Below are 115,343 nucleotides of genomic sequence, written 5' to 3' on the forward strand. Positions count from 1 at the left end.
GGTAAGACCACAATTACGGAACAAATGTTATTATTTGGTGGAGTAATTCGGTCTGCCGGCACGGTTAAGGGTAAAAAAACTGGTAATTATGCAACATCAGATTGGATGGAAATTGAAAAGAAGCGGGGCATTTCAGTCACTAGTTCGGTGATGGAATTTGATTATCAGGGCAAGCATGTTAACATTTTGGACACGCCTGGTCATGAGGATTTTTCCGAAGATACTTATCGGACTTTGATGGCCGTTGATGCTGCGGTGATGGTGATTGATTCGGCTAAGGGGATCGAAGCACAGACCAAGAAATTATTTAAAGTGGTTAAACAACGGGGAATTCCCATTTTTACTTTTATGAATAAATTAGATCGGGATGGTCGTGAACCCTTGGATTTAATTGGCGAATTGGAAGACCTTTTAGATATTGAAGGTTGTGCGATGAATTGGCCGATGGGTAGCGGTAAAACCTTACAAGGATTATATGATTTGAGTAATAATCGGATTGAATTGTATCATCCCAAAAACGCTGATGAGCGCTTTTTACCGTTAGATGATCAAGGACATTTAAGTCCAGAGCAGCCGCTGACGACGGATAGTATTTATCAACAGACTTTAGAGGAAATTGGACTGATTAAGGAAGCTGGTAATGCTTTTGACCCCGGCAAGATTGCTCAAGGTCAACAAACCCCCGTTTTCTTTGGTTCTGCCTTGACCAACTTTGGGGTACAAACCTTTTTAGATCAATTCTTACAATTAGCACCAGCTCCTAGTGAACATCAATTAATTGATGATTCGACAATTGCCGCCGATGATCCGGAATTTTCCGGTTTTGTCTTTAAGATTCAAGCCAATATGAATCCTAAGCATCGTGATCGAATTGCGTTTGTCCGGATTGGTTCCGGAGAATTTGAAAAGGGAATGGATGTCACTTTAAATAGAACCCAGAAACAACTCCGTTTAAATAATGCGACTGAATTTATGTCAGATCAGCGTGAACAAGTAAAGAATGCAGTTGCGGGTGACATTGTTGGTTTATATGATACGGGCAATTTTCAAATTGGCGATACCATTTATGCTGGTAAACGAGCAGTGCAATACCCAGACTTACCACAATTTACGCCAGAGTTATTTATGGACGTCATTCCCAAAAATGTGATGAAACAAAAGTCCTTTCATAAAGGAATGCAACAGTTGGTACAAGAAGGGGCGGTGCAACTTTATCGCAATTACCAAACGGGCGATTATATTTTAGGTGCCGTCGGGCAATTACAATTCGAAGTCTTTAAATTTCGAATGCAAAATGAATATAACACAGAAGTGATTATGAAACCGATTGGTTCCCGGATTGCCCGCTGGATTAATCCCGACCAACTTGATCCGGCTATGTCTTCTAGTCGAAACATTTTAGTCAAAGATTTAGATGATCAACCTTTATTCTTATTTGAAAACCGTTTTGCTGAACAATGGTTTGAAAATAAGTATCCAGATGTGCAATTAACTGCGAAACTCTAATTGAGTCATTTTCGGGTGAAATTTGTAAAAGCATCATTGGCACATTTGTCAATGATGCTTTTTTATCATATAATACTATATGAAATATAACATTAAAGGAGATAGCGTGATGGCAATTCAAGTTCCCACGCGATTATTAGATGGTACGGTTTTATCATTTTTGCGTACCCAAGATTTGTATGGCTACGTTTTGACACAACAAGTACAGGGTATTTTAGATATTTCTGAATCGACGATTTATCCCGTCTTACGACGTTTAAAAAAGAATGGTTATTTGGAAACATATGATCAGCCCTATCAGGGACGTAACCGCCGCTACTATCATTTAACGGCGGCGGGGCAAGAGCTATTTGGTCAGATTCAAGCTGATTGGCAACAGTTTAGTCAACAAATTAATCAGGTAATGGGGGAAGCTCATGAATCCAATCGTGAAAAGTTATCTTGAGGAACTGAAGAACAACTTAACTGCTTTGCCAGTTGATGAAGCTCAAGATGTGATCTTGTTTTACCAAGAATTTATTTTAGATGCTGGTTTTAAAGAACGCTGGCAATTAGATGATGAATTGGGAACGCCCAAACAATTAGCCCATAAAATTTTAGCCGATTATTACTTAGCAGCGGATCCTTTGTTGCCAACAGTTACTGAGCCAGCGGCGCCAATTGCAGCTAAAAAGTCTTCGCGCCATAATTTGCATGTGATTTGGTGGATTGTCTTAGGAATGTTGGCTGCCCCCATTGGAATTCCTGCCATTTTACTTGTGGTGGGCGCCTTTTTAGCAATATTAGTGTTAATCGTTGCATTAGTGGTAATCTTTATTGCAGTTATGTTGGCTTGTTTATTCAGTAGTGTTTTCCTTCTGGTCAAGATTACACCACTTCTAATGACCGCTCATTGGGCAGTGGGGTGCTTTTATCTCGGAATTGCGTTGATGATGTTAGCAATTTTAGTTGGCTTAGGACCGCTGTTAATCAAGTTGATGCGTTATTTGACTAATCGGGGCGTAGTTTTGATTCGTCATTTGGGACAAAAATTTTTGAAAACTAATTATTTTCAAAAAAAATCATTACACCGAGGAGATCAATCATGAAAAAATGGTATCAGACTAGTCTGGCAATCTTTTTATTAGGATTGGTTTTGTTAATTATTGGGGCCTCTAATAATGGTTTTCAGTCCTTAATTAGCCACTCACTAACTGCGAAAGTAACAGTTCTTAGTAATAACAAGAAAGTGCAAATTAAGCGAAAATTACCAGCATTTCAAGAGCTTGCGCTCAATAGTTCCGATACTGATGTACAAATTAAATTAGGTAAAGCTTACCAATTGCAGTTAATTGGTGCTTATAAACAGCCCGTGAAAATCAAACAAAATGGTCAACAGCTGCAAGTCATTACGAAGCAACCGAATTTTAACTTTGTTAATATAGCCGGAACCAAGGCCCCAAAATTAGTGCTGACAGTGCCCAAGAAACATGATCTTCGGCAGTTGCGCTTGCAAACAACCGATTCCAACGTTCAAGTGCAGCAGTTAAAACTGCAACAGTTATTAGTGAAGCAACATGATAGTCACTTAACACTAAAAAACGTTCAAGCTCAGCAAGAAGCACAAACAAAATTGTGGGACTCCAATTTGCGAGTTCAAAATTGTCAATTACCAAGTTGGCGTTGGCAGCTAGCTGATAGTAGCGTGCAGGCCCAACATGTGCAAGCTAATTTACAAGGTCGATTACAGGACTCGCGAGTTAAAATGCAGGATTTACTTTTACAAGATAGTTCGCACTTACAGTTGGCTGATAGTCATCTAAATGTTCAATTGCGCCAACCAGCTATTAATTATCGCATCAAAGGACACGCCACGGTCTTAAAAATTGCTGGTCGGCAAATCCAAAATTACTGGGTTCACCATAGTACAGTTAATTTAGAACAACTAAATTTAAAAGCACAAGATAGTCACATAACATTAAATTAATATTGACTTAAAGTTAACTTTAAGTAATATGATGAAACTAGGATTAAAAATAATCCTAGCTTTTTTGTTAAGTAAGTTAATTTTAGTTTTAGAGGTGATGGTATGAAGGATTTGTCGATAACTGCGGTTAGTCAAAAGTACAATATTACGCCGGCAACGTTGCGTTATTATGAACAAATTGGTTTGTTGCCGCCGATTCCTCGCAAGCCCAATGGTAATCGCTATTATCCGGAAATAATTCAAGATTTAATTGAAATGATCATTTGCTTGCGTAATTCAGGAGTGGCGGTAGAGCCATTAATTGAATATGTTCGTTTAATGCAACAGGGACCCAAGACTTTAAAACAACGTCAAACTTTGTTGGAACAACAGCGTGCCATACTGCAGCAAAAACAAGTCAGTCTTCACAAGTCCATTCAACGTTTGGATCATAAAATTAATTTATACGAAACAGGACAAGTGAAAGAGTATCCCATCTTTAGTCAGGAGGAATCATGAAAACAATAGTTTTATTATTTCATCCGCATTTAACAACTTCACGAGTGAACCGACAATTAAGTCAGGCTTTAACTGCGGATATTGTAGTACGTGATCTGTATCAATTATATCCTGATTTTCACATTGATATTAAAACTGAGCAACAATTGTTGACCGCCAATCAGCGTATTGTTTTACAATTTCCGATGTATTGGTATAGTGCGCCTGCATTGTTGAAACAATGGGAATGTGACGTATTGCAAGGTGACTTTGGTGGTCAAGGCACCGCTTTGGCTGGCAAAGAATTGGTGATTGCGGTTTCTCCGGGAGCTAATAATTATGGCCGTGAGCAATTTGTGCAATATACCGTTAATGAATTATTGCGTTCGTTTCAAGCAACTTGTCATTTGATCAAAATGCAATTCATGCAACCATTTGTGACGTTAGGAGCTTCTAGCTTGAGCGATGCACAGTTACAACAGCAAGCACAAAAATATAATCAGTATCTGCATACCAAACGGTTAGCGCCACTGGCCACTTTTGGTTAAATAAGAATAGGAGATTAATTACAATGCAATATCAAACAATTGGAAAGACCGATATTCAAGTTTCACCCTTGTGTGTAGGAGCCATGAGTTTTGGCAAAGCAGGAACCATGCATGATTGGACGTTGGATGCTGCGGCGACGGAACAAGTGGTTAAACATGCTTTAGATTTAGGAGTCAATTTTTTTGACACAGCCAATGGCTACTCAAAAGGAACTAGTGAGGAGTATTTAGGTCAAGCACTCAAAAAGAATGTTGCGCGGGATCAAGTTGTTATTGCCTCGAAGGTTTATTTTAATCCCGGGCGGTTATCCAAAACAGCCATTCAACATGAAATTGATGGGACGTTAAAACGTCTAGGCACAGATTATGTCGATTTATATTTGGTACACCGGTTTGATTATCAGACTCCGATTGAAGAAACTATGGAAGCTTTAAATGAGTTAGTGACTGCGGGTAAGGTTCGAGCAATTGGTGCTTCTGCCATGTATGGTTATCAATTTCATAATATGCAGTTAGTGGCGCAACAACATGGTTGGGCACAATTTCAAGCTATGGAAAACCACTATAATCTGTTATATCGTGAAGACGAACACGAATTGATTCCAATTTGTCAACAATATGATGTATCCTTAATGCCATATAGTCCGTTGGCCGCCGGCCATTTGGCACGTTCCACATGGCAAGGTGATACTTTACGAGCCAAGACAGACCGGGTAGCAGTGGGGAAGTATGATCGGATGGAAGCCGAAGATGTCAAAATCGTGCAACGGGTGCATGAGTTAGCTGATAAATATCAGGTTACTATGGCACAAATTGCAATTGCTTGGCAATGGGCTAAAGGTGTGACAGCACCAATTATTGGAGCTACCAAAGCACGGCATTTTGATAGTGCCGTCCAAGCTTTAGATGTTCAACTGACCCCAGAAGATGTGCAATATTTAGAAGAACCGTATGTTCCGCACCCAATTGTGGGCGCGATTGATCAAAATCCCCCTGAGGGCGTTGTGTTATTAGATGAAAAGAAATAATTGTATCTAAATAAGAAAGCTGTGATCAGATGAAAACAGTTGAGCTAGCTAATGGTGTGCAAATGCCGCAGGAAGGTTTTGGTGTCTTTCAAGTTGCTAATAAGGACTGTGAGCAAGTTGTTTTAAAAGCTTTGAATACCGGTTACCGGTTATTAGACACCGCTAGTAGTTATCAAAATGAAACCGCAGTGGGGCGAGCATTGCAAAAAAGTTCCGTTCCGCGACACGAGATCTTTTTGACCACTAAAGCCTATATTCCGGAGATGGGTTATCAGGCCACGCTAACGGCATTTGAAAAGTCTTGTCAAAAATTAGGCACAGATTATTTGGATTTATATTTAATTCATATGCCGCTAGCTGATTATTATGGTTCTTGGCGAGCAATGGAGCAGTTGTACCAACAAGGCCGTATCCGAGCAATTGGCGTATGCAATTTTTCAACAACTAATTTATTGGACTTAAGTTTTAATTTTGACATTCAACCAATGATTAATCAGATTGAAACGCATCCACTATTTCAGAGAACTGCAGAGCTTGATTTTATGAGGCAACAACGAATTCAACCCGAAGCGTGGGCACCTTTTGCGGAAGGTCGACAAGACATTTTTCACGAGCAATGTTTGCAAACAATTGCTTCACGGCATCACAAGTCAACAGCGCAAGTGATCTTGAGATGGAATATTCAACGAGGCGTAGTTATTATTCCTAAGTCGGTTCATGAAAAACGAATGCAAGAAAATTTAGATATTTGGGACTTTACATTAACTGATTCAGAAATGAAAGAGATTACCAATATGGACTTGAAACATCCACAAATGTTAGATTTAAACCAAATTAGTGAAGTACGTCGCGTTTATGATTATTTAAATCATCCAGTTTTGACCAGTCTCTAAAAACTTTAATGTTTGAAATATAGAAATATGTAAAAAAAGCGAACCAATCTTTCAACTGATTCGCTTTTTTAGTAACTATAATTAAAGCTGCTTATTTTTTCGACTGCTCTTGATTGTCATCATCGGAAGAAGTCTTTGTCTTATTTTCAGCAGTTTTTTTAGTTTCACCATTATTAGTTTCAATTTTAATGTTGTCATTGTCTAACACTGCTTTAAGATGCTTTTCCTTAGGATGATCAAGATAATGGTCGGCCACACGATCTTCAATTTGTTCTTGAATGACCCGCCGTAAAGGACGAGCACCCAAGGCTGGATCGTAACCTAAATCCACAATCTTTTCTTTGGCAGGTTGGGTAACTTCAATATCTAAACCTTGATCAGCAATCATTTTGTTAGTGTCTTGAATCATTAAGTTGACAATCTTTAATAAGCTGTCCTTAGATAACGGATCAAACTCAATAATGCCGTCGAACCGATTTAAAAATTCAGGTTTAAAGTAATTGCCTAATTTGTCTAATACGGAATTAGTGGTGCCATTGGCCTCAGCACCAAAGCCAACGCTGGCTTCACTTTCACCTTGCCCAGCATTCGACGTCATAATAATGATGGTGTCTTTGAAGCTGACAGTACGTCCTTGAGAATCGGTCAAACGGCCGTCATCTAAGATCTGTAAAAACATATGCATAACATCCGGATGAGCTTTTTCAATTTCATCTAATAAAATTAAACTGTACGGATGCCGCCGGACTTGTTCAGTTAATTGTCCCGCTTCTTCATAACCGACATACCCTGGAGGGGAACCAATTAATTTAGAAACGCTGTGCTTTTCCATGTATTCCGACATGTCAAAGCGAATCATGGAATCTTCACTACCAAAGAGTTGGCGTGCTAATTGTTTAGCCAATTCGGTTTTACCAACGCCAGTCGGTCCTACAAAGAGGAAGGATCCAATTGGCCGTCCCGTTTTGTTAAAACCAACTCGATTACGGCGAATTGCCCGACTAACTTGTTCTACGGCTTTATCCTGACCAATGACATGAGCTTCAAGTTCAGGTGTTAAGTTGCGCAATTGTTCTTGTTCTTGCGCCTTTAATTCACCAACGGGGATATTAGTTTTTTCTTCCACGATACTTTCAATATCTTTTTCAGTTACCTTGGGTTCTTTTTCAGTATCGGTTTTATTATCACGAACATTTTCGAGCTTTTTGGTTTGATCGCGGTAAAAAGCAGCTTTTTCATAATCTTCTTGTTTTAAGGCTGCTTGCTTATTAGCCTCCGCCGCTTTGATTTTTTTCTCAATTTCTTTAGGATCAACAGGATTTAAAGTAAGATTTTTTCGTGAACCAGATTCATCTAATAAATCGATAGCTTTATCAGGTAGAAAACGATCTTGAATATAACGATCTGATAATACCGCTGCCGCTTTAATCGCTTCTGGGGTATATTTGACATGATGATAAGCTTCGTACTTTGGTTCAATGCCCTTTAAAATTTGCAGAGTCTGTTCAACACTAGGTTCATTGACTTCGACTGGTTGTAAACGTCTAGCTAAAGCAGAGTCTTTTTCAATTTGCCGATATTCATTAAAAGTTGTCGCACCAACTAATTGCAATTCGCCACGTGCTAAGGCGGGTTTTAAGACATTACCAGCGTCCATACCGCCTTCAGCATTACCAGCACCGACAATTTCGTGAATTTCATCAATAAAGAGAATAATGTTTTTGTTACTTTGCAATTCTTTAATCAATTCTTGCATGCGTTGTTCAAATTGCCCCCGCACGCCAGTTCCTTGAACTAAAGAAACGACATCCAAGCGAATGACACGTTTATCTTGTAATTTTTCCGGAACTTCGCCATCGACAATTTTTTGGGCTAATCCTTCTACAACGGCAGTTTTACCAACCCCAGCTTCACCGATTAAAACGGGATTATTTTTAGTACGCCGATTGAGAATTTCAATGACACGTTCAATTTCTTTATCACGACCAATCACTGGATCGATTTTCCCGTCCTTCGCTTGAGCAGTAAGATCGACCCCAAATTGGGCTAAAATACTATTTCCATTATTATTGTTACCGCCACTACGTTGGCTTTGTGCGGACATTTGTTGCTGACGACGCATTTCTTGTTGTGGATCTATGGCGCCAAATAGAGAACTAAGATCTCCAAAGCCAAATGGATCGTTATTCATATTTGAATTACCTCCCATCGCTTGTTGCTCACGCAACTTTTGATAACAACTTTGGCATAAATTTACTTCTGCGCGTTGTCCATTAACACTAGTGTAGAGATGGATAGTTGCTTCATTCTTATGACAGTTTTGGCAAAGCATTAACTACATTCCACCTTTCTGAAGAAGAATTTAGATCAATTTTCAAACCGTTGAATTGAATCGTGAAGTTCAAACCACAACTGTCTTCAAAAGAAAACACTTGTTAAGTGAAGTTGAGACATAAAGAAAATATTCATATTTAATATAAATATTTTTTCTTTATGGTGCTCTGAAAATCAGAATTTGGGGCTGAACTACATCGAACAATCAAGTAAAAGTTCATACTTCATGTTGGATGCAGTTGGTACTCAATTTCTGAATAACTTTGTCCCAACCGTACTTATTGAGTTTTACTTCAGGAGTGTTTGACGATTGAGTACTAATTATTAGTACAATGTGAATTATACAATTAGCACTCTCAACATGCAAGTGCTAAAAACAAAAAAATGAATTTTTTGTTTAAAAATACTTGACTTTACATGTTGAACACAGTATATAAGGAATGATTTAGTTATTAAAGTATTTTGCATTGTGAGGTAGAAAATGGATTACGAACAAGAAATTTTAGATTTAATTGCTGGCAAAATTGATCAAATAGAAGTTGATAGTGAACATTTTTTTGAATTTAATCAAGCGTGGCTAAATTGTCCTCAACATAAACAAATTATTGGTTCTGCACATCGAAATGGGCGTGTCACATATAAATTTTCTGAAAACGGAAGCAATTAGTTATTAAGGCTGATGGCTTCGGAATTTTATTGGAAAAAACTTGCCTTGTATTTTGAATAATGGTAATGTAGTTTTGATGTTAAGTTAACCCTTTTCACTCAAAATGAAAATTAGGCTTAAAGAGAGGTTATTAAATATGGAAAAGAAAGATTTTCACGTAATTGCAGAAACCGGAATTCATGCACGTCCTGCAACAATGTTAGTACAAGCAGCTAGCAAGTTTAGCTCTGACATTAACTTAGAATATGATGGTAAGACAGTTAATTTGAAATCTATTATGGGTGTGATGTCTCTTGGTGTTGGTCAAGGCGCTGATGTAACGATTACCGCTGATGGTGATGATGCTGCTGAAGCAATCACTGCTATTTCCGAAACCATGACTAAAGAAGGACTTTCAGACTAATGACGAAGACTTTAAAGGGAATTGCTGCCAGTGATGGTTTTGCGAATGCACCGGCTTATTTATTGGTGCAACCTGATTTATCCTTTAAAAAGCAGACAGTGACTGATACAACAGCTGAAGCAGAACGCTTGCAAGCTGCGATCAAGCAATCTGATGCTGAATTGACAACAATTAGAGATGCTGCTAAAGAGGCTTTGGGTGAAGAAGAAGCTCAAGTTTTCGATGCCCACAAAATGATTTTAGCTGATCCCGAATTTACGGGTGCAGTTGCTCAACAAATTAAAGACGATAAAGTTAATGCTGAACAAGCTTTGAGTGATGTTTCTAACAAATTTATCGCCATGTTTGAAGCGATGACTGATAATAAGTACATGCAAGAACGGGCGGCTGATGTACGCGATGTTTCGAAGCGCGTTATGAGTCATTTATTAGGGGTTGAATTACCTAATCCGGCCTTGATTGATCACGAAGTTATTATCGTTGCACACGATTTAACGCCAAGTGATACAGCACAGTTAAATAAAAAGTATGTTAAAGCTTTTATTACTGATATCGGCGGACGGACTGCGCACTCAGCTATTATGGCACGTTCGTTGGAAATTCCGGCCATTGTGGGTACAGATACGATTACTGCGGATGTTAAGTTAGGCGATGAATTAATTGTTGATGGTGTTCACGGTGATGCTGTCATCAACCCTAGCGCTGACGACGTTAAACACTACCAAGATTTAGCTGATCAGTATGCTGAAGAAAAAGCAGAATGGGCTAAGCTCAAGAGTGCTCAGACCGTGACTGCTGATGGGAAGCATTTTGAAATTGCAGCTAATATTGGAACACCAAAAGATTTAGCTGGTGTCAAGGCCAATGGTGCGGAAGCAATTGGCTTGTATCGGACTGAATTCTTGTATATGGATTCTGCCGAATTACCATCTGAAGACGATCAGTTTGAAGCTTATAAAGAAGTTTTAGAAGGTATGGATGGTAAACCAGTTGTTGTACGGACAATGGATATTGGTGGTGATAAACATTTACCATATCTACCATTGCCTGAAGAAATGAATCCGTTCTTGGGTTATCGGGCTATTCGAATTAGTTTGGATCGTCAAGATATTTTCCGGACACAATTACGGGCTTTGCTACGCGCTTCGTCTTATGGCAAGTTGCGGATTATGTTCCCAATGATTGCTACTCTTCAAGAGTTCCGTCAAGCTAAAGGTATTTTACAAGAAGAAATGGATAAATTAACTGCTGAGCAGATTCCATTTGATGCCAATTTAGAAGTTGGAATCATGATTGAAATTCCAGCAGCGGCCGTTTTAGCAGATCAATTTGCTAAAGAAGTTGATTTCTTTAGTATTGGAACGAATGATTTGATTCAATATACTATGGCTGCTGACCGTGGTAATGAACATGTTTCTTATCTTTATCAACCATACAACCCGTCTATTTTACGCTTAATTAATCATGTGATTAAAGCGGCTCATCAAGAAGGCAAATGGGTTGGTATGTGTGGTGAAGCAGCTGGCGATTCTGTCATGGTACCATTATTGTTAGGTATGGGCTTAGATGAATATTCAATGAGTGCTACTTCCATTTTACGAGTACGTTCATTGATGAAGCATCTGGATACGACAGAGTTATCAGACTTAGTTGATCAAGCTTTGAATGTTTCCTTAAGTAATGCGGATAATGAAAAGTTAGTTAACGATTTTGTTGCGACACATCGTAAGTAATTATTTAATTAATAGCAAATAAAAAACTAGGATCAAGTTGAGACTACGTAATTGTAGAGAACAACTTTTGGCCTAGTTTTTTTATTTGATCGAATTAGCAAGTGGGAAACAATTAGATGTGAAACCTTACAATGTTTTGATGATTTTAGCCGGAACGCCAGCAACCATTTGATTGGCAGGTACATCATGATTAACTACTGCACCAGCAGCAACAATAGAATTTTCGCCAATGGTCACACCCGGTAAAATGGTAGCATTGGCACCAATCCAAACGTTTTTTTGTAGATGAATAGGTTTTAAATCTAAAATATTTCTTTGACTAGGATCGGTTAAATGGTTTACAGTAATTAATGATGCTCGGGGTCCAATCATGACATAATCTTCTAAAAAAATACCACCCAAATCAGTAAACATTACGCCGGTATTAATAATAATATTTTTACCAAAATGGATATTGCCTCCAAAGTCCGTATAAAAGGGCAATTTCAAGGAGACACTGTGATCAACTGTGTGGCCGGTAATTTTACATAAATATTTATGAATCTCTTGTTGAGATCTTGAACCGGTATTTAATTCTTGTACTAGTTGCATGTTACGGTCAATTGCAGGCCGGTAAGTTGCTTGATATTCAGGAGTGGTAAAATCTAATAGTGACATCGCAATATCCTTTTTTACAGGCTATTATAATTGTTTAAGGAACTATTGCAAGTTAATTATGAGACTATGAGAGCGCCAGCTTGTTAATTGACAATGATAATTTGAAGGAGAAAAGTTAATGGAGAGTATTTCCAATTCAGAATGGGAAGTCATGCGGGTGTTATGGACTTTAAAATCGGCATCAGCTAATGAAATCGTACTTAACTTGGAGCAAACTAAGTGGCAACCTAATACCATTAAAACCTTGATTACGCGCTTAACTAAAAAGCAGGTAGTGGGGGTTGATAAGTCGCATCGTCCGCAAATTTATTATCCGTTAGTTCAAGAAGAACAAATGATGAATCAAGCAGTTGTTGATTTGTTTCAGCATCTTTGCGCAATGAAGCAGGGAGCGGCATTAATTAATTTGGTGAAGCAAATTAATTTGAGCCAAGCAGATCTTCAAACACTAAAACAATTATTGTCACAAAAAGAAAAGACCGCGCCACAGACAATTGCTTGTAATTGTTTAAAGGCTGAACATTGTACACAGTAATTAACGCAGAATTTAATTAGCAGAACAGCTGGTATATTTGACAATTAATTGTTTTTACTTTGATGTCACTGTCCAACTTGGAGATAGCCGGTTAAAGAAGCATTGAGTTGCTTGACGGAAATATTTAGTAATTGACTGACTGTTTGTAAAATTTGAGGATGTGAGGTAATAATTAACAGTTCTGGTTGTTCAAGTTGTTGGTACAAGATACTATGACTAGGTAATTTGACTGCTTGATTAATTAAAAGTGCCCGATTGTCTGTATTTAACTGCATAAAAGCCAAGTAAAAGTGTGTTGCAATGGTGAGCTTAGCTTGTGGAAATACGGTTTGCCAGACATTTTTTTGTGTCGGTGCGACATTTTTTTGAATTAATAAATAATCATGCGGGTGTTGCACATTATGTGCAAATAGACTATTCTGATTCAAATATGTGGTTAAAAAGGATTGCGTACCAAAAATTAATTTAATGTTGGACATATTAATTCTCCTTATGAGGTGTAAATAATGAAGATCACAGTTTTAGGGTATTATGGCGGTTATCCATACCGTCAACAAGCAACGACTGGCTACTTATTACAAGACCAGGGCTATAACTTGCTGTTGGATTGCGGTAGTGGTGTTTTAAATTCATTACAAAATATTTTGGATCCGTTGCAGTTAGATGCGGTAGTTTTAACTCATTATCATCATGATCATATTGCTGATATTGGTGTTTTACAATATTATTGGCAATTACATGAAGGAACCAAAAAACAAGCTGTTTTGCCCATCTATGGTCATACTCAAGACCCATTGAATTTTGCTAGTTTAACGTTTGGTAATTTTACACAAGCAAAGGCTTATTCACCGTTGCAATCGTTAAACTTGGGTCCCTTTACGCTTGATTTTAAACAAACTATTCATCCAGTGCCAACTTTTGCAACTCGTATTACTGATTCGCAAAATAAAGTGCTGACTTTTACTGCTGATACGGCCTATTTTGCTGATCTAGCTACTTTTGCTCAAAAATCTAATTTATTGATTACCGATACTAATTTTGGAACAGCTAAGACAGGGCAATTGTGGCACATGACTTCTACTCAATCAGGACAGCTGGCCCATGATGCTCAAGTAGATGCCTTATTAATTTCTCATTTACCACAAAATTATCCGTTAGATAAATTAGTTGCTGAGACGCAACAAGCCGCTGGTGAGATTCCGGTTGCTCGGGCCAATACTGGCTGGCGCAAGGTAATTGATTAGGGCTATTCCGACAAAGATTGCTGATTCGTTGTAGTTAAGCCCTCAGCTAAGCAGAAAGCTAGACATTAAATTTTGACTTACCTATAATTGAATTGTGATTAAAAATAATCGCTAAATTATTTAAAAAAGGAGAAATTCTATATGGTAACCTTATACACATCTCCAAGTTGCACTTCTTGTCGGAAAGCCAAAAAATGGTTTGAGGACAATAATATTCCTTATAAAGAGCGAAATATTTTTGCACAACCACTTTCAAAAGATGAAATTAAAAAAATTCTTCAATTAACTGAAGATGGTACCGAAGAAATCATCTCCAAGCGTTCTAAAGCTTATCAGGCTTTAAATGTTAACTTAAATGATTTAACGGTTGATCAATTAATCAGCTTAATTGAAAAAAATCCAGGCTTATTAAGACGTCCAATTATGATGGATGAGAAAAGTTTGCAAGTGGGCTACAATGAAGACGAAATTCGCCGCTTTTTGCCAAGAGCAATTCGGGTAATGGAATTACGAGAACTACAACGTGCGCAAGCATTTAATTAGTAAATTTTTCAGATTAACCTTTTACTTTCTGGTGATGCCTGTTAGAATAAATTAATAAGTGAGGTGGGTCAGCCATGGAAGTGGAACACGTTAATGAAAACATGATTCGAGTAACATTGGAAAGTCATGACTTAAAGGAACGTGGAGTAACGGTTCTAGATTTATTAGGTAATCGCAAGCAAATTGAGAGTTTCTTTTATAATATTTTAGAAGAAGTAGATACAACTCATACATTTGTTAAAGATCAGACTGTTACCTTTCAGGTTATTCCAAGTCATAAGGGCTTAGAGTTATTAATAACTAAAGTTCCTGATCAAAAACAAGAAGATACTGAAGAAGACCATGATCTTTTGCAAGCATTAGACGTTGTGGCTAATCCCACAGAAACAGATTCTTCCAATGATGATTTAGTTAATCTTGATGCCCCAATAAAAACAATTATTTTTAGTTTTTCTGAGTTCGAAGATTTCGTGGAATTAAGTAAAGCTTTACGAGTTAATTCGGTTGTTAGTAACTTGTACCAACTTCAAGGTCAATATTATTTAGAATTAATTATCTATACTGATCAATTACGTAGCGTTAGTGTTGCTGATATTATTGCCTTGGCTAAAGAATATGGTCAATTGGCTAATGTGTCTGAGCCAATGTTGTCAGAGTATGGTCATTTAGTGATGGAACAATCTGCATTGGAATTAACACGTTATTATTTTGCATAAATAATTCTCTTAAAGATACTAGTTTTAATTTGATTAATTCAAATTAAAACTAGTATCTTTTTTGTAATTAAAATAAGGTGTTAATTATATGTTAGTAGCAAAGAATCAAGCCGGAGAATTAATATATGCGTCCGAATATCAAGCACCACAAGCGGTATTTTGTCCGCAATGTCATCAACCAGTACAATTAGTTGTGCGCCAGCAGCAGCGACCTTATTTTCGACATGTGGTTTCACATGCGGGAAATAATGAAACGCCAATCCATCTGCAAGGTAAACAATGGTTAGCGCAATGGTTGCGTAAACAATTTACCGTTCAATTAGAATATGTTATAGATCCCAAGCAGCGCATTGATGTCTATGCTTATAACCATCAATTTCGGTTAGCAGTGGAATATCAATGTTCGCCCATTAGTTCGCAAGAATTAGCAACACGCCAACAGCAGTATTTACAAAAAGGGTTACATCCGTTGTGGATTTTTGGACCGCAACATTATCGGTTGAAAAATAAATTAACACACAGTCAAGGCTTATTGAGTTTTAATCAGCAGTGGGGATATTACATTTTATATAAATTACCACGAGAAGATTTTTTGCGGTTGTGTTATCATTTTGCTTTGAATCCGAGTAGTAGACAATTATTTTGGCAAATGAAAAAGATTTATACCTGGACGCAGCTGTTACAATTTCAAAGGCCATCTAGTCATTATCAAATTGCTACGATTGATTGGTCACAATGGTATCTGACACACTGTCGTTATCCTGACCAGCAGTTTATTCAATTTCAAAATTGGTGTTATCAACAACAGCAAAACTTGCTTGATTGGATCAAAAAAACACCGTCGCAGACGGTGTTTCCCATTTATAAATACTTAGGTTGTTATTTGCCATTAGTTTATCATTTTAACATTCAAGCTCTTTCTGATTTTCCCCTAATTAATTCAGAAATTACTTTACTAAATGCAAAACAGGATTGGCAGCAATTTGTTGATCATTAAGCTCAGTATCAGAGATTAATGATTTTAAGACTGTCGTCAATTCAATCGGTGAACAATTCTTCAAACAAAAGGCTTGGGCTTCTTGATTTTGAGAATAATCATAAATTACCGTTGTCGGTGTTTCATTGATTCCTAATTCAGAAGCAATTTTTTGATCTTCAATGCATTGGCTCAAGGTTAATTCATTTTTAGTATCTTTAACCATTGTACGCCAATCTAAATTAACGCTTTGAGCAATTTCTTGCATTAACTGAATCGTAAATTTTTGCGATTGAAAGTTGATGGCATGTTGAAGATTAATTAAGAATTGGCGGCCTTTTTTGTTGCCTTGAAAAGTAGCTGCTTTATAATAAAGTGTTGCTTGATAAACATCATCGGTTAACTTATTGCGCAGATTAATGTCGTGTAAGTTATAGTTATTGTTTTTTAAATAATGATCCATTGATAAAAAATTGTTTAAAGCGACAAACTTAAAATGTGCATTGATGTGATGCTTTTTAGCAAAATCAATAATTAATTGTTCCGTTTTTAAACAACGTTGACCAATCGGATTAACAAAAACAAATACTTCCCACATATTGCTAATACCTCCTAAAACCCCATAATTAGAACATATATAAATTAAGATACCAGATCTGAAATATTTTTCAAATAATAAGCCTTCAAAAGTTCAGTGAAGCGCGATTTTGAACTGCTTTAGATGTTTAAAAAGCGAACTTTAACGCAAAAGCTAGAGTTTTAGGATGATAGAACCAGAGGACTTATTCGGTGAGGATTAAAATAATGTTCGGATTGCAGTCTTTTCAAATAAAAAATAAATTTAAACTGGAAATGACAAGCATTATGTTATAGTTAAACGGGCGAGGTGATTAAAATGAATGATCAAAATTGGGATACTTTTTTATTGCCATATGAACAAGCAGTGGACGAATTAAAAATCAAATTACGTAGTATGCGCAAAGAATTTATCAATTTAGGAGAACATTCGCCAATTGAATACGTAACGGGCCGGGTAAAAACTGTAGACAGTATTAAAGAAAAAATGCAACGGCGGTTTATCACACCGGAATTATTGGAACAGGATATGCAGGACATTGCTGGTTTAAGAATTCAATGCCAATTTGTGGAAGATATTTATCAAGTAGTTGATATTTTGCATAATCGTACGGATTTGTCGGTGGTTGAGGAACGTGATTATGTAACTAACAGTAAGCCTAGTGGTTATCGTTCCTATCACGTGGTTTTACGGTATCCAGTCCAATTAGCCACCGGTGTGAAGGAAATTTTAGCAGAAATTCAAATTCGTACATTGGCTATGAACTTTTGGTCAACAATTGAGCATTCTTTAAATTACAAATATCAAGGAGATTTTCCAGAAGATATTAATTCGCGTTTAAAAAGGGCTGCGGAAGCATCTTTCATGTTGGATGAAGAAATGTCTAAAATCCGTGAAGAAATTCAGGATGCCCCTAAATATTTTACTAATCAAAAGTTTAATAATTCGAAGCAATCAAAGGAGAAACAACCACATGAAGGTGTGGATTCAAAATAATTTTAAAGATTTATCGCGAAAATTGGCCCAGCAATTAAATGCTAAGTTATTAGCAGCTGGAGTAGTAATTACTCAAAAAGACCCAAACCTAGTCATTACAATTGGTGGCGATGGTACTTTTTTGAGTACTTTTCATAAATTCGCCCAGCAATTAGATCAAGTGCAATTTGTTGGCATTCATACGGGACACTTAGGTTTTTATACTGATTGGAAAGATTCTGAAGTAGATGAACTAGTGGAACAAATTTTACAAGGACCCCAACAAGTGGTTACTTATCCATTGCTAAAAGTTCAGATACAGTATACGAATGGTTGTCGTCGACAGTTTTTGGCGTTAAACGAATCGCAGTTGAAACGGGTTTCCCAAACAATGCGCGCTGACATTTTAATTGACGGTCAATTATTTGAACGTTTTCGCGGAGATGGCATCACGGTCTCTACTCCTACAGGCTCGACAGCTTATGCAAAGTCTATCGGTGGCGCCATTATTAATCCTAATTTAGAAGTGATGCAGTTTAATGAAGTAGCACCGATTAATAATCGTGTTTATCGGACCGTTAATTCACCTTTAATTTTGCCTAAAGGTCAAGTGATTACCGTGGTACCACAGATGGCAGCTGATTATGTTTTGACCGTAGATAATTTGGCTTATGATAAAAATTTAGTTGAAAAAACTCAATACCAAATTGCAGATGAAAAAATTCAAATTGCATCTTATCGTACCAAGAATTTTTGGCAACGAGTACGGAATGCATTTTTAACGGATGGTAGTTAATGAATTATCGGTGGCTCAAGACCAGTTCTAATGAACAAAATTTACGACAATTTTTACAGCAACAAGGCTTTTCTAAAACGCAACTCAAACAAATTCAATATCATCAAGGACATGTTTACGTTAACCACAAACGACGTTATTGGAGCTTTAAAGTCAAAGTGGGTGATGAAATTATTGTCACTTTACCAACTGAACAAGGCTCCGAGCAAATTCAACCCATTTCAGGGGCACTGGCAGTTTTATATGAAGATGATAACTATTTATTAGTTAATAAACCAGCCGGGATTGCTTCGTTACCTGCAAAAGGGTTAACGACTGTAACAATGGCTAATTTGGTGAAGGCTTATTTACAAAGAACGCACCAAGTCAATGATGTGATTCACTTGGTATCCCGATTAGATCGTGATACTTCAGGCGTTTTGACATTTGCTAAGAATGCTTATGCACATCACTTAATTGATCAACAATTTCGCACACAAAGTATTACCAAAGAGTATATAGCCCTAATAAAAGGACACTTATCTGCTAATCAAGGCAAAATTGATCTACCAATTGGTGTAGATCCTAAAAATCATAATTTACGTTGTGTCGACCAACAGGGAAAATGGGCTTTAACCAAATATCAAGTATTGCACCGTATGTCGGATTTCACGGAGGTTAAAGTGCAACTGATTACGGGGCGAACACATCAAATCCGCGTTCATTTTGCGGCAATTGGGCATCCGCTACTAGGTGATCAAGCTTACGGGGGAGCTAGTCCTTTAATTAAAAGACAGGCACTACATTGCTCAAAGTTAAGTTTCTTTGATGCAATTGGGCAAAAACAGCTTGTTATTCAGGCCCCATTACCTTCAGATTTAACTCGTTTAGTCAGCAAAAGTTAATTTTTATGTATGAAAAAAGGTTGCAGGTTAAAAAACTGCAGCCTTTTTAATATCAACAATATTATTTCAAAAAGCCAAAGTAACCAATAACGATGATTGCTAAGATGATTCGGTACCAGCCAAAGGCTTTAAAATCGTTTCTTTGAATGTAGTTGAGTAAGAATTTAATTGATAGATAAGCTACAATAAATGAAACCAATGTGCCGACTAATAAGACACTAGTTTGCATGACAGTAAAAGTATTACCATGCAAAAAATATTTAACCAGTTTTAAACCACTAGCACCAACCATTGTTGGAATAGCTAAGAAAAATGAAAATTCTGTGGCCACAAAGCGGGAAGTGCCGATTAAAATGGCGCCTAAGATAGTTGCTCCGGAGCGTGAGGTTCCGGGAATTAATGATAAAACTTGAAAGACACCAATGGCTAAAGCAATCGAATAAGGTAACTTATCCAAGTTCGTTAACCGAGGCTGACGTTTTTTGTTCCAATTTTCAATGATAATAAATAAAATCCCATAGATTAATAAAGTGGCAGAAATAACTTGCCAGTTATTAAAATGTTCGTCCATATAATCATTTAATGGTAGGCCAATGATGACAGAAGGCAAACAAGCTAGTAATACTTTCAACCATAAAACCCAAGTTGATTTTTTTTGTCGAGTATCCTTGGTGGGTGAAAAAGGATTTAATTTATGGAAGTAAATTACGACCACGGCCAAGATGGCGCCTAATTGAATCACCACCATAAACATATTAATGAAGGCGGTGGATTCCTTTAATTTAACAAATTCATTAGCTAAATATAAATGCCCCGTGGAGCTAATAGGGAGGAATTCTGTAATTCCCTCAATAATGCCTAAAATAATGGCTTTAAAAATGTTTAACATCAGTTTCCTCGTTTCAGATTAGTGATTAGTAAAATTTGATGCAAGTACCTTCGGGAACTTGACAATCGTGATTGTTAAAAGTTAATTGACCGGAATCTAAATCACGATTAAAAATCGTAACGTCATTGGATTTTTGGTGCGGCACTAAAACAAACTGGCCCGTAGGATCTAAGCAAAAATCACGCGGAAAATCACCCTGTGTTTTGATGGTTTGTAAATGTTCCAGTTTCTTACCATCAGCACTAATCCGAAATGAAACTAGGGAATTGTGGCCCCGATTGGAAGTATAGAGATATTGACCGTCAGCGCTGATGCGAATAGCAGCGGCAGTATTTTCACCTAAATATTCTTGCGGTAGTAAGTGATAGGAATCTAATAAATTAAATTGGCCGTGATCATAGTGTAAAACTAAAACCACAGAACTTAATTCACAAATACAATAAGCTAAATCAGGATGTTGCGGGTTAAAGACCAAATGTCTCGGCGCACTACCAGCAGGAGCAGTAAAGGTACTATTTAATGTAGCGTGTGCTTGATCATCAATTTGGTAAGTAGTAATTTGATCTGTACCATAATCGCAGACAACTAGTTGTTCATCAGGTGTGAGATGAGCCATGTGCGGATGAGCTGCTTCTTGTTCTGGTTTAACACTACTGCCTTCTAATTGAATGGTATCAGTAATGGTGAGAGTTTTGTCGGGATTAATTTTATGGATTGTCACAATTCCAGTATGAAAATTAGCGGAAAAAACTAATTGTTTTTGTTCAGCTACTTCCACATAAGCCGGTGAACTTCCATTTTGTAGGGCACTGCCCAGATAGTTAAAGTTATTATTGAGATCATACGCGGCAATCCCGCCCTGGTCGCCATCTTGAACAATGGAATATAAAATATTATTATTAGAAATTGTAAAGTAGGTTGGTCCTTGTAGTTTGACAGCTAAATGAGCTGCAGACAGGCTAGCTTTTTGTGTATCAAATTCTAATTGATAAATTCCTTGACTGGTTTGTTTTGTGTAACCACCGATTAATAATTTTTCTTGCATGAAGAAAACCTCCTTGAACAACATTTTATAACAACTTCCATTAAAATGCTGGTAGTATTATAGTAATTTATCATAAAAGTGAGTGTAAAAGATATGGAAATCAAAGCAAAAATAACTGAAATTGGTCCACAAGCACTTGATTCGAGTGATGATTTTTTGATATTATTCAATTCCAGTGCAACCTTGGATTTGCGCAAAGTTGCTCTGATTCAAGAGTTTGCCGCGGGACAGCAGCAATTGTTAAATTTACAAGTAGGACAAAAGATAATGATTGATCACCACAGTTTTACAATTCAAGCGGTTGGTCAACAGGTCAACGATCAATTGCGAGCCATTGGTCATACGATCTTGTATTTCCAAAAAGCTCCCAGTAATCCCCAGATTAACGGTGTTTATGTAACAGGTACAATGCCAAAGCTACAAGTTGGCTCTATCATTTGTTATGAACAATAATGAGGTAAGTATGAAAAAAAAAACTTGGTTTACAAAATGGTTTTTAAATAATAAGTTTACAGTGGTTTTACTGAATGTACTCTTATTATTTTTGATCATTGCGGTTTTTGCTAAAATTAGTTATGTTTTTCGCCCATTGTGGCAAATTTTAGGAATTATTTGTCCACCTTTAATTGTGGCCATGATCTTGTATTATTTAATTAAGCCGTTGACCAATTTTTTGCAACGGCGGTTGCATTTGAATCGAATTGTAGCTATTGCAGTCGTTTTTTTAGTGATTTTATGTATCTTAGTCTGGGCAATTTTGACATTGATCCCAATTTTACAGAGTCAGGCAACATCTTTAATCAAAAACTTGCCGGCCTACTGGCATTTAATTCAACATACGATTAATGCAATTAGCCATGAGCCGCATTTACAAAATTTGCATCTGCAAGATAATTTATCTTGGAGTAAATTTTCGGATACTTTTATGAATAGTTTGGGCGGGACTTTTGATACGGCTTGGAATAATTTTACTTCGGCTTTAGGAGTTATTTCCAATGTGATCATGATCTTTTTAACGGCACCGTTTGTCCTCTTCTTTTTACTGAAGGATGATCAAAAAATTAAACCAGCAATTTTAAAATTTATCCCTAATCGCTTAAAAGCAGCGACAGCACAGACTTTAAGCGAAATCAATGCGGCACTTAGTTCTTATATTCGTGGACAATTAACGGTCGCTTTCTGGGTCGCAGTGATGTTTAGTGTTGGCTATTTAATAGTGGGCATGCCTTATGGTATTCTGTTAGGGATTTTTGCGGGAATTTGCAATCTGATTCCTTATGTCGGCTCGGCAATTGGCTTATTGCCCGCGGTGATTCTGGCTTTATTATCCGGACACCGAATGATTTTTAGTGTAATTATTATTTTTGCTATTGAACAAACTATTGAAACGCGCGTGGTTTCACCGCTAGTTGTGGGCAATAAAATGAATATGCATCCAGTAACGACGATCTTTGTATTATTGGTTTCAGGCGGAATGTTTGGTTTATTAGGAGTTATTGGAGGCATTCCAATGTATGCTATTTTAAAAATTCTATTCACTAAAACATTTAATTGGTTTGAAACTAATTCTAATTGGTACCAAGATGAAAATTTATTAGAAACACAACAGCCAAAAGATTCCCATTAATGCAAGAACAAATAATGCAAGAACAAACTTGTGCTTATAACTAAGCACAGCTATGTAAAAAAGGTTCATGAATTTAACTAATTTGGATAAAATTTTCCAAATTAGTTTTTTTATTGAGGCTAATTCGAAAATTTAGCCTTAAAAAAGCTAAATTTTAATTAAAATTTTAAACTAAACTAAAAAAACTGATTGGTTAGTATGAGTTAAATGTTTTTTACAGATTTGTTAGGAATTTATTATTTATAATAAGAAATTGATAAAATATTAGCTGAAAGTTATACTTAGCATGATGTTTTTGTAGATGAATCATTGGGAGGTTTCTTTATCACAAAATGCGCTGATCGACGTCATATCAAGTTTTTGATTTTAATGATAGTTATGGTTGAAAGTGTCTTTTACACAACCACGTTACGAGCGGAGACGCTTAAATGTATTGCATTAGAGCAGTTAATTCAAAATCAGGGTTTACCAGTTGGCTTAAGTCGTAGTAATCAAGTCACAGGTGATTGGAGTCAGAATTTACTGCGTAGTGATTACAGTGATTTATTGCAAATGCAAACGAACTTCACAACTGACTTAACTAATAAATTAAGTTATAAAACACAACATCAAACACCAATTACAGATGCCACGACTGTGAGTGTTAGTACTTGGGCAGAATTTTGTGAACAGGTTCAAAACCCACAAGTAGCTACCATTATTTTAACTAACAATTTAACAGCTACTTCTTCGCCGAGCATTACGACTGATAAAACCATTAATTTTAACAATTATCAAATCAATACTGCCAAGCAAACCATCTCATTAACTCAGGGGACGACCACGGTGCAAGATGCTAATGTGGTTTCTGATCATACTAGTGCTGCTACTTATTATTGTTTTACTGCCACTCAAGGAAACCTGGTGGTCCAAGATACTAATCTGACAACTAATGCTTCACCGGCGGATATGGATAATACTAATACGAACAGTACCATTATTAATGGCGGCTTTTACACAGCTGAAAAAGCCCAAGCGCCAGTTCAACTAACTTTTGATCATGCTAATGTGTCACAACAAGTGAGTGCCGATCTGGTTCAAACTAGTATTGGTAATACTAACGATTATGCGATTGTGATGAATAGTTCTAGTGGTAGTCAATTAACTATCAATGATAGTAAGTTACAAATTCAAGCTAATAATTATATCATGTTCCCGAATATGAATAGTAATTTAAGTGTTGATAAAACAGTTAATATCAAGAACTCGACCATTGCCGCTGTTCAAGCAAGTGATTTATATACTAAAAATTATAATTTATTCTTAAATAGTGCCAATGATAATACCACGCAACGCAATTATTTTGGTCTAAATCTGAATATTAATGATCATTCCAAAATTAATGTTCTTTATAACAATGCAGGAAATTTGGATCAATCTGGAGTCATTCGAATCTATGGAGCTAATTCACTCTTTACATTAGCCAGTGGTTCCAATTTAACGATTAAAAATATTAATGGTTCTGCGATCAGTATCTCAGGCAATAATAGTCAGTTTAAAGTTACTGGTGCTGCCAATGATCAAACGACGACATTGAATGCTACCCGCGGCGAAGGCGGTGGTGGTGATTCGACCAATCCGGCGGTGCGTTTTATTTGGACTGGCGGCATGTTCTTTGATATTCAGGGCAATGCGAAAGTCAATGTTAATCAAAATTATCAAAATGTGAATAGTAAAGGGGACAATCCGCCCGGTATTCGGATGTACGGAATGGGTAATAAAATTTCTGTTTCCCAAGGAGCCGAGTTTAATCTGCATAATAATAATGCGGTAGGAACGCCTAGTGCAGGTGAATCTGGTGGACAAGGTATTTTGTATCGCGATGCTCGAGCTGATGGCACCGTTGATCCGTATAATTCTTTTGTTTTAAAAGATCCTAATTCGCAAGTTTTGGTTGCTGCTCAAAGTGGTGCTGCCATTATGACGAATTCGACACCGTTAAAAATTGATGCAGGGGATACTGCTAATGATAAGATTTCCTTCGTAGCGCGCGGTAATTATCCGAAGGGAGGAATTTTTTCTGCTCCTAGTGGGCAAAAATTAACATTTAATATGCCGTATCCGCGCTACTTTGATTTTCAAAATCAAGCTCCAAGTGGTAGTAATAGTTACTTGTTTGATGGTTCTAAGAACAGTACTTTTCAACATAATGCTTTACCTTTACAAGTTTGGGACAGTAATAGTGACATCAATGGCAATCCTTCGGGAAATTGGCAACACGTTGGTGCTAGTTATCAATCGACATCTGGTTTGTTTGCCAAGTTATTTGAGGTTGTAGTTCCGACTTCTGACAGCGATGCGACAGAAGCCGCTGATTTTAAACAATATTTAGAAACTCCATTGGCTAAAAGTGGTGCTAAGGGATTAAATAAAATTACGCGGATGACAGCTAACGTCACGCCCGCTAAAGTGAGTTGGTTACAAGATGCGAATAATCATTTTATTGATCCAGCCAATACTGATAAATATATTTGGCTCAAAGCGCAAGTTCCCGCCGAGAACGATGCCTTAAGACCGGGCTTAGATAATGAAGTGCAAGCAGAATTACAGGTTACTTTACCTGATGGTACCGTCAAAATTTTGCGGGGAACTTCTGCGCTACAAGACACTTATTATGATCAAACAACAATTAAGGGCGTGATGAAAATTGCTGCGCCTGATTTACAACTGCTGCCGACGGGAACGAAAATTAAGATTTTACGAGTTTGGCGAAATGGTACTTATGACAATGGACATTATAGTTCAAGTGCCATTGTGTCCGAACCACAAAAGGATTTTGATGATAGTGAAAAAACTGTCGTTGATAAAACACCACCACTACCAGCCAAAGTTTTATCCGCCAAGTCGACTTTAACGAACAATCAAGCAGCCACTAATCTGACAAAAATTGTACCCTCCACGACTGAATTGACGGGGACAGCGGCTGCTAATGCAATCGTGTCGTGGCGAATTTTAAACGCTGATGGTAGTCTTAAATATTCGTCGATGCCTTCAGAGAATACGCAAGTTGATAGCGCGGGTCAGTGGCGTTTAGAGCGATTGCACGGTTTGAATTCAGGTGATCAACTGCAAGTTCTGTTAACTGATGCAGCCAATAATACTAATCCGCAGACGACAGTGACTTATCACGATACCATTTTGCCCGGAGCAACGACCTTAGCGGTGAAGGGAGAATTGACGCTGCAAGTGCCTACCAAATTATATTTTGGTCAGCAGCGTGCTAATGATCATCATAATATTCCTATTACTGCATTAGATGGTAATTTAGCAGTAACCGATACGGATCATCAAGCAGCGAATTGGGCAGTTAACGTTAAGCTGGACAATCAAGTTGGGGATGATTTGGGGACGGCTAATTTGCCCCTATACTATGGTGAAGGTCTAGTCAGTTCACAAATTACAACGATGCCATTAGCAATTTTCCAAAATGATCAGCCACCAATTGTCGATAATATTTTAGATATTTCCCATTCATGGACGATTGATCCGCAAACGATGGAGAATGTTCCTCAAGGGCCATATTTAAAAAATGTTAGTGCTGCCACAACGATGCCTACAAAAAATCATACAGGGTGTTTAGCTTGGTCTTTGACCAACAGCGTTAATTAAGGTTACTGCTCTGTTCAAGGCTAATTATTCATTAATAATACTGGACAGTTATGGCCACTTTAAAGTATATTTTTTGAAAACAAGTTGAATTCTATCGGAATTTAGTTAGTTAAGTACTCATTTTGACTTGTCAGTCTATTAAATAAGTTGTATATTATTAAACGTGGACTTAACTTAAACTCTTTTATCAGACCTGGTTTGATAAAAGAGCTTAATCAGAAGTAATTTAACGTATCTTCTTGCTGCATTTGCCGAGGGGATGCGTTTTTTTGTAGAAAACTGATATAAAGGAAGCTTTGATACATGACTAATCATATTGCACTTTTTGAACCGTTAATGCCAGCTAATACTGGTAACATTGCCCGAACTTGTGCGGGGACCGATACGGTCTTGCATTTGATTCGACCATTAGGATTTAGTTTAGATGATAAGCATATGAAGCGTGCCGGTTTGGATTATTGGGATAAGGTTAAATTGGTGATGCATGATGATTTAACCGACTTTTTAGCTAGTATACCTGATCAACGTTATTTGTATTTGATTAGCAAGTTTTCCGATCGAGTTTACAGTGATGTTGATTATTCCAATACGGATGTGGATCATTATTTTTTGTTTGGTAAAGAAACTACTGGTTTGCCGGAAAAATTTATGCGCGATAATCCTGAAAAGTGCCTGCGAATACCAATGACTCAAAACATTCGGGCTTTAAATTTGTCCAATAGTTGTGCTTTGGTAATTTATGAAGCAGTTCGACAACAGCATTTTGCTGGGTTAGAATTAACACATCGTTATGAACATGATAAGTTACATTAGGAGATGTGAGTATGAAAGTTAACACAGGACCCGTTGTTGTGCAATCGTTTCATTATGATTTAGTTGATCCAAAATCTGAGCCGCAAACGGATATTCAAGTTCAAGTTCAAGATTATCCGGTAGCCGATGGTGAAGAATTATCAGGGAAAATGGTGCAAATTTTAACACCGTTTAATGTTCATCCAGCTCAAGCGGAATTTGCCGTTTCTGGATTAATTGGACAAGTTTTTCAATTGCCTGATTTTACAGGTGAGCTATCAGAAATCACACCGGAAATGGTTGCACAATTATCGCAACCGATGATTGAACAAATTCAAACCATTACTTATCAAGTGACGGCTTTGACTTTAGAACATGGTTATCATTTGGACTTTCAGGCGGATTTTGGTTCAGGAGAAATTCAGGATAATTAATTAAGTTAATAATGAGTTGATAAGACTGAGGCATGCTGTGCTTTAAAAGTAGTAAAACTTTTAAAGTTAAGCGTGATAATCGGTCTTTTTTTGTGGTTTTTGAGAGTTATTTTAACAATATTGATTTGAAAAAAGTAAAAAAGATTTTAAATAAAATAATTAACAGAAATAAGCAGTTTTAGTGATTGTTAATATAAATTATAGTATAATTTAGGTATTAATTTAGTGTTAACTCTACAATAGTTAGAGGTAAAAATCGCTCAGCAGTCGACAATACCGGTATCGACACAAAATTATTAACTGTAATTAAATGCTTGAATTTAGCAAGACAGCGACTTTAGACTTTTAGAAATTATTACTTGGATCAATCATTAAAAATTTCTTTTGGTCTCATTCTTAATAAGGGAGGTAGGAATTTGAATCCAACAATTAATCTACTTCGTTTAGACTTAATTATTAAAAAACATTGGCAAATGTTGATTAATTGTGTCATTGTCGGATTGGGCGTGGCGGCTATCTTAACGTTTGTAATTTTAAAACCGCAGTACCAAGCGCAAACACAAGTGGTGGCAACTTTACCTCATCAGTCACAGCAAACAGATAATGATGTCAATAATAATTTGCAATTAGTTAATACGTACAAGGAGTTTGTGACGGGGGATGTGGTACTTGAACAAACGGTAACTCACCTTGATCAATTAGGCGTACATCGCAGTAGTGCGCAGGTGAAAAAAGAAGTTAAGATTAAACAAGCACCTAATTCACTGATGTTTAGCATTGTAGTAACAGATAAAGATCGTTTTGCAGCAACGGAAACAGCTAATTTATTAGCACAGATGTTTCAAAAAAATGTTCAACGATACTTAAATGTAGATAAGATTGCAATTATTTCACAAGCTAAATTACCCCAGAAGCCGACTTTTCCTCCTAAAATGTTATTTCTAGGCTTAGGCAGCTTCCTGGGATTATTGTTAGGGCTCTTTTTAAGTATTCTTTTGGAATTAACCGATCAAACGGTGAAAGACGAACAATTTATCAAACAAGAATTAGCATTACCAATTATGGGGCGGGTTGCGAAAATTTCCAAAAAGCAATTACGATTGTCTGAAAATCAAGAATCTTTACTCAAAAATAGTTAAGTTATTTCACAATAGGAGAGTGAATTGATGTTTAAGAAGTACAGATCACATACTCATGATCGAGAGCAATTAAATGGAGTGAGTTTGATTAGCTTTTTTAAACCGCAATCGCCAATCACGGAACAATTTCGTACGATTCGAACTAATTTACAATTTGTTGCGACTAAAGATCACCCTTTATATTCCATGATGTTAACTTCTCCAAGTTTAGGTGAAGGTAAGTCCACAGTGGCTGCTAATTTAGCAGTGGTCTTTGCGCAAGCAGCACAACGCGTTTTATTAGTGGACGCAGATATGCGCCGTTCAACGGTGCATCGGACTTTTAACGTCAATAATCAAAGTGGACTCAGCAATTTGTTAGTTGATCAAGTTAGCCTAACTGACTGTATTCAAGAAACTAAAATTCCCAACTTATCATTAATTACTAGTGGTTTTCGGCCACCTAATCCAGCAGAATTGCTTAATTCCAATAATTTGCAGCATCTCGTGCAGCAAATGGAAACTAAGTTTGATTTGGTAATTTTTGATGCTCCACCGGTTTTGGCGGTAACAGATGCACAAATCTTGTCGCGGCAAGTTACAGGTTCGTTGTTAGTGGTTCGTCCGGGAATGACTACTAAAAAATCATTGATGCAAGCGCAAGAAACCTTGAATTTAGTCCATTCCACAATCTTTGGCGTAATTTGTAATGACTATGCTATGCAAGCACAATCTGGGTATTACTACGGTTAAAATCTACAATAGCTTCACAATTGTTAAATTGATTGGAAGGTAAAATAATGGGTAAACAAGTCAAACATTGGTTGAAAAGTTTTATTGTCATAGTGATTAGTTTAGTGGTTGTTGGTAGTGTCACTTACGCCGCACAATTATATTATGATGTTTATTCTGCTAGTAAAAATATTTATCATCCTAAAGCTGCGCACAATTTACGACATACGACTCAGTCAACCATCAAACAACAGCGACCAATTTCTATTTTGCTATTGGGAATTAATAATTCGCGCAAGGTGAGTCACAGTTCTCTGCCTTCGCTAACTGTAGCAACTTTGAATCCGCAAACTAAAACCGTGACCTTGACTAGTTTAAGTGAAAAAATTGCTGTTTCTTCGCAAAAGCAAAAAGTTTTGTTAGGACAAGCCTACAATCAAAAAGATATTAACTTGGTCATTAATTTAGTTCAGAATTACCTAAAAATTCCAGTAGATTATTACTTTGCTTTAAATTTACCGGGATTAGGTCGCTTGGTAGATAACGTTGGGGGCATTCAAATGAATTACTTATCCTTAACGGGGCAATCGGCTCCACAAAAAACGCCTTTTGATGGTCAAAAAGTAATCCGTTATGTGGCCGTTGGTGCCACTGTCCGTCAACAACGTCAAGATCAAGTTGTTCAAGCTTTGATTCGGAAAATTTATCAGCCCCAAACTTTAACTAGTTATTCAGACCTGCTCAATAGTTTGGAAGATAATGTCCAAACTAATTTGACATTTGCCGACTTTCAACATTTGACACTGCATTATCGTGGTGTTACGCAACACGTCAAAAAGTATCAATTACTGCCTACTAGTTCTAAGACGGTCAAATTACAGGTGCAACAAGCATTAAAACAACAATTAAAATAGTATAACCTGATGAAAGGGGAATAAGAAAATAGTGGAGGAACGTAAAGTTAAGCCACAATTTAAACTGACGACAAAAACATGGAATACTTCTGACAAAGGATTAAATATTAAATTTTATCTAATTAGTAAACGATTATGCGATATTATATTTGCAATTATTGGTCTACTAGTCCTGGTAATAGCGGCGCTAATTATCAAATTAATTTATGTAATGCATGGTGACTACCAGTCCATTTTTTATCGGCAACAGCGTGTGGGTAAAAATGGCCAATTATTTACGATTTATAAATTAAGAACAATGGTTGTTGGTGCCGATGTATTATTAAAAAATGATCCGCAATTAAATCAATTGTATGTTGCTAATGACTATAAAATTCCGATTGAGCAAGATCCACGCGTGACTAAAGTGGGAATTTTCTTGCGTAAGTGGTCGTTAGATGAACTACCACAATTTTGGAATATTTTAAAAGGTGAAATGAGTTTGATTGGTCCGCGACCGTTAGTTCCATCAGAATTGCGGAATTATCGAACGCCCCAAAGAATTAAACAATTACTGTCGATGCGCCCCGGGATTGTAGGATATTGGCAGGCTTGTGGTCGCAGTAATATTCCTTATCCCAGACGCTGCTCCTTGGAGTTATATTATGTTAAAAATGCCTCTTTTAGCTTTGATTTTTGGATTTTTTGGAAAAGTATTATCAGTGTCATTAAACACGTAGGAGCTTATTAAGTTGAAACGACGATTAGTTTATATTGTGGAATCCTTTGGTGGCGGGGTGTTAACTTTTTTACGGGAGTTAACGCAAGGATTAATTGGAGATTTTGAAATTATCATTCTGTATGGTCGCCGCGCGCAAACACCCGAGAATGTGGCTGATCTGTTTTCAAGTCAGATCAAATTAATTGAAATTAAAGACTTTCAACGCAGTTTAAATTTGATAGCCGATAGTCGCGCATATTGTCACTTGTATCAACTACTTAAAACTTTACAGCCCGATATTGTACATTTGAATTCTTCTAAGGCGGGCTTTTTAGGTCGCTTGTTACCATTTAATGCACAAACCAAAATTTTTTACACACCACATGGTTATAGTTTTTTAAACGCACCGCAGTCAAAGCCCCAATTAAATTTATATTTTTGGGCTGAAAAATTATTAGGATACCGCAAACGTGTGCAAACAGTCACGGTGAGTTTCAGTGAGTACCAGCAAGCTCAAAAAGTTACTAAAAATGTACAATGTATCAATAATGGTATTGACGTCCAAGCAATTGATCCAATTCAGCCAACTGATTTGCCATATCAGCATGCGATTGTAACGGTAGGGCGCATTAGTGAACAAAAAAATCCGAAGTTTTTTAATCAGTTGGCGCAAAAGTTTCCGCAACAACAGTTTTTGTGGTTGGGTGATGGACCCTTGAAGTCACAATTAACGGCGCCAAATATTCAAGTTTTAGGTTGGTTAGCGCACGAGCAAGTATTGGCTATTCTCAAACAAACGTCAATTTTCATTTTATTGTCTAAATGGGAAGGATTATCATTGGCATTATTAGAAGCGATGTATTGCCAGAATAGCTGCATAGTCAGTAACATTGCTAGTAATCAAGCAGTGATTCAGGATCAGCAAACAGGCTTGGTGGTTGCCGATTTACCGCAAGCTGTGGCGGCATTAAACGAGTTATTAAAGCAACCTGATTTATATAGTAGAGCTGCCAAAAAAAGCGTGCTGCAGAATTATGATGTACGACGGATGGTTAAAAAATATTACCAATTATATAATTCATGAGGAAACTATTGTGAAAAAGATTCTACATTTTGTGCGTACAAATATTTTTAGTGGCTTGGAAAGTACGGTTTTAAATATTTGCACCTTAGTTCCTGGCTATCAGCAAGCTTATGTTTCACCATCAGGAGTAATTGATGACTATTTAAGTGCAGCTCATGTTCAACATATTATTGTTCAGCAATTAACTCCTAGGATTGTCCGGCAAGTGATTGAACAATATCATCCAGATATTGTCCAAGGTCATGATGTGGTCGCCAGTTTGTGTTTAGCAGCCAATGCTCATTATTGTCATCAAAGCCAAATTCAAATTATTTCCCAATTGCATAGTAATGATCCCCAAATGACACATTTGACGTGGCGGTCATTATTATATGCAGTGAGTAGTTTGAGTTACGACCAAGTGATTGGAGTGTCAAAAGCTGTTTTAGATGAATTTTTATTCAAGAAACTGATTGCTGATAAATTTACAGCTATTGAAAATGTGATTAATCCACAAAGCATTAAGCAACAATTACAGTCCTCTCAAACACTGAAGAAGCAGTGGGATTGCTTATTTATTGGACGATTAGTGGCGGCTAAGCAACCTTTGAAATTTGTCGCCATTATGGCAGAACTAGTTAAAAGAAAGCCTGATTTACAAGCAGCAATGTTAGGCTCAGGGCCTTTAATGACGCGATTACAAGAAATGATTAGGCAAGAAGGATTGCAAAATAATATTACTTTATTGGGCTTTCAAAAAGATCAGTATGTATATCTTAATGCTACTAAGTTATTAGTCATCACTTCTGATTATGAAGGTTTTGGTTTAGTGGCGTTGGAAAGTTTGTTACTGGCCAAACCAGTGATTGCTCCACCGGTTGGGGGGCTTGTTGAAATTGTTGATTCCACTTGCGGAGCTTTAGTGCAGACGAAGGCAGAATTTGTAACGGCTATTATGCAGCTCTTACAATCACCGACTTTGTACCATTCTAAAGCTGTAGCAGCCCAGCAAAAAGCTCAGCAAATTAACCGTTTGGATCGGTTTCAACAGCAGTTTAGTCAGATTTATCAATAAAGTTTTGCTGCAGTCAACAGCTAGGTAATGTGAGTGTAATGGAAACTGTAAGTAACTCAAAGGAGATTATAATTAGTGCAATGGGAATTGAGGTCTAAAATTTGGCTGAATATGTACGGTATTTACTTATTTGGTTATATTGTATTAATGACGAGTAATTTAGGGCTAACCACGACACTGCAATTTCCTTTTTTGATTGTTTCCATGCTGGGATTTGGTCCCTTTTTACTTTGGCGCACTTATTCTTTAACTGAATTTTTAGTTTTGGTGGGGAGCATGATCATGGCGATCATGGTTTCCGTGACGTCACATACAACCGTCTTTATTGTGTTAATTGTCTTTATTTTTAGTGCACAAAATGTGCCCGTTAGAGCTTTTGTTAAAAAAGATTGGTTAATGCGGCTTGTGGCGGTCAGTTTAGTTATACTTTTGTCAATTATGCACCTCATCCCCAATCTCTTATTGAATCGTAATGGTAGTGGCTTACGTTCTTCGCTAGGATTTGATCATCCGAATACGACGGGACAAATGTTGCTGTCTTTGATGGGTGATTTAGCGTTTCTTTACGGGCGCAAGCATCCTTACCTGGTTAATTTCACCATTCTTGCAGTTTTTATATGGAATATGGTTATGGTTGATTCACGCTCCACCGAATTAGGATTAGTGGTATTATTGCTGTTTAATTTGTATTTTAATTGGCAGCAATCGGCCGGTCTATCTAAAACATGGACCTTAATGTGGATGGTGTTACCTTGGGTTTTGACCGGGATTTCAGTTGGTTTGATTACTAACTTTTCGGGTAGTAATTTTTATTGGCGTTTGAATGAATTATTATCCAATCGTTTAGCTTACATGAATAACGTTTGGAATTATTATCCGGTGACTATTTGGGGACAATTTATCCCCACTGGAAGTGGCTTTTATCAAGATTTAAACCGCAATGTCATCGATAATTCTTATTTTTCCATTTTAATGCGAACGGGTCTGATTTCCATTATTATTTTTCTAGGTTATCTCAGCGCTGTCATCAAACGCTTAATTCAACGACATAATTTTCAACTATTTGCCTTAGTCGTCGTTGTTTGTCTCGTTAGTTTAATGGAATCGCGTTTAAATTATTTTCAGTACAATATTGGTTTATTAATTTGGTTTATGAAAGATTCAACGATAAAAGGAGAGCAACATGTCAGTTCCAACAATTGATGCTGTGATTACTTGGGTTGATGATTCTGATCCCCAATGGTTAACTAAAAAAAATCGCTATCAATCAAAAGCAGATAACTTTTTAAATGGAGCAGCGCGATACCGGGATTTTGATACTATCAGGTATGTACTACGCTCAATTGAACAATTTGCACCGTGGATCCGTCGGATTTTTTTAGTAACGGATCAGCAAGTACCACGTTGGTTAGTTGAACATCATTCAAAGTTACAAGTTGTTGATCATCGAGATTTTATTCCACCGGAATTTCTTCCGACTTTTAATACAAATGTTATTGAGATGAATTTTTATCGGATACCTGAACTATCTGAAAAGTTTATTTCATTTAACGACGATATGTTATTGACGCGACCAGTTAAACCAAGTGATTTTTTTGTGCACGATCTACCCAAAGATACTGCAGCTTTATCGCCAATTTGTCCCGAAGTTAATGGAATCGAAAGCTTGATGGTTAATGATGTGAAGTTGATTAACTCGCAATTTACCCAAAAGGCAGTGGTGCAGCGCTATTGGTCGAAATTTTTTAATTGGCGTAACGGACCTTATAATTTGCGGACTTTGTTTTTGCTACCTTACACCAAATTTAGTGGCTTTATGGATTTTCATATTCCGTTGTCACTCAAAAAAAGTGTGTTACAAGCTTTAGCAGAACAATTTCCTCAACAATTTCTGCAAACTAATCGGCACCGTTTTCGTTCGAATAGTGATTTGACCATTTGGTTGGTTCGTTACTGGCAGCTGTGCACGGGACAATTTCAACCGCGCAGCTATCGTTTTGGTAAATATTTACCATTAACTGACTTGCCTGCTATTCAAACAGCTTTAACTGATCGGCATTGTAAAACTATTTGTGTGAATGATGTTCCAATGACAGCGACACAATTACTGGATGTGCAGAATAATTTGGCGGGAATTTTGGAGCAAAGATTACCCCATAAATCATCGTTTGAAAAAAATTAAAACAATGGGAGATTTTAGTAGTGCAGTTAATTAAGAACTATTTATATAACGCAGTTTACCAAATTTTTGTATTACTAATTCCGTTAGTCACGATGCCATATATTGCCCGCGTTTTGGGAGCAAAAAATTCTGGTATTGTGGCCTTTACGGCTTCCAATACGCAATATTTTGTATTACTGGCTTCGTTAGGAATATCAGTTTACGGCAACCGAGAGGTGGCTTATCATCGCCAAGATCGACGCACATTATCACAAATTTTTTGGGAATTATTTAGTTTACGACTTATTATGATGTTTGTAACCCTGGGGTTATTTGCGCTCTTATTAATAGGACAGAAGCAATATGTCATGGCTTACATGGCACAATCTGTTTTAATTATTGCCACGGCATTTGATATTTCGTGGTTTTTTATGGGCTTAGAAAATTTTAAAGTGACGGTGATGCGTAACTTTGTGGTCAAACTCATTTCCTTGGTTTTAATTTTTATTTTGGTTAAGTCGAAAGCAGATACAGTCATCTATATTCTTATTACTTCTGTAGCCCAATTGTTAGGTAATTTATCTATGTTTACTTATCTCAAAAACTATGTGATTTGGCCGCAATGGCCATTGCATTTTTCTAAGCATTTCCGTCAAGCCTTACTGTTTTTTATACCCCAAATTTCAGTATCCTTATATACTTCGTTTAACAAAACTATTCTGGGTTGGTTAGTTTCAGTTACTGCTGCAGGGATGTTTGACTACGCTGATCGAATTGTCCGCTTAGCATTAGCGGTGGTCACGGCGGTAGGAACCGTCATGTTACCACGAATGGCGCAAATGTTTGCTCAAGGCAATTTGACTAAAGTCAAACGTTATCTATGTTTGTTATTTAACGGAATTAGTTATTTGGCTGTACCAATTATGTTTGGTTTGGCTGCCATTGCACCCAAATTTATTCCGTTTTTTCTAGGTCACCATTATCAAGTTGTGAGTGTATTAACGATGCTAGAAGCAGTGGTGATTGTCATTATTGCCTGGGAAAATGTGTTGGGTAATCAATATTTAATTCCCACTAATCAAACAGCAACTTATACGAAAGCAATTTTAGTAGGAGCGCTGGTGAGTTTATTGTTGAATCCACCATTAGCCAAATTTTTTGGACAAATAGGTGCCACCTTTGCCATGGTAATAGTGGAAAGTAGTATCTTACTTTATGAATTATTTGCGCTCAGAAAAGTAGTTTCTTGGAAAGAATTGTTTGGAGATTGCTGGAAAGCCTTTTTAGCTGGTAGTATCATGTTCTTAGTGGTTTATCAACTGAACTTGTGGTTAAGCTTTAACATTGTTACGCTATTATTAGAAGTGGTTTTAGGCGTAGTAATCTATTTTAGTTTGTTGTGGATTCTACATCCGCAAGTTAAAACAGTTGTGTTAAATTTACTCAAGCAACATTAATTTTGATAAAGATTGGTAAAAAAAGGTAAGCGGGCTGGTACTTGGTCGGCTTTTTTAATACTATATTATAAGACACTAAAAATAGTGGTGAAGACAAACCGGTAGTAAGTAACGATAGATCATTTAAATTCTAGAGACTGGTTAAAAAACATTATTTTAATGGCTGTGCTTGTTCAACGATTAGTCAAGTAATGTTAATGGGAGAAGAAAATGGTTCGTAAAAAAGCGGTACAAACTAGTAAGAAGAAGCGTAAAAAACATGCACAAGTAAAAGAAGCGGATTATGTTATCAATTTGGTGGGCTTAGCACTAGTATTGCTTTCAATTTTGGCGGATTTTAAATTAGGTCTAGTTGGGCGCTTTTGTGCTAATTTATACCGCATTTTAGTTGGTAACGGATTTCAAGTGTTAGCGGTTGTAGTAACTATTGTTGGACTTAGTATGTTTGTTTTGGGGCGGATACCGCGCTTAGCTGGTAAACAATTATGGGGAATCATCTTTGTTACTAGCAGTTTGTTAATGTTAATGCATGCGGCTTTGTTTAAGCAATTACAATTAAGTCATGATTTAGTTCATATCACGTGGCGCATGTTAGCGGGAGATATAGCTATTAATCAAGTGGCTTCAAATGTTGGTGGTGGAATGCTGGGTGCTTGGTTACTGACACTGTTCCAAGAATTATTTTCGATGCCCGGAACTTACTTATTATGTGGTTTATTAATAATCTGTGGGATACTAATGATTTTGAATGTGCAGATTAAACAAGTAGTAATGGTGTTTCAAAAAATGATTAGTGGTTGTCAATGGTTAGGTAATTATTTAAAAACAGCTTATCAAGAACAGCCAGTTCATGAGCCACATTTAACGAATCGAAAATTAAAACCGCAACGTTCTGCAACTGAAAGTTCAGATCACAATCAGCCAGCTGTTCCTAAAACTGAGCCAGCAACTCAAGGGGATGATGATTTTAAAATTGAAACGCCCCCAACTTTAAAACCGGTAACCCCTAATTTACAACCAGTCACTAGTAGCGTATCCAATGAAGATTATCAATTGCCAGATCTTTCGTTGCTCAAACAAGTTCCGCCAGCAGATCAATCGCAGGAGTATGCATTAATTGATCAAAATCGGAAAAAATTAAAAGAAACCTTAGCTAGTTTTGGAGTTGAAGTGGAAGTTAAAAAAGCTACGCTGGGGCCCACAGTTACGAAGTACGAAATTCAGCCGGCAGTTGGTGTTAAAGTCAGTCGTATTGTTAATTTAGCGGACGATTTAGCTCTGGCCTTGGCCGCCAAAGACTTGCGTATTGAAGCCCCTATTCCTGGCAAGCCTTATATTGGCATTGAGGTCCCGAACCAAACGCCTTCTATGGTTTCCTTTCGCGAAATTATTGAAAATCAACCAGAGCATGCGCAACAGGTTTTGGCTGTTCCCTTGGGCAAAGATGTCTATGGACAAATTGCAATGTGTGATTTGGCGCAATTACCGCATTTACTAATTGCGGGTTCCACCGGTAGTGGTAAATCAGTGGCGATTAATACGATTATTACGGGTCTATTAATGCAAGCTAGTCCGCAGGTAGTGAAAATGATTCTAATTGATCCCAAAATGGTTGAGTTAAGTATGTATAATGGCATTCCGCATTTATTAATCCCGGTAGTGACCGATGCTAAAAAAGCTAATAGTGCTCTTCAAAAAGCGGTCCAAGAAATGGAACGCCGGTACCAATTATTTGAACAAACCGGTTATCGCAAGATTGAGGAGTATAATCAAGCTGTTGAACAAAATAATCAAGATAAAACTAAACCCGTCAAGGAAAAATTACCTTATATTATTATTGTAGTTGATGAATTGTCCGATTTGATGATGGTTGCTGGCCGTGATGTAGAAAATTCAATTGTGCGGCTAGCCCAAAAAGCGCGCGCAGCTGGAATGCACCTGATTTTAGCAACACAAAGACCATCAGTTGATGTGATTACCGGTTTAATTAAGGCCAACATTCCTTCCCGAATGGCGTTTGCTGTTTCTAGCAATATTGATTCACGCACAATTTTAGATTCACCTGGCGCGGAAAAATTGCTAGGACGGGGAGATATGTTATTTGAACCCATTGGGCAAAATAAGCCTAGCCGAATTCAAGGAGCATACATTTCGACAGAAGAAGTGGAACGCGTCGTTGATTTTGTTAAGCAGCAGCAGGCCGCAGCATATGATGAACAGCTATTACCAAGTGACCAAGCAGAAGCGACTAATAGTCAGCAAGTTGATGATGAGTATTGGCAAGAAGCGGTCGAATTAGTTGCTCGGGAACAAAAAGCGAGTGTATCAATGTTACAACGGCGGTTTCAAATTGGTTATAATCGCGCCGCCCGCTTAGTTGATGCGATGGAAGAACGTGGAATTGTGGGACCCGCCCAAGGATCTAAGTCACGTAAAGTATTGATTGATCGCCCAGAAATTGAGGATATTAGAAAAGATGAATGAACCTAAAATTATACAATTACGCCCGGGGGTGGAGTTGTGGTGGTTACCGACTGATAAATTTCAAGTGTTTCGTTGGGAATTTAATTTTGTTACGCCGCAAAAAAAAGCACAAACTACTCAACGTAAATTGTTGGTCAACTTATTACAACGCTCTAGTAAACGATATACGACACAAGCACAGTTGGCCCGGCAGTTATCTTTATTATATGGGGCAGAGATTACAGGAAAAACGAGTATTTTACGAAATTTAAATATATTATCGTTAGCTGTGACAGCCCCAGCAGCTTTTCAAACAACTAGTTTAATACAACCAGGATTGAAATTATTGTCAGAATTAATTGCGGCTCCTAATTTGCAAGCGAACCACCAACTTTTTATGGAATCCGCGTTTCAGCTTGAGCAAACTAATTTAGCTAATTTTTATCAATCACTGCAAGATGATTATGCGTTGAAAGCTAGCTTAGGGTTAAAGCAAATATTAGCCAGTGCCGATTATCAAGTGCCAGCATTTGGGTCTTCGACACAGTTACACCAATTGACCAATGAGCAAGTTAGTCAACAATATCATGACTTAATGAAACAAGATCGATTAATTATGACGTTGGTGGGTGATCCGCACGATCAGGCAACTACTACCTTTTTACAGCAACTGGATTTTTTAACGGCCCGCGCACAATCAATTAACTTGAAGGCGCAGCAGTTATTAACTTTACCAAAACATCCTGTCTGTATCCAACAACATGAACCCATTCAGCAGAGTCAATTAGTGATGGCTTACCATAGTTCTACAAAGCACGCAGCGGCTGTTTGGCAAGTCTTCAATATGATGTTGGGTGGTGATGACCAATCGTTATTGTTCATTAATGTCCGGGAGCAAAAGGGCTTAGCTTACTCAATTTATAGTACAGTGAATGCTTTTGAAGGATTGGTAACAATTCAAGCGGGCGTTTCAGCCGCGCAAATTGCAACTGCTCAAGAGCTAATTCAACAACAAATCACGCAATTGGCCGAACAAGATCATGAGCAGTTGTTACAGCATGCAAAATTAGCGTTAGTTAATCAACGACTGATTGATTCTGATAATATTGCTCACCAAAGTGAGCGGTTACTGTTAAAGGCGCTTAACTCCCACTTTATTTGGCCTGATAGTGACTATGCTCACCAAATTCAAGCGGTGCAATTAGCTGAGGTTCAAGCTTTAGCGGCACAATTACAGTTAAGTGCCCAATATCAATTAATAGGTGATAATAAATGAGTTCTTTAGAAATTACTACAATTCATAATTCCGCCAATTTACCAATTAAAGCAATCATTAAACCTGATTTTCATCAAACTTATGCTTTAGCCATGGTTGATTTTGGTTCCTTAGATTCGACGATAACTAATCAATCAAATATTATCCCGGGTTCTGCTCATTTTCTTGAACATAAGTTATTTGCCAAACCTAATTTTGATAGTGCCGAAGCTTTTGCTAAATTTGGTGCTAATTCCAATGCTTTTACGAGTTATACCAAAACAGCTTATTTATTTCAAACTGTAGGACAAGTAGCCAATAATCTGGGAGTATTGCTAGATTTGATCAGTCGACCGTATTTTACGGCAGCGAATGTTTTAAAAGAACAAAAGATTATTGCCCAGGAAATTCAGATGTATGCCGATAACCCGGATTGGGTCTTGGAACAAGCTACTTTAAATAACTTGTTTCCCCATGATCCCATTACACAAGATATTGCGGGTACTTTAAGCTCAATTCAAGAAATCACCGCCGCTAATTTATTAGCGATTTACCAACAATATTATGTGCCTAGTAATTTTCAGATTTATTTAGCTGGTGCTATTGATCAACAAAAGTTAGAATTTCAGTTGGACGAAATTATTGCTCATAATCAGGCTATCCAACAGTTTGCGCACCGAACTAAGCAACCTATTTTGCGGTATCGGCCAGTGGACTATCCTGTCAAAAGTGCACAAGAGATTGTCTTTAAAGCGCAGCGGCCGCATATGATGATTGGTTTACGAATTATGATCCAAGCTAGTTTATCCGAGATGATTGTTTTACAAAATCAATTGGAATTGTTATTCGAATTGATTTTAGGCGAAACCTCCTCATTCAGACAATCTTTATTAGAACAGCACTTGATTGATGATAGCTTTGGTTATAGTGTCATTGTAGAACGGCAATATGCCTTTATTTTGATTAGTGCAGAAACTGACCAGCCCCATCATTTAGGAGAAGTTTTACGCACGTATTTACTCAAGCAGAAGTTTATGGCAGAATTAACAGCGGCAGCTTTAGAGATGGTTAAAGCTGATAGTATTGGGAGCTATTTGTTTGCGAGTGACTATATGGAAAATTTGGCTACAGAATCAGCAGAGTTGGCTTTTTATGATTTGAGTTATGAACAAATGCCATCATTAATTAATCAGGTTTCTTTGGAAAAGTTGCAAACTTTAGCGACCACAATTTTTCAAGCAGATAATATGATCATTACTTATTTACAGCCGGAGATGAATTAAATGAAGTGGGCGTTAATTTTAGGAGCAAGTGGAGGAATGGGCCAAGCTATTGCTGCTGATTTAGCACAAGCAGGCTGGTCATTGTATCTTCAAGGTAACGAACATATTGCGCAATTACAACAGGATCAACAACAATTACAGCAGCAATATCCCCAACAAGATTTTTTGGTTTTAAAATCCGATTTCAAGAAGCTTGAAAATACTGCCCAAATAGTTGATAATATCTTTAGTTTAGATGCCCTGATTGCGGCACAAGGAATTACTAATTATCAGTTATTTGATCAGTTGAGTTTGACACAAATGCAGGAAATTTTGCGTGTTAATGTGGTTTTTCCATTGCACTTGATCCAACAATTGCAAGATAAGTTGGCGGTCAGTCATTGTGGCAGAATTGTTTTATTAGGTTCAGTATATGGCGCTCAAGGTAGTGCAATGGAAGTGATGTATAGTACCACTAAAGGTGCTTTGACCGCTTTTGCGAAAGCTTATGCAAAAGAAGTGGCTAGTTTAGGCATCACAGTCAATGTTTTGGCTCCTGGGGCAGTGGATACTACTATGAATCAAATGCTAACTCCACCGGCTAAACAGCAACTAGTGGAACAGATTCCGCTAGGAAGAATGGCGACTCCACAAGATTTAAGTTATTGGATTAGAACGATTTTGGATCCTAAAGCCCAATACTTGACAGGTCAAACTTTGTACGTAACTGGTGGTTGGTTAAATTAATTAGTTATTTAAATTTCAATATAATGGTGGTTGAGCAATGAGTGAATTAGGCGATAAATTACGTGATGCACGGCTGGAAAAGGGTTATACAATTGATGATCTACAAAAAATAACTAAAATTCAAAAACGTTATTTAACGGCAATTGAAGAAGGACGATTAGATCAATTACCCGGTGATTTTTATGTGCGTGCTTTTGTCAAACAGTATGCGGATAGTGTTGGGTTAGATAGCCAAGCTTTAATTGAGGACTATCAGTCGGAAATTCCTAAAGTACAACCAGAAGAGACACCCGTCCAGTCACCAACGGTTAAAAAAGAAGCTTTGGCTCCTAATTTAAAACGGCATTGGCCACAGATTGTAATTTTAGCAGTAGTGCTAATTATTGTGATTTTAATTTGTTTAGTGGCAGCGAAAGTTCACAAGCAAAATGCTAATCCAATTCCAACTTCGCATCAAAAAGTGGAACAAACAACGACTAAAAAGCCGAAGAAGCATATTAAAAAGCCAGTAGCTAAGCAGTCAACTAAAAAAACAACTGCCAACAATAAAAATCTAGTTTTAAAGGCAGATGCTGATGTGGCTGATCATTTTACCATTCAAAATTGGTCACAACAACCGCAGCACGAAGTTAAATTACAAGCTACTTCTGCCCAGGCGTGGATTGCGGTACGGGCTAATGGACAAACTGTTTGGCAAGGAGCTTTACAGCCTAATTCTGAGCAAACGGTTCAATTGAGTAGTAATTTAAAACAATTTCAAGTACAAACTGGTAATGCTGCGGTAACTAAAGTTTTGATTAATAATCAAAACTTGCCAGTTCCAGATAATCAAACTGGTACGGTTCATACCTATACAATGCAAATTAAGGAGTAATCTGAATGAATTTACCCAATAAATTAACTTTATTACGGATTATTTTAATTCCCATCTTTATGATTTTTATGTCGATTGATTTTCATTTAGGACAGGTGAGTTTTTTAGCAACGACCATTACGTGGCAATCATTAATCGCTACAATTATCTTTATAGTAGCTTCTATTACAGATTTTATTGATGGTAAAATTGCGCGTGGACGTCATTTGGTGACCAATTTTGGTAAATATATGGATCCATTAGCTGATAAAATGTTGGTTTTAACAGCGTTCGTGTATTTGGCAGCTCGGCACCAAGCCCCGGCTTGGATTGTGGCAATTATTGCTTGTCGCGAGTTATTGATTACGACATTAAGATTATTGATTGTGGAACAGGGTGGTTCCGTCATGGCAGCACAGATGCCCGGTAAAATTAAAACTGCAACCCAAATGTTGGCAATTGTTTTCTTAATGTTAAAAGATCCGATTTTTGCTTATTGGAATATTCCGTTTGGTTTAATTATGTTATATATTTGTTTAATCTTTACCGTTTATTCGGCATATGATTATTTATGGCAGAATCGTCAGTTTTATTCTGATTTTAAATAATTGAAACGTCCTGTTAGTTAATAGGACGTTTTTTGCTTTTTTAAGTTATTTAGTAAGATAATTTTGTAATTAATAAAAGGGTGATTGGATGTCAGAAGAAATAAAACAATTTTGGATGTGTCAAGGGAATCCGCCCCAATTTAATTGGGCTGATTATCAACCTTTAATAGCACAAGTGGTACGCGGATTGCAACATAATAAGCAAACCATTACGGCAGCAGAAAGTTTAAGCGCTGGTTTATTTCAAGCAACCTTAGCGACCGTACCTGGTGCTTCGCAAGTTTTTGCGGGTGGTTTTGTGACTTACTCGCTAGCCATGAAAGCTCAATTATTAGCTATTGATGCAGATTTATTAGAACATTATGGAGTGGTGAGTGCTTGGACTGCCGAACAAATGGCGCAAAATAGTGCTCGGATTATTGGTAGTGATTGGGGGGTCGGCTTAACAGGTGTGGCTGGACCAGGTTTATTGGAGCAACAACAACCAGGGACCGTTTATCTAGGAGTTAAGTCACCCAAAGATGTGCAAGTTCGGCGGTTTGCGTTTCAAGGAACCAGACAAGTCATTCGCCAAAAAAGTGTAATTGCTGCTTTTATTATGATTTTAAATCAGTTATAATCTTGATTGAGAGAACAAACGTTTGGTATGGAGGTATTAAAGTGGCTAAAGATAATAAAGAAGATGAAGCTGGTCGCGAGGAAGCGCTGAATAAAGCTCTAAAGAAAATTGAAAAAGATTTTGGTAAAGGAGCTATTATGCGTTTGGGAGAAAGTCCTAAAACTAAAGTTTCTTCTATTTCAAGTGGTTCTTTGGCTTTGGATAATGCGTTGGGCATTGGTGGTTATCCGCGCGGCAGAATTGTGGAAATATATGGTCCAGAAAGTTCTGGTAAAACAACTGTGGCCTTACATGCTGTGGCAGAAGTGCAAAAGAACGGGGGAACCGCAGCTTATATTGATGCTGAAAATGCGATGGATCCAGATTATGCTAAGGCTTTGGGAGTTGATATTGACAATTTGTTATTGTCACAGCCAGATACTGGAGAACAAGGACTGGAAATTGCTGATGCTTTAATTAAAAGTGGTGCGATTGATATCTTGGTCATTGATTCAGTAGCTGCCTTGGTTCCTAAGGCAGAAATTGATGGTGAAATGGGTGACTCACATGTCGGCTTGCAGGCGCGGATGATGTCGCAAGCTTTACGGAAGCTGTCTGGTAATATTAATAAAACCAAAACGATTGCTTTATTCATTAATCAAATTCGTGAAAAAGTGGGCGTTATGTTTGGTAATCCGGAAACTACTCCCGGTGGTCGTGCTTTAAAGTTTTACGCGACAGTGCGCTTAGAGGTTCGCCGTTCTGAACAGATCAAAGAGGGCTCTGACGTTATTGGTAATAAAGTTAAAATTAAAGTGGTTAAAAATAAGGTAGCACCGCCCTTTAAATTAGCACTAGTAGATATTATGTATGGTCACGGAATTTCACAAACAGGTGAGATTTTAGATATGGCTGCTGATCAAGAAATTATTAACAAGAGTGGTTCTTGGTACTCTTATCAAAATGAACGTATCGGTCAAGGCCGCGAAAATGCGAAAGCATATCTAGATGATCATCCAGAGATGAAAGCCGATATTAAACAGCAGGTTCGTGATGCTTATCAAATGGATGATATTAAACAATCTAGTACTGAAGATCAATCAGTAGAAAAAACTGCTGCCGATTCTAAAAACAATAAAACTGATCTTAATTTAACAGATCAATAATTTTGGCTAAAATTTGCTGATTGGAAAGATTTGCCTATTATCGAAACTTTTTAACGTTAAAGTTCTGATTCAAATAAACATTCGTTGACAGTTTGCCCAATAAACAATAATATTAATATGTACCGAGTTTTAAAGCAGTAATTTAATTAAGTGCTTTATCTAGGTGCCAATAAAATAGAAAAAGAAACTGAAACGAATGTGCTTATTTGAATGTTTTAAGTTTAATAGTCAGGTTGAAATTTTTTAGTTACTTTCTAAAAAATTAACTTGCTTGATGGTAAGCCGTTTTATTTCAGTCTCTGAAGTCATTAGTGTGGCTGGAGGGATTTAAATGGCAGTTTTAATCGCCCTAATAGTCGCGCTGGGGTTATTAGTTATTGGTACTGTAGTTGGTTTTTTGATTAGAAAAAATGTCTACGAAAAAAGTTTAGAGCAGGCAGGACAATCGGCAGCACAAATTATTGTGGATGCTAAAAAAGCTGCTGCATCTGCCAAAAAAGAGGCATTGATCGAAGCACGTGAGGAAAGTCACAAGTATCGTCAGGAACAAGAAGATGATCTGCGTGATCGCCGTAAGGAATTACAACGGCAAGAAAATCGAATGTTGCAGCGAGAAGAAACTTTAGATCGCAAAGATAACTCGCTGGATCAACGTGAACATTCTTTAGAGAAACGTGAACAAAAGATTGATACTACAGAACAACAATTAGAACAACAGACAAAGCAAATTTCTTCTACCTTAACTCAGCAACAAAATAAATTAGAAGAAGTTGCGGCCATGACACATGAACAGGCCCGTAACTATCTTTTAAAACAAATTGATGAACATTTAGTTCAAGAAAAAGCCCGTTTGATTCGTAATAGTGAAGAAGCAGCCAAGCAAGATGCTGATAAGTGTGCTAAACAAATTATTGTTGATGCTATTCAGCAAAGTGCAGCGGATACTGTTTCTGAATCCACAGTTACAACTGTTTCTTTACCTAATGAAGAAATGAAGGGTCGAATCATTGGGCGTGAAGGTCGCAATATTCGTACTTTAGAATCTTTAACAGGAATTGATGTAATTATTGATGACACACCACAGGCGGTGGCTTTGAGTGGCTTTGATCCCATTCGGCGTGAAATTGCGCGGTTGTCATTGGAAAAATTAATTTCCGACGGACGAATTCATCCAGCTCGTATTGAAGAGATGGTTGATAAGTCACGTAAAGAAATGGATACACGTATTCGTGAATTAGGTGAGCAGACTGTTTACGATTTGGGAATTCATAGTATTAATCCCGATTTAATTAAGATTATCGGACGATTGAATTTCCGGACTAGTTATGGTCAAAATGTCTTGAGTCATTCAATTGAAGTTGCAAAATTAGCAGGAACTATGGCTGCTGAATTAGGTGAAGATGAGACTTTGGCGCGGCGTGCAGGATTGCTACATGATATTGGCAAAGCATTAGATCATGAAATTGAAGGATCACATGTTGAAATTGGTGTCGATATTACAAGTAAGTACAAAGAACCCAAAGTGGTAGTTAATACGATTGCTTCGCATCATGGTGATGTTGAACCACAATCGATGATTGCAGTATTGGTGGCTGCGGCAGATGCGATTTCTGCTGCTCGTCCTGGAGCTCGTTCTGAATCAATGGAAAATTATATTCATCGATTGGAAAAGCTGGAAAATATTGCTAATAGTTATGATGGCGTTGATCATAGTTATGCAATTCAAGCAGGACGTGAGATTCGGATTATGGTAAAGCCAGAACAAATTTCCGATAATCAAGCAACAATTTTGTCGCGGAAAATTCGCAATCAAATTGAAAAAGAATTAGAATATCCGGGTCATATCAAAGTAACAGTGATTCGTGAAACTCGAAAAATTGCTTATGCTAAATAAGGCATAAGCTTTTTTTAAGTAAAAAATTAATAAAAGTTGTATTCAAGTAGAGCAAATATTATAATTTCCTTTGTATGTGAAAGGAGTCGCTACCAACGATGTTAAGTGTGATTGTAAAATTGGTTTTAACAATGATTATTGCAGCAGTAATAACTCCTTTTGTTCGTAAATTGGCCCTGGTATTGGGAGCTGTTGATAATCCTAATGCGCGGCGAGTTAATAAAAAGCCAATGCCCACACTGGGCGGTTTAGCTATTTTTTTAGCGTTTAATTTTTCGACTTTTGTCTTATTACGTGCCCAATTTCCCACACATGAATTGTTTAGTGTTTTTTTAGCAGAATGTATTATTTTATTGACGGGTTTGATTGACGATATTCGAGAATTAAAGCCGATGCAAAAAATGTTTGGGATTTTAATTGCAGCATTAGTAGTTTATTTCTTGGCCGGAATTAAAATGACTTATGTTGTCTTGCCTTTTGTAGGTTCTTTTCAATTAGGTTGGCTCGGTTTGCCAGTGACAGTGTTTTGGATTTTGGCAATTACGAATGCGGTTAACTTAATTGATGGATTGGATGGGTTGGCCACTGGCGTTTCGATCATTGCACTGTTTACCATGGGTGTAATTGGTTACTTTTTTTCATCTGTGGGTAATACTTATGTGACGATCTGGATTTTTGCGATGGTGGCTTCCTTAGTGGGCTTTTTGCCACATAATTTTCATCCGGCAAAAATTTTTTTGGGAGATACTGGTGCACTGTTTGTGGGCTTTATGATTGCTGTCTTTTCTTTAAAGGGCTTAAAGAACGTCACTTTTATTTCTTTAGTCATTCCGATTGTGATTTTAGGAGTGCCAATTAGTGATACGGTCTATGCCATGTTAAGACGGTTTTTGAATAACAAGCCCATTTCTCAGGCGGACAGACATCACTTACATCATCGTTTGATGCAATTGGGTTTGAGCCATCGCCAAACGGTGTTAGTCATTTATGGTTTATCATTAGTCTTTTCTTTTATTGCCTTACTATATCCGGTTTCCTCTTTTTGGGGTAGTATTTTACTAACTATTGCTGTTTTAATTGGCTTGGAGCTCTTTGTGGAGTCAATTGGTTTAGTTGGAGAGAATCGCCAACCTCTGTTACATGCAATTCAAAAATTAGTTAAACGTTTGGAAAAAGATGATCTGAAAAAAGATGATGAAGTTACTTTAAATAAGGAATCTCATGAAAAGTAGTAGGTCCCATTTGCACGGGGATTTGCGCGTGTAGTTGGTTATTAAGATCGGTGAGAAAATTCGGGGTCTGTTGTTGATCGAGTAGTAATGTTAGTTGGACTTGAGCGGCATAATTGGTATTAACTAGATTAACAGGTTGCTGTTTGAGCCAGTAATTGATCAGGTCTAGCTGTTTATAAGTTAAGGTAACAAGCAGCTGTTGTTGCAACACAATTTGCACACGTCCTGCTTGGTTAATAGCATCTGCAACACTTTGACGATAAGCGCGAATCAAACCACCGCTACCGAGTTTAATTCCACCAAAAAAACGGGTGACTACGGCTAGTGTATTTTGAACTTGCATAGCTTGTAAAGTTTCTAACATAGGTATTCCCGCAGTGCCTCGGGGCTCACCATCGTCACTGGCGTGTTGCTGTAAATTATCAATAATATAAGCACTACAATGATGACTAGCTTTGCTAGTCTTTTTTTTGATGTCTGTTAAAAAATCTTGCGCTTCATTAACGCTTTGCACGCGTTTAAGTGAAGTAATGAACCGAGATTTTTTAATAACTAGTTCATTCGTAAAATCTTGCGCAATTGTAATTTTTGGCAAAAAAATTCTCCTTTTTATCGTAATTAATTTAAGGTGAGTAATTGATGGATGTAAAACAATTATCTGGACGACTATTAGTTCTAGATTCACCGACAACTTATACTAAAGCTATTCCTGCACTATATAAACTCGATGGAAATCAATTTTGTTGTCGTCGGTGCCAGATGGTTAATGACTGGCGAGTTTATAGTTTGCCAGGCGATAATTTTTATTGTCCAGCCTGTCTAAGCTTAGGACGTTTAACTAATCATAATTATCTAATTGCGATTGCTGAGCAGAATCAATTTCCAGTAATTCAGCAACCGTTGACGTGGACTGGGCAATTAACAGCTGCTCAAACAATCATTTCGCAAAAACTTTGTCAAATAGAACGAACCAAACAGGATCATTTGGTGTGGGCAGTAACTGGTAGTGGTAAAACTGAAATGTTATTTAAAGTTTTACAGCAAGCGGTTATTCAAAGAGAACGGATTGCTTGGGTTGCTCCGCGAGTAGATGTTTGTAATGAAATTTATCCACGATTGCAAGCAGCTTTTCAACCAGTTAGTTTGGCACTATTACATGGACAAGGTGCTAGCCAATATTATTATTCACAAATCTTAGTTTGTACAGTCCATCAGCTATTAAAATTTTACCAAGCGTTTGATTTGATAGTTCTGGATGAATGCGATTCGTATCCATATGTTAATAATTTAATGTTGCATAACGCCATTAAAAACGCTTTGAAGCCAAAGCATTCACTAATTTCTTTGTCTGCCACGCCTAGTTTAGAATATTTACAATTGATCAAGAAGCAAAAATTATCCTATAGCTTACTAAGCCGCCGATTTCATGGACATGATTTACCAGAACCTAAATATTGTTGGGTCAATCATATTTCGATGCAGCAACTTCATTGGCGCCTAAAACGGCAAATTCGTGAACTTTTGAACAAACAACAACGCTTTTTATTGTTTGTGGATAGTATTCGGCAAGCTGAACAATTATCGCAGTTGTTACAGCAAACCTATCCTGACTTACAACAAACTTATGTGCACGCCAAAGATGCAATGCGACAAATCAAAGTGCAAAAATTTCGCGCTGGTCAGTGGCAAGCACTGGTGACAACCACCGTTTTGGAACGAGGAGTAACGTTTGATAATATTGATGTCTTAGTTTGGCAGGCCGATTCCAAGCGCTTTACTCAACAAGCATTGGTTCAGATTGCTGGAAGAGCCGGTCGCAGTAGTAGTCATCCGGATAATCAAGTTTGGTTTTTTGGAACACATTATACAACTAATATTGCCCAGGCAATTCACCAAATCCGGCGGTTGAATTGTGCTTAAGCAATGCTTATTATGCCAAGAAGCGATTGTTTTTGAGCTGACGCCGATGCAAGTTTTAGGAATTCAGCTAATTGATCCACCAGCGATTTGTCAGCGTTGTTTACAAGAATTTGCGCTAATTACGTCACCACATTGTCCGCAATGTTATAAAATGGGTTCCAGTAAACTGTGTTCAGATTGTCAATTATGGCAAAAACAAGGTTATCTAAGTGTGCGCCATCGCGCTTTGTTTAAATATAATAATGCTATGCATGATTATTTTAAACGATATAAGCGCTATGGCGATTATGCCTTAAGGGCTTGTTTTCAAAGCCTGATCCACCAAAAATTACGGTCTTTTCAAGGCACAGTAGTTTATATTCCTAGTTCAACGGAGCATTTGCAGCAACGACATTTTGATCCAGTTGTCGGTCTTTTCAAGGAAGTAGTCGATTTAACACCAGCATTGATTAAGTTACCCACCCAGCAAGCACAAGCGCAAAAAAATCGCCGAGAAAGATTGCAAACGACTCAGTTTTTGCAATTTAATCATCAATATGATTCTATCTTATCAGTCAAACAAATCTTAGTGTTGGATGATATTTATACAACAGGGCGCACCATTTTGCACGCCTATGATTGTTTACGACAAGCGGGTTATCAGGGAGAAATTTCTTCGTTTTCTTTGGCCAGATGATTGGCTTTTTATTAATAAAATCATTATAATATAAGTAGACCAATAGAAGTCTAATTGGCAAATGAAAAGGGGTGCTCTTCATGTTGACAATTAATGTTCGTGGAGAAAATATCGAAGTAACAGAGGCAATTAGAAGCTATATTGAGAAACGTTTAAATAATTTAAATAAGTATTTTAAAGATACTGATCATCCGATTGCTCATGTTAATTTAAAAGTTTATAGTAATAAAAATGCTAAGGTCGAAGTTACTATCCCATTGCCTTATTTGATTTTACGAGCCGAAAAAACGGATAAGGATATGTATAAAAGTATTGATGATGTTTTTGAAAAATTGGAACGACAAATTAGAAAATATAAAACTAGAATCAATCGGAAGTCGCGCGAAAAGGGGATTAAAGATTTTGATTTAACTGGTCCGAGCGATGAATCAGCTAATGATTCACAGGATTTGCCGATTGTCCGGACAAAGCGCGTTGCTTTAAAGCCGATGGATGCTCAAGAAGCAGTTTTGCAAATGGATATGTTAGGACATAACTTTTTTGTTTTTGAAGATGCTCAAACTAATGGAACAAGTATTGTCTATAAGCGAAATGATGGACGCTATGGTTTAATTGAAACTGATGAATGAGTTTGATTGAATTTTAATAATCGTTTTGATTGGTGGTCGGAATCTGAACTTCCGAGCACCTTTTTCGTTAATTAAGTTAGAGTTTAATTATTGCTACTAAAATGATAAGATATTATAGATGTACCAGATTGAAAGTACAGGAGAGATTTAATAAATGACGAATCCAATTAAAAAATGGGTAGAAAGTGACAAACGTGAAGTTAAGCGTATGGGCAAGATCGCGGATAAGGTAGAAGCCTACGCTGATGAATACGCGAAACTTTCGGATGAAGATTTACAGGCTAAAACTCCGGCTTTTCAAGAGCGATTAACCAAAGGTGAAACTTTAGATGATCTGTTGCCAGAAGCTTTTGCTACTGCACGAGAAGCTGCTAAACGCGTTTTAGGATTGTATCCATTTCGTGTACAAATTATTGGTGGTATTACCTTACATGAAGGTAATATTGCTGAAATGAAAACTGGTGAAGGAAAGACTTTAACCGCGACATTACCGGTTTACCTCAATGCTTTGACTGGTAAGGGTGTGCACGTTGTGACGGTTAACGAATATTTATCACAACGTGATGCTACAGAAATGGGGCAATTATATAATTGGCTGGGACTGAGCGTTGGTTTAAACTTAAATTCTAAAAGTGCAGAAGAAAAACGGGCTGCTTATAACTGTGATATTACGTACTCGACGAATAGTGAATTAGGTTTTGACTATTTGCGGGATAATATGGTTGTTTATAAAGAGCAAATGGTGCAACGGCCGTTAAATTACGCCATTGTCGATGAAGTGGACTCCATTTTAATTGATGAAGCGAGAACTCCATTGATTATTTCTGGACAAGCTGAGCAATCGACAGCACTTTATCTGCGAGCTGATCGGTTTGTCAAATCTTTGAATGAAGCTGATTATAAGATTGACTGGCCGACTAAGACCATTGGTTTAACTGAAAGTGGTATTAAAAAAGGTGAACAAACTTTTGCGTTAAAAAATCTTTATGATATTGATAACACTTTATTGAATCACCATATTGATCAAGCTTTACGAGCTAATTATATTATGGAATTAGATAAAGATTATGTGGTTAGTGATAAAAAGGTTATGATTGTTGATTCCTTTACTGGTCGGGTAATGGAAGGACGTCGGTTCTCAGATGGTTTACACCAGGCTATTGAAGCCAAGGAAGGTGTCCCCATTCAAGATGAAACCAAGACCATGGCCAATATCACTTACCAAAACTTCTTTAGAATGTACGACAAGTTGTCGGGTATGACCGGAACAGCGAAAACTGAAGAAGAAGAATTTCGGGAAATTTATAACATGGAAGTTATTACAATTCCGACCAATAAACCAATTGCCCGGATTGATTATCCCGATGTGTTGTATCCAACACTCAAGAATAAATTCAAAGCGGTTATTGAAGATATTATTGAGCGCCATAAAAAAGGGCAGCCATTATTAGTCGGGACAGTTGCGGTGGAAACGTCTGAATATTTATCGCAGCAATTAAATAAGGCTCACATTCCTCATGCTGTTTTGAATGCGAAGAATCATGCTAAAGAAGCTGATATTATTTCACGTGCTGGTCAAAAAGGCGCTGTGACAATTGCAACGAACATGGCTGGTCGGGGAACTGATATTAAATTGGGACCTGGTGTCCGTGAAGTAGGCGGTTTATGTGTGATTGGTACCGAGCGGCATGAATCGCGGCGGATTGATAACCAGTTACGGGGCCGGTCCGGACGACAAGGTGATCCCGGTGAGACGATCTTCTATATGTCTTTAGAAGATGACTTAATGAAGCGTTTTGGTTCAGAGCGTATCAAGAACTTCTTGCAGTCGATGAAAATTGATGATGATGATGCTATTATCCAAAGTCGCATGATTACTCGTCAGGTTGAATCTGCACAAAAGCGGGTTGAAGGTAATAACTACGATACGCGGAAAAATACCTTGCAATACGATGATGTGATGCGGGAACAACGTGAAGTTATTTATAAGCAACGCATGCAAGTAATTACTGAAGAAAATAGTTTACAAGATGTTTTGGTACCAATGATGCAACGTACCATTGCCAGTGCGATTGATTCACGCACGTACGGGGATGCCAAAGATTGGGATTTAGATGGTATTTACGACTTTGCGATTAACGTTTTAGTTAGTCCAAAACAATTACAACGTTCCGATTTGGATGGCAAAACGGTGGATCAATTAAAAGAGTTGTTTAAACAATTTGTTCAAGAAAATTATGAACAAAAACAACAGCAGCTCCAAGATCCGCAACAAATGTTAGAATTTCAAAAAGTAGTTATTTTGCGGGTTGTTGATGAACACTGGACTAATCATATTGATGAAATGGATCAGTTACGGCAATCAATTGGTTTACGTGGCTATGGTCAGATGAACCCGTTAGTTGAATATCAAGAAGAAGGTTTTCGGATGTTCGAAAGCATGGTTGCTGATATTGAATATGATGTGACACGATTATTTATGAAGGCGGAAATTCGCCAAAATGCACAAAGATAAAAAACAGGCTGCGGCCTGTTTTTTTAGAAATGAAATATAGGAGTTTAAAGATGGAACTTGCGGATATTAAAGAACAACTAAGTCAAGCAGCTACAAAAATTGAGCAATTCGGGAGGTCTCTTTGACTTAGACGAGTTACAAGAGAGTATTGCTTTAAATGAACACGCCATGGCTCAAGCAGATTTTTGGCAAGATCGCGTTCACGCGCAGACCATTATTGCTCAAAATAATGTCTTAAAAGAAAAGTATGATAATTTTCGCCAGCTGCAAACGAAATTGGCGGATCTACAGATTGCACTCGAATTACTGCAAGCAGATCCGACCGATCAGGAATTATTGACTACCACTGTTATGGATTTAACGGATTTACAGCAGCAACTGCAACAATATGAAACTGCCTTACTGTTAAGTGAACCTTATGATAGTCATAATGCGATTTTGGAAATTCATCCGGGTGCGGGTGGGACAGAATCCCAAGATTGGGGAGCGATGCTATTGCGCATGTATGAACGATGGGCTAAAAAACATAACTTTGCCGTAGAATTGGCGGATTACCAAGCTGGTGATGAAGCCGGTCTGAAAAGTGTGACGTTAATTATTAAGGGTCATAATGCCTATGGCCTTTTACGTTCTGAGCATGGAGTGCATCGCTTAGTTCGGATTTCACCGTTTGATGCTGCTGGGAGGCGCCATACGTCTTTTGCCTCGGTGGAAGTTATGCCTGAGTTAGACCAAACGATTAATATTGAGATTAATCCGGATGATTTACGGGTAGATGTTTTCCGATCGAGTGGGGCTGGTGGCCAGCATATTAATAAAACATCCTCGGCAGTGCGCATCACCCATTTGCCAACAGGCATTGTTACGAGCTCGCAAGCCCAGCGCTCTCAATTACAAAACCGGGAGACGGCTATGAATATGTTACGTGCCAAATTGTATCAACGTGAACAGGAACAGCAGGCACAACAGCAAGCGGCACTCAAAGGTGAACAATTAGATATTGGTTGGGGTTCACAAATTCGGTCGTATGTTTTTCATCCGTATACGATGGTCAAAGATCACCGTACTAATATGGAAACGGGTAATGGTCAAGCGGTTTTAGATGGTGACTTAGATGAATTTATGAATGCTTACTTGCAATGGAAGTTAAGTCAGCAGGATTTAAATGAAAAAGGGTAATTAACTCATGAAGAGAATCTTGGTAGTTGATGACGAACGTGCAATTGTAGAATTAGTGAAATATAATTTGGAACAAAATGATTTTCTGGTGCAAACAGCTACTGATGGCCAACATGCGTTACAAAAAATTGCAGAACAAGCGTTTGATTTAGTGCTACTAGATTTAATGCTGCCCCAATTTAATGGCTTACAGGTGTTAGAGCAATTGCGAGCACAACATAATCAAATTCCAGTCATCTTGATTACAGCGCGTGATGATGCACAAACCAAAGTACAAGGTCTGAATCTGGGGGCAGATGATTATATTACGAAGCCGTTCAACTTATCGGAATTAATCGCTCGGATTAATGCTATTTTGCGGCGGCAATCGACAACGGTAACGTCTGACAAGTTAAAGTTAGATCGGGCTAATTTTCAAGTAATTGTCAACCAACAAGCTATTGCGTTAACTAAAACGGAGTATAAATTATTTGACTATTTCTATAGCAATGCCAATCACACTTTAACTCGAGATCAGTTAAGAGAACATCTTTGGGGAACGGCTGCTGAGCTTGATCGAGATTCTCGAGCAATTGATATCCAAGTAAGTCATTTGCGTGATAAAATTGAACAAAATCCCAAAGAGCCACAATATTTACAAACCATCCGCGGATTTGGTTATCGTTTAACAATTTAAAATTATTCAAGAAGTATTGCTATGATTTCGTTAAATCTTCAATTAATGTCTAATGATTAATAAGTAAAATAGCTGATAATTTTTCGTTTAATCCATGATTAATTCAGGAGAATAATATGAAACGACAGCGGCAGTTGATCTTAGGAACAATGGTTTTTGGTGGCTTAATTTATGGTTTTTGTTTATTTATATTAATTCAATTCAATAAGCAAGAACAAATCAACCATATCACGGCTTTAAAAGCAGATTATCAAGTTTTAAATCAGGATAATAAACCACAATTGCTGGCTACTTGGGCTGACGATCATCAGTTACGGGTGTTGACGATTAAAAAAGGACGACCGCAGAATGATTTACAAAAGCAAGCGCTGACGTTATTGAACCAAGATGTCTTGGATAGTAATCATCTTTACCGGATTCAAAAAGTTCACGGACAAAAATATATTTTTTATTTATTAACACCATCAGCGGTAACCAAGCGAAAAGTGATTGTCAAAAAATATCTTTCTGTGTGGGCTAGATCAAATTTAGTTGGGCTTTTTTCCGGTGGCTATTTGTTTTTATTATTGATTTTGTTGGCGAGTCAACTCCGAGCTGATCGCAATCAAAAAATATATCTGCAGGCCGCGATTGATAAGTTAAAACGCTTAAACCAAAAGCGCCACACACCGGCTTTAATTGCCTTAGATAATACGCCATATACAGATTTAATTAAAACTGTCAATGCCGTGACACAATACACTACCCAATTAGAAGCAACTAATCAACTGTTGGAGCAAAGCTTTTTTAGTTTATTACGCCATTTGCCATTAGGAATTATGTTGCTAGATGCACAAGGAGACGTTATTTTGCATAATCAAGCGCTGGTGGATATTTTAGGCAAAGAGATTGCTGATCAGCCACATCCTTTTGTTGAAGATATTAAAACCTACGCCTTAAGTCGGATGATTGAACACACGCTGCGCAAAAATCAAAATCATCATCAAGAAATTCAATTAATCGGTGATTCCAATTGTTTTGTTGATGCCAATGTTATTGAAATTGCCCGCGATCAAGCATTAACAGAACGCCAAGTCATAGTTATTTTGTATGATTTAACGCATGTGCATCAACTGGAACAACAGCAAAAAAATTTCATTGCGAATATTAGCCATGAATTGAAAACGCCGATTACAGCGATCTTAGGTTTTGCCGAGACGCTATTGAATGGCGCCCAAGATGATCCAGTCAAAAATACCCAATTTATTCAAATTATTCAAGAAGAAGCTCAGCGCTTAGTGGATTTGATTGAAGATGCTCTGACACTAGTTCGTTTAGAACAAACTTCGCAGTTAAATAGTCAACGTGTAAATGTTCAAGCACTAGTCGAACAAATTTTGCGGCAACAACAGCCCCAAATTGCGCAATTACAGTTACAAGTGACGACCAAATTTCAAGGGGATGTTTGGGTGAAGCTGGCTGGGGCGGAGTTACGGCAAATTTTGGAAAATTTAATTACTAATGCAGTGAAATATAACCGCCTCAATGGTCAGATTCATGTTCAAATACAACATGATGCAATTAACAAGCAGTTACGAATAAAAATTGGCGATACTGGCAGCGGTATTGCAAAGCAGGATCAACAACATGTTTTTGAACGCTTTTACCGTGCTGATAAATCACGTAATCACCAGATTAGTGGGACAGGCTTAGGTTTAGCTATTACACAACAAGCCGTCGAAGCATTACAGGGGCAAATTACCCTTACTAGTCGGTTAAATCAAGGAACGACAGTGACCGTATTATTACCATTATGATAAAAAGACGAGGTGGCAATTACGATAAGCTTGTGCAGCTTATTCTCCCACCTCGTCTTTTTAGTTTGGATATTATTTAATGAAAATCAACTCTCAGTTTGTTCCGATGCCGAAGGTTGCTTTTTTTGAATGGCTTGCGCTAACAAAGCAGTTTGACCAAAATCGTTGCTACTGTCGTTAGGCACGACGACTAAGTTAGTATCTGATGTGGCTAATGTTTGATAGGCAGCGATCGATTGGTTTTGAAAGAATTTATCGTCAACATGATCTAATCCCTTTTGAATAGTATCAATGCGATATTGTTCAGCGTCGGCCCGTGTTCTGGTTGCTTGTGCTTTGGCTTTAGCAGTGGCAATTAACGCGTTATTTTCGGCTTCATTAGTTAAACGAATGGATTCTGCTTCACCTTGCGCTTTAGCAATTGCGGCAATCCGTTCCCGATCAGCGGTTAATTGTTTATCCATAGCCTTTTGAATTTCTTGGGAAGGCAACAATTCGTCAATGTTAATACGATCGACTGTAATGCCGTAAATATTGGTTAAGTCACCGATGGCTTTGGAGAGGTCAGAATTAATACGTGCAGTAGAACCTAAAGCGGCGTTTAAATCCATCCGCCCGATAATATCCCGGAGGTGCCCGCGTACTAATTGGGCCATCGATTCAACTGAATCAGTATTGTTGTATTCAAACTTGATCGCATCTGTGACGTGGAAATTTAAAGTTACCGAAGTTGAAACCTCGGCGTTATCACTAGTGATGATGGAGTAGTGGGGCAGTTCGATGGGACGCATGGCCAAACTGACCGAAGTTATTTTTTGAGCTAAAGGTACATAAAAATGTAAACCAGGGGTTACGCTACGTTTATATTTGCCAAAGGTGGTCACTAAGCCTTGACAATTTTGGGCGATAATTTTGATTCCTAAGGGCATAAATCCTTCACCTCACGCAATTAATTAGTTATTTTTAGGTATTAAAGCTTACATTTAAATGATAAACATTTAATTTTAGAAAAGCAACTTAATTTTATCAGCAATCGGTGTATACCAATTTTTCAATAAGTTGACATAATCTTTAAAAAAAGCTATTATTTCAGCTGTTCTAATCAATCAAAAAACGGATTTAGGACTATACCAATTTTTAAGGAGTAACATTTATGTGTGGAATTGTCGGCGTTGCCGGAGCTGAACAAGCAAAAACAATCTTATTAGAAGGTTTGGAAAAATTAGAATATCGGGGTTATGATTCTGCCGGAATTTATTTAACAACCACGGATCAGCAAGACTTTTTATGTAAACGCTCGGGAAAAATTAATAATCTGAAACAAGCAGTGGCCAGTTATCCTCAGGGAACTACGGGGATTGGACATACACGTTGGGCCACACATGGCCAGCCGTCGCAAGCAAATGCCCATCCACAATTTTCTAATGATGAACGCTTTTATTTAGTGCACAATGGGGTCATTAACAATAGTGCAGACTTGAAGCAAAAATACTTAGCTGATGTGGTGTTTCATAGTGAAACGGACACCGAGGTGATTGTGCAATTAGTTGCTTACTTTGTCCAGACCAAACAATTAACAACTTTACAAGCGTTACAACAGACAGTGCAATTATTGTCGGGTTCTTATGCGATTGCTTTAATGGACCGCCAAAATCCCCAACAGATCTTCTTTGCTAAAAATAAAAGTCCATTATTAATCGGCGTCGGAACTACTGCCAACTATTTATGTTCAGATGCCTTGGCAATGTTGAAGCAAACGAGTAATTTTATGGAAATTAACGATGGCGAAACGGGGATTATTACACAAGATCAAGTGCAGTTATTTGATATTGACAATCAACCTATTGAGCGAGCAACTTATCAAGTTCAGATAGCGGCCGATGACTTGTCTAAAGGCACATATGATAGTTATATGTTAAAAGAGATTGATGAGCAACCTGCTGTTTTGCGCCGGATTGTGGCTCATTATTTTGAGCAAAAGCAAATTCAAATGGATTCGCAGTTATTGACAGCGCTCAAACAAAGCGATCGCCTTTATATTGTGGCGGCCGGAACAAGTTATCATGCTGGGTTAATTGGAAAGCAATTATTTGAAACTTTGGCTGATATCCCAGTGGAAGTAGCTTTAGCCAGTGAGTTCGGTTATCATATTCCCAAATTATCTGCCAAACCCTTTTTCTTATTTTTAAGTCAAAGTGGCGAAACAGCTGACAGTCGACAAGTTTTGGTTAAGATTAAAGCCTTAGGTTATCCGACGTTAACAATGACTAATGTTGCCAATTCTACATTATCACGTGAAGCAGACTTTACTTTGTTGTTACATGCGGGCCCTGAAATTGCAGTAGCATCAACCAAAGCTTATACAGCCCAAATTGCCGTTCAAGCCATTTTAGCGCAAGCAGTAGGTGAAAGTAAGCAATTGAGTGCAGCGCAAACTTTTGATGTACAACAACAATTAGCTCTAGCAGCCAATGGCATGCAAACCATTGTCGATGAAAAAGATCAGATTGCCCAATTGGCGCAACAGTATTTTGATCACCAAGCAGCCGCTTTCTTTATTGGCCGTGGTAACGGTTATTATGTTTCTTTGGAAGCCGCTTTAAAATTAAAGGAAGTTTCTTACTTACACGCGGAAGGTTTTGCCGCTGGTGAATTGAAACATGGAACCATCGCTTTAATTGAACAAGAGACCCCCGTTATTGCTTTTATCACGGAAAAAGAGACGGCTAGTCATACGAGAAGTAATATTCAAGAAGTTGTCAGTCGGGGCGCAAAGCCGTTAGTGATTAGTCAAAGTAATTTGGCCTTAGCTACAGATCAAATTGTTTTTAGTGAGTTAAGCGAGCTATTAAATGTGTTGGTAGCGATTGTTCCTGCTCAATTATTGGCTTACTATACTGCTAAAAACCGAGGCAATGATGTTGACCAACCCCGTAATTTGGCCAAGAGTGTGACGGTGGAATAAATCTTGAGAATATATTAAAATTAATGCAGTAAAGCGTTAGTTGAGGTTAAGATGAAAAAAGTACACTCACGACAAATTTGGTGGTTAATTTTAATTATAGTATTGATTATTGGAATTTTTATTAGTTCATCCATGACTTATCATCAGCAGTCACTAGTACCTTTCTTAAAGTACTATTTACCTAATCGCCCGGGCAATCGGTTTTTACAAAACATTGATTTTGTTTATGGTCATAAGCGCCAAGCAGTGGCAACGGTTGGTTATTACAAATTAATTGAATTTGGCATTCGCAAATTAGCACATTTGAGTGTCTTTGGAATGTTAGGCATAGTGGGCACTTTATTTTTAAAAAATGAAGTTAAGCATTGGCACCTAGCCCCGTGGCTGAGTTGGTTAAGTACTACTGGTTTAGCGGGGTTGGATGAATTTCATCAATTGTTGACGAGTGGCCGCAGTCCCTTAATTCAAGATGTCATGTTGGATAGTTTGGGAGCTTTTATTGGCGCCGGATTAACCTATATTTTCTTATGGCTTTGGCAATTATGGAGAAAACGTTGCTGATAGACGTTAAATTTGGTATGATTATAAAGGTTTTGTCTATTAATTATACTAATCGGAAAGAAGGAGTAAGCGAATGTCAGGACATTCTAAATGGCATAACATTCAAGGGCGGAAAAACGCTCAAGATGCAAAGCGTGGTAAAATTTTTCAAAAGCTGTCACGTGAAATCTACATGGCAGCAAAGGGTGGTGATCCTGACCCAGCGAACAATGCTTCCTTACGTTTGGTGATGGATAAAGCTCGTGCAGCTAATATGCCGAAAGATAATATTAAACGGGCGATCGATAAAGCTTCCGGTGCTGGTGGCGCTAACTATGAAGAAATCACTTATGAAGGCTATGCTCCGGGTGGTGTGGCAGTCTTAGTTAATACATTGACTGATAATAAGAATCGGACTGCCACTTCTGTGCGAGTAGCCATTACCCGCAATGGTGGTAGTATGGGCTCTGCTGGCTCAGTGTCTTATTTATTTGATCGTAAAGGTTACATCGTCATTGATCGTTCAACAACGGATGCTGATGAAGATAAGATGCTAGAAGATTTGATGGAAGCTGGCGCTGACGACTTGGAAGTTAGTGATGACGCTTTTGAAATCTATACGGAAGCCAAAGAATTTACGCAGGTCCGGGATGCTTTGGAAAAAATGGGTTACCAATTAGCTAATGCTACTTTAACGATGATTCCTAAGAACACGGTACCAGTTCCCGCAGATAAGCAAGAACAATTTGAACACATGATTGATCAATTAGAAGATGATGATGATGTTTCAGAAGTCTTTACGGCGGCTGCTGAAGAAGATTAAATTATTAATTAACTAAAAATTACAAATTTCCGATAAAAAACTTTTCTTAATTTTAAGAAAAGTTTTTTTGTTTTTCCGGGTATTTTTAAACTGAAAGGAGGTTAAAGATGCAGCCAGAAGTTTATACCCAACAGTTGTTAGAATTTGCTTGTCAACGAGAAGTTTCGGATATTTTTTTCCTGCCCCATGGTTCCAAGTTTGCAGTGAAAATGCGTGAACTTGATGGTTTACATGATTATCAAATCTTAGATGCGGCGTTTGCTCAAGGTGTGATTAATTATTTAAAATTTAGCTCGGATATGGATATCAGTGAGCACCGCCGGCCCCAAGTAGGAGCGCGAAGTTTCTCTTATCGAAAGCAACAATTAAATTTACGATTGTCAACGGTCGGCAATTTTTCCAATCAGGAATCTTTAGTGATTCGCTTACTGTATCCTTTAAAGTCTGATACTAGTCCAACACTTTTACGTAAGCAATGGGCTAAAGTAATGAATCGCCGGGGCTTAATTTTATTTAGTGGTCCAACTGGTTCGGGGAAGACAACGTCAATGTATCAATTAACGAAACAATATGCCGCTCAGAAAATTGTATTGACGATTGAAGATCCCATTGAAATCATCGAACCGAGTTTTTTACAAATTCAAGTCAATAATCAAGCACAAATGAGTTACGCAGACTTAATCAAAACTTCATTGCGACACCGACCAGATGTTTTAATACTAGGAGAAATTAGAGATGAAACCACAGCACGCATGGCTTTAAGGGCTGCTTTGAGTGGACATTTGGTTTTATCAACGGTACATGCACGCAATAAGTATGCCGTCATTGGGCGGATGATGGAACTCGGAATTAGTCAAAGTGAAATGTATTCCGTCTTAAACTGCGTGGTTTACCAGCGGTTAGTGCCCCTAGTTAGTCAAACGGTCAAAGTTTATCAAGATGTTTTGTTAGATGATGACTTGGTGCAAGCCATTAAAATTCCGCAAAGTAATTTTGAAGATTGGCAGCAATTATTACACCATGATTATCAAAAGGGATTGATTAGTGATGAAGTTTTTGAACAATTACAGACCGGTTAAATTGACGGTAGCCCAACAAGCACAATTTTTATCCACATTGGCTAAATTAGTTAAAAATGGCTTTTCGATAGAAATTGCACTACTATCGTTAAAAATAATTTATCCGCAACAAAAGCAGGTTTTGAACCAAGTTTTGCAACGGTTAAACGCGGGAATGCTGTTAGATCAAGCTTTAATTGTGACAGGACTATCCAAAACAATTATTAGTCAAATAACGATTGCGGATATTCACGGTAATTTGGTGCGCTGCTTAGAAGAAAATGCCGCAACCTTAAAGACGCGGCAAAAAAATACTCGGACAATTTTGAATTTATTAGCTTATCCAATATTTTTGTTGATTAGTTTAGCAACATTATTAGTTTTTTTAAAAGTGGAATTGGCCCAACAATTACCTAAAATTCATTTATCTATCTGGAGTAAGGTAATTCTCGGAATTTTAGGTTTAATAATTGTTGGTGGTTTATTAACAGAATTGTTTTATTTACGGCGATTGCCAGAATTAAAGCAAGCTTTGCATAAATTACACTGGCCAATTGTAGGACGTATTTATCAAAATTATTATCAGTATGTTTTGTTGACGTCTTTAGCGACTTTTTTAAAAAGTGGTTTGTCCTTGCAAGAAATTTTGCAAGCAGCCCAAAAGTTAACACCCGGATCGATTCAATATGATTTGGCCCAGCAGATTCAACAGCAAATCATTCACGGTCTTTCTTTGAACGAAATTGTTAAAACGAGTCCGCTATTACCGAAAGAGATTAATATTGCCGTGAATCTGGGGCATGCGACATTACAATTAGCGATTGAATTACAAACTATTGCTGAATTAAAGTATCAACAAGTTCAACAACAAATTCAACGGTTAATTAATCAAATCCAGCCCTTCTTTTTCATAATAGTTGCGGTCATGATCCTAGGAACATATTTAAGCATTCTCTTACCAATTTATGCCATGATGAAAGGATTGTAGATCATGAAGAAAAAATTGACGAAAAAGCAGTCTGCCTTTACCTTGATCGAAATGGTGATCGTCTTGTTTATTATTTCGCTATTATTATTAATCATTATTCCAAATATTAATACGCAAAAACACTCGGCGCAGTCCAAAACTGATAATGCCTTTAAATCAACTTTACAAACCCAGGTTGATATGTACGACGATGGTAATAATGTTAGTTGGGATCAATTAGAACAAGATCATTATTTATCAGCAGCACAAGCTAAAAAAGCCAAGGGAGATGGCTATACCATTGAAAATGGCACCGTTCAAGGACCTAAGAAATAGTCAAGCAGCTTTCACTTTGTTAGAAGCAGTCATCACGTTAGGTTTAGTGTGTACTATTTTGTTAATTCCGACTAATGACTACCATGAACAATTAGTCGACCAACAAGAACAGCTAGCCTTAGTTAAGTTTGAATATAATTGGCACACTGCCTTAAAAACGGTCTTTATAACGAAGCATTCATGTACCATTTTGTTAGATAATCAAGCTCATCGAATTTATTTTCGCAGCCTTGGTCTGCCCAATGGTCAAACAATCGTTCAAGATTTTCCGCAGAGTATGACCTTTGAGTTTGATACGAATCATGGATGAGCATTAAAGTTAGAAATCGCTGGTGATGCGATAGTTTCACCAGCAACGATTGTTTTTTTTACCAAAAATAAAAAGTATATTTATAAAATTCAAATGGGATGGGGGCAATTAATTGCCACATAAACGGCAGGCCGCTTTTTTATTACTTGATAGTATGCTGGGGTTCTTCTTAGTTTTGCAAGCGATTAGTATTATCCCCTTGTGCATTTTACCAACGCAAACGAAATTGCATGAAACGCAGCGCCAGACGGGTCTGAAAATCGCGCTGTATCAAAAATTACAACAACCAAATTTACAACAAATTACACTTGATAATCGACAGTATACGTTTAATCAACGAACGGATTTAATTAAAGTATTTTGTCAAAATGTAGGTTTAACTTATGATACTCAAACAAAGACATTCCGCTTTTTTACTCAGTGAAGTACTAGTCTCCTTATTTATTTCAATGTTGACTTTTTCTTGCATTGCTTATTTTCTAACAACTTATCATGAACAAAAACTCAGTTTGTTTCGGGCGAGTAGTGATTGGGTGGTAGCGATGCTGGAACTGGAGGAAATTAGCCAGCATGCTAGTATTCAACAAGCAACACCTACCAAAGTAGTGATAAAAACGGATGAGCAAGCTAAATTGCCGCACAAAATTTATCAATTACAGATTTATCATGATATGTTACGACTCACCGGTGTGAGCCAGGGTCACATGCCATTATTAATTAAGCAAAAAAATTTGCATTTAGAAGTTAAAAATCAAATTTTACAAATAAAAGCCATTGACCAGTATCGTCGAAAGTGGGAATATTATGTTGACTTCCAATAAGCAACATCATTTAAAACAGCAGGCTATGGTATCAATTAGTGCAATTTTTTTATTGAATGTTGAATGTCTATTCTTGATAGTCTATTTGAATTTTTACCAGTCGGAATTACACACACAACGTCAATTAGATCAGCTTTATACGGAAAAAATTATAAACTTTGCTAATTGAAGTAACTTCCGCTAAGATATTATGGAAGTGTGAAGTGAAAGGAAGACGACTATGAGTCAAACTCAAGCTCGGATTCAACAAATTTATCAATTTGTGGATCAAACGACGCAAGAATTAAAACAAGATTTACGGGTGACTTATCAAGATGCCTTATCCGAAAATATTTTAAATATTTTGATTCAAGCAACTTTTATTGAGGATGGTTTTCCGAATGAAGAGCAGGCTAAGAGTTTAAATCAACAATATCAAAGTTTTGATTTAACGACTTTTAGTACTAAGGAAGTCAAGGAAGCACTAGACTTAGCAATTATTAAGGCACAGCGGTTGGATCAAGTCGATGTCAATCATTTAATGACACCTAATATTATTGCCACTCTTTGTTCCTTAGTAATTACAGAAGTGTTTCAGCAGTATCCGAAAAAAGTTTTGCAGACCATGGATCCAGCGATTGGCACGGGTAATTTGCTTTACCAAACTAATCATGAATTACAGCACAGTACAGAGCTGAGTTTACAAATGTATGGCTTGGACAATGATGATCAAATGTTGATGCTAGCTGATGCGGTTAGTCAAGCAATTAAAGTTTCTGTTGACTTATATCATCAAGATGCGGTTGCTGATTGGTTATTGAGCGATTTTGACTTGATCTTGTCGGATTTACCGGTAGGCTATTATCCGGTTGATGATAATGTTGTTAATTTTCAAACTAAGGCCCAAAAAGGACATTCGTATGCTCATCATCTTTTGATGGAGCAGGCAATGAAAAATGTGCAGCCTGGTGGAATCGGTATCTTTGTTGTGCCGTCGCAAATTTTTCAAACAGAACAAGCCAAACACTTGGCAGAGTGGATGGTTCAAGATGTATACTTACAAGCAGTTTTAAGCTTACCTACGAAATTGTTTGCGAGCGCAGAAGCTGCCAAATCACTGGTAGTGTTGCAACGGCACGGTGCTTTGGCACAACAATCTCCCGAAGTTTTGATGGGGCAAATTCCTAATTTAGATGATGCGCAAGATTTAACACAATTTAAACAACAATTGCAAACTTGGAGTCAGAAAACTTTTCAGTGGGGAGAGTAGTGTTATGCGTAAAGTCTTAGTAGTTAATTCTGGTAGTTCAACTTTGAAGTTTAAGTTGTTTAATATGCCAGATGAACAAGTTGTTGCGAAAGGAATGGTTGACCGGTTAGGTAGTGATCAATCAACATTTGAAATTACTTATGATGGTCAAAAGCATACGCAACAATTACCAATTAAGTCGCACAGTGCAGCAGTTGATTTACTAATCAAACAATTGTTAGCATTGAAGGTAATTGATAGTATCCAAGATATTTCAGGAGTTGGTCACCGTGTGGTTTCTGGTGGTCCGGTGTTCAGTGATTCAGTTGTTTTGTCAGAAGATAACTTGGCTAAATTAGCCACAATTGATGAATACGCGCCATTACACAATCCAGCGGAACGTAAAGGTGTGGAAGCTTTTAACCAAATCCTACCAGGAGTACCCCAGGTGGCAGTGTTTGATACAACTTTCTATCATAACTTACCTGAAATGAATAAGATTTACTCAATTCCCCGTGAATTAGATAAAAAGTATGGTGCTCATCGTTATGGTGCTCACGGAACTAGCCATAATTACGTCTCACACGAAACAGCCAAACTGTTAAATGTTGATTATGATAAATTAAAGATGATTACTTTGCATATGGGGAGCGGTGTTTCAGTCACAGCCATTAAAGATGGGCAAGCCTTTGATACATCAATGGGCTTTACACCAATTGCTGGAGTGACAATGAGTTCGCGTGCTGGTGATATTGATGTATCATTGGTGGCGTTCTTAATGGAAAAATTGCAAATTACTGATATGCAAGAGATGATTAACCTGTTAAATAATGAATCTGGTTTAAAGGGGATTTCTGGAATTTCACCCGATATGCGGGATTTGATTGCGGCGCGCAAGACAAACCCAGATGCCCAATTAGCGATTGATGTCTTTATTAACCGCATTGTGAAATATGTTGGGAGTTATATTGCTGAGATGCAGGGCGTTGATGTCTTAGTCTTTACCGCTGGGATGGGCGAAAATAATCCCCATATTCGTGAAAAAGTTATGAATGCCTTTAGCTTTATGGGTGTCAAAGCTGATCATGACGCCAATTACGATGGTCATGGGGCCCGAGTAATTTCTGCTCCTGATTCAAAGATTAAAGCGTTAGTCGTTCCAACTGATGAAGAGTTAATGATTGCGCGGGAGTTTGCGCGGTTAGTTAAATAGTTATTTAAATATTGAATTTGATGAAAGATGAGATCTTAAGTGAGGTCTCATCTTTTTTGATGTTTGAAAATTGAAATTGGTTCTAAAACATGATAAAATTTGATTATTAAAATTAAGGGGATGTTATGGATTCGACATATGTAGTTGAGCATTGGTTGCATCTCGTAGGTTACGGCTACGTAAAAACGTTACAGTTAAATTATAACTGCAAAAAATAATAACAATTCTTACGCTTTAGCTGCTTAATCACAGTTTAAAGTGTGATCCAGTCAATTTTGCCTAAGGGTTGATCCTGGGTCTCAAATAATTAGGCTACGTTTGATTGTGCTACCTGAGCAATTAAAAAGAGATTAGTAGGTTAGCCGTTAAGGTTAGCCTGGTTACACGGCGCGCTTAACGGTGAACTTTAAATAGTGTAGCTATGGATGTAGAGACTAATGTGGCAGTATGTATGGACAGGAGTTCGATTCTCCTCATCTCCATTGCAACTTTTTCAATTTTATAAAAACACCTTCAAATTCAATATTTGAGGGTGTTTTTTTGTTACATTTATAAATGTCAATCGGTTTAATTTTATTTCGAATTTTGGGTTACTTTAGTTGGCTATTGCTTATTTTCTGGTTTGAATGATCAGTCGTTCGGTCAGCTTACTTTAACTTTGGAATTGTCTTAACCGGCAAAGTAGTTATTTTGCAGTATTTGATAATTAGTAACTAATGGCTTATTGTCGCGGTTTAATGCTTTGCAATATACGTTTGATAACTCTTAGATCTTCGTCGGGAATCGGTTGACCTTGAAAAGTCATAATATAATTGTCATCAAGATTGATTTCACGGGTCTGTTTGTGAAAATTAGAGGAGGAAATTTTTGCTGATAATAAGTAGTCAGTGGAAACATCTAAAATTTGAGCAACCTTTTGCAGATTGTTAGTTGAAGGATTCTTATGCTTCCAAGAATAAATAGTATTTTTACCTAACCCTGCCTGATCGTTGATATTACTCAGACTGAGGCCTTTTTGCTTAGCAATGATTCGGATATTGTCAAATAAAGTCATAAGTTATTCTCCTATATTTGACAATTCATTAGTCTAAAATTAAATTTTTGTATTTACAACTTTAGACTTTAGTGTAATAATGAATTCGTCAAATGATTAAATTTTTCTCAAATTAGTTATTAAGTGCCACGGTAATAGAACTTAATTTACTAGTCGCTTTAAAAATTGATTATTTTGTAATTTTAGACTATGTTCTAAATGTAGTACAATTATTTGCTGTTAGAAACTGATTTAATTTGTCTGCAATTAAAAATAGAAAAAAGACGAGAGTCTCATTTCTCGTCTAAGTTGCCACCTCTTAAGAGCCGTTTAATTAAAGTCATATCTTCCTGAGATATTATACGGCCACGGTAAGTCATGATAATGTCATCGTCAATGTCAACTTTTTTAGTTGTTGATGAGGCCTGAGATTGTAATTCATCTGTGTAACCAGCTAAAGTCATTAATTTATCATAATCAGTATGATAAACACGGGCTAAAATTTTTAAAGTTTCTGGTGATGGATTAATTTTATTGCCTCGATGACTGATCCCTTTTTCTAAATCAGCTATATAACTATGGCTGATGCGCCCTTGTGTTCTTTGCGATACACTGCGTAGTGATTCAGAACCGCGCAAAGTGCGTAAAAATTCTCCTAATTTGTCAGACATAGTTTACACCTCTTGATAAAATTGTAAGCTACACTGCTTTGAAGTTAGCGTATTTTATGATTTACAAAGTGTAATACATGTACCACGATTACATATGTAAAACATAGTTGACAGGAGAAAATATTTTAAAGTTGTAAATTATTTTTTTACTTAACTATTTTTACATAAAATTTTGAGGGAGATTGAGAAAATGAAAAAAAGTAAAAAATTAGTTTTGACATCTATGACTGCTATTGCCTTGGCAGGAGTTGGTATGACCGCAGGTTCATTCGTTATTGGTAATTCCGCTACTACTGTTAATGCGGCACAGATTATGGATGGTAGCCAAGTAGTTGATACTGCTAATACTACAAATAATATTATGGCCCATATTAATGGGTATTATCATGTTCCTATTTCTTTAAATCAAGGTACGATAACCGTTAATCAGGGAGAATCTAAAACTATTCCTACGCCAAATGTTGATGGATATACACCAAGTACAACAACTGTAACATTTACTAATCCAACAGGTAATATTGTTGCTCAAAATCCTGAAATGGTATCGTATGTCAAATATAGGGATACAGGGTCGAATGTAGCAACGGGAACAGCTCCAGACGCATCAACTACTAATAATGTTAATACTACACCCACAACTAATACTAACACGACGAAGAATACTGGAACTGCGACCGGCTCTGAGGGGCAGGTCACTGCAACTAATTCGAATAATAATTCTGCCAATGATCCCGTATCATACCATTCAGCAGCCAAACCAACGTCTACTAAACAAGCAGGAGATGTCCAAACGGGTCGTAATGGTGGCTTAATTAGTGCCATTATTGGAGGAATTGCTTCAATTTCCGCAATTTTTGGTTTGATTGCCCGTAAATTTAACTAATCTTTGACTAACATTGCTAGTAAAATGAGGCTAGGACAATAAGGTTAACATTCGGATTTTTTTGAATTTTAATTTCTTATTGCATTCCAAAAGTCAGCAGGTTGTACTTAACGATATTAAAGTTTCCAAACTTAGTTTGGACTTGGAAATTTTATATCGTTAGTGTTCAACTACTAAATGGCTTTTGTCCTAGCTTCATTTTTTTATAATAAAAATTTAGAAAGTGATATGTCTTTTATGAAGAGAACTCAAGGTACTAAATTAGCAATTCAGAATCGAATGCTTCGCTGTATCTTAGTATTAATTGCAATGATAGGTTTAGTTTTTGTAGCTAAGTATGGTTATACGCAATATTTAGAATCTAAAGCTGCGCAACAAACACATCAATTAGTACAAAAAGTTGTCAAAAAATCCAATAATATGCAAAAAATGCCAGCAGAAGGTAATATTCAAATCAATTGGCATCATTTGGCAAAACTGAATCCTCAGATTAAAGCTTGGATTTATATTCCTCGAACTAAAATTAACTATCCAATTTTACAAAGTTCAAACAATACTTTTTATTTAAATCATGACGAAATTAATCAATATTCTCCAGCGGGGCAAATTTTTTTGGATTATCGTAATCAAGCTAATTTTAATGACGCTAATACATTTGTTTATGGGCATGACATGATGGGGTTCTTACCTAGTCAAGGTGCTAAGTTCACTGAGTTAAATCACTATTTAAAACAATCTTTTTATCAAAAACATCATCACGTTTATATTTATACACCACAAAGACGTTTTGTTGGAACTGTTTTAGCAGTACAAGCAAATAGTGGAGTGGCTAAACCACATACTTTGAGTTTTAAGAACAAAGCGCAGTTTCAATCTTATCTTCGTTATATGAAACAACGCAGTGTGATTAAGACGCGAATAAAACCTCGTCAAGTTCGTAGAGTAGCGACTTTATGGACTTGTACGGAAAGACAAGTTCAAGGCGATCATGGTCAAATAATTGGCGCTAGTAAGGCAAGAACTTATGTAACTGTAGCCTTAAAAGTAGCCCATTAAAGGCTGAATTATCTGTCAGTACGGCCTTTATGGGAGAGTGGTTTAACTACTGATTTTGAAAAAATTATAGAAAAATTATTTGTATAAATTTATGGTTTTATGATGTGACCCCCGAAGTTAGGACGACTTTGGGGGCATTTTTATGTCTAAATTATCTAAACAAGACAAAATTGAGATTTACAATTTATGGAAAAAGCACAGTGTTAGTCTCACAGAATTAAGCCGCAGATATAGCGTAGGACTTTCCTTCATTCATTATTTGATTAACCTAATAGATCGTCATTCTCTTACTATGTTAGATCAACCATATACTCATTACTCAGTGGAATATAAGGGGCAGGCGATTAAACGGATAATGACCAACAAAGAGCAGGAAAACGAGCGTTTACGCAAAGAAGTCTCCCGCCTACGCCAACAGAACTTAAAGCTTACCGTCGAAAACGAATTTGTAAAAAAATTGAATGCCTTAGTAAACCAGCGGGTCAAGAACCGCAACCCGAAGAAAAAGCACAGGTAGTTACCAAGCTAAGGCACGAACTTACAGTCAGTGTAACTTTTATTCTTGAAACCATTAATGCCAAACCCCATTTACCGCATTTATCACTCAGTAATTATTACTACACAATTAATAAAATGAATAATGAATAAGGATCAGAAAAATCAAAACTTAATGAATTTCATCAAGTCAATTTATGAACAACACAAACAGCGCTACGGTTACCGGCGCATTACCTTAGAACTCAAGCGTCAAGGATCAAGAGTTAATCATAAGAAAGTTCAACGTTTCGTGCAGCAGATGAAACTCAGTGGCATTACTAGTAAACGGCGCCGCAAATATAATAGTTATCGTGGTACTCAAGGTTGTATCAAGGCTAACTTAATTCAGTGCCAATTTGGCACCTCCAAACCAAATCAAAAATGGTATTGTGACGTGACTGAATTCAATTTAAAAGGGCAAAAGACATATCTTGCTCCTATTATCGATGGTTGTACTCAATAAATTTATTGCCTACAACATCTCACGTAGTCCGAACTTAAAGCAATCCATGTCCCGTAAAGGACATTCCTTAGATAGTGGCTCATGGAAGGTTTCTTTGGCATTCTTAAACGCTAAATGTTTTATGGTTTTGAGGAGCAATTTGAAAGATTAGATGACTTAGAGGTAGCAATCAAGAAATATATTTATTACTATAATCATCAGAGAATCAAGATTAAATTAAAAGGACTAACTCCGATAGAATATCGTAAATTAGTCCTTAACAACTAAATATTAAAAACTTGTCCTAATTTTGGGGTGCACATCAGTGTCTTAGGAAGTGTTTACTTTAAACTAAGCACTTAATTCCTTTACGTAATCCTCTTTTTCACTAAAGGGGATTGTGATTATTTTATTTTCATTAAAGAGATTGAATATTAAATTAGCGTTCTCGGAATGTTCTTGGTCATTATAAATTACATAAAAATCAGTTTTACTGTCTAGAACATCTCTTGTTTGTGATATATCAGTTAAAATAGATTTTGCATACACTTGATTAGATTCATTAGACATTGTTTTTATTAGTTTGTCTGTAACCTTATTTTTAATACCTGGTATTGCAAATTCATATTTATGTGTTAATCCACTTTTACCGACGTACGACATATCTTTTATTGCTCTTATGTTATTAGATGTTAAGAAATCATCGACGTCTTCCAAAAAAATACTTTTAGTCTGCTTTCTGCTAGTCATAAACATGTCATTAATGAATAACATTGCTTGCAGGAGTCTATGTTTGGCTATTGGAAATTCATCTTTTGTAGTCAGTATATATATTTCGTCTTCATTTTTTTCAACGCCATATGCTTTCAATTGATTGGATAAAAGTTTTATTCTTTTTGGAGATGATTCAACATCAACTCCTAAACTTTCTAAGTTATAAAGTGTCCATCCATCATCAGTTATTTTTAATTTTCCGTTATAATCGGTGACATACATAACTATTTCATCTGAAAAATTATCCAAAAAAGGTAAGTCAATTCTAACTGCATCATTAGATATCTGACTATAGTTATATGAGCCTTTAATCCATTCTATATATGCTTTTTTTAAATTTTCAGCGTTTAACATTTATGTCATCACCTTTCTTTTCTTACTTAGTATTTATATGAACGTAGTCTATAAAGCTTTTAAATGAAGATTCTATGTCTTCTATAGATATAGATGGAGCAAATTGACTTAAATCATAAGCATACGTGTGATCTTTTTCTGTTGAATCTTTGTTATATAAGTGTATGTGATTACGTCCAACTCTTGTATTGTCAATATGGTTTACATGGTTAGATCCATTTATGCAAATTCGCACCAAGTGAAAATTGTATGGACTTTTAAATCTCAAGTGCATTGAATATTTGTCTTGGATATTGCCACGGTATATCCCAAACTTATATTCTACTCCACTAATTGTATCAAAAACTTCTTCATCTTGCTTATATTTTCGAACTATGGGAAAAGAGAACGTAGGGTTATTCAAAAATTCTTTTGTATTGATTAATAGTTTTTGTACATCTTTTTTTGGTATATTATCGAAATCCAATACTATTCTCCCTGTCTAATTTTAAGTTACATTTACAGCTTTTAAAGTCAATCAGTTTTGGACTATCATAGTTATTAATTCTAATGATTTTTAGCTTATCATTAATATAATCTAAAATAACGCTTACATATAAATTCAAATAAAACTCTATTTATTTACCTTAATTCAATTAATTCACGAATAATACAAATGTTTTTGCTAATTACTAATATATCATGATATTTACATTTAATTCCAAACAACTTTCTTAAAGCACCTTAATGATCTAAAGTTTAACCTCAAAAAGATTTTACTTGACGATTTTATGAGACCTGTGTCATTCTTATCTTAAATAATTAGGAGGCTTTCATTCATGCGTAATGTTTATTTAAATCACGATGGTAATGTTGATGATTTAGTTTCATTGTTACTGCTCTTACAAATGCCCGATGTTAATGTCATTGGCGTTGGTGTCACCGATGCCGATGGTTATGTGGATCCCGCTGCTAGTGCTTCACAGAAAATCATTGATACGTTTGGGCAAGCCGGACGCCGACCAGCAGCAGTTGCTAAATCAGACTCCCGGGCGGCTCATCAATTTCCTAAAGAGTGGCGCTTGAGTGCTTTTTCGTTTGATGATTTTCCAATTTTAAATGAACATGGCGCACCCAAAACGCCCATTGCTGCTAAGCCAGCGCATTTGGATATGATTGACAAGATTCAAGCTGCTAGTGCACCAATTACGTTGGTCATGACCGGTCCGTTATCCGATTTAGCGCGGGCATTAGATGCAGATCCCAGCATTGTTAATAAGATTGACCGGTTATATTGGATGGGCGGAGCTTTGAATAGTCAAGGTAATGTTTTTGAACCCGGCGCTGATGATACGATGGAATGGAATGCTTATTGGGATCCGATTGCTGTCAAAAAAGTCTGGGATTCTGATTTAAAAATTACAATGGTTGGTTTAGATAGTACGGATCAAGTTCCTTTGACAAAAGAGTTGCGGTTACGTTGGGCAAAACAGCGCCAGTATCCAATTTTAGATTTAATTGGTCAGGGCTATTCTTTGGTGCACTCGTTTGAAGCTAATTCAATCTATTACTTATGGGATGTGCTGACCACATTGTTAAGCAATTATCCTGAATTGGCGGATTCTAAAGTGGTTAAGTCAGACGTTTCCACCACTGGAGCTTCCCAAGGTCGAACTTATCAAACGGACCAAGGTCGCGAAGTAACGTTCGTAACGAATGTTGATGCCGAAGCTTTCTACGACAAGATTGATGAATTAGCTAAAATTAATTATTCAGCTCAGAAATAAAGTTCAATCATTTAATAGCGTATTGCTGCGTCGTTTGTAGGCGCTGAACACGCTATTTTGCTGTTAAAGGATCTGTGGTTATTTTTAATACAGCTAGCGTGGATATAAACAAAAATTAGCTGCAAATTATTTGTGAAAAAGCTTGCACCGATGCTTGTTAAATTATAAACTGAACTTAAATAAATCATTAAGGGGTTTATGATTTAATGATATTAAAAAAATTTATTAGACGGTCAGTTTTAATCATAATTTTAGGAGTTGCTGGTGTCAGTGGTTCTGTTGTTCATGCAGAGACAGGCACAACACCAATTATTAAAGTTGAAAATACGTTAGCACAAACGCAAACTTTACCAGTTCCGGAAATTAATGTTAATTCGACTGATTATCAAATTCACGAAAAGCAAATGCGGGGCGAGATTACCGATATTCCTAATTTACAATTGCCACCGATGGCGCAAAATAACGAGTTTGTTCAATTAGCTAATCGCTATATTGGAGTGCCATATGTTTATGGGGGTACTACACCTGCAGGATTTGATTGTTCTGGATTAGTTCAATATGTGGGGCGCCAGTTGGGTCTAGCTTTGCCACGAACTTCGCAAGAACAGAGTTTAGTGGGACAGTATGTGCCATTAGATCAATTACAGGTTGGTGACCTCATCTTTTGGGGCGCACCCGGGAGTGCTGAACATGTGGGAATTTATGCCGGTAATGGTGAGTATATTCATGCTCCTCAGCCAGGAGAAAAGGTTCGGGTAGGCCAATTTAAATGGTTTAAACCAGATTTTGGTCGCCGATTAAGTAATTGAGGCACAGATGTTAAAAATATTAAGTGCAATTTTTATTATTAGTTTAAGCATTTGGCAATTCTACCGGATTTATCAAAATGCTAAGCGGCCCATAGGTAAACAATTTCAAATGATTTGGCGAGTGGCCCAAATTGGTAACTTAGTGTTGGCCATTCTGTTATTGATATTGGGTGGTCGAATTTTGTTCATAACTTAATTTACAAAGTAAAAAAAGTCCCTTAATTATTAGATTTGTTGTAATCTAATTACCAAGGGGCTCTTTTAATGTTATGAATTTTTGAAAAGTTAATAACAGGTTCCAGGATAAACTTGATAAGTGATGTTATTAAAGTCAAAGGTTGCTAATTGGCTCAACGTAATATAACAAGTAGCACTAGGAATCAGCATTAAGTTGATGGCTTCTTGATTATCGTCGGGAATGACGGCGACAATAGGTTTGTGATTAGCATAGGCATAACCGTATTCAAAAGCCATCCCAGTGTCTGCATGTGTTGGTAAAAACATGCCACAGACTACGTCAGAACGATCAATTCCTGCGAGATCACCACGAAAAGTGCCAATTTGCCATAAAGGATCAGCCAACATTTCTGGTTGTTTGGTCACGTCGACATCATTAAATTGGTGTTCCAGTGGTCGAAAACTATTTTCCCAATCAACCGTTGGGTTTTGTGCTAAAGCGGCTTGACCTTGCTGCATATATTGTTCTTCTTCCGGACTAAACCAAGAACAAGCCAAGTAGAGTGATTTTTTTTGGGTCATGAGAAAACTCCTATCAAGATAAATTAAGTATAATGAATTAATTATAGCGTATTTTAGTCAAAAAACCATGAGGTTGTGCTAAAAGAAAAATTTGGAGTAGCAATTGTTTAATCAACGTTAGTTATTAAAATTTTAAGTAGTATTTTAAGGAGGAATTGCGATGTTAAGTTTAGCAATGGGTTCAGATAATTATTACCCAGTTACAGATGACCGGTGTTTTCAAAAGACGGAGTTGACTTTGCCAACGATAAAAGCGAATGATTTGTTGGTGGAAGTCTTAGCGACTGCTGTCAATCCGATTGATATTGCGACGCGTAAAACATTACACGCTTTAAAGCAACCTCGCGTTTTGGGATTTGATGCTGTTGGTATTATTCAACAAGTTGGTTCCGCCGTTCGAGATTTTCATCCTGGAGAGCGGGTCTTTTACGCCGGCGATCTGAAGCGACCGGGTAGTAATGCCCAATTACAAGTGGTCGATCAGCGCTTAGTAGCGTTAGCTCCCCAAAAATTGTCCGTGGCTCAAAGTGCTGCTATGCCTTTAACTGCTCTGACAGCCTATGAATTACTTTTTGAAAAATTACATTTAACGTTGAATACCTTAGCTAATCAAGCTAAATCTATTCTTATTATTAACGGTGCTGGTGGTGTTGGTTCAAGTGCGATTCAATTAGCTAAGTTGTGTGGCTTGCAGGTTTGGGCGACGGCTTCACGCCCAGAAGCTGTCGCTTGGGTCCAAAAGTTAGGAGCAGATCATGTTTTAGATCATCATCAAGATTTAGTGTCGCAAGCACACCAGCAACAGTTTGACTATATTTTAGTTTTGAGTGATGTCGATGCGCATTGGCGAGAGATTATTCAGCTCATTCAACCAGCAACTGGCATGATTGGCACAATTACTAATATGAGTCAGCACCAGATTAACGATTTAAAACGGTTAAGTGTTAGCTTTTGCTGGGAGTGGATGTTTGCGAAAAGTTATTATCAAACTCCAAATTTGGCTTCACAAGGTCAGTATTTGCGCCAAATTGCAGCCTGGCTGGATCAAGGCTTACTGCACTCCACGTTAACCAAAGAAATCACTGGATTTGAAGTTGCGAGTTTGCAACACGCAACCCAGCTGGTAGAAAGTCAACATACCACGGGAAAGGTTGTGTTGACGTATGGTAAGCCTTAAACTGTATTCTATAAGTAAGATTTGAATAATTGATGTGGAGATAATTTATGAAATTATTAATGATTGAGGATAATAAATCTGTTTCCGAAATGATGTCGATGTTTTTTCAAAAAGAAAATTGGGACGTTCATTTTGCTTATGATGGTAATGAAGCGGTAGAGATGTTTAATCAAGAGCCAAATTCCTGGGATTTGATTACTTTGGATCTGAATTTACCCGGTAAAGATGGCTTAGAAGTGGCTAAAGAGATTCGCCAAAAATCGGCCAGTGTGCCGATTATTATGTTGACGGCCCGTGATTCTGAAAGTGATCAAGTTTTAGGTTTGGAATATGCGGATGAATATGTCACGAAACCGTTTAGCCCGATTACCTTAATTGCTCGGATTAAAGCCTTGCATCGGCGCAGTGAATTAACTGATACCGAAACCACCACGGCTAGTGATAAAAATTTTGATATTCAAACTAAATATTTTAAACTGAATAGTAATACTCGTGAAGCTTATTTAATGCAACAAGAAATTCCTAATTTAACTCCTAAAGAGTTTGACTTGTTGAAAACTTTGGCCAATAAGCCGCGCCAAGTCTTTTCGCGGGAACAATTGTTACAACAGGTTTGGGGCTATGATTATTTTGGTGATGAGCGGACGGTTGATGCCCATATTAAAAAATTACGCCAAAAAATTGAACAAGTCGGTCCCCAAGTGATTCAAACTGTTTGGGGAGTAGGTTATAAGTTTGATGATTCGGATTTAGGTGCATCATGAAATTAATCTATCAATATATGTTAGGTTTTTTGATCGTCGTGGGAACTTGTCTAGGAGTTATCTCCATTGCGGTTTATAGCTATAGTGAAAATATGGCTTATCGTCAAACCTGGGTGCAATTGGAGGGCTATTCAGATAACTTACAAAAAATGGCGCTCAAAGTGAATCCCCGCACGGGCAATATTGATAACATTACCGCAGACACTTTAGAATCAATGCAAGAAGTTTTGGCAGACCAAAAGGTTAATTTTGTCATGTTTGATAAAACGGGGAGTGAGATTTATCCGAATCGAACGCAACGGCCGGTAATTGATCACCACACGTTAAAATTATTAAAAGCGGGAAACGTTATTCGCGAGCGCAATAGTCATGAAAACGAAAGGCCGCGAGTTTATAATAAGCAGCCGATGACTTATATTATGAAGCCTTGGTTTGATCATAATAATAAATTAGTGGCGGTGTTATTGGCTGGTTCGGAAGTATCAGCGATTCAAACCAGTATTAATACGATTAAACATAACTTATTAATAGCATTATTAATTTCAGTGTTAATTGCTTTGGTTATGAGTTGGTATTTGGCTAATTGGCAAGTCAAACGGATTGATAAATTACGGCGCGCGACTAAACAAGTCGCGGGTGGCGATTTTGATGTTCAAATTGCTGCGGATGGTCAAGACGAACTGGATGATTTGGCTAATGATTTTAATGCGATGACTTTATCATTACAAGAGTCTGATCAAGAAATTAAACGCCAAGAACAACGTCGCAAAGAGTTTATGGCCGATGCTTCGCATGAGATGCGCACACCGTTAACGACAATTAATGGGTTATTAGAGGGCTTGGCTTATGATGCTATTCCCGAGGATCAGCGTGAGCATAGTATCCAATTAATGCGCAATGAAACTAAACGTTTGATTCGCTTAGTTAATGAGAATTTGGATTATGAAAAAATTCGGACTAACCAAATTCCGTTGCATCAACGAACTTTTAATGCCACGGATTGTCTAAATAATATTATTGCGCAATTAAAAGAAAAGGCGGAATCGGCACAGGATCAATTAATTTTGCAGGCACCGGAGAAGTTAGATGTTTATGCGGATTATGATCGGTTTATTCAAGTAGTTTTTAATATTACCCAAAATGCTATTCAATTTACCCAACAAGGTTGGATCAAAATGACGGCTTGGCATGATGACCAACAACAGGCCGTCATGATTACGATTAGTGATAATGGCATTGGCATGAGTGAAGACCAATTGAAAAACATTTGGGAACGCTATTATAAAGCTGACCCATCCCGCAAAAATACCAAATATGGCGAATCAGGGTTAGGGCTAGCCATTGTGCACCAGTTAATGCAACAACATCAAGGTAAAATCCAAGTCCATAGCCGATTAGAAAAAGGCACGACGTTTACGCTGACTTTTTATGATGAAGATAAGTTGGCTGCAGCCAAGAAAAGCAATCCCCAAGGCGCTTAGTAGCCGACTAGATAACAACTTGGATGAATACCTGAAAAAATTTTTACTAGTTTCTGCAGAATAGATAAATTATAATGAAATTATTCTCATGTTAGGTGGATTAATAATGACAGATAAGACTAGATTATACGCACAATTTCAACCCGAGCATTATGATTTGTATTTAGACATTAATCGAGAAACTAAAATGATTCATGGGCAAACGACAGTGCGCGGTTGGGCTGTGACTTCAACTATTAAATTGCATCAAAAATATTTAACTATTCAAAACGTGACCGCAGCCGATCAAAACTTAACTTTTAGTGTTGATGAACAAAAAGAAACTGTGACGATTGAATTGCCGCAAGCAGGAGCTACGACGGTAACAATTGCTTATGAGGCACCTTTAACTGATTCAATGATGGGCATTTACCCCTCTTATTATCAAGTGGCCGGCCAAACCAAGCAATTAATTGGGACTCAGTTTGAAACGACAGCTGCGCGGCAAGCTTTTCCTTGTGTCGATGAACCAGCGGCCAAGGCAACTTTTAATTTAGCTATTAAATTTGATGAACACCCCGGTGAAACAATTATTAGCAATATGCCTGAAAAACAAGTGCAGCAAGGGGTGCACTATTTTGAAACGACAGTTAAAATGTCGACTTATTTAGTAGCCTTTGCTTTTGGTGAGTTGCAAAAAGTGACGACCACGACGAAAAGTGGGGTAGAGGTAGGCGTCTTTGCTACCAAAGCCCATTCAGCTCAGGAATTAACTTTTGCTTTAGACATCGCCAAACGTTCAATTGAATTTTATGAGGATTATTATCAAACACCATATCCCTTGCCACATTCTTGGCATTTGGCCTTGCCAGACTTTTCAGCAGGTGCCATGGAAAACTGGGGCTTAATCACTTATCGGGAAACCTGTTTACTAGTTGATCCGCAAAACGCCGCTTTAGAAAATCAGCAATATGTAGCGACAGTGATCGCCCACGAATTGGCTCACCAATGGTTTGGCGATTTGGTAACCATGCAGTGGTGGGATGATCTCTGGTTAAATGAAAGTTTTGCTAATATGATGGAATACGTGGCGATTGATGCCTTGCAACCGGATTGGCATATCTGGGAATTGTTTCAAACAGCCGAAGTGCCGGCAGCACTAAAGCGAGATGCCACTGCTGGGGTCCAGTCAGTTCACGTGCAAGTTGAACAGCCCGCCGAAATTGACGCGATCTTTGATAGTGCGATTGTTTATGCCAAGGGGGCACGCATGTTAGTGATGGTGCGCGCTTTGATTGGTGATCAAGCGTTACGGCAAGGTCTCAAAGCCTATTTTGACCAGCACCAGTATGCTAATGCGACTGGCGATGATCTGTGGCAAGCTTTGGGTAATGCTGCCCATATGGATTTAAAAAAGATTATGGATACTTGGTTGGAACAACCAGGTTATCCAGTCGTGACAGTTAAACTGCAGGCTGATACATTAGTCTTACATCAACAACAATTTTTTATTGGCGAAAGTCAAGACCAACAGCGGCAGTGGCAAATTCCGTTAAAGAGTAATTTTACAGCCGTACCTCAGTTGATGACGACAGCCACCATAGAAATTCCGCATTATACTAAGTTACGTCAAGCAGCTCAGCAGCCATTACAGTTGAACGTGGAAAATGAATCACACTTTATTGTAGCTTATGATGATCAACTCTTAGCCGATTTGGTTCAAAACGTTAGCGAATTAGATGCGGTGACTCAATTACAAATTTTACAAGATGCGGCGTTATTGGCCGAAGGGCAACAAAAGCCTTATGCTGCAGTTATTCAGATTTTACCGCAGTTTAGTCATAGTACTTCTAATATTGTGAATGCCGAATTTTACCAAATTTTGCGTCAATTGCAAAAATTTGTCCAACCACAAACAGCTGCCGAAACTGCATTAAAACAAGTTTATCGCCAATTTAGTGCGGCGGAAATCAATCGTTTAGGGTGGCTACCTCAAGAACAAGAAAGTCTAGATGATCAGTTAAGTCGCCCAATTTTGATACAAGCGGGTCTTTATGGTGAAAATCCAGCTCTCATTCAACAAGGGCATCAATTATTCGGTCAGTATCAAGCTAATTTGGCTAGTTTTCCAGCTGCCACGCGAGCAAGTTTGTTAGTTAATGAAGTGCAAAACTATGGCAATGCGGCGTTGTTTGAGCAATTAATGACTTTATATCGGCAAACTAGTGTGGCTGATTTAAAGAGTGATATCGCTGCTGCGATGCCCAAAATAGCAGATCCATCATTATTACACCAGATGATCGCTTTATTTGAAGATAGTCAAACAATTAAACCGCAAGACTTACGGGCTTGGTATCGGGGCGTGTTACTTAATCCTCAGGGGCAACAACTAGCTTGGGATTGGTTACGCAGCGATTGGAGTTGGCTGGAACAAAGCTTAGGTGGCGACATGGAATTTACTGCGTTTATTACGGTGACCGCGAATGCCTTTCATACACCAGAGCGTTTAGCAGAATTTCAACAATTTTTTGAGCCCAAAGTGGCTGTGCCCGGTTTAGGTCGAGAAATTACTATGGATGAAAAAGCCATTGCTGGTCGCGTCGCTTTAGTTCAAGAGCAACAACAAGGAGTGCAAACAGCAATCAAGGAATTAATTTTAGCATCATTCTAAAGCTGAAGTTAGAGGCTGAGATCAAAGTCGCTCAAAGCTGATTATTGCGATTCAATTTTGGTGTTACTAACACTTAAGAAAGTTATAATCATACTCAGCGATTTTTTTCTTGGCTTCTTTGCTATTTTGGTGGCATTCCGAAAGAAATTAATGAGGAGTAAGATCATTTTGTTTAAAATATTCAAACAACCACAGCAATTAAAGACTGAACTGTTAGCGGGGGTTACCAGTTTTTTCGCCATTTCTTATATTATTATTGTTAACCCGCTAATTTTAAAGGACGCCGGCATGCCGGTTAATCTGAGTGTGTTTGCGACGATTATTATCTCGGCAATCGGCTGTTTAATTATGGCTTTTTGGGCAGATGCACCGGTGATCTTGACCCCAGGAATGGGCGTCAATGCCTTTTTTACGTATACCTTAGTAGTTAACCTCAAATTTAGTTGGCGAGAGGCCTTAGCAGTTTCTATCTTAAGCAGTTTGGCGTATTTAGTGATTGCTTTTACACCATTAGTACACTTGTTAGCTAAAACAATTCCAGCCAGTTTAAAAACAGGGATTAGCGTTGGGATCGGCTTGTTCTTAGTCGAACTGGGGTTAAAAAAGGCGGGACTCATTGTAGCAGGTCATAATGGTTCCTTAGTAGCAGGAGGCAACTTAGCTGCGCCAATGACGTTACTGGCCTTATTTGGCTTAGTATTAACGTTAGTTTTATATTTAAAAAAAGTTCCAGGTTATTTTATTATCGGTATTATTACGAGCAGTATCTTAGCGGTTATTTTTCATTTACAAGCAGCTGCTCCCCCAGTCAAATTAAGTCAATTAACCCAAATGTCACAGTTAATTAATCAAGCTAATTTTAGTCAAATTGGAAATTTGAAATTTTGGTTGGCGGTCTTTTCTTTGACCATGATTTTAGTATTTGAATCCATGGGGCTGTTGACTGGCATTTTACCTGATCAGAAAAAATTTCCGCGGGCCTTTCAAAGTAGTTCCATTACAGCTGTCTTATCTGGAATTTTAGGTAGTAGTCCCACTGTTGCCGCGGCGGAAAGTGCTGCGGGAATTGAAAGTGGGGGTCGCAGTGGGATTGTATCTTTAGTAGCAGCTATTTTATTTAGTGCTTCGTTGTTTGTAGTCGGTGGTTTAAAATATATCCCTCAAGCCGCGATTGCACCGGCTTTGATCTTGACAGGGGCTATGATGATGCAACAATTGCAAACTTTAAATTTACAAGATTTTAGTGAATGGTTTCCGGCGTTTTTGATTATTACGTTGATTCCGCTAACTGGTAGTATTGCCACGGGATTAGCTTTTGGTTTTGTGAGTTATCCTGTGGTTAAATGGGCCACTAAGCAAGGTCAGCAATTAAATGCCACATTGCTAGTTTTAAGTGGTTTATTTTTATTAGATTTAATTGTGAATGCTATTTTATAGTTAAGTTGAGAATAAAACAAAAAGCATTGGTTCAACTGTGAATTCGTTACTAGAATGTTGAACTAATGCTTTTTTAGTTAGTTTGTTTAGCTTATTTTTGGGGAACTTCATAGAGAAAATTATCATTACCATCTAGTTCAGGGGCATTGCTCTTATATAAATCAGTAGTCGTTTTATTATTATTTTTGGAATAAAGACTCGTTGATTTATCCCCCAAAGCATCGCGTGTTTTCATTAAGTGTTGAAATTCGTTTTGATAGTTATAGTCCTTAGGATTGACAGGGGTAAAGCCCTTGGGAGTGTAAAAGCGCAAGAGATTAGTTTTATTGACGGAATCTGATAAACTCAGTTCAGTATCCTTCTTTTGGGCAATTTGGCGTAGTTTACTTTTCAATTCTGGTGTTGGATCAGTGATTAATTGACCATTACTGTTTTGATAAATGATCATTTTGTTATTACTATTATTAATCACGGTATACTTAGGTGTCACAAACGTATGGTTACGGAAAATGACATTTTGGTCATGTTGCTTAGATAAGAGGTCATTGCCCATGAAGATATAGGGCTTAGTATTGACGCCCAAGAGATTTAATAAAGTGGGCAAAACATCGATTTCTCCACCATATTGTTTTTGAATTCCTCCCTTCAATCCGGGCATATGAATCATAAACGGAACACGTTGCAGTTGAATATGATCGAATTGACTCCAAGTTTTCGGATCATGCCCAATGACCGGCGCAACGTCTTTTTCATCACCTTCACTTAGTCCAAAGTGATCACCATAAAGAATGATAATCGAATTGTCATACAAACCACTAGCCTTTAAATAGTCGAAGAATTCGTGAACAGCTTCATCAAGATAATGTGCAGTGCCAAAATAATTATTGACCATTGTATTATTAGTATCCGGTTTTTGAAAACCACCGAGGTCATCATTGGCTAATTCAAAGGGGTTGTGATTAGTGACTGTCAAAAATTTAGCGTAAAATGGCTGTTGCAGCTGTTCTAAATATTTGGTACTTTCCGCAAATAACAGTTTATCTTTGCTGCCCCAATAAGTGTTACTATCGGCAGTTTGTTGAAAATACTTTTGATCAAAGAAATAATTGTAGCCCATATTTTTGTAAACAGTGTCGCGACTCCAAAAAGAACCAATATTACCATGAAACGCCGCCGAGGTGTAACCTTGTTGTTGATTTAAAATGGCCGGTGCGGCTTGGAAGGTATTGTTAGATCCTAAACTAGTAAAAAAAGATCCTTCAGGTAAGCCAAAAAGCCCCGTTTCTAACATAGTTTCTGCGTCACTTGTCTTGCCTTGACCAACTTCGTGGAAGAAATTGGAAAAAGCTAGGGTATTATCGGAATGATAAAGACTATTTAAAAAGGGAGTTACTTCTTGACCCTTCACTTTACTATCGATCAGGAATTGTTGAAAACTTTCGAGATGAATGATGATAACATTTTTGCCTTTAGCAATGCCTTGATACTTTGGATTAGGTGTGGCGTAATGTTGTTTGACGTAAGATAAGACCGGATCCATATTAGCTCCTTGCGCTCCGGAGCGGAGATTGTTACTTTGGGCGGTTTTAAAACTATCATATGCTAAAAAAGAATTCAGTCCCAAATATTTAACAATATAGGTGCGATCAAAGGTCCGCATTAATAATTGTGGTCGACTTAATTCGGCTAAAAAAACGTTAGCGGCTAACATGGTTAAACTCAGACTGGTAATTAAAAAAGCTTGTAACTTACTAGTGGGCTTGGGGTCGGCAGTAACTTTTTTAGTAATCCATAACAAAGCAAAAATTGGAAAATCAATAAAATAAATCCAATCGTGTACTTTAATCATGGCAATGGCACTGCTGCCAAGGCCTTTAGCAACTTTGCCCACACTTAAAATGGTGTTAATACTAATAAAATCACTAAATTCGCGGTAATATAAAATATTGCTATATAGTAATATTGTTTCTAAAACATAAATGGCTAGAGTGGTCCAATAATATGGTTTCGCTTTTTTGAAATAAAGTGGCAAGCTCAATAAGAGTAAACTTGTAGCAATGGGATTCATAATGAGTAAAAAATGCTGAAAAGGATCAGCGGCGCCCATATTAAAATCTAAGTAATAAGCAATGACGGTTTTTAACCAGAGACCTCCGGTTAAGATTAATAACCAGCCACTGCGCCGAGTGTTCATTTGGTTGTGCATTTTCATGAATTAATTTCTCTCCATAATAGTATCATTCATAATTTTACCATTTAATTATGGTAACAGTGAGGTTAGACATGATTTTCTTAAATTCAATATATCAACAAGTTTATCAGCATTTGGCAGGACGTATTAATCATTTTCCGTTAATTCGGCTGATTTTTTTAAGCCTTGATAAAACTATTTTTTATTTTTTAGTATTCTTACTTTGTCGAATACTGTGGTTAGCTATTTTTCGGCAGGCGACCAGTTTGGGGCACGAATTATTAGTTAATCTGTTTGTGATTTATTTTTTGTTACTGCTCTTTTTGACGGTTTTTCGGCAGGGTTATTTTCCGTGGGATTTTCATTTTTATTGGCACCGTTCCTTAACGGCCATCAATTGGGTGCCCTTAGTGGAAACGTGGAAATTAACTGCTGGTAAATCAATGATTGATTTTTTATATAATTCATTAGGCAATATTTTGTGGTTTGTTCCGTTTGGATTATTGCGTCCTTTAATTAGTCGGGGGCAATCTGCAGCTTTGAAAACAATTATTGAAGGCAGCTTATTATCGATTGGAATTGAAAGTTTACAATTTGTTTTGTTGACGGGTGTGAGTGATGTTGATGATGTTATTTTTAACACTTTGGGGGTGATTTGTGGTTATATGATTTACTGGTTGGGTCAGAAAATTTTCTGAAATCGCAAGGCTTGTTCGCAATTGAATATGCTATAATTTGTTCGTAGTACTTATTAAGAAAATTAAGCAAAATTTGGAGGAATGTACATTGACACATATCAAATTTGATGACTCAAAATTGGGCAAATTTGTTCATGAAAATGAACTATCTGAAATGCAACCGTTAGTGACTGCTGCAGATCAAGAATTGCGGCAAGGAACTGGTGCTGGCAATGACTTTCGGGGTTTTTTAGATTTGCCAGTTGATTATGATAAAGAAGAATTTGCCCGGATTAAAGCCGCCGCAGCAAAGATTCAAAAAGATTCCGAAGTTTTCGTAGCTATTGGGATTGGCGGTTCTTATTTAGGAGCGCGGGCAGCGATTGATTTTTTGAGTAGCAGCTTTTACAATATCAAAAATGAAAAAGCAGTACCAGAAATTTACTTCTGTGGTAATTCTATTAGCCCTAATTATTTAAGTGACTTGTTAGCGGTTATTGGCGATCGGGACTTTAGTATTAATGTTATTTCCAAATCGGGTACTACGACCGAACCTTCAATTGCTTTTCGAGTTTTGAAAGCAAAATTAATTGCTAAATATGGTGAAGCCGAAGCTAAGAAGCGGATTTATGCAACGACTGATCGGCAAAAGGGTGCTTTAAAGACAGAATCTGATGCTCAAGGCTATGAAGAATTTGTTGTTCCGGATGATATCGGTGGTCGTTTCTCAGTCTTAACAGCGGTCGGCTTGTTACCAATTGCAGTGGCTGGCATTGATTTAGATCAATTGATGCAAGGTGCAGCTAGTGCACGTAATGACTATCAAAATCCTGATGTGCAACAAAATGAAGCTTATAAATATGCTGCTTTGCGCAATATTTTATATCGTAAAGGCTATACGGTTGAATTATTGGAAAATTATGAACCCAACTTACAGTACTTTGGTGAATGGTGGAAGCAATTAGCTGGTGAGTCTGAAGGTAAAGACCAAAAAGGTATTTTCCCTGCTTCTGCTAATTTCTCCACGGATCTACATTCTTTAGGTCAATATATCCAAGAAGGTAAGCGTAACTTGATGGAAACAGTGATTATGATTGACAAGCCACGTCAAGACGTTGCTATTCCACAAGAAAGCGATAATTTAGATGGTTTACAATACTTGGAAGGTAAGACCATGGATTACGTTAACAAGAAGGCCTATGAAGGGGTTGTCTTAGCGCATACTGATGGTGGTGTGCCTGTAATGAGTGTGCATATTCCAGAACAAGATGCTTATACTTTAGGTTATTTAATTTACTTCTTTGAAATTGCGATTGCTATTTCGGGTTATTTGAACGGCATCAATCCATTTAATCAACCAGGTGTTGAAGCTTATAAGAAGAACATGTTTGCTTTGTTAGGTAAACCTGGTTTTGAAGAATTAGGCCAAGAATTGAATCAACGGTTATAAAATTTTTAATGTTTTTGCGTCAACAAAAAAAGTCTAGAATTTTCTAGGCTTTTTTTATTGCATAAAAAAGTGGTTTTATTTGCAATCTACTTTTTTTCTTTCACAATATATAGCGGACGGCGTTTCACTTCCAAGAAGATTTTGCCAATATAATTACCAATAATTCCTAGGAAAAATAATTGCATACCGCCTAAAAAGAGGATGATGGAAATTAAAGAAGACCAACCTTTGGTCGGGTTGCCAAAAATCGAAGAACGCACGACGATAAATAATAGAGCTACAAAAGCTAAGAACATGACAATTAAGCCGAGCCAAACTGCTACAATTAAGGGCACTGTGGAAAAATCAGTAATGCCTTCGACGGAATATTTAAATAAACTCCAAAAATTCCAACTAGTTTTGCCAGCAACTCGTTCGACATTTTTATATGGTAAATATTTAGTTTTAAAGCCAACCCAAGAAAAAATTCCTTTCGAAAAGCGATTGTATTCAGTCATCTCTAATATAGCATTGACCATATCGCGGCGCATTAGGCGAAAATCGCGGGCACCCGGAATGATTTGCGTGTCGGAAATTTTATTGATGATGCGGTAAAAAAGGTTGGAAAAGAAGGAACGAATCGGTGGTTCACCACTACGATCTTGGCGCATAGTACCAATACAATCGTAATCCGTGGTTTCTAAGAGGTGAACCATCTGAATCAACATGCTGGGGGGATCTTGTAGATCAGCATCCATAATTGTCACTAATTCGCCGTCAACGTTTTTCAGCCCTGCATAAATGCCGGCTTCTTTCCCAAATTGCCGGGAAAAAGATAAATAGTGGCTTTCAATGGTTGGCTCTTCGTGTAATTGGCGTAATTTTTGTAAGGTGTGATCGGTTGAGCCATCGTTAATAAATAAAATATCCGGCTCATATGCTGGTAATTTTTGAAAAGTATGAACGATAGCTTGATAAAATAGCTCCACCGTTTCTTCTTCGTTAAAGCATGGTACAATAATGCTAATTTTTGTCGCCATCAAAGAACCCCCTTGAATATCAGTAATATTTTAACTTTAAAAAAATATAAAAGCTACTATTTATTTAGAATTTGGCAAGGAAGGTCAATGAATATGACAGATTTAGTATTAAAGACAATGGATGATCAACAATTTCAAAGCTTTTTTAGTTCGCAAACAAAAGAATATGCACAGCAAAAGATGTTAAATCACGCTTGGACGAAGCAGGAAGCATTATTTCGAGCGGAGGAAGAGTTTAAATTATTGCTACCGGATCAACAACATACTTACCACAATTTTTTGTATGTGGTGCAAAATATTGAGCAAACAGTGGGTTACGTTTGGCTAGCGGAAGTCATGGATAGTGATTACTCAGCACGACCGTATTTGTTTTTATATGATTTTGCCATCTTGGATACTTTTCAAGATCAAGGCTTGGGACAAGAAGCTTTAAATTTGGTGATTCATCAGGCACATGATTTGGGTTATCAAGAGCTCGGCTTGCACGTATTTGGAATTAATCACAAGGCACAGCATCTCTATCAAAAGTTGGGCTTTCAAGTAACCGATGTTACGATGAAGCGTTCGGTTTGATTTCTCCTAAACGCAGAGTGTGTTATGATCAAATTGTGAAAAGGAGTGATTAATTTGAGTCAACGACCATTTTATCAAGAATATTTTTATGATGAAAACGTCTATGACCTACATGATGGTGGTTATAAAAAACTGACGTTGCCGCAGGTGCCTAGTAAGGCGCTCAGGATTCCGCCAATTTTAAAGCCAGATAAAGTTCAAGATCATGAGGTATGGTATACCATAGTGGCTCAGGAGTCACAAGCTGCGATTTTACCAGGTGAATTAACCAAGACCTGGGGCTATAATGCTGAGATTTTGGGACAAACGGTTGTCTTGCATGATGGTTGGCATTATCATGTGCATATTGAAAACCACTTACCCGAAACCACGACGTTACATTGGCATGGGTTAAACATTCCGGGTCCCATTACTGATGGTGGTCCCCATGCTCCCATTTTGCCTGGCCAAGCGCGCGATATTGAATTTACATTGCATCAAGAAGGGGCGCAAACAGATTGGATGCATCCACATCCGTGTCCCAATACAGCCCGCCAAGTCTGGAATGGTTTAGCAGCCATGGTAATTGTTACTGATGAACATGCTAAAACCTTACCACTGCCTCAAGAATACGGTGTCGATGATTTACCACTAATTCTGCAAGATCGCTCCTATCATGATAATCAATTGGATTATCAAGCCGATTATGATGTGGATGGGACTTTAGGTGAGTATCCGTTAGTGAACGGTACGATCAATGGTGTGTTTAAGGTGACGACTCCGCAAGTGCGGTTACGTTTATTAAATGCTGCTAATCGACGTGAGTTTCGGTTGCACTTTAATGATGGGCGCCGTTTTACGCAAATTGCGGGAGACTGTGGTTTCTTAAAACAAACTATTGATTTAGATCGTTTAATGTTAACTGTTCCTGAACGAGCTGAAATTGTGGTTGATTTTAGTGATTGTCAAGTTGGCGATCAAGTACAGTTGCTGTCTGATGATACGGTTTTATGTACTTTTGAAATTGGTGCCATGACTAAAGCTAAACAAACTATTCCCGATCAGTTATTCGATGTTCCGCAGTGGCAAGCTGATGAACAAGCTCCGGTTCAAAAGGTTGTAATGTCGGGAATGGATGATGAGGTCTTGCTTGATGGTCGGCGCTTTGATATGACGCGAATTGATCGCAAACAATTATTAGGACAAACCGTTGATTGGGAAATTACGAATACTAATGATACTTGTGGGGGGATGATTCACCCATTTCACATGCATGGTTGTCATTTTCAAGTAATTAGTCGTAATGGTCAAGCCCCGTATCCTAACGAAACCGGTTTTAAGGATACAGTGGGTGTTAATGCTGGCGAAACGGTGCGCATTCGAGTTCGCTTTGATGTTTTAGGTATTTTTATGTACCACTGTCATATTTTGGAGCATGAAGATACCGGCATGATGGCGCAAATTGAAGTTTACGATCCTAAGCAACCACGAACTTACCATTTACACGCAATGCACGAAATGTAAAGAAGTTAAGAATTAATCTCAGAAAGGCCTAATAATTAGGCCTTTCTCTATGCTTCAGGCACATTAAATTATCCGTAAAATACTATTTTTGAATAAATAGCTAAAAGTAGAAATGAAAGATTGACAAATTTATATTTTTGTTAGAAAATGTTAACCATACTCTAATGAAGTTTCATTAAAGCAACAAAGTTATGGGAGGCATTTTTATGGCGAGTATTAAGGAGCGGATTTTTCGAAAAGAAGATCCGAGTGTTTATGAATCAAAGGATTCACACTTAGTTAAATCTTTAACAACAAAGGACTTTTTGGCTCTAGGAGTGGGAACCATTGTATCGACGGCCATTTTTACTTTACCTGGTGATGTGGCAGCTTTACATGCTGGACCGGCGGTAGTGTTATCGTTCCTAGCAGCGGCGATTGTTGCTGGATTAGTGGCCTTTGCTTATTCAGAAATGGCTTCAGCCATGCCCTTTGCGGGTTCCGCTTATTCGTGGATTAATGTGATTTTTGGTGAATTTTTTGGTTGGGTTGCCGGTTGGGCATTATTAGCAGAGTATTTCATTGCGGTGGCCTTTGTTGGTTCTGGTCTTTCGGCCAATTTTCGGGGATTGATTGAACCTTTAGGTTTGCAATTGCCCAAATTTTTAGCGAATCCGATTGGAACCGCCGGTGGCGGCATTGACTTAATTGCTGCTGTGGTAATTATTGCGGTTGCTCTTTTGTTATCGTTAGGTGCATCTCAAGCTTCTAGAGTAGAAAATGTGTTAGTCGTGTGCAAGGTTTTAGCAATCTTGTTATTTATTGTCGTTGGTTTAACTGCAATTCATCCGCACAATTATGTACCGTTTATTCCTAAGTATCACTTAAACCCTGATGGTAGTGCCTTTGGCGGTTGGCGTGGTATTTATGCGGGTGTTTCGATGATCTTCTTAGCTTATATTGGTTTTGATTCAATTGCAGCTAATTCAGCCGAAGCTAAGGATCCACAAAAAACTATGCCGCGGGGCATTTTAGGCTCGTTATTAATTGCGGTGTTTTTGTTTGTTTGTGTTTCGTTAGTTTTGGTGGGGATGTTTAAGTATACTGCATATGCTAATAATGCTGAACCGGTTGGTTGGGCGTTACGGCATAGCGGTCATAGTTTAGTGGCAGCTATTGTGCAAGCCGTGGCGGTTATTGGTATGTTTACCGCTTTAATTGGAATGATGATGGCCGGTTCACGGTTATTGTATTCTTTTGGCCGTGATGGTTTGTTACCTAAGTGGATTGGTCATTTGGATCAAAAAAATCGGCCTAATCATGCTGTTTTAGTCTTGACGATTGTTGATGTAATCGTGGGCGCTATTTTCCCATTTGGTATTTTGTCACAATTAGTTTCGGCCGGAACTTTAATTGCATTTATGTTTGTTACATTAGGAATTTACGGCTTACGGAAGCGCGAAGGCAAAGATTTGCCGGAACCTGGATTTAAGATGCCCTTTTACCCAGTTATGCCATTACTAGGCTTTTTAGGTTCACTCTTAGTCTTTTGGGGCTTGAGTAAAGAAGCTAAGTGGTATGCCTTAGGTTGGTTTATCATTGGCTTAATTGTTTATTTCTGTTATGGTATTCGGCATTCGTATTTGAACCAAAAAGCCAAATCTTAAAAACTCAATTATTTTAAATTAAAACAAAAATAAGGCTGGAATAATAAGAGCGTAATCTTATTGTTCTAGCCTCATTTTATTGTTATTTTAAAGTTTTAGCTGTTGAGTCCAATTACGGTATGCAATGGCTTCACTGTCATTTTGCAAACTAATCTTGTCCGTAGCTTGGGGCTGATGTAACCAAGCTTCTGACAACTGCGTTTGGCCCATGATGGTCGCATTACCAATTAATTCCATCCAGTATTGATCGGCTTGGTGATGAACTTTGGTTTGAACCATACCGCCCGGATTGTAAACTTGAAGTAGTTGTTCTAACTGGGCTTTTTGCGGATAATTTAAGACTAAAGCTAAGCTGGCCGCAGACATTGCGGTCCCACACGCGTTGGTTAAACCGACACCGCGTTCAAAAGTTTGCACAAAAATTGTTTGCGGTCCCAAAATTTTAACAAAGCTTAGATTAACTCCGTCAGGTAATTCAGGATTGTGGTCATTTAATTGTTGGCCGAGCTGTTGCAAACGAGTTGTATCAATTTCTGGTACAAAAGTAATCAAGTGCGGATTGGGAACGGCTAAAGCGGTAAATTTTAAGTCAGGATCAATCGTGGGAATGACCTGATTGATGACTGGCTCTGTTGGAGTAGTTAAACCGACAGTCTGTGGTTCAAAACTGACGGGGGAGATTTCCACGCCAAAGGCTGGCACGTTGGGTGCCAAATTGGGGTAACGTTTGACGTGTAAACTTTTTTGTGAAGTTTCCACAGTGAAATCATCTTGCTGAAATTTATCTGCTAAATAGCGGGCCACTGTTCGTAAACCATTGCCGCACATTAAGGCTATTGAACCGTCCGCATTAAAAATTTGCATTTGACCTAAGGCTGTTGGCTCCGTTGCTTGATCCACGACAAGTAAACCGTCAACTGGCTGCAAAGCGGGAATCTGGGTTAAAGTTTGGACTAATAATTGTAATTCTTGAGTAGTTAATGGTTGTTGTAAAAGGGTTTGGTCCAGCAATAAGAATTGATTGAGTGAACCATGAACTTTGAGTAATTGCACCATATTAAAGTCTCCTATTCGAAAAAACTATGATAAATGGCCCGCACGGCCTTATCAGCGTCTGATTGTTTGGTACCGATCATAATAGAAATACGAGAAGCCCCTTGATTAATCATGTGTAAACCAATATGGGCGTGTGCTAACGGATCAATAATCTTTTTTAAGACCCCAATTTTTTGGCGGAAACCTTCGCCAACAATCATTGTAATGGCGTAATCATCGATCCATTCTAATTGATCGGGATGAAGCGTGTCTTGAATTTCTTGACACATTTGTTTGGCGATTTGAGGTGTAAATTGGCGTTGATCAAAGATGATTGTAACATCATCAATTCCAGAAGGCATATGTTCGTAAGAGATATGATATTTATAAAAAATTTGTAGTAATTTGAGTGTGAAGCCCACTTCTTTGTTGAGTAAATAACGGTGCAAATAGAGAGCCACAAAATGGTTGGACGTGGCCACCCCCGTCATTAATTGTTGAGGGTGAAAGTCTTTTTCAGGTACAATTAAAGTTCCTGGTAAATCGGGATGATTAGTATTTTTGACATTAATTGGAATTTGGGCTTGAATGGCCGGAATGAGCGCTTCATCATGAAAAACAGAAAAACCAGCATAGGATAATTCACGTAATTCCCGGTAAGTCATAGTTTTGATAGCTTGAGGATGCTCAACGATTTGGGGATTAGCCGCATAGATAGCGTCGACATCTGTGAAATTTTCATAAAGATCAGCTTGAAATCCCTTAGCTAAAATGGCCCCAGTAATATCAGAACCGCCGCGGGAAAAGGTCGCAATTTGTTGCTTTTCCGTGAGGCCATAAAAACCGGGCACAATATAATATTGGTGTTGGAGCTTAATTTTTTTGAGGTTAAGATAAGTTTGCGCTAAAACTTCAGCATCATGAGGTTGATCACTAACTAATAAACCGAGATCTTGCGGTGATATGTATTGGGCATCAAGATTTTGATGTTGCAAGATCAGGGCTAATAATTGGGCGGTTAACTTTTCACCATGGGCTTTAAACGCGGCGGTTAAATAATCATTATTGGCGAAAGTGGTAGTGGGTAAAATGTCTAATTGGTGCTTTAAGTCAGCAATTTGCAGACTCGATAAACCAAAAGTTTGGGCAATCTCGACGTAACGTTGCCAAATTTCGGTCACAATGGGGGTAAAATCCTGATGGTTAATAACTAATTGACTGTATTTGATTAGCAAATCGGTTACTTTGGTATCTTGGGAAAATCTTTTACCGGGAGCGGAAGTAACGATAATGCGGCGCTGAGGATCAGCTCGAATAATGGCAATAATTTTTTGAAATTGTGAACCAGTGGCTAGCGAACTACCACCAAATTTAATAACTTTCATAACTAACGAATTCCTCTCTGCTTGATCAATTATTACCCAATTATTAAAATTATTAGGGGATTAATTTGCATTCTAACATTTATTTTTTAATCTGCAACTACTTATTTTTTAACTATCTGCCGAAATAAATTAAAATAGCTTGACAAATATTTTAATTAATTATAATATTTTATATATCGAAGAGGTCGCAATCAACAAGAGTAACTATAGGAGCTGGTCAGCTGAGAATATAGTGAAAGGGGCGATTGCCGAAGGATTAAGTCCAAAGGCCGGGGCTTAAATTCTGGGACATAATTGAATAAATTATGGACTGTCGTAGAAAAATATCTCTACGGAGCGCTTACGACAAACTAATGCCATAATTTTAGCAATGAATGATGGGTTCTTTTGTTCGAAAGCGAGCAAAAGGACCTTTTTTATTATTAATTTTTATTTTTACTGGAGGTCGCAATCATGCAGTCAGCAATGGCATTAAACGCGCAAGGACATTTGACAATCGGGGGCTGCGATGCCCTGGATTTAGCACATAAATATCAAACACCATTGGTTGTGTATGATGTCGCCCAAATTCGGCAACAAGTTCATCAATTTAAGCAAGCTTTTCAACAAGCCGGCGTTAACGCCACGATTAGTTATGCCAGCAAAGCTTTTGCTGTGAAAGCTATTTATCAAGTGATGCAACAAGAACAAGTACATGTTGATGTAGTTTCTTTAGGAGAAATGATGACGGCATTACAATCCGGTTTTCCCGCCGCGCAGATTAGTTTTCATGGTAATAATAAATCATTATCAGAATTAAATTACGCCGTGCAAAATCAGATTGGAGTCATCATTGTTGACAATTTTGATGAATTAAACATGTTGACACAATTGCTACACGAAAGTTATCCTCAGCGAAAAGTGGCGATTATGCTACGCATTACGCCTGGTATTTCAGCACATACCCATGAATATGATCAAACTGGGCAAATTGACAGCAAGTTTGGCTTTGATGTGCAATCACAGCAAGCACAAGCTGCCTTACAACAGGCTTTGGCAGAACCACAATTACAAGTTATTGGTTTACATGCCCATATCGGTTCCCAAATCATGGCTGTTGAAGGTTTTGAATTGTTAGTTAAAAAGTTATGTCAGTTAGTCGCCAGTTGGTACCAAAAATTTCAATTTGTACCACAAGTCTTAAATCTTGGCGGCGGCTTTGGTATTCAGTATGTTGCAAGTGACGAGGATTTGGCTCCTAAGCAATTTGTTCAAGCCATTGTTCAAACATTACAACAAGCTTGGCCATTAGCTTCACAACCTTTACCAGAAATTTGGATTGAACCGGGACGTTCTTTAGTCGGGGCCGCCGGAGTCAGTCTTTATTCAATTGGAACCCATAAAAAAGTGGCTGGGATTTGTAATTTTGTCACGGTAGATGGGGGCATGGGTGATAATATTCGCCCCGCTTTATACCAAGCGGATTATACTGCTGTGTTAGCGAAAGCACCACAAGCTAAAACGACGCAAACGGTAACTATTGCAGGACGTTATTGTGAATCTGGTGATATCTTAGTTAAGAATCAACCTTTACCGCCAACGCAGCCGGGCGATATTTTAGCAATCTTGGATACGGGTGCTTATGGTTATTCAATGGCTTCCAACTATAACCGCGTAGCACGTCCGGCAGTGGTTTTTGCCGAACGTGGGCATAGCCAAGTAGTTGTCAAACGAGAAACACCGATGGATTTACTTCGTTTAGATCAAGATTATCAAGTAACTGGAGAAGAGTGATTTGTGATGAATACACAAGAAATTATTAATTTTATTAGTCAAGCACCCAAGAAAACGCCGGTGCAAGTAGTAATTAAGGGCGATTTATCTAAGTTACAAGCGATAGCTGGGGTTGAAAGTTTTGTTGGCGAGCAAGTCGGAGTTGTTTATGGCGATTATGCTCAGATACAAGAGTTCTTGCAAGTTAACCAAAGTGTCATTACAGCTCAACATTTAACAGTAACAGCGCGTAACTCAGCGGTGCCTTTGTTAGATATTCAGAATGTTAATGCGCGGATTGAACCTGGAGCTTTGATTCGTGATCACGTACAAATTGGTGATCAGGCCGTGGTGATGATGGGGGCCGTGATCAATATTGGTGCTCAAATTGGTGCCAAAACCATGATTGATATGGGCACAGTCATCGGTGGGCGCGCTCAGATCGGTCAACGGGTTCATGTCGGAGCTAACGCCGTGATTGCTGGTGTGATTGAACCGGCTTCTGCCCAGCCCGTTGTTATCGGTGATGATGTTTTAATTGGTGCTAATGCTGTAGTTTTAGAGGGGGTGAAAATTGGATCGCATGCAGTTGTAGCAGCCGGAGCAATAGTGACCCAGGATGTGGCTGCCAATAGTGTGGTGGCGGGGGTACCGGCGAAAGTGATTAAACAAGTTGATACTCAAACACAGCAAAAAACCGGTTTAGAATCTGACTTACGAAAGTTGTGAAATTAATGCTATTAGATGAAGATTTAATTCAAATTCGGCGCCACTTGCACCAAATCCCCGAACTAGCTTTAAAAGAAACGCAAACGTCTGCCTACTTAAGACAAATTATTGCGCAATTACCACAGCAATATCTAACAGTACAAACGATTAATCAATTACCAACGGCCATTTTGGTTCATGTTCAAGGTACGGATCCGAAAAGAACTTTGGGTTATCGGGCAGATATGGATGGCTTACCATTGACCGAAGCAACTAACTTAAGCTATCAATCTAAGCATGCTGGTGTCATGCACGCTTGTGGGCATGATTTTCATTTAACGATTGCTTTGGGGATTTTAGCATATTTTGCGGAGCACCAACCACAAGATAATTTAGTATTCTTCTTTCAACCAGCGGAAGAAAGTGATAGTGGTGCAGTTATAGCAGAAAAATCAGGCGTATTTACTGGGCAATTTCGGCCAGACGAATTTTATGCCTTGCATGTTAATCCCGATCTGAAAGTCGGCCAAATCGGTTGTCGCCAGGGCACGTTATTTGCTGGAACTACCGAGGTTGATGTTGATTTTATTGGCAAAGGTGGGCATGCAGCTGCTCCCCAAAAAGCCCATGATGCGATTGTGGCGGCCGCAGAGTTTGTTAACCAAGCCCAAACAATAGTAGCTCGCAATATTGATCCCCTAGCCAGTGGGGTAGTTACTTTTGGTCAGCTGAACGCTGGAACAATTCGGAATATTATTGCTGGTCATGCCCATTTAGCTGGGACAATTCGGGGGTTGGATCAACCCATGATTGTAAAAATTGGGCAACGGCTAGATGATATAGCTCATGGCATTGCGCGAAGTTTTGATTTGCAAGTTCAGTTAAAGCTTAATCAAGGGGGCTATTTGCCAGTAGTCAATGATCCGCAATTAACCAAATTGTTTATGGATTCTTGTCAAAGCGATTCACAGATTGAATTGGTAGAAACCAAACCGGCTATGACTGGTGAAGATTTTGGGTATTTGTTGCATCATTTTCCTGGTGTAATGTTTTGGTTGGGAGTGCAGAGTTCTGCGAGTTTACACACTGCCCAATTGCAGCCGAATGAAGCGGCTTTGGCAGTAGGTGTACGCGTGGGCCGGAAGTTTTTGGAACAGAGAATGGGACAATAGGAGGAAGAATAATGTTTGAACAAGTAGAATTAATGACAGCGATTGTGACACCTTTTACTGAAGATAATCAAATTGATTTTGATGGTTTGGATCAATTGATTGAACATTTACTACAGACTGGTAGTCAAGGTTTTATTGTTGGCGGAACTACGGGCGAAGTAGCTACGATGTCTAATGAAGAAAAATTAGCTTTGTATCGACATTTTAGTCAGACCATTAATGGCCGCGTACCGATTGTGGCTGGTAGTGGTTCTAATGACACACAAGCGACAATTGATTTTACCAAGCAAGTCGGGCAAATTCCTGGAATTGATGCCGTTTTAGTAGTAGTTCCTTATTATAATAAGCCTGATCAACGCGGTATGATTGCCCATTATGAAGCCATAGCGGCCCAAAGTCCGCTACCAATTGTGATTTACAATATTCCAGGGCGGACTGGTGTTAGCATGCGACCAGAAACCGTTATCCATTTAGCACACAATAAGAATATTATCGGCGTTAAGGAATGCGAAAACTTAACGGATTTACAAGCCATTATTCAAGCAGTTCCTCAAGACTTTGCCGTTTATACTGGCGAAGATGAACAAGCTTTGACAGCAAAAGTATTAGGTGCTAAAGGAGTTATTTCAGTAGCCAGCCATTTATATGGAAGAGAAATGACCAAAATGTACGCGGCTTTAGCTGCGGGTGATGTGGCGCAAGCTGGAGCTTGGCAACGGTTGTTAACCCCTAAGATGCATGCGTTATTTATGTATCCATCACCGTCTGCTGTTAAAGCTAGTTTAAATGCTCAAGGTTTTACAACGGGGAGTTGTCGGTTACCAATTGCAACTTTAACGTCTGATCAAGAAGCGCAGGTGGCCCAAGCGTTAGGAGTTCAGCAATTAAGTGATAATTTAAGTTTTGACTTGGAAGAGGATAAATAATGTATAAAGTTTTAGTAGCTGGTGCGACGGGCAAAATGGGTCAACAAGCAGTTCAATTAGTTCAAAATAAGTCCAATTATGAAGTGGCGGCCATTTTGGCGCCCCAGGCTGACACAACTGATTTAGAACTCAGTTCCACGACGCAACGCTTTACTAAATTGGAACAAATTGACCAAACTTATGATTTATGGCTAGATTTTACAACGCCGCAAGCCGTCTTTGAAAATACGCAATTTGCATTAAATCACCAAATGCGACCAATTATTGGAACTAGTGGTTTAGATGAACAACAAGTTCAAGAACTCACAAATTTAGCACAACGACAAAATTTAGGCGGTTTGATTGCCCCTAATTTTGGCTTATCGGCGGTGTTGTTGTTGCGTTTTGCCCAAATGGCGGCTGAATATTTCCCAGACGCAGAAGTGATTGAACTGCATCATGCAGATAAAAAGGATGCGCCTTCAGCAACCGCTTTGAATACGGCACGCAAGATTCAAGCTGGTCGTAAAGTGGCACGTTCTAATCCAACTTTTGCCCAAGCAGCTCGGGGGTTAGATCATGAGGGCGTAGCCATTCATGCAGTTCGCTTACCGGGTTATTTAGCTCACGAGGAAGTTTTATTTGGCGGACCAGGTGAAGCTTTGAGTATTCGTCAAGATTCGTTTGATCGCAGCTCATTTATGCGCGGCGTTGATGTGGCCTTAGACAAGGTGCCACAATTGACTCAACTAGTTTGGGGCTTAGAAAATATTTTATAGAGGAAGTTAATAGCATGCCACAATTAGCAGATGATTTACAATCAGCAGGTAATCAAACCTTAGCAGCCATTGAACCTTCGGCAATTCGGCAATTTGATCAAGAAATTTCCGATATTCCGGGGATTTTGAAATTAACGTTAGGCGAACCAGATTTGGATACACCATTGCATGTTCAACAAGCGGCAATTGCTAGTATTCAACGAAATGAATCACATTATTCGCCACAAAAAGGGACAGTTGCATTGCGGCAAGCTATTAGTGCATATTTAAAACGCAAATACGAATTAGCGTATGACCCAGAAACGGAAATCGTTGCCACAGTTGGGGCAACGGAGGCATTGACAGCAACGATTTTTGCTTTAGTTAATCCAGGTGATGAAGTCTTAATCCCAACACCCACATACGCGTTGTATTTTCCGCTATTAAAATTGGCAGGAGCCAAGATGATAGAAATTAACACTGCGCCCACTAATTTTACTTTGGCAATGGAGCAATTGGCAGCTACTCTAAATAAACATCCGAATGCTAAATTTTTAATTTTAAATTACCCGGGAAATCCCACTGGTCAAGAATATTCTCACCAACAATTGCAGCAATTGGCGCAGCTTAGTCGCAACTATCATTTAGGGATTATTGCTGATGAAATTTATAGTGAATTGACGTATGACCACTGTCAACACGAGTCGATTGCCCAATTTGCTAGTGAACGCACCGTGTTAGTTAATGGTTTATCAAAATCACATGCGATGACCGGTTACCGGGCTGGATATGTGGTAGCACCAGCACCTTGGATTCAATTAATTGCCAAAATGCACGGCTTTTTAGTAACTTGTCCGCCCAATCCGTCACAAGCGGCGGCGACCGAAGCACTGCAAATTCAAGGAGATGCAGATCCCCAGCAAGCAGTAAACTTGTACCAACAGCGGCGCGATTACTTGTTCCAAGAGTTAACTAATTTGGGCTTTACCCCAGTCAAACCGCAAGGAGCATTTTATATGTTTGCCAAAATACCGGCTCGCTTTGGTGATGATGATTTAGCATTTGCGCGGTTGTTAGCGCAAAAAGCCAAAGTTGGCTGTACGCCCGGGCGAGCATTTGGCCAAGCAGGTCAAGGCTACATTCGCTTTTCCTTTGCTGCTAGTCAAGAGAAATTACAGCAAGCGGTCCAGCAAATGCGTGATTGGTTACTGAAGTAAAAAGTAATTAGGAGATTGAAAAGATGAAAGAGTACAATGTAGCAATTTTAGGAGCTACTGGTGCCGTGGGTACCAGAATGATTGAACAATTAGCACAAACACAAATTCCAGTAAAAAATTTAAAATTATTAGCTTCTAAACGCTCAGTTGGTAAAAAATTACATTTTCGTGAGACCACATGTTCCGTTCAAGAAGCGACCGAAGATTCGTTTAAAAACGTTGATTTGGTTTTATCTTCAGCTGGTGGCGCAGTCTCCAAACGTTTACTGCCGCATGCGGTAGCTGCTGGAGCGATTTGTGTAGATAATACCAGTGCCTTTCGGATGGATCCCGAGGTACCTCTGGTGATTCCAGAAGTTAATCGAACTGCTTTGGCGCATCACCATGGCATTATTGCTAATCCTAATTGCTCCACGATTCAAATGTTAATGGCTTTAGCTCCCATTGATCGAAAATTTGGTTTGCAACAAGTGATTGTTTCCACTTATCAAGCAGTTTCTGGTGCGGGACAATCCGCTTTAAATGAGTTATTAACCCAAACTCGACAGTATTTAAATAATGAACCTTTAACCGCGGAAATTTTACCAACCAAGGGTGATCGTAAACATTATCCGCAAGCGTTTAATTTATTACCACAGATTGATGTATTTGAGGACTCTGGTTATACCCATGAAGAATGGAAAATGATTCATGAAACTAAAAAGATTTTACGAGAAGATATGGACGATTCTCAACTCAAAGTCACAGCAACTTGTGTTCGGGTACCGGTAGCGATTGGTCATGGTGAATCAGTCTATTTCACTGTCAAAGATACAAGTGCTACTGCGAACCAATTACGTGAACTGTTAGTACAAGCACCCGGTGTGGTTGTCCAAGATGATCCTCAACAGCAACTTTATCCGCAGCCACTTACGGCTGCTGGTAAGCGGGAAACGTTTGTTGGACGCTTGCGTGCAGATTCAGAAAATCCGGGAGCCTTTAACTTGTGGGTGGTTGCTGACAATCTATTAAAGGGTGCTGCTTGGAATGCTGTCCAAATTGCGCAATGTTTGATTGAAGATCAATTGTTATAAGTTAAGCGATAAAAAGTAGCTAGTAACAGTCACAGGATGATGATTGTTACTAGCTACTTTTTATTACATATGATTAAATGTTCAGCTTTGAAGCAAATATTTGGGTTAATGGTTAATTGGTTAGGACTGCCCAAACATCAAAAAGTGAACCTACTAAAATCAAACTCAAACAAATAATATGAAATTTTTTATGATTATTTAACAGGGCCAAATATTCCCGTAAAAAAGCATTTGGCACAAAAAAGTGACTCGTTTTCGCACCAATACCAGTGATATTTAAGCCAACATAACGAGCGTAACCGGCTGCACGAAAGGTATGATAGTCACTGGTGGCAAAAATACCATTTTGTAAATTGATGTGTTTGGCTTGTAAAATTTTTTTCGAAAAAAGCATATTCTCATACGTAGTACGTGATTGTTCCTCACTCAGCACATTTTGCGGCGCAATACCTTGGTGTAAAACATAATTTTTCATAGCACGACCTTCAGGGATCGTTTCGTCTGTTCCTTGGCCGCCGGAACAAATGATTAACGGAAAGTAGCCTGTTTTTTGAAATTGTTTCTGCGCAAAATTTAAAGCTACATTGATTCGCGCTGCTAACAGGGGCGAAACTTGATCACCGTGTAATAATCCCGCACCTAAAATAATAATGTAATCTTGATTGAAGCGTGGTCGATAGAGCCTTGTGATTAAAAAAGAAGTTACAAAGGCTAAAAACCAAAAAACAACATAGCCAACGATGGGTATAACAATGTGCTTATATAAATTAAAGAAAGTCGGCGATAGAAAATGGCGCGTACATAATTTAATAATAGGAATGCTAACAAGTACTAGTCCTAAAATTAATGTCAAATTATTAGCCAATGAATGACTTTCGTGTTGCCAGACAATAACCGCATTCCAAAGGAGTAACAATCCTAAAGAAGCGTAAAAGATCAGAATTGCAGTAGTGATAGCAGCGACAATCCAGTAGACGATTTGGTACAGCAAAGGGTTATGCATGGTTTCAACGGTTAAGATTAAAGCAATTCCGAGCGTAAAAACGAGAATATTAGCCAAGGCACCGTTTAATAAGCGAAACTTATTTTGAGCCAGACTAATACTTAAGCCGACTAGACTGCCGACAACAATCAACCAGAGACCCCAAAGCAAGTAATGAGTTGGCATACTAAATGACCCCTTTAAAATATAATTATCATTATTATAAGTGGGGAATATCTAAAGAGCAATGACTTAACTCAAAGGTATAGTCAATAATACTATTAGGACGATTGGTCATTTCAAAATCACTGGAATAAATTATTAATCCCAGTTGATGAAATTTGCTTAATTTATAATGAGTAGGTTGCAACTGCACGTCAATATCATAAAAATGATTGGGAGTTACTCTTTCGACTTGGCTCGGGCTGTGGCGGTTTTGTAAATTAATATGTGCTAAAGAAATTAATTGATAGTCGCTTCGTTGGGAATCTAATTCGTATTCTTTTAAATCTTCTGAATGATAATGATAACCCTGATCATAGGCTTGGGCAGCCAAAGTAGTGGGGAGTGGTTTGAGCCGTTGTGCGGTGCCAAAATCGACTAAGCGCAAACTTAAGAAGCCTTGCTTATCAGAACTAGCAACCCGTAAGTGAACTGTGGGACGACCATCAATAATTAGTTGATCATTAGGGTTATCGCTCAAAAAGATTAGTCGGTTGTTGGCTAAGGTCGAATAGTTGAGATTCATTAAGTTGTCATGCCATTGTTTGGCATTATTGTAATAGGTCAAAAAACAATGTGAACGATCAGTAAAGCTTGCTTTTTCAATGGCTTGTGGTTGGTGCTTGGTTAAATAATGATCTGATAAATAGTAAGTTTGTACAGGATTAGCTGGACTGCACCAGTCTTCATAGGTGTGCCACGTTTCTGGAACTGTATTATCTTGAATGAGCACAGTTGGTAAAATCTGGTCAGCTTGATTATCCACATCATAAAGTTTGTAGGATAACCAGAGATTCATCATATCGTTAAAATCTAGCGAACGATTATTATTGATATAAATGTGGGGTCCCTGATGTAAAATCAACTTCTTGGTAATTGGCAAATCACGTAATTTGGCCCACAATTTTTGTACATTTTTAGGTTTGACATTCCAATCATTTAAGCCGTGCACTAAAATAACGTCAGCTTTAATATTTTGGGCTTGATGGCGGTAATTGCGTTGTTCCCAAAAATCAGTATAATTACCAGTTTCGCGTTCTTGACCCTGGGTGATTTGTTGTAAATGTTGTTGCCAGCGCTGTTGAACTTTGTGATAATCACCCGCTTGTTTTTGCCGAGAAAAAGTTTCCTCAGCTAAAACGTCACAATCTTCGCCTTGAAAACCGCCAGGAGCCACGACCAGACCGTGTTCACGGTAATAGTCATACCAGCTGGAAATTGCAGCTTCACTAATAATGGTTTTTAGGCCTTTAACGCCAGTGGTGGCCGCAGCAGTCGCTAAGGTTCCTAAATATGACCGGCCCGTCATGGCAATCTTATGGTTGGACCACCAAGCTTTAATTTGAATTTGGTCTGTTTTATTGGTGAAAGCAGTACGTGTTTCGGTAAGCCACTCAATGACAGCAGTGGTCGAGATGGTTTCTTGTTGATCACCGCAGGTGCGAAAACCATCGGAATCTTTGGTGCCAATACCAGCAGCATAAACAACCGCAAAGCCGCGTGCCAGAAAATAATCATTTAAACTGTACGTAAAATGGTTACCGAAACTCTGTTCCACTTGAGTAGTGTGGCCCAGGATTTTACGGGGGGCAGGAATGGGTGGATTTTGCGGTAGAGTATTTGAAAGTGTAGATTTTTGTGGCTGTTTGGGTTCTTGATAGCCCATATTTTCGTGCGTTAATTTTTGACCGGCGGCATCATTAGTACCTTGGTTGTAAGGTGAAGCCGTGTACAAAACAGGGACTTTAAGTCCGTTATTGGTTTCCGCAGGACGCGTAATTTCGACTTTGAGTAAATCGCGCTGGCCATCGTGGTCGGTGTCTTGACTAGATTCGACATAAACGACTTCGTTAATTAATTGTGTTGTGTCAAATACAGGCTGGGCTTTGCCGTTAAAAAATAACGGTTGGGGCACTTGCTGCTCCTTCATTAATTCAACAAAGTACCCCCGACTAGCTAATTCATCGAGATACGTTTGCCCGTTGACGGTATGTGTAATTAACAGTTGGTAAAAGCCATGAATAACTTCCGCAGTGGTTAAATGATTATGCGCAAAAGCGGGGTAATTTAATTTGACTGTCGTTTTTTGCGGTGTCGCTAAGGTGAAATCTTGGTCAATTTCTAAACCTAGTAATTGAAAGTAGACATTATAAAAAACATTGGGTGAGACAAAATCGTACTGCTGAAGATATTGGGCAACAGTCAAGTTGGGGGTAGCCATGAGGTTCTCTAATTGTTGCATTTTTAATGTAGGATTAGTTAATTCAGGAAAGCAGTTACCGATTAATTCTGCAAAAAGTGTGGCTGCTGGTTTTTGTAGTTGGCTGTTGGACAGAAATTTGATTTGTTGCAGTTCTTTAATTTCTTGTTCAGTAGTAGTAGGTTGAATACCAAATTGATTAAGTTTCATTGCCAAAATTCCTTTCAAGTTAGTTATGCTTCTTATTATAGAGTAACAGTGAAATAAGCTAAATGAATTTTTAAAAATAAAAATTAAGCTATTGTTTTTACTGGTTAATTTAGCTTTTAAACGGTCCTAGTTAAATTGTTAGGCCAATTTAACTTTGAAAACTATAATTCAATGTGCTAACTTTAATGGTGGTGTTCAAATTGTTATTAAATTGAATAATTATTGCTACAATAATAGCAATTTGATGGGATCACTAATTTAATTTTTCAAAGGAAGATTTTTTATGAAAAAAAAGAGAGTTGTAATTGTTGGTGCTTCTCATGGTGGTCATCAGTCCATCTTGGAATTACTCAATCGTTATCATGATCAGGTCGAGATTACGTTATTTGAGGCCGGCGATTTTATTTCGTTTATGTCTTGCGGTATGGAATTGTATTTGGAAGACAGCGTGACTGATGTTCATGATGTCCGCAACTTTAGCGCGGAGAGTTTCCCGCAAGATAACGTGCACATTTTAAGTAATCACCAGGTGACTCAGATTAATAGTGATCAAAAAACAGTAGCAGTAACAGATGTAACAACGGGGCAAAGTCAAACGGTTGCTTATGATAAACTAATCTTGAGTTCCGGTGTCCAACCCAAATCACTGCCAGTTCCAGGAACTGATTTAGATAATGTTTATTTGATGCGGGGCTTAGATTGGGCTACCAAAATCAAGGCTAAATTAGCAGATCCAATGGTTAAAAATGTAACGGTCATTGGTGCCGGTTATATCGGGATTGAAGCTGCGGAAGCCGCCATGAAAGCTGGTAAAAAAGTTACTTTATTAGACGTGATTGCGCGCCCTTTGGGAATGTATTTAGATGCCCCGTTAACAGATATCTTAAGTCAACATTTAGCTGATCAAGGTGTTAATGTTCAAACTAATGTCCAGATTACGGAATTTAGTGGTCAAGCGGGTCAAGTTCAGGCCGTCAAAAGTAAGCAAGCTACTTATCCCAGTGATTTAGTCATTCAAGCAGCAGGTGTCAAACCGGTAACTGACTGGTTACAAGGTACGGTTGCTTTAGATGAACGTGGTTTTATTCAGACGGATGAATATTTGCGGACTAATTTGCCAGATGTTTATGCAATCGGGGATGCAACCTTAGCTTACTCGGTAGCTGCTAGACAAAAAATGCCCATTGCCTTAGCGACGGTAGCCCGGCGCGAAGCTCGTTATGTGGTGCAACACTTATTTGAAGAACAACCGGCACAGCCGTTCAAGGGCGTAGTGGGTTCGTCAGCTTTGAGTGTGTTTGACTATCATTTTGCCCAAAGTGGTTTGAATAGTAGCACGGCCGAGCGTGCAGGAGTTCAGCTAGCTAGTTCATTTTACCAAGATACTTTGCGGCCAAGTTATGTTCCTAGTGGTGTCGACAATCCAGCTGTCTACGTGCAATTATTCTTTGATCCGCAAAGTCATGTGCTATTAGGAGGGGCAGTCTTGTCAACTTATGATATTACAGCACAAGCTAACGTCTTAGCCTTAGCCATTCAACACCAATTGACGGTCGAAGATTTAGCAGAAGCGGACTTCTTCTTCCAGCCCGGATTCGATCGGCAATGGAGCTTACTCAATCTAGCTGCCCAACATGCTTTAAATGAACCAGAATTTACTAAATAATAATGGCTGTGATGAAAAGCATGATTAAGTATTGAGCTATAGAATATTTTCTTAATTTAAAAATGATATGCTTTGCAAAGGAAGCTGCTGTTTGCAAAGCATATCATTTTTTGGTTTTAATTGCTGAACGGATTTACCACAATTTAATTTTGGTGCGAATGATGCAAAATCAGTTTGATCAGGCGTTAATTGAATTCTTTGAAGTTTACCAAAACGGCAGGTTGTTAGTTTTTAAATAGTCGTGTTATAATTGACATGTAGATAAAGACGTCTGCATGATGACACAAAAGCCATTCCTATGCTGGTAGGAATGGCTTTTTTTGTGCTGTTGTAATTAGCAACTCACTTTTTATTGTGTTTGCTGTGCAATAGTTCAGAAAACAACTGGCTGGTTATACTCACAATTATTGGTGCAATAATTGTGATAAAGACGTCTTTAAACATGATGGCACCCGAGTTGCCGTTAAAAATTATATTTCGTGATCTGGGGGAAATCTGAAGGAAATGTTATGGACAAAAAGAAGAGGTATTATGATAGTATAAATAGTTTAGAGATCGGGCTTTTTATTTCAATTATTTTTTAACTAGCATCGTGCGTACTAACCAATTTTATGATACCTAATGCTCATTTTATTTTAAAAATTTAATAACATAAAAAAATACCAACCTTTTGGTTGGTATTTTGATGTTTTAGAACTGATTGGGTATGTAGGGCTCGAACCTACAAATTACGGATTCAGAGTCCGTTGCCTTACCGATTTGGCGAATACCCAATGAATCAACATTAATATACTATCGAAATATGGCGTTTGTGTCAATAGCAATTTGAAAAATTAAAGATTAATTGGGGGATTAGTTGCACTGCTGCATAAACATGCCTACAATTAAAATAAGTTGATTAAATAATGTTAGATAGAAGGTCAAACAATGGAAACCCCACATAGAACCAGTGCTTGTACTAGTATTTTAATTGGTAAAAATGCTAGCCTGGATGGTTCAATTATTATTGGACGCAATGAAGATGCTAATACCGCGTTACCGAAACATTTTCTAGTACATCAGCATCAACAGTTTACGACTGCACAACAATTTGTTTCACAAGCCAATCATTTTCAAATGCCGTTGCCTAAAGAACGCTTTAAATATACAGCGACTCCAGAATGTACCTCAAAGAACGGTCTATTTGAAGAGGATGGTTTTAATGAATTTGGGGTCGCTATGAGCGCCACCGAAAGTACTTATACCAATGCGACCGCTTTAGGAGCCGATCCCTTGGTGACTGATGGTATTGGTGAAGAAGCAATGGTAACTTGTGTCTTGCCATACGTCAAAACCGCCCGGGCAGGAGTGGAACGTCTAGGCAGTATTGTGGAAAAATATGGCACTTGTGAATCCAATGGCGTTTTATTTGCTGACCAACAAGAAGCTTGGTATATGGAAATTGTTTGCGGTCATCAATGGGCCGCCCAACGAATTCCTGATGATAGTTATGCTGTTGTCGCCAATCAAGTTGCCATTCAAGAAATTGATTTTGAAGATAATTATAATTTTATGTTTAAAGATGATCTCAAAGAGTTTGTGATTGAGCATCAGTTGAATCCTGCAACATCTGGATTTAATTTTCGACAAATTTTTGGAACACAGACCGCTTTTGATGAACATTATAATACACCCCGTGTTTGGTGGGGACAGCAACAATTTTCCGGAGTTACTGATGAACAGCCTACGAGTGAAAACTTGTCCTTCTTACATCAGCCGCAACATAAATTGAGTATTGATGACGCAAAAATGTATCTCTCTTCGCACTATGAAAAAACACCGTATGACATTTTAAATCAGCAGGAACATCCATTCCGTCCAATTAGTTTGGCGAAAACTCAAGAATCCCATTTACTGCAAATTCGTCCCAATTGGCGTCCAGCCATTGCTTGTGTTCAGTGGTTGGCTATGGGGGTTAGTGCTCAAAGTGTTTATGTGCCATTTTATTTAGGAATGAATGAAACACCCGATTTTTATCAAGTAGGCGATCTGAAGTATGATAGTGTGTCTGCTTATTGGCTTTATAAATTGGCAGGTGTCTTGGTTGATAGTCACTATCATGAATTTGGTTCACTTTTAAAAGATTATCAAACAAAGATTACAGCCCACTTGAATTATGCTTTGCACCAGAGTGACCGTACAGCGCAGGAGTTTAGTGATCAGTCCATGTTAGCAAATTATTTAACCAAGTGTTCACAAGAAAATGCGCAGTATGCGGCGCAACAGTATCGACAATTGATTGCCGAATTAGTGACGCGGTCTACCGCTTTGTCGCCGTTAAATTACCAAACCGATTTGAATTTATGATAAAATTTTAAAAGTTTATAGGTTTTAATACGTTGAGACAAATTTGCTTTGAAGCTAGGATTATCAAAAATGTCGTTTAGATTAGCGATATTTTTGGTCCTAGCTTCTTTTTTGTTTGTAAAATTTAAATTAATTTGAATTATTTAATAAATATACTTGCTTTATAAAACGCTATCATTGTATACTTAATACAAGGTTATATAATGTTATATAATCTTTAAACTAGATAAAGGAAGTTTTGCAGATGAGAAAAGAGCACGTATCACAAATTGAAAATGCAGTAGCAGCTGTTTCGAAGAGATCATTTAATAGTATTTTCTTTGTAGCATGCGGAGGATCACAAGCAGTTCTTATGCCGGGACAGTATCTTTTTGACAAGCAATCTACCTTAATTAATCAGGTTTATACTGCTAATGAATTTATTTATGATAAGCCTAAAATGTTAGGTGAAAATTCGATTGTAGTTTCCATGTCACACTCTGGAACTACGCCGGAAACTGTTCAAGCTACAAAAATGGCTAGAGAAAGTGGAGCTTTAACTATTAGCTTTTCACATGATGATAGTTCACCTTTATGGGAAACAAGTGAGTATCCGATTCATTATGATTGGGGTACTGAAGCAGATGCTAGCGATTTAAATAAGCCAGTCTTTTATGGATTAATTTTTAAGTTATTGAAACATTTTACTGGAGATGGTAAATGGGATATTTGCTTTAATGAATTAAATAAATTACAAGATTTAACTGTGAAAGTCAAAGCGGAGCATTCTAAGTCAGCTACGGCTTGGGGACAAAAATATAAAAGAAGTTCTACTATATATACCATTGGTAGCGGTATTAATTATGGCGAAGTTTATTCAACAGCGCTGTGCTGGTTTATGGAAATGCAGTGGATTAACTCTGGTGTTATTCATTCAGGTGAATACTTCCACGGCCCATTTGAAGTAACGGATTACGATATGCCATTTTTATTAGTGAAAAGTATTGGTAATACACGTTTCTTGGATGAACGTGTTGAAAAATTTGCTCAACAACATACTGATTGCTTAACAGTTATTGACCAAGCTGAACTACCATTAGACTCTGTAGATGATACTGCTAAAGAATATATTGCTGCTATTTTATCTGGAGTATTGATCAGACAACTTGTGGAATCTTTAGCCTATGAAAGAGGTCATTCCTTAGATGTACGACGTTACATGTGGCATTTGAAATACTAAATAATCAGGTGATTTAATGAATTTTGATATTATTTTAGCAACTCATAGTAGTTTATGTGATGGTTTTATACAAGCTGCTTCTTTAATTTTAGGTAATACTGATTTAAAACTTTATACTGCATCATTTGTCGAAAATATGTCCGTTGACAGTTATGAAGATTTATTAAAAGATTTGATTATGAACAAGTGTCAAAAAAAAGATATTTTAATTTTAACTGATATCTTTGGAGGAACGCCTGCCAATGAAGCTATTAAAGCATTAACTTCAAATAAAAAAATTGAGATTATTTCAGGTTTAAATTTACAACTATTAATTGAAGTTATTATTGCAAGAAATAATGGCACTTTATTATCTAATGTGGATATTGCTAAGATGATAAAGGAAAGTCGAGAAGGGATATTATCAGTTAACAAAAAAATTGAGTCAATGTAGGAGAAGGAAGGTTAAGCTTAATGATTAAACTATTCAGAGTGGATCATCGCTTGATTCACGGCCAAGTTGTTTTTTCTTGGGTAAAACAATATTCAATTAATCGTATTATTGTGGCTGATAACAAAGTTATCAATAATCAAATGAGTAAGATGGCCTTATCAATGGCCAAACCAACTGATTGTGAACTAGATATTATTCCCATCGCTAAAATAAAAGATACGATTGAAAAAAATAGTAATGATCAAATTATGATTCTAGTAAAAGGACCTGAAGAAGCGTATGAAGTTGCTAAAATTATTCCAGATGAAGTAAAAGAAATCAATTATGGTGGTGTAGCTAAAAAAGATGGTTCTAAACAGTACGCTAAAACAATTTTTTTGAATAGTGATGAATTAGCAGCAACACAAAACATTATTCAGAGTGGTATCAAGATTGTTGTACAGCAAGTCCCATCGGTATCACCTGAAAAAGTTAGCTTTGTTTAGGAGGAAAATTAAATGCTTTTAAAATCGGTTCTCTTAGGCTTGGTTTCTATCTTTGGTGTGTTTGATTCAAGAATATTTGGACGTCAAAATCTTGGGCGACCATTAATCTTAAGTACATTAACAGGTTTGGTGTTAGGTGATTTAAAACAGGGAATTATTTTAGGTGCTTCCATGGAATTGATTTCAATGGGCTTTGTTGCAATCGGTGCAGCAGCTCCACCTAATATGCAAATTGGAAGCGTTATTGCTACGGCATTTTCGATTTTATCAGGTTCCAGTACTGAATCAGCGCTAGCTATTGCTTTACCAGTAGCCGTAGCAGCAGAATTTATTGATATTTTAATGCGGATGTTAATTTCGCAATTCAGCCATTCTGCTGATAAGTCAATTGATCGGGGCGATTTTAAACGCGCACAACATGTTCATATATGGTGGTCGCTAGCATTAAATTGTATTCTATACTTTACATTAATATTCGTGACTATTTACTTTGGTGCATCATCTATTAAGCCAATAGTTGATAGTATTCCTAACGCAATTACACATGGTTTAACTGTTGCTGGTAATTTACTTTCTGCTTTAGGTTTTGCGATGTTGTTGAGTACGATGCTTAGCAAGAAGCTATTTCCTTATTTCTTGTTTGGTTTTTTAGTTGTGGCGTACTCTCATTTGAGTCTTATCGGGTTAACATGTTTCTCAGTATTACTAGCGTTTATTATGGACAAAGTTAACTATGGTAAAGGGAGGAAGCAAAATGACTGATAAAACTGACGTTACAGATAAATCTGGCAGTTTAATTACTAAAAAAGATTTGCGCAAAGTTTTTCTGAGATCAATGGCGATTATGTGTTCTTGGAACTATGAACGTCAGATGAATATGGGCTTTATGTATGGTATGGCGCCTATTTTAGATAAGCTATATGCTGATGATTTAGATGGCAAGAAAAAAGCTTATAAACGGCATATGCAGTTTTATAACTGTACTCCGCAGATGACGTCATTTATTATGGGAATTTCTGCTTCAATGGAAGAACAAAATGCTAAGGATCCTGATAATTATGATGCCGACTCTATTTCGAT

At 37.7% G+C, this 115,343-nt stretch carries 111 protein-coding genes, 1 tRNA gene, 1 other RNA gene, 1 pseudogene and 1 riboswitch (2 of these 115 only partly in view); of the genes and pseudogenes, 94 read left to right on the plus strand and 20 right to left on the minus strand.

Features of this window, described 5'->3' with window-relative positions:
- The 8 genes from AC3B6B_RS03630 to AC3B6B_RS03665 form a co-directional block, all read left to right on the plus strand.
- Window positions 1-1,506, plus strand: partial view of a peptide chain release factor 3 gene (locus AC3B6B_RS03630; protein WP_489757309.1) — the 3' portion only. Its footprint begins 72 nt before the window's first position; only the last 1,506 of its 1,578 coding nucleotides appear in the window; its start codon lies beyond the left edge, outside the window; it ends in the stop codon at window positions 1,504-1,506.
- 109 nt (window positions 1,507-1,615) lie between these two features.
- On the plus strand, window positions 1,616-1,951 hold the full coding sequence (locus tag AC3B6B_RS03635) for a PadR family transcriptional regulator (RefSeq protein ID WP_489757310.1): 336 nt from the start codon (window positions 1,616-1,618) through the stop codon (window positions 1,949-1,951).
- Window positions 1,923-2,594 (plus strand): DUF1700 domain-containing protein, encoded by a 672-nt coding sequence (locus AC3B6B_RS03640; RefSeq protein ID WP_489757311.1) that lies wholly within the window; start codon window positions 1,923-1,925, stop codon window positions 2,592-2,594. Before AC3B6B_RS03635 ends, AC3B6B_RS03640 begins: the two co-directional genes overlap by 29 nt.
- A complete protein-coding gene (locus tag AC3B6B_RS03645) occupies window positions 2,591-3,472 on the plus strand; it encodes a DUF4097 family beta strand repeat-containing protein (RefSeq protein WP_489757312.1) in 882 nt (293 codons plus the stop codon). The genes AC3B6B_RS03640 and AC3B6B_RS03645 overlap by 4 nt, the downstream gene beginning before the upstream one ends.
- Before the next feature lie 102 nt (window positions 3,473-3,574).
- On the plus strand, window positions 3,575-3,970 hold the full coding sequence (locus tag AC3B6B_RS03650) for a MerR family transcriptional regulator (RefSeq protein WP_489757313.1): 396 nt from the start codon (window positions 3,575-3,577) through the stop codon (window positions 3,968-3,970).
- Window positions 3,967-4,497 (plus strand): NAD(P)H-dependent oxidoreductase, encoded by a 531-nt coding sequence (locus tag AC3B6B_RS03655; RefSeq protein ID WP_489757314.1) that lies wholly within the window; start codon window positions 3,967-3,969, stop codon window positions 4,495-4,497. The genes AC3B6B_RS03650 and AC3B6B_RS03655 overlap by 4 nt, the downstream gene beginning before the upstream one ends.
- 23 nt (window positions 4,498-4,520) lie before the next feature.
- Window positions 4,521-5,525 carry an aldo/keto reductase gene (locus AC3B6B_RS03660; RefSeq protein WP_489757315.1) on the plus strand — a complete coding sequence of 335 codons (1,005 nt, stop codon included), beginning with the start codon at window positions 4,521-4,523 and terminating at the stop codon, window positions 5,523-5,525.
- Window positions 5,526-5,554: 29 nt separating this feature from the next.
- Window positions 5,555-6,418, plus strand: coding sequence for an aldo/keto reductase (locus AC3B6B_RS03665; RefSeq protein ID WP_489757316.1), 864 nt, complete (start codon window positions 5,555-5,557; stop codon window positions 6,416-6,418).
- 91 nt (window positions 6,419-6,509) lie between these two features.
- On the opposite strand, the gene AC3B6B_RS03670 is transcribed toward AC3B6B_RS03665, so the two are convergent.
- Window positions 6,510-8,750, minus strand: coding sequence for an ATP-dependent Clp protease ATP-binding subunit (locus tag AC3B6B_RS03670; RefSeq protein ID WP_489757317.1), 2,241 nt, complete (start codon window positions 8,748-8,750; stop codon window positions 6,510-6,512).
- Window positions 8,751-9,233: 483 nt separating this feature from the next.
- On the opposite strand from AC3B6B_RS03670, the gene AC3B6B_RS03675 reads away from it, so the two are divergent.
- The 3 genes from AC3B6B_RS03675 to ptsP all read left to right on the plus strand — a co-directional run bounded on the left by AC3B6B_RS03675 (window position 9,234) and on the right by ptsP (window position 11,555).
- Complete coding sequence (locus AC3B6B_RS03675) at window positions 9,234-9,419, plus strand: hypothetical protein (protein ID WP_489757318.1); 186 nt, start codon at window positions 9,234-9,236, stop codon at window positions 9,417-9,419.
- A 136-nt stretch (window positions 9,420-9,555) separates the two neighbouring features.
- Entirely contained in the window at window positions 9,556-9,822 is a 267-nt protein-coding gene (locus AC3B6B_RS03680) for a phosphocarrier protein HPr (protein ID WP_489757319.1), read from the plus strand.
- A complete protein-coding gene (gene ptsP, locus AC3B6B_RS03685) occupies window positions 9,822-11,555 on the plus strand; it encodes a phosphoenolpyruvate--protein phosphotransferase (protein WP_489757320.1) in 1,734 nt (577 codons plus the stop codon). The genes AC3B6B_RS03680 and ptsP overlap by 1 nt, the downstream gene beginning before the upstream one ends.
- Before the next feature lie 126 nt (window positions 11,556-11,681).
- Here ptsP and AC3B6B_RS03690 read toward each other — a convergent pair whose 3' ends face one another.
- Window positions 11,682-12,212 (minus strand): DapH/DapD/GlmU-related protein, encoded by a 531-nt coding sequence (locus AC3B6B_RS03690; RefSeq protein WP_489757321.1) that lies wholly within the window; start codon window positions 12,210-12,212, stop codon window positions 11,682-11,684.
- A 118-nt stretch (window positions 12,213-12,330) separates the two neighbouring features.
- Here AC3B6B_RS03690 and AC3B6B_RS03695 point away from each other — a divergent pair, with 118 nt between their 5' ends.
- On the plus strand, window positions 12,331-12,747 hold the full coding sequence (locus AC3B6B_RS03695) for a CopY/TcrY family copper transport repressor (protein WP_489757322.1): 417 nt from the start codon (window positions 12,331-12,333) through the stop codon (window positions 12,745-12,747).
- A gap of 65 nt (window positions 12,748-12,812) precedes the next feature.
- Here AC3B6B_RS03695 and AC3B6B_RS03700 read toward each other — a convergent pair whose 3' ends face one another.
- Window positions 12,813-13,226, minus strand: a complete 414-nt coding sequence (locus AC3B6B_RS03700; protein ID WP_489757323.1) for a hypothetical protein — start codon at window positions 13,224-13,226, stop codon at window positions 12,813-12,815.
- 27 nt (window positions 13,227-13,253) lie between these two features.
- On the opposite strand from AC3B6B_RS03700, the gene AC3B6B_RS03705 reads away from it, so the two are divergent.
- The 4 genes from AC3B6B_RS03705 (at window position 13,254) to AC3B6B_RS03720 (ending at window position 16,247) form a co-directional block, all read left to right on the plus strand.
- On the plus strand, window positions 13,254-13,991 hold the full coding sequence (locus AC3B6B_RS03705; protein ID WP_489757324.1) for an MBL fold metallo-hydrolase: 738 nt from the start codon (window positions 13,254-13,256) through the stop codon (window positions 13,989-13,991).
- A 141-nt stretch (window positions 13,992-14,132) separates the two neighbouring features.
- The gene (gene spxA / locus AC3B6B_RS03710) at window positions 14,133-14,534 is read left to right on the plus strand and encodes a transcriptional regulator SpxA (RefSeq protein WP_489757325.1); all 402 of its coding nucleotides are present in this window, start codon (window positions 14,133-14,135) and stop codon (window positions 14,532-14,534) included.
- A 74-nt stretch (window positions 14,535-14,608) separates the two neighbouring features.
- A complete protein-coding gene (locus tag AC3B6B_RS03715) occupies window positions 14,609-15,250 on the plus strand; it encodes an adaptor protein MecA (RefSeq protein WP_489757326.1) in 642 nt (213 codons plus the stop codon).
- Between the two features lie 88 nt (window positions 15,251-15,338).
- Window positions 15,339-16,247, plus strand: coding sequence for a competence protein CoiA (locus tag AC3B6B_RS03720; protein ID WP_489757327.1), 909 nt, complete (start codon window positions 15,339-15,341; stop codon window positions 16,245-16,247).
- Here the strand turns inward: AC3B6B_RS03720 and AC3B6B_RS03725 are convergent.
- Entirely contained in the window at window positions 16,198-16,824 is a 627-nt protein-coding gene (locus AC3B6B_RS03725) for a DsbA family protein (RefSeq protein ID WP_489757328.1), read from the minus strand. The genes AC3B6B_RS03720 and AC3B6B_RS03725 overlap by 50 nt on opposite strands.
- Window positions 16,825-17,121: 297 nt before the next feature.
- Here AC3B6B_RS03725 and yjbM point away from each other — a divergent pair, with 297 nt between their 5' ends.
- From yjbM to AC3B6B_RS03740, 3 genes are read left to right on the plus strand one after another with little or no spacing between them, the layout of a single operon-like run.
- Window positions 17,122-17,799 (plus strand): GTP diphosphokinase, encoded by a 678-nt coding sequence (gene yjbM / locus AC3B6B_RS03730; RefSeq protein ID WP_489757329.1) that lies wholly within the window; start codon window positions 17,122-17,124, stop codon window positions 17,797-17,799.
- On the plus strand, window positions 17,777-18,574 hold the full coding sequence (locus AC3B6B_RS03735) for an NAD kinase (RefSeq protein WP_489757330.1): 798 nt from the start codon (window positions 17,777-17,779) through the stop codon (window positions 18,572-18,574). Before yjbM ends, AC3B6B_RS03735 begins: the two co-directional genes overlap by 23 nt.
- Window positions 18,574-19,458: an RluA family pseudouridine synthase gene (locus AC3B6B_RS03740; protein WP_489757331.1), complete on the plus strand. Its 885-nt coding sequence runs from the start codon at window positions 18,574-18,576 to the stop codon at window positions 19,456-19,458. Before AC3B6B_RS03735 ends, AC3B6B_RS03740 begins: the two co-directional genes overlap by 1 nt.
- Before the next feature lie 61 nt (window positions 19,459-19,519).
- Here the strand turns inward: AC3B6B_RS03740 and AC3B6B_RS03745 are convergent, their stop codons facing one another.
- Window positions 19,520-20,347: an undecaprenyl-diphosphate phosphatase gene (locus AC3B6B_RS03745; RefSeq protein WP_489757332.1), complete on the minus strand. Its 828-nt coding sequence runs from the start codon at window positions 20,345-20,347 to the stop codon at window positions 19,520-19,522.
- 25 nt (window positions 20,348-20,372) lie between these two features.
- Complete coding sequence (locus AC3B6B_RS03750) at window positions 20,373-21,392, minus strand: lactonase family protein (RefSeq protein WP_489757333.1); 1,020 nt, start codon at window positions 21,390-21,392, stop codon at window positions 20,373-20,375.
- Window positions 21,393-21,485: 93 nt separating this feature from the next.
- Here AC3B6B_RS03750 and AC3B6B_RS03755 point away from each other — a divergent pair, with 93 nt between their 5' ends.
- The 24 genes from AC3B6B_RS03755 (at window position 21,486) to AC3B6B_RS03870 (ending at window position 49,191) form a co-directional block, all read left to right on the plus strand.
- Window positions 21,486-21,845, plus strand: coding sequence for a PTS glucitol/sorbitol transporter subunit IIA (locus tag AC3B6B_RS03755; protein ID WP_489757334.1), 360 nt, complete (start codon window positions 21,486-21,488; stop codon window positions 21,843-21,845).
- A gap of 10 nt (window positions 21,846-21,855) precedes the next feature.
- Complete coding sequence (locus AC3B6B_RS03760) at window positions 21,856-23,019, plus strand: AI-2E family transporter (RefSeq protein WP_489757335.1); 1,164 nt, start codon at window positions 21,856-21,858, stop codon at window positions 23,017-23,019.
- 369 nt (window positions 23,020-23,388) lie between these two features.
- Window positions 23,389-26,667, plus strand: a complete 3,279-nt coding sequence (locus AC3B6B_RS03765; protein WP_489757336.1) for an Ig-like domain-containing protein — start codon at window positions 23,389-23,391, stop codon at window positions 26,665-26,667.
- A gap of 303 nt (window positions 26,668-26,970) precedes the next feature.
- Window positions 26,971-27,480 carry a tRNA (uridine(34)/cytosine(34)/5-carboxymethylaminomethyluridine(34)-2'-O)-methyltransferase TrmL gene (gene trmL / locus AC3B6B_RS03770; protein WP_489757337.1) on the plus strand — a complete coding sequence of 170 codons (510 nt, stop codon included), beginning with the start codon at window positions 26,971-26,973 and terminating at the stop codon, window positions 27,478-27,480.
- A gap of 11 nt (window positions 27,481-27,491) precedes the next feature.
- Entirely contained in the window at window positions 27,492-27,893 is a 402-nt protein-coding gene (locus tag AC3B6B_RS03775) for a DUF1149 family protein (RefSeq protein WP_489757338.1), read from the plus strand.
- Between the two features lie 416 nt (window positions 27,894-28,309).
- On the plus strand, window positions 28,310-29,032 hold the full coding sequence (locus AC3B6B_RS03780) for a YveK family protein (RefSeq protein WP_489757339.1): 723 nt from the start codon (window positions 28,310-28,312) through the stop codon (window positions 29,030-29,032).
- Window positions 29,033-29,059: 27 nt separating this feature from the next.
- Window positions 29,060-29,764 (plus strand): CpsD/CapB family tyrosine-protein kinase, encoded by a 705-nt coding sequence (locus AC3B6B_RS03785; protein WP_489757340.1) that lies wholly within the window; start codon window positions 29,060-29,062, stop codon window positions 29,762-29,764.
- Between the two features lie 47 nt (window positions 29,765-29,811).
- Window positions 29,812-30,657 (plus strand): LCP family glycopolymer transferase, encoded by an 846-nt coding sequence (locus tag AC3B6B_RS03790; protein WP_489757341.1) that lies wholly within the window; start codon window positions 29,812-29,814, stop codon window positions 30,655-30,657.
- A gap of 31 nt (window positions 30,658-30,688) precedes the next feature.
- Window positions 30,689-31,387, plus strand: coding sequence for a sugar transferase (locus AC3B6B_RS03795; protein WP_489757342.1), 699 nt, complete (start codon window positions 30,689-30,691; stop codon window positions 31,385-31,387).
- Window position 31,388: 1 nt separating this feature from the next.
- Entirely contained in the window at window positions 31,389-32,441 is a 1,053-nt protein-coding gene (locus tag AC3B6B_RS03800) for a glycosyltransferase (RefSeq protein WP_489757343.1), read from the plus strand.
- Window positions 32,442-32,451: 10 nt separating this feature from the next.
- Window positions 32,452-33,495: a glycosyltransferase gene (locus AC3B6B_RS03805; RefSeq protein ID WP_489757344.1), complete on the plus strand. Its 1,044-nt coding sequence runs from the start codon at window positions 32,452-32,454 to the stop codon at window positions 33,493-33,495.
- Window positions 33,496-33,570: 75 nt separating this feature from the next.
- Complete coding sequence (locus tag AC3B6B_RS03810; protein ID WP_489757345.1) at window positions 33,571-34,698, plus strand: hypothetical protein; 1,128 nt, start codon at window positions 33,571-33,573, stop codon at window positions 34,696-34,698.
- Complete coding sequence (locus AC3B6B_RS03815) at window positions 34,679-35,677, plus strand: stealth conserved region 3 domain-containing protein (RefSeq protein WP_489757346.1); 999 nt, start codon at window positions 34,679-34,681, stop codon at window positions 35,675-35,677. The genes AC3B6B_RS03810 and AC3B6B_RS03815 overlap by 20 nt, the downstream gene beginning before the upstream one ends.
- Window positions 35,678-35,697: 20 nt before the next feature.
- Entirely contained in the window at window positions 35,698-37,113 is a 1,416-nt protein-coding gene (locus AC3B6B_RS03820; RefSeq protein WP_489757347.1) for an oligosaccharide flippase family protein, read from the plus strand.
- A 210-nt stretch (window positions 37,114-37,323) separates the two neighbouring features.
- Window positions 37,324-39,597, plus strand: coding sequence for a DNA translocase FtsK (locus AC3B6B_RS03825; RefSeq protein ID WP_489757348.1), 2,274 nt, complete (start codon window positions 37,324-37,326; stop codon window positions 39,595-39,597).
- Window positions 39,590-40,852 carry a M16 family metallopeptidase gene (locus AC3B6B_RS03830; protein ID WP_489757349.1) on the plus strand — a complete coding sequence of 421 codons (1,263 nt, stop codon included), beginning with the start codon at window positions 39,590-39,592 and terminating at the stop codon, window positions 40,850-40,852. Before AC3B6B_RS03825 ends, AC3B6B_RS03830 begins: the two co-directional genes overlap by 8 nt.
- The gene (yfmH, locus tag AC3B6B_RS03835) at window positions 40,849-42,114 is read left to right on the plus strand and encodes an EF-P 5-aminopentanol modification-associated protein YfmH (RefSeq protein ID WP_489757350.1); all 1,266 of its coding nucleotides are present in this window, start codon (window positions 40,849-40,851) and stop codon (window positions 42,112-42,114) included. Before AC3B6B_RS03830 ends, yfmH begins: the two co-directional genes overlap by 4 nt.
- A complete protein-coding gene (gene ymfI / locus AC3B6B_RS03840) occupies window positions 42,115-42,840 on the plus strand; it encodes an elongation factor P 5-aminopentanone reductase (RefSeq protein ID WP_489757351.1) in 726 nt (241 codons plus the stop codon).
- A gap of 37 nt (window positions 42,841-42,877) precedes the next feature.
- Entirely contained in the window at window positions 42,878-43,714 is an 837-nt protein-coding gene (locus tag AC3B6B_RS03845; protein WP_489757352.1) for a helix-turn-helix domain-containing protein, read from the plus strand.
- A 5-nt stretch (window positions 43,715-43,719) separates the two neighbouring features.
- Window positions 43,720-44,301: a CDP-diacylglycerol--glycerol-3-phosphate 3-phosphatidyltransferase gene (pgsA, locus tag AC3B6B_RS03850; RefSeq protein WP_489757353.1), complete on the plus strand. Its 582-nt coding sequence runs from the start codon at window positions 43,720-43,722 to the stop codon at window positions 44,299-44,301.
- A gap of 88 nt (window positions 44,302-44,389) precedes the next feature.
- Window positions 44,390-44,920, plus strand: coding sequence for a CinA family protein (locus AC3B6B_RS03855; RefSeq protein WP_489757354.1), 531 nt, complete (start codon window positions 44,390-44,392; stop codon window positions 44,918-44,920).
- A gap of 41 nt (window positions 44,921-44,961) precedes the next feature.
- Window positions 44,962-46,065 carry a recombinase RecA gene (recA, locus tag AC3B6B_RS03860; RefSeq protein WP_489757355.1) on the plus strand — a complete coding sequence of 368 codons (1,104 nt, stop codon included), beginning with the start codon at window positions 44,962-44,964 and terminating at the stop codon, window positions 46,063-46,065.
- Between the two features lie 331 nt (window positions 46,066-46,396).
- A complete protein-coding gene (gene rny / locus AC3B6B_RS03865; protein ID WP_489757356.1) occupies window positions 46,397-47,959 on the plus strand; it encodes a ribonuclease Y in 1,563 nt (520 codons plus the stop codon).
- A gap of 98 nt (window positions 47,960-48,057) precedes the next feature.
- Window positions 48,058-49,191, plus strand: a complete 1,134-nt coding sequence (locus AC3B6B_RS03870; RefSeq protein WP_489757357.1) for a glycosyltransferase family 4 protein — start codon at window positions 48,058-48,060, stop codon at window positions 49,189-49,191.
- Here AC3B6B_RS03870 and AC3B6B_RS03875 read toward each other — a convergent pair.
- Window positions 49,160-49,786 (minus strand): YigZ family protein, encoded by a 627-nt coding sequence (locus AC3B6B_RS03875; RefSeq protein ID WP_489757358.1) that lies wholly within the window; start codon window positions 49,784-49,786, stop codon window positions 49,160-49,162. The two genes, AC3B6B_RS03870 and AC3B6B_RS03875, sit on opposite strands and share 32 nt — an antisense overlap.
- A 44-nt stretch (window positions 49,787-49,830) precedes the next feature.
- On the opposite strand from AC3B6B_RS03875, the gene AC3B6B_RS03880 reads away from it, so the two are divergent.
- The 7 genes from AC3B6B_RS03880 (at window position 49,831) to AC3B6B_RS03910 (ending at window position 58,582) form a co-directional block, all read left to right on the plus strand.
- Window positions 49,831-51,111, plus strand: a complete 1,281-nt coding sequence (locus AC3B6B_RS03880; protein WP_489757359.1) for a DEAD/DEAH box helicase family protein — start codon at window positions 49,831-49,833, stop codon at window positions 51,109-51,111.
- Entirely contained in the window at window positions 51,104-51,787 is a 684-nt protein-coding gene (locus AC3B6B_RS03885; protein ID WP_489757360.1) for a ComFC family protein, read from the plus strand. Before AC3B6B_RS03880 ends, AC3B6B_RS03885 begins: the two co-directional genes overlap by 8 nt.
- 80 nt (window positions 51,788-51,867) lie before the next feature.
- Window positions 51,868-52,416 (plus strand): ribosome hibernation-promoting factor, HPF/YfiA family, encoded by a 549-nt coding sequence (gene hpf, locus AC3B6B_RS03890; RefSeq protein ID WP_489757361.1) that lies wholly within the window; start codon window positions 51,868-51,870, stop codon window positions 52,414-52,416.
- Window positions 52,417-52,570: 154 nt separating this feature from the next.
- A complete protein-coding gene (gene secA, locus AC3B6B_RS03895) occupies window positions 52,571-54,931 on the plus strand; it encodes a preprotein translocase subunit SecA (RefSeq protein ID WP_489757362.1) in 2,361 nt (786 codons plus the stop codon).
- Between the two features lie 50 nt (window positions 54,932-54,981).
- Window positions 54,982-56,110 (plus strand): peptide chain release factor 2 gene (prfB, locus tag AC3B6B_RS03900; RefSeq protein ID WP_489757363.1). Its coding sequence is split into 2 segments (ribosomal slippage): window positions 54,982-55,053 and window positions 55,055-56,110, totalling 1,128 coding nucleotides; the frame shifts between segments, so codons are not numbered across the junction.
- Window positions 56,111-56,117: 7 nt separating this feature from the next.
- Window positions 56,118-56,786, plus strand: a complete 669-nt coding sequence (locus tag AC3B6B_RS03905) for a response regulator transcription factor (protein WP_489757364.1) — start codon at window positions 56,118-56,120, stop codon at window positions 56,784-56,786.
- A gap of 116 nt (window positions 56,787-56,902) precedes the next feature.
- Window positions 56,903-58,582, plus strand: coding sequence for a sensor histidine kinase (locus AC3B6B_RS03910; RefSeq protein WP_489757365.1), 1,680 nt, complete (start codon window positions 56,903-56,905; stop codon window positions 58,580-58,582).
- Window positions 58,583-58,668: 86 nt separating this feature from the next.
- On the opposite strand, the gene AC3B6B_RS03915 is transcribed toward AC3B6B_RS03910, so the two are convergent.
- On the minus strand, window positions 58,669-59,511 hold the full coding sequence (locus tag AC3B6B_RS03915) for an SPFH domain-containing protein (protein ID WP_489757366.1): 843 nt from the start codon (window positions 59,509-59,511) through the stop codon (window positions 58,669-58,671).
- A 224-nt stretch (window positions 59,512-59,735) separates the two neighbouring features.
- Here AC3B6B_RS03915 and glmS point away from each other — a divergent pair, with 224 nt between their 5' ends.
- The 12 genes from glmS to ssrA all read left to right on the plus strand — a co-directional run bounded on the left by glmS (window position 59,736) and on the right by ssrA (window position 69,328).
- On the plus strand, window positions 59,736-61,547 hold the full coding sequence (glmS, locus tag AC3B6B_RS03920; RefSeq protein WP_489757367.1) for a glutamine--fructose-6-phosphate transaminase (isomerizing): 1,812 nt from the start codon (window positions 59,736-59,738) through the stop codon (window positions 61,545-61,547).
- Window positions 61,548-61,598: 51 nt separating this feature from the next.
- Entirely contained in the window at window positions 61,599-62,108 is a 510-nt protein-coding gene (locus AC3B6B_RS03925) for a VanZ family protein (protein WP_489757368.1), read from the plus strand.
- A 73-nt stretch (window positions 62,109-62,181) separates the two neighbouring features.
- A complete protein-coding gene (locus AC3B6B_RS03930; RefSeq protein ID WP_489757369.1) occupies window positions 62,182-62,910 on the plus strand; it encodes a YebC/PmpR family DNA-binding transcriptional regulator in 729 nt (242 codons plus the stop codon).
- A 107-nt stretch (window positions 62,911-63,017) separates the two neighbouring features.
- Entirely contained in the window at window positions 63,018-63,989 is a 972-nt protein-coding gene (gene comGA, locus AC3B6B_RS03935) for a competence type IV pilus ATPase ComGA (protein WP_489757370.1), read from the plus strand.
- Window positions 63,958-64,956: a type II secretion system F family protein gene (locus AC3B6B_RS03940; protein WP_489757371.1), complete on the plus strand. Its 999-nt coding sequence runs from the start codon at window positions 63,958-63,960 to the stop codon at window positions 64,954-64,956. Before comGA ends, AC3B6B_RS03940 begins: the two co-directional genes overlap by 32 nt.
- Before the next feature lie 3 nt (window positions 64,957-64,959).
- Complete coding sequence (comGC, locus tag AC3B6B_RS03945) at window positions 64,960-65,271, plus strand: competence type IV pilus major pilin ComGC (protein WP_489757372.1); 312 nt, start codon at window positions 64,960-64,962, stop codon at window positions 65,269-65,271.
- Window positions 65,237-65,581 (plus strand): hypothetical protein, encoded by a 345-nt coding sequence (locus AC3B6B_RS03950; protein WP_489757373.1) that lies wholly within the window; start codon window positions 65,237-65,239, stop codon window positions 65,579-65,581. Before comGC ends, AC3B6B_RS03950 begins: the two co-directional genes overlap by 35 nt.
- Window positions 65,582-65,693: 112 nt before the next feature.
- A complete protein-coding gene (locus tag AC3B6B_RS03955; RefSeq protein WP_489757374.1) occupies window positions 65,694-66,005 on the plus strand; it encodes a hypothetical protein in 312 nt (103 codons plus the stop codon).
- Window positions 65,965-66,402, plus strand: a complete 438-nt coding sequence (locus tag AC3B6B_RS03960) for a hypothetical protein (protein WP_489757375.1) — start codon at window positions 65,965-65,967, stop codon at window positions 66,400-66,402. Before AC3B6B_RS03955 ends, AC3B6B_RS03960 begins: the two co-directional genes overlap by 41 nt.
- Window positions 66,403-66,622: 220 nt before the next feature.
- Complete coding sequence (locus AC3B6B_RS03965; RefSeq protein ID WP_489757376.1) at window positions 66,623-67,651, plus strand: class I SAM-dependent methyltransferase; 1,029 nt, start codon at window positions 66,623-66,625, stop codon at window positions 67,649-67,651.
- A gap of 4 nt (window positions 67,652-67,655) precedes the next feature.
- Entirely contained in the window at window positions 67,656-68,843 is a 1,188-nt protein-coding gene (locus AC3B6B_RS03970; RefSeq protein WP_489757377.1) for an acetate/propionate family kinase, read from the plus strand.
- A gap of 116 nt (window positions 68,844-68,959) precedes the next feature.
- Window positions 68,960-69,328, plus strand: a transfer-messenger RNA (tmRNA) gene (gene ssrA / locus AC3B6B_RS03975).
- A 236-nt stretch (window positions 69,329-69,564) separates the two neighbouring features.
- On the opposite strand, the gene AC3B6B_RS03980 is transcribed toward ssrA, so the two are convergent.
- The gene (locus tag AC3B6B_RS03980) at window positions 69,565-69,897 is read right to left on the minus strand and encodes a helix-turn-helix domain-containing protein (protein WP_489757378.1); all 333 of its coding nucleotides are present in this window, start codon (window positions 69,895-69,897) and stop codon (window positions 69,565-69,567) included.
- A gap of 272 nt (window positions 69,898-70,169) precedes the next feature.
- Window positions 70,170-70,547 (minus strand): helix-turn-helix domain-containing protein, encoded by a 378-nt coding sequence (locus AC3B6B_RS03985; protein WP_489757379.1) that lies wholly within the window; start codon window positions 70,545-70,547, stop codon window positions 70,170-70,172.
- A gap of 190 nt (window positions 70,548-70,737) precedes the next feature.
- On the opposite strand from AC3B6B_RS03985, the gene AC3B6B_RS03990 reads away from it, so the two are divergent.
- The 5 genes from AC3B6B_RS03990 (at window position 70,738) to AC3B6B_RS04010 (ending at window position 73,753) form a co-directional block, all read left to right on the plus strand.
- Complete coding sequence (locus AC3B6B_RS03990) at window positions 70,738-71,430, plus strand: hypothetical protein (protein ID WP_489757380.1); 693 nt, start codon at window positions 70,738-70,740, stop codon at window positions 71,428-71,430.
- 237 nt (window positions 71,431-71,667) lie between these two features.
- Complete coding sequence (gene srtB / locus AC3B6B_RS03995) at window positions 71,668-72,486, plus strand: class B sortase (protein ID WP_489757381.1); 819 nt, start codon at window positions 71,668-71,670, stop codon at window positions 72,484-72,486.
- Window positions 72,487-72,628: 142 nt separating this feature from the next.
- Window positions 72,629-73,003 (plus strand): hypothetical protein, encoded by a 375-nt coding sequence (locus AC3B6B_RS04000; RefSeq protein ID WP_489757382.1) that lies wholly within the window; start codon window positions 72,629-72,631, stop codon window positions 73,001-73,003.
- A gap of 153 nt (window positions 73,004-73,156) precedes the next feature.
- Window positions 73,157-73,486: an IS3 family transposase gene (locus AC3B6B_RS04005; RefSeq protein WP_489757383.1), complete on the plus strand. Its 330-nt coding sequence runs from the start codon at window positions 73,157-73,159 to the stop codon at window positions 73,484-73,486.
- 114 nt (window positions 73,487-73,600) lie between these two features.
- Window positions 73,601-73,753 (plus strand): IS3 family transposase, encoded by a 153-nt coding sequence (locus AC3B6B_RS04010; protein WP_489757384.1) that lies wholly within the window; start codon window positions 73,601-73,603, stop codon window positions 73,751-73,753.
- Window positions 73,754-73,816: 63 nt separating this feature from the next.
- Here the strand turns inward: AC3B6B_RS04010 and AC3B6B_RS04015 are convergent, their stop codons facing one another.
- Window positions 73,817-74,593, minus strand: coding sequence for a DUF1828 domain-containing protein (locus AC3B6B_RS04015; RefSeq protein ID WP_489757385.1), 777 nt, complete (start codon window positions 74,591-74,593; stop codon window positions 73,817-73,819).
- A 22-nt stretch (window positions 74,594-74,615) separates the two neighbouring features.
- Window positions 74,616-75,059, minus strand: coding sequence for a DUF6978 family protein (locus AC3B6B_RS04020; RefSeq protein ID WP_489757386.1), 444 nt, complete (start codon window positions 75,057-75,059; stop codon window positions 74,616-74,618).
- Window positions 75,060-75,411: 352 nt separating this feature from the next.
- Between AC3B6B_RS04020 and AC3B6B_RS04025 the strand changes: the two genes are divergently transcribed.
- The 3 genes and pseudogenes from AC3B6B_RS04025 (at window position 75,412) to AC3B6B_RS04035 (ending at window position 77,364) form a co-directional block, all read left to right on the plus strand.
- Window positions 75,412-76,359 (plus strand): nucleoside hydrolase, encoded by a 948-nt coding sequence (locus AC3B6B_RS04025; RefSeq protein ID WP_489757387.1) that lies wholly within the window; start codon window positions 75,412-75,414, stop codon window positions 76,357-76,359.
- A gap of 479 nt (window positions 76,360-76,838) precedes the next feature.
- Window positions 76,839-77,168 (plus strand): annotated as a pseudogene (locus tag AC3B6B_RS04030) (C40 family peptidase); the annotation flags it as partial.
- A 7-nt stretch (window positions 77,169-77,175) separates the two neighbouring features.
- Complete coding sequence (locus AC3B6B_RS04035; protein ID WP_489757388.1) at window positions 77,176-77,364, plus strand: hypothetical protein; 189 nt, start codon at window positions 77,176-77,178, stop codon at window positions 77,362-77,364.
- Window positions 77,365-77,453: 89 nt separating this feature from the next.
- Here AC3B6B_RS04035 and AC3B6B_RS04040 read toward each other — a convergent pair whose 3' ends face one another.
- Window positions 77,454-77,927 (minus strand): nucleoside 2-deoxyribosyltransferase, encoded by a 474-nt coding sequence (locus tag AC3B6B_RS04040; protein ID WP_489757389.1) that lies wholly within the window; start codon window positions 77,925-77,927, stop codon window positions 77,454-77,456.
- 160 nt (window positions 77,928-78,087) lie between these two features.
- Between AC3B6B_RS04040 and AC3B6B_RS04045 the strand changes: the two genes are divergently transcribed.
- The 5 genes from AC3B6B_RS04045 to AC3B6B_RS04065 all read left to right on the plus strand — a co-directional run bounded on the left by AC3B6B_RS04045 (window position 78,088) and on the right by AC3B6B_RS04065 (window position 85,436).
- A complete protein-coding gene (locus AC3B6B_RS04045; protein WP_489757390.1) occupies window positions 78,088-79,104 on the plus strand; it encodes a zinc-binding alcohol dehydrogenase family protein in 1,017 nt (338 codons plus the stop codon).
- Window positions 79,105-79,151: 47 nt separating this feature from the next.
- The gene (locus AC3B6B_RS04050) at window positions 79,152-79,868 is read left to right on the plus strand and encodes a winged helix-turn-helix domain-containing protein (protein ID WP_489757391.1); all 717 of its coding nucleotides are present in this window, start codon (window positions 79,152-79,154) and stop codon (window positions 79,866-79,868) included.
- Entirely contained in the window at window positions 79,865-81,349 is a 1,485-nt protein-coding gene (locus AC3B6B_RS04055) for an ATP-binding protein (protein WP_489757392.1), read from the plus strand. The genes AC3B6B_RS04050 and AC3B6B_RS04055 overlap by 4 nt, the downstream gene beginning before the upstream one ends.
- 106 nt (window positions 81,350-81,455) lie before the next feature.
- Window positions 81,456-83,999, plus strand: coding sequence for a M1 family metallopeptidase (locus AC3B6B_RS04060; protein ID WP_489757393.1), 2,544 nt, complete (start codon window positions 81,456-81,458; stop codon window positions 83,997-83,999).
- Between the two features lie 150 nt (window positions 84,000-84,149).
- A complete protein-coding gene (locus AC3B6B_RS04065; RefSeq protein ID WP_489757394.1) occupies window positions 84,150-85,436 on the plus strand; it encodes an NCS2 family permease in 1,287 nt (428 codons plus the stop codon).
- Between the two features lie 91 nt (window positions 85,437-85,527).
- On the opposite strand, the gene AC3B6B_RS04070 is transcribed toward AC3B6B_RS04065, so the two are convergent.
- The gene (locus AC3B6B_RS04070; protein ID WP_489757395.1) at window positions 85,528-87,648 is read right to left on the minus strand and encodes an LTA synthase family protein; all 2,121 of its coding nucleotides are present in this window, start codon (window positions 87,646-87,648) and stop codon (window positions 85,528-85,530) included.
- 71 nt (window positions 87,649-87,719) lie between these two features.
- Between AC3B6B_RS04070 and AC3B6B_RS04075 the strand changes: the two genes are divergently transcribed.
- Entirely contained in the window at window positions 87,720-88,325 is a 606-nt protein-coding gene (locus AC3B6B_RS04075) for a VanZ family protein (RefSeq protein WP_489757396.1), read from the plus strand.
- An 88-nt stretch (window positions 88,326-88,413) separates the two neighbouring features.
- Window positions 88,414-89,754, plus strand: coding sequence for a glucose-6-phosphate isomerase (locus tag AC3B6B_RS04080; RefSeq protein WP_489757397.1), 1,341 nt, complete (start codon window positions 88,414-88,416; stop codon window positions 89,752-89,754).
- Window positions 89,755-89,840: 86 nt separating this feature from the next.
- On the opposite strand, the gene AC3B6B_RS04085 is transcribed toward AC3B6B_RS04080, so the two are convergent.
- Window positions 89,841-90,773, minus strand: a complete 933-nt coding sequence (locus AC3B6B_RS04085) for a glycosyltransferase family 2 protein (RefSeq protein WP_489757398.1) — start codon at window positions 90,771-90,773, stop codon at window positions 89,841-89,843.
- A gap of 93 nt (window positions 90,774-90,866) precedes the next feature.
- Here AC3B6B_RS04085 and AC3B6B_RS04090 point away from each other — a divergent pair, with 93 nt between their 5' ends.
- From AC3B6B_RS04090 to AC3B6B_RS04100, 3 genes are all read left to right on the plus strand, one after another.
- On the plus strand, window positions 90,867-91,346 hold the full coding sequence (locus AC3B6B_RS04090; RefSeq protein ID WP_489757399.1) for a GNAT family N-acetyltransferase: 480 nt from the start codon (window positions 90,867-90,869) through the stop codon (window positions 91,344-91,346).
- A 54-nt stretch (window positions 91,347-91,400) separates the two neighbouring features.
- Window positions 91,401-92,849 (plus strand): multicopper oxidase family protein, encoded by a 1,449-nt coding sequence (locus AC3B6B_RS04095; RefSeq protein ID WP_489757400.1) that lies wholly within the window; start codon window positions 91,401-91,403, stop codon window positions 92,847-92,849.
- A 206-nt stretch (window positions 92,850-93,055) separates the two neighbouring features.
- Window positions 93,056-94,495 (plus strand): APC family permease, encoded by a 1,440-nt coding sequence (locus AC3B6B_RS04100; protein WP_489757401.1) that lies wholly within the window; start codon window positions 93,056-93,058, stop codon window positions 94,493-94,495.
- 87 nt (window positions 94,496-94,582) lie between these two features.
- Here AC3B6B_RS04100 and dapF read toward each other — a convergent pair whose 3' ends face one another.
- Window positions 94,583-95,551, minus strand: coding sequence for a diaminopimelate epimerase (gene dapF, locus AC3B6B_RS04105; protein ID WP_489757402.1), 969 nt, complete (start codon window positions 95,549-95,551; stop codon window positions 94,583-94,585).
- 11 nt (window positions 95,552-95,562) lie between these two features.
- Window positions 95,563-96,915 (minus strand): aspartate kinase, encoded by a 1,353-nt coding sequence (locus AC3B6B_RS04110; protein ID WP_489757403.1) that lies wholly within the window; start codon window positions 96,913-96,915, stop codon window positions 95,563-95,565.
- A gap of 171 nt (window positions 96,916-97,086) precedes the next feature.
- A riboswitch (Lysine riboswitch) is annotated at window positions 97,087-97,266 on the plus strand.
- 102 nt (window positions 97,267-97,368) lie between these two features.
- On the opposite strand from AC3B6B_RS04110, the gene lysA reads away from it, so the two are divergent.
- From lysA to AC3B6B_RS04145, 7 genes are read left to right on the plus strand one after another with little or no spacing between them, the layout of a single operon-like run.
- Entirely contained in the window at window positions 97,369-98,688 is a 1,320-nt protein-coding gene (gene lysA, locus AC3B6B_RS04115) for a diaminopimelate decarboxylase (RefSeq protein ID WP_489757404.1), read from the plus strand.
- A 6-nt stretch (window positions 98,689-98,694) separates the two neighbouring features.
- Window positions 98,695-99,396 (plus strand): 2,3,4,5-tetrahydropyridine-2,6-dicarboxylate N-acetyltransferase, encoded by a 702-nt coding sequence (gene dapD / locus AC3B6B_RS04120; RefSeq protein WP_489757405.1) that lies wholly within the window; start codon window positions 98,695-98,697, stop codon window positions 99,394-99,396.
- Between the two features lie 5 nt (window positions 99,397-99,401).
- Window positions 99,402-100,547 carry an N-acetyldiaminopimelate deacetylase gene (locus tag AC3B6B_RS04125; protein ID WP_489757406.1) on the plus strand — a complete coding sequence of 382 codons (1,146 nt, stop codon included), beginning with the start codon at window positions 99,402-99,404 and terminating at the stop codon, window positions 100,545-100,547.
- Between the two features lie 11 nt (window positions 100,548-100,558).
- Window positions 100,559-101,473: a 4-hydroxy-tetrahydrodipicolinate synthase gene (dapA, locus tag AC3B6B_RS04130; protein WP_489757407.1), complete on the plus strand. Its 915-nt coding sequence runs from the start codon at window positions 100,559-100,561 to the stop codon at window positions 101,471-101,473.
- Complete coding sequence (gene dapB / locus AC3B6B_RS04135; RefSeq protein ID WP_489757408.1) at window positions 101,473-102,231, plus strand: 4-hydroxy-tetrahydrodipicolinate reductase; 759 nt, start codon at window positions 101,473-101,475, stop codon at window positions 102,229-102,231. The genes dapA and dapB overlap by 1 nt, the downstream gene beginning before the upstream one ends.
- A 14-nt stretch (window positions 102,232-102,245) precedes the next feature.
- Window positions 102,246-103,427 (plus strand): aminotransferase class I/II-fold pyridoxal phosphate-dependent enzyme, encoded by a 1,182-nt coding sequence (locus tag AC3B6B_RS04140; protein ID WP_489757409.1) that lies wholly within the window; start codon window positions 102,246-102,248, stop codon window positions 103,425-103,427.
- Between the two features lie 23 nt (window positions 103,428-103,450).
- Window positions 103,451-104,500 (plus strand): aspartate-semialdehyde dehydrogenase, encoded by a 1,050-nt coding sequence (locus AC3B6B_RS04145; RefSeq protein ID WP_489757410.1) that lies wholly within the window; start codon window positions 103,451-103,453, stop codon window positions 104,498-104,500.
- 112 nt (window positions 104,501-104,612) lie between these two features.
- On the opposite strand, the gene AC3B6B_RS04150 is transcribed toward AC3B6B_RS04145, so the two are convergent.
- Both AC3B6B_RS04150 and AC3B6B_RS04155 read right to left on the minus strand, forming a co-directional pair.
- Complete coding sequence (locus AC3B6B_RS04150) at window positions 104,613-105,668, minus strand: YdcF family protein (protein ID WP_489757411.1); 1,056 nt, start codon at window positions 105,666-105,668, stop codon at window positions 104,613-104,615.
- A gap of 34 nt (window positions 105,669-105,702) precedes the next feature.
- Window positions 105,703-108,114: a Xaa-Pro dipeptidyl-peptidase gene (locus AC3B6B_RS04155; RefSeq protein ID WP_489757412.1), complete on the minus strand. Its 2,412-nt coding sequence runs from the start codon at window positions 108,112-108,114 to the stop codon at window positions 105,703-105,705.
- A gap of 283 nt (window positions 108,115-108,397) precedes the next feature.
- Between AC3B6B_RS04155 and AC3B6B_RS04160 the strand changes: the two genes are divergently transcribed.
- Window positions 108,398-109,780 (plus strand): NAD(P)/FAD-dependent oxidoreductase, encoded by a 1,383-nt coding sequence (locus AC3B6B_RS04160; RefSeq protein WP_489757413.1) that lies wholly within the window; start codon window positions 108,398-108,400, stop codon window positions 109,778-109,780.
- Window positions 109,781-110,480: 700 nt separating this feature from the next.
- Here the strand turns inward: AC3B6B_RS04160 and AC3B6B_RS04165 are convergent.
- Window positions 110,481-110,553, minus strand: a tRNA-Gln gene (locus AC3B6B_RS04165).
- A gap of 154 nt (window positions 110,554-110,707) precedes the next feature.
- Here AC3B6B_RS04165 and AC3B6B_RS04170 point away from each other — a divergent pair.
- From AC3B6B_RS04170 to AC3B6B_RS04195, 6 genes are all read left to right on the plus strand, one after another.
- Window positions 110,708-112,126: a C69 family dipeptidase gene (locus AC3B6B_RS04170; RefSeq protein ID WP_489757414.1), complete on the plus strand. Its 1,419-nt coding sequence runs from the start codon at window positions 110,708-110,710 to the stop codon at window positions 112,124-112,126.
- 244 nt (window positions 112,127-112,370) lie between these two features.
- Window positions 112,371-113,345, plus strand: coding sequence for an SIS domain-containing protein (locus AC3B6B_RS04175; RefSeq protein ID WP_489757415.1), 975 nt, complete (start codon window positions 112,371-112,373; stop codon window positions 113,343-113,345).
- 16 nt (window positions 113,346-113,361) lie between these two features.
- Window positions 113,362-113,778, plus strand: a complete 417-nt coding sequence (locus tag AC3B6B_RS04180) for a PTS sugar transporter subunit IIA (protein ID WP_489757416.1) — start codon at window positions 113,362-113,364, stop codon at window positions 113,776-113,778.
- Between the two features lie 20 nt (window positions 113,779-113,798).
- Window positions 113,799-114,263 carry a PTS sugar transporter subunit IIB gene (locus tag AC3B6B_RS04185; RefSeq protein WP_489757417.1) on the plus strand — a complete coding sequence of 155 codons (465 nt, stop codon included), beginning with the start codon at window positions 113,799-113,801 and terminating at the stop codon, window positions 114,261-114,263.
- Window positions 114,264-114,275: 12 nt separating this feature from the next.
- Entirely contained in the window at window positions 114,276-115,025 is a 750-nt protein-coding gene (locus AC3B6B_RS04190) for a PTS mannose/fructose/sorbose/N-acetylgalactosamine transporter subunit IIC (RefSeq protein ID WP_489757418.1), read from the plus strand.
- Window positions 115,018-115,343, plus strand: partial view of a PTS system mannose/fructose/sorbose family transporter subunit IID gene (locus AC3B6B_RS04195; protein ID WP_489757419.1) — the 5' portion only. 514 nt of this gene lie beyond the right edge of the window; the window shows 326 of its 840 coding nt (coding positions 1-326); the start codon lies at window positions 115,018-115,020; its stop codon lies beyond the right edge, outside the window. The genes AC3B6B_RS04190 and AC3B6B_RS04195 overlap by 8 nt, the downstream gene beginning before the upstream one ends.

It is taken from the genome of Bombilactobacillus sp. ESL1197 (assembly GCF_058107145.1).

Excerpts from the sequence above, each read along its gene's own strand:
- AC3B6B_RS03635 (WP_489757310.1), top strand. The coding sequence starts at position 1,616 with ATGGCAATTCAAGTTCCCACGCGATTATTAGATGGTACGGTTTTATCA.
- AC3B6B_RS03640 (WP_489757311.1), top strand. The coding sequence starts at position 1,923 with ATGAATCCAATCGTGAAAAGTTATCTTGAGGAACTGAAGAACAACTTA.
- AC3B6B_RS03645 (WP_489757312.1), top strand. The coding sequence starts at position 2,591 with ATGAAAAAATGGTATCAGACTAGTCTGGCAATCTTTTTATTAGGATTG.
- AC3B6B_RS03650 (WP_489757313.1), top strand. The coding sequence starts at position 3,575 with ATGAAGGATTTGTCGATAACTGCGGTTAGTCAAAAGTACAATATTACG.
- AC3B6B_RS03655 (WP_489757314.1), top strand. The coding sequence starts at position 3,967 with ATGAAAACAATAGTTTTATTATTTCATCCGCATTTAACAACTTCACGA.
- AC3B6B_RS03660 (WP_489757315.1), top strand. The coding sequence starts at position 4,521 with ATGCAATATCAAACAATTGGAAAGACCGATATTCAAGTTTCACCCTTG.
- AC3B6B_RS03665 (WP_489757316.1), top strand. The coding sequence starts at position 5,555 with ATGAAAACAGTTGAGCTAGCTAATGGTGTGCAAATGCCGCAGGAAGGT.
- AC3B6B_RS03670 (WP_489757317.1), bottom strand. The coding sequence starts at position 8,750 with ATGCTTTGCCAAAACTGTCATAAGAATGAAGCAACTATCCATCTCTAC.
- AC3B6B_RS03675 (WP_489757318.1), top strand. The coding sequence starts at position 9,234 with ATGGATTACGAACAAGAAATTTTAGATTTAATTGCTGGCAAAATTGAT.
- AC3B6B_RS03680 (WP_489757319.1), top strand. The coding sequence starts at position 9,556 with ATGGAAAAGAAAGATTTTCACGTAATTGCAGAAACCGGAATTCATGCA.
- ptsP (WP_489757320.1), top strand. The coding sequence starts at position 9,822 with ATGACGAAGACTTTAAAGGGAATTGCTGCCAGTGATGGTTTTGCGAAT.
- AC3B6B_RS03690 (WP_489757321.1), bottom strand. The coding sequence starts at position 12,212 with ATGTCACTATTAGATTTTACCACTCCTGAATATCAAGCAACTTACCGG.
- AC3B6B_RS03695 (WP_489757322.1), top strand. The coding sequence starts at position 12,331 with ATGGAGAGTATTTCCAATTCAGAATGGGAAGTCATGCGGGTGTTATGG.
- AC3B6B_RS03700 (WP_489757323.1), bottom strand. The coding sequence starts at position 13,226 with ATGTCCAACATTAAATTAATTTTTGGTACGCAATCCTTTTTAACCACA.
- AC3B6B_RS03705 (WP_489757324.1), top strand. The coding sequence starts at position 13,254 with ATGAAGATCACAGTTTTAGGGTATTATGGCGGTTATCCATACCGTCAA.
- spxA (WP_489757325.1), top strand. The coding sequence starts at position 14,133 with ATGGTAACCTTATACACATCTCCAAGTTGCACTTCTTGTCGGAAAGCC.
- AC3B6B_RS03715 (WP_489757326.1), top strand. The coding sequence starts at position 14,609 with ATGGAAGTGGAACACGTTAATGAAAACATGATTCGAGTAACATTGGAA.
- AC3B6B_RS03720 (WP_489757327.1), top strand. The coding sequence starts at position 15,339 with ATGTTAGTAGCAAAGAATCAAGCCGGAGAATTAATATATGCGTCCGAA.
- AC3B6B_RS03725 (WP_489757328.1), bottom strand. The coding sequence starts at position 16,824 with ATGTGGGAAGTATTTGTTTTTGTTAATCCGATTGGTCAACGTTGTTTA.
- yjbM (WP_489757329.1), top strand. The coding sequence starts at position 17,122 with ATGAATGATCAAAATTGGGATACTTTTTTATTGCCATATGAACAAGCA.
- AC3B6B_RS03735 (WP_489757330.1), top strand. The coding sequence starts at position 17,777 with ATGAAGGTGTGGATTCAAAATAATTTTAAAGATTTATCGCGAAAATTG.
- AC3B6B_RS03740 (WP_489757331.1), top strand. The coding sequence starts at position 18,574 with ATGAATTATCGGTGGCTCAAGACCAGTTCTAATGAACAAAATTTACGA.
- AC3B6B_RS03745 (WP_489757332.1), bottom strand. The coding sequence starts at position 20,347 with ATGTTAAACATTTTTAAAGCCATTATTTTAGGCATTATTGAGGGAATT.
- AC3B6B_RS03750 (WP_489757333.1), bottom strand. The coding sequence starts at position 21,392 with ATGCAAGAAAAATTATTAATCGGTGGTTACACAAAACAAACCAGTCAA.
- AC3B6B_RS03755 (WP_489757334.1), top strand. The coding sequence starts at position 21,486 with ATGGAAATCAAAGCAAAAATAACTGAAATTGGTCCACAAGCACTTGAT.
- AC3B6B_RS03760 (WP_489757335.1), top strand. The coding sequence starts at position 21,856 with ATGAAAAAAAAAACTTGGTTTACAAAATGGTTTTTAAATAATAAGTTT.
- AC3B6B_RS03765 (WP_489757336.1), top strand. The coding sequence starts at position 23,389 with ATGATAGTTATGGTTGAAAGTGTCTTTTACACAACCACGTTACGAGCG.
- trmL (WP_489757337.1), top strand. The coding sequence starts at position 26,971 with ATGACTAATCATATTGCACTTTTTGAACCGTTAATGCCAGCTAATACT.
- AC3B6B_RS03775 (WP_489757338.1), top strand. The coding sequence starts at position 27,492 with ATGAAAGTTAACACAGGACCCGTTGTTGTGCAATCGTTTCATTATGAT.
- AC3B6B_RS03785 (WP_489757340.1), top strand. The coding sequence starts at position 29,060 with ATGTTTAAGAAGTACAGATCACATACTCATGATCGAGAGCAATTAAAT.
- AC3B6B_RS03790 (WP_489757341.1), top strand. The coding sequence starts at position 29,812 with ATGGGTAAACAAGTCAAACATTGGTTGAAAAGTTTTATTGTCATAGTG.
- AC3B6B_RS03815 (WP_489757346.1), top strand. The coding sequence starts at position 34,679 with ATGTCAGTTCCAACAATTGATGCTGTGATTACTTGGGTTGATGATTCT.
- AC3B6B_RS03825 (WP_489757348.1), top strand. The coding sequence starts at position 37,324 with ATGGTTCGTAAAAAAGCGGTACAAACTAGTAAGAAGAAGCGTAAAAAA.
- AC3B6B_RS03830 (WP_489757349.1), top strand. The coding sequence starts at position 39,590 with ATGAATGAACCTAAAATTATACAATTACGCCCGGGGGTGGAGTTGTGG.
- yfmH (WP_489757350.1), top strand. The coding sequence starts at position 40,849 with ATGAGTTCTTTAGAAATTACTACAATTCATAATTCCGCCAATTTACCA.
- ymfI (WP_489757351.1), top strand. The coding sequence starts at position 42,115 with ATGAAGTGGGCGTTAATTTTAGGAGCAAGTGGAGGAATGGGCCAAGCT.
- AC3B6B_RS03845 (WP_489757352.1), top strand. The coding sequence starts at position 42,878 with ATGAGTGAATTAGGCGATAAATTACGTGATGCACGGCTGGAAAAGGGT.
- pgsA (WP_489757353.1), top strand. The coding sequence starts at position 43,720 with ATGAATTTACCCAATAAATTAACTTTATTACGGATTATTTTAATTCCC.
- AC3B6B_RS03855 (WP_489757354.1), top strand. The coding sequence starts at position 44,390 with ATGTCAGAAGAAATAAAACAATTTTGGATGTGTCAAGGGAATCCGCCC.
- rny (WP_489757356.1), top strand. The coding sequence starts at position 46,397 with ATGGCAGTTTTAATCGCCCTAATAGTCGCGCTGGGGTTATTAGTTATT.
- AC3B6B_RS03870 (WP_489757357.1), top strand. The coding sequence starts at position 48,058 with ATGTTAAGTGTGATTGTAAAATTGGTTTTAACAATGATTATTGCAGCA.
- AC3B6B_RS03880 (WP_489757359.1), top strand. The coding sequence starts at position 49,831 with ATGGATGTAAAACAATTATCTGGACGACTATTAGTTCTAGATTCACCG.
- hpf (WP_489757361.1), top strand. The coding sequence starts at position 51,868 with ATGTTGACAATTAATGTTCGTGGAGAAAATATCGAAGTAACAGAGGCA.
- secA (WP_489757362.1), top strand. The coding sequence starts at position 52,571 with ATGACGAATCCAATTAAAAAATGGGTAGAAAGTGACAAACGTGAAGTT.
- AC3B6B_RS03905 (WP_489757364.1), top strand. The coding sequence starts at position 56,118 with ATGAAGAGAATCTTGGTAGTTGATGACGAACGTGCAATTGTAGAATTA.
- AC3B6B_RS03910 (WP_489757365.1), top strand. The coding sequence starts at position 56,903 with ATGAAACGACAGCGGCAGTTGATCTTAGGAACAATGGTTTTTGGTGGC.
- AC3B6B_RS03915 (WP_489757366.1), bottom strand. The coding sequence starts at position 59,511 with ATGCCCTTAGGAATCAAAATTATCGCCCAAAATTGTCAAGGCTTAGTG.
- glmS (WP_489757367.1), top strand. The coding sequence starts at position 59,736 with ATGTGTGGAATTGTCGGCGTTGCCGGAGCTGAACAAGCAAAAACAATC.
- AC3B6B_RS03925 (WP_489757368.1), top strand. The coding sequence starts at position 61,599 with ATGAAAAAAGTACACTCACGACAAATTTGGTGGTTAATTTTAATTATA.
- AC3B6B_RS03930 (WP_489757369.1), top strand. The coding sequence starts at position 62,182 with ATGTCAGGACATTCTAAATGGCATAACATTCAAGGGCGGAAAAACGCT.
- comGA (WP_489757370.1), top strand. The coding sequence starts at position 63,018 with ATGCAGCCAGAAGTTTATACCCAACAGTTGTTAGAATTTGCTTGTCAA.
- AC3B6B_RS03940 (WP_489757371.1), top strand. The coding sequence starts at position 63,958 with ATGAAGTTTTTGAACAATTACAGACCGGTTAAATTGACGGTAGCCCAA.
- comGC (WP_489757372.1), top strand. The coding sequence starts at position 64,960 with ATGAAGAAAAAATTGACGAAAAAGCAGTCTGCCTTTACCTTGATCGAA.
- AC3B6B_RS03960 (WP_489757375.1), top strand. The coding sequence starts at position 65,965 with ATGATACTCAAACAAAGACATTCCGCTTTTTTACTCAGTGAAGTACTA.
- AC3B6B_RS03965 (WP_489757376.1), top strand. The coding sequence starts at position 66,623 with ATGAGTCAAACTCAAGCTCGGATTCAACAAATTTATCAATTTGTGGAT.
- AC3B6B_RS03970 (WP_489757377.1), top strand. The coding sequence starts at position 67,656 with ATGCGTAAAGTCTTAGTAGTTAATTCTGGTAGTTCAACTTTGAAGTTT.
- AC3B6B_RS03980 (WP_489757378.1), bottom strand. The coding sequence starts at position 69,897 with ATGACTTTATTTGACAATATCCGAATCATTGCTAAGCAAAAAGGCCTC.
- AC3B6B_RS03985 (WP_489757379.1), bottom strand. The coding sequence starts at position 70,547 with ATGTCTGACAAATTAGGAGAATTTTTACGCACTTTGCGCGGTTCTGAA.
- AC3B6B_RS03990 (WP_489757380.1), top strand. The coding sequence starts at position 70,738 with ATGAAAAAAAGTAAAAAATTAGTTTTGACATCTATGACTGCTATTGCC.
- srtB (WP_489757381.1), top strand. The coding sequence starts at position 71,668 with ATGAAGAGAACTCAAGGTACTAAATTAGCAATTCAGAATCGAATGCTT.
- AC3B6B_RS04000 (WP_489757382.1), top strand. The coding sequence starts at position 72,629 with ATGTCTAAATTATCTAAACAAGACAAAATTGAGATTTACAATTTATGG.
- AC3B6B_RS04005 (WP_489757383.1), top strand. The coding sequence starts at position 73,157 with ATGAATTTCATCAAGTCAATTTATGAACAACACAAACAGCGCTACGGT.
- AC3B6B_RS04010 (WP_489757384.1), top strand. The coding sequence starts at position 73,601 with ATGTTTTATGGTTTTGAGGAGCAATTTGAAAGATTAGATGACTTAGAG.
- AC3B6B_RS04015 (WP_489757385.1), bottom strand. The coding sequence starts at position 74,593 with ATGTTAAACGCTGAAAATTTAAAAAAAGCATATATAGAATGGATTAAA.
- AC3B6B_RS04025 (WP_489757387.1), top strand. The coding sequence starts at position 75,412 with ATGCGTAATGTTTATTTAAATCACGATGGTAATGTTGATGATTTAGTT.
- AC3B6B_RS04035 (WP_489757388.1), top strand. The coding sequence starts at position 77,176 with ATGTTAAAAATATTAAGTGCAATTTTTATTATTAGTTTAAGCATTTGG.
- AC3B6B_RS04040 (WP_489757389.1), bottom strand. The coding sequence starts at position 77,927 with ATGACCCAAAAAAAATCACTCTACTTGGCTTGTTCTTGGTTTAGTCCG.
- AC3B6B_RS04045 (WP_489757390.1), top strand. The coding sequence starts at position 78,088 with ATGTTAAGTTTAGCAATGGGTTCAGATAATTATTACCCAGTTACAGAT.
- AC3B6B_RS04050 (WP_489757391.1), top strand. The coding sequence starts at position 79,152 with ATGAAATTATTAATGATTGAGGATAATAAATCTGTTTCCGAAATGATG.
- AC3B6B_RS04055 (WP_489757392.1), top strand. The coding sequence starts at position 79,865 with ATGAAATTAATCTATCAATATATGTTAGGTTTTTTGATCGTCGTGGGA.
- AC3B6B_RS04060 (WP_489757393.1), top strand. The coding sequence starts at position 81,456 with ATGACAGATAAGACTAGATTATACGCACAATTTCAACCCGAGCATTAT.
- AC3B6B_RS04065 (WP_489757394.1), top strand. The coding sequence starts at position 84,150 with ATGAGGAGTAAGATCATTTTGTTTAAAATATTCAAACAACCACAGCAA.
- AC3B6B_RS04070 (WP_489757395.1), bottom strand. The coding sequence starts at position 87,648 with ATGAAAATGCACAACCAAATGAACACTCGGCGCAGTGGCTGGTTATTA.
- AC3B6B_RS04075 (WP_489757396.1), top strand. The coding sequence starts at position 87,720 with ATGATTTTCTTAAATTCAATATATCAACAAGTTTATCAGCATTTGGCA.
- AC3B6B_RS04085 (WP_489757398.1), bottom strand. The coding sequence starts at position 90,773 with ATGGCGACAAAAATTAGCATTATTGTACCATGCTTTAACGAAGAAGAA.
- AC3B6B_RS04090 (WP_489757399.1), top strand. The coding sequence starts at position 90,867 with ATGACAGATTTAGTATTAAAGACAATGGATGATCAACAATTTCAAAGC.
- AC3B6B_RS04100 (WP_489757401.1), top strand. The coding sequence starts at position 93,056 with ATGGCGAGTATTAAGGAGCGGATTTTTCGAAAAGAAGATCCGAGTGTT.
- dapF (WP_489757402.1), bottom strand. The coding sequence starts at position 95,551 with ATGGTGCAATTACTCAAAGTTCATGGTTCACTCAATCAATTCTTATTG.
- AC3B6B_RS04110 (WP_489757403.1), bottom strand. The coding sequence starts at position 96,915 with ATGAAAGTTATTAAATTTGGTGGTAGTTCGCTAGCCACTGGTTCACAA.
- lysA (WP_489757404.1), top strand. The coding sequence starts at position 97,369 with ATGCAGTCAGCAATGGCATTAAACGCGCAAGGACATTTGACAATCGGG.
- dapD (WP_489757405.1), top strand. The coding sequence starts at position 98,695 with ATGAATACACAAGAAATTATTAATTTTATTAGTCAAGCACCCAAGAAA.
- AC3B6B_RS04125 (WP_489757406.1), top strand. The coding sequence starts at position 99,402 with ATGCTATTAGATGAAGATTTAATTCAAATTCGGCGCCACTTGCACCAA.
- dapA (WP_489757407.1), top strand. The coding sequence starts at position 100,559 with ATGTTTGAACAAGTAGAATTAATGACAGCGATTGTGACACCTTTTACT.
- dapB (WP_489757408.1), top strand. The coding sequence starts at position 101,473 with ATGTATAAAGTTTTAGTAGCTGGTGCGACGGGCAAAATGGGTCAACAA.
- AC3B6B_RS04140 (WP_489757409.1), top strand. The coding sequence starts at position 102,246 with ATGCCACAATTAGCAGATGATTTACAATCAGCAGGTAATCAAACCTTA.
- AC3B6B_RS04145 (WP_489757410.1), top strand. The coding sequence starts at position 103,451 with ATGAAAGAGTACAATGTAGCAATTTTAGGAGCTACTGGTGCCGTGGGT.
- AC3B6B_RS04150 (WP_489757411.1), bottom strand. The coding sequence starts at position 105,668 with ATGCCAACTCATTACTTGCTTTGGGGTCTCTGGTTGATTGTTGTCGGC.
- AC3B6B_RS04155 (WP_489757412.1), bottom strand. The coding sequence starts at position 108,114 with ATGAAACTTAATCAATTTGGTATTCAACCTACTACTACTGAACAAGAA.
- AC3B6B_RS04160 (WP_489757413.1), top strand. The coding sequence starts at position 108,398 with ATGAAAAAAAAGAGAGTTGTAATTGTTGGTGCTTCTCATGGTGGTCAT.
- AC3B6B_RS04170 (WP_489757414.1), top strand. The coding sequence starts at position 110,708 with ATGGAAACCCCACATAGAACCAGTGCTTGTACTAGTATTTTAATTGGT.
- AC3B6B_RS04175 (WP_489757415.1), top strand. The coding sequence starts at position 112,371 with ATGAGAAAAGAGCACGTATCACAAATTGAAAATGCAGTAGCAGCTGTT.
- AC3B6B_RS04180 (WP_489757416.1), top strand. The coding sequence starts at position 113,362 with ATGAATTTTGATATTATTTTAGCAACTCATAGTAGTTTATGTGATGGT.
- AC3B6B_RS04185 (WP_489757417.1), top strand. The coding sequence starts at position 113,799 with ATGATTAAACTATTCAGAGTGGATCATCGCTTGATTCACGGCCAAGTT.
- AC3B6B_RS04190 (WP_489757418.1), top strand. The coding sequence starts at position 114,276 with ATGCTTTTAAAATCGGTTCTCTTAGGCTTGGTTTCTATCTTTGGTGTG.